The following is a 104,961-nucleotide window of genomic DNA, read 5'->3' as shown; positions in this document are numbered from 1 at the left end:
CAAGGCTGATGGGCGCCGTCGTTGCGTTGGATACGCTGTTCAATGGCGGCCAGGTGTGGAAGGGCCGGCCTGCGCCGCCAGCCGTCAGCCCACAACCCACCGGGCATGCCGCGCTGGATGCGGCGCTGCCCACCGGTGGCTGGCCTGAGGCGGCGCTGACCGAAATCCTGCTGGCCGGGCAGGGCGTCGGTGAGTTGCAACTGGTGTGGCCGGCGCTGGCGCGGTTGTCGGCGGCAGGCGAGCGCATCGTGCTGGTGGCGCCGCCATACGTGCCATATCCGCAGGCCTGGCAGAACGCCGGGGTCGATCTGCGCCAGTTGTCGATCATCCAGGCCAGTGAACGCGATGCGCTGTGGGCCGCGGAACAATGCCTGCGTTCGGGCAGTTGCGGTGCGGTGCTGTGCTGGCCGCACAAGGCGGATGATCGCGCCTTGCGTCGCTTGCAGGTGGCGGCGGAAACCGGCCAGACCCTGGCATTCGCCTACCGTTCGCTCAATGAAGCGGTCAACCCTTCGCCGGCGGCGCTGCGCATCGCCATCGATGCCAGACCGGCGCAATTGCGCGTGCTCAAGTGTCGGGGCGGGCTGGCCCGGTCGGCACCGATTGCCTTCGCCGTAGGGCATTGAGGTTGCCATGCGCTGGGTGTGTATCCTTTTCCCGCAATTGGCGCTGGACGCAGTACTGCGTCAGCGCACCGATCCCGATGAACCGCTGGCGCTGCTGACCGGTCCGGCTCAGCGCCGGATGCTGCAAGCGGTCAACGGCCCGGCACGCGCCCTGGGCCTGCGCCCCGGCCAGTCCATGAGCGCCGCCCAGGCCCTGAGCAAGGGCTTTGCCACGGCCGAATACGACGTCGCCGACATCGAGCACTGGCAGCAGTTTCTGGCGGCCTGGGCCTATCGGTTCAGCTCCCAGGTCAGCGTCCATTATCCGCGGGCCCTGGTGTTTGAAATCGAATCCAGCCTGGGCCTGTTCGGCGACTGGCCGCAATTCGAGGCGCGCCTGCGCAACGAGCTTGGCGAACTGGGCTTTCGTCACCGCATTGTCGCTGCGCCCAACCCGGTGGCGGCACGAATGCTGGCCAATGCCTATGACGGTCTGGTGGTGGCCAATGATCAAGCCTTGCAGTATCACCTCGGACAAATGCCCATCGACCGCATCGGCCTTGAGGCCAGCGTCGCCACGGCGTTGTCGCGCATGGGGCTGCGCACCCTGAGTCAGGTGCAGGCCTTGCCCCGGCACAGCCTGGCCCGGCGTTTCGAAGCCCAGGTGCTCAGGCATCTCGACACTTTGTTCGGGTTGCGGCGGCTGGCCCTGGCGTTCTACTTGCCACCGGATCGCTTCGACGTGCGCATCGAACTCAACTTCGATGTGCAATCCCATCAGGCCTTGCTGTTTCCGCTGCGTCGATTGACCGGTGACCTGTCGGCGTTTCTCTGTGGTCGCGACAGCGGCGTGCAGCGTTTCGACCTGCACCTGGAACACGCCGGATTGCCGGACACGGTGATCAAGGTCGGCCTGCTCAGCGCGGAGCGCGACCCGGCGATGCTTTTCGAATTGGCCCGGGGCCGGCTGGAGCAGGTTCAGGTCGAGGCCCCGGTGCGCGGTTTTCGCCTGTGCGCCGAAGACTTGCCGGCCTTCGTGCCCCAGTTTCAAGAACTGTTCGACGACCGTCCGCAGCAATCCTTGCCCTGGGAGCAACTGCGCGAACGCCTGCGTGCGCGGTTGGGGGATGAGGCGGTGCATGGTTTGCGCTTTCAGGCCGATCACCGCCCCGAGTGTGCGTGGCAGGCCCGTGCCGACAGCCAGCCCTGCGCAGGATTCCCGACCGTGCAGCGTCCGGGCTGGCTGCTGACCGAACCGCTGACGGTGCACGAAGGCTCGACCCGTATCCTCATGGGGCCGGAACGTATCGAGTCCGGCTGGTGGGACGGTGATGATGTGCGCCGCGATTACTACCTGATCGAAACCCGCGCCGGTCAGCAGGGCTGGGCCTACCGTGTGGTGGGCGAGAATGGCCCGTTGTGGCTGCAAGGCTGGTTCGCATGAGTGCCGGGTATGCCGAACTGCACTGCCTGTCGAACTTCAGTTTCCAGCGCGGTGCCTCGAGTGCCCTTGAACTGTTTCAACGGGCGAAAAAGCAGGGCTATCAAGCCTTGGCGATCACCGACGAATGCACGCTGGCCGGGATCGTCCGCGCCTGGCAAGCGGCGAAATCCGTTGAGTTGCCGTTGATTATCGGCAGCGAAATCCGCATCGAAAACGGCCCGAAACTGGTGTTGCTGGTGGAGAGCCTTGAGGGCTATCAGACGCTGTGCCGTTTGATCACCCGCGCCCGACGCCGTACGCAGAAAGGCCAGTACCGGATATTGCGCGAGGATTTCAGCGAACCATTGCCCGGGCTGTTGGTGCTGTGGGTGCCTGACACGGTGAATGACGTGGAGCAGGGCCGCTGGCTGCAACAGGTCTTTGCAGAACGGCTGTGGCTGGCGGTGCAGTTGCATCGGTGCCAGGACGATGTCCGCCGTCTCAACGACCTGCTGGCCCTGGCCCGGGAACTGCGGATTCCAGCGGTGGCCTGTGGCGATGTGCACATGCATGCACGCGGGCGCCGGGCCTTGCAGGACACCATGACCGCGATCCGCCATCACCTGCCGGTGGCCGATGCCGGGTTGCGCCTGCATCCCAATGGTGAACGGCATCTGCGCAGCCTCGAGGTTCTGTCCAGTCTGTATCCGCCAGCCTTGCTCGACGAAACGCTGGCCATAGCCCGGCGCTGCTCGTTCGACCTCGGCCAGTTGCGTTATCAATATCCTCGGGAGCTGGTGCCTGCAGGGCATTCGGCCGCGTCGTGGCTACGTGACCTCACAGAAAAGGGCGTCGCGTGGCGTTGGCCAAAAGGCCCGAAAATCGAAGTGCTGAAGCAGATCGACAAAGAACTGGAGCTGATTGCCGAGCTGGGCTACGAAAGTTATTTCCTGACCGTCCACGACATCGTGCGCTTCGCCCGTGAACAGCAGATTCTTTGCCAAGGGCGCGGTTCTGCCGCTAACTCGGCGGTGTGTTTTGCCTTGGGCATCACCGAAATAGATCCGGATCGCACCACGTTGTTGTTCGAACGCTTTATTTCCAAGGAGCGCAACGAGCCCCCGGACATTGATGTCGACTTCGAGCATGAGCGGCGCGAGGAAGTCTTGCAGTACGTGTTCCAGCGTTATGGCCGGGCCCGTGCTGCGCTGACGGCGGTGGTCAGCACCTACCACGCGGCGGGCGCGGTGCGCGACGTCGCCAAGGCGCTGGGTTTGCCAGCGGACCAGATCAACGCCCTGGCCGACTGCTGCGGTCACTGGAGCGATCAAACCCCACCCGTGGAACGCTTGCTCGAGAGCGGTTTCGATCCCGAGAGCCCGATACTGCGGCGGGTGCTGAGCTTGACGGGACAACTGATCGGCTTCCCCCGGCATCTGTCCCAGCATCCCGGCGGCTTCGTGATTTCCGAGCAGCCGCTGGACAGTCTGGTCCCGGTGGAAAATGCGGCCATGGCCGAGCGCACCATCATCCAGTGGGACAAGGACGACCTCGACGCGGTGGGGTTGCTCAAGGTCGACATTCTCGCGCTGGGCATGCTCAGCGCGATTCGTCGCTGTTTCGATCTGGTGCGTCGACACCGAAACCTCGACTTGAGCCTGGCGACGATTCCGCCCGAAGACGCGGCCACCTACGAAATGATCGGTCGCGCCGACACGGTCGGCGTGTTTCAGATCGAGTCCAGGGCGCAGATGTCGATGCTGCCGAGGCTGCGGCCAAAGACGTTTTACGATCTGGTGATCGAGGTGGCAATCGTGCGGCCCGGGCCGATCCAGGGCGGCATGGTGCACCCGTACCTGCGACGGCGAAACAAGGAAGAACCGGAGGTTTATCCGTCGCCGGAACTGGAAGTCGTGCTCAAGCGCACCCTTGGCGTACCGCTGTTCCAGGAACAAGTGATGCAGATCGCCATTGTCGCCGCCGACTACAGTCCCGGCGAGGCCGACCAGTTGCGCCGTTCCATGGCTGCCTGGAAACGTCATGGCGGGCTTGAACCGCACAAGGAACGACTGGCGGCCGGTATGAAAAAGAACGGCTACAGCGCTGAATTCGCCGCGCAGATTTTCGAGCAGATCAAAGGCTTCGGCAGTTACGGTTTTCCCGAGTCCCATGCCGCCAGTTTTGCGTTGTTGACCTATGCCAGTTGCTGGCTGAAATGCCACGAACCGGCGGCATTCGCCTGTGCGCTGATCAACAGTTGGCCCATGGGTTTCTACAGCCCGGACCAGATTCTGCAGGACGCGCGTCGCCATCACTTGCAGATTCGTCCGGTGGACGTGCGGGCCAGCGACTGGGATTGCAGCCTGGAACCGGTCACCGGCGCACAACCGGCGATTCGCATGGGCCTGCGGATGATCAAGGGCTTTCGCGAGGACGATGCCCGGCGTATTGAAGCGGCCCGTTGTACAGGCGCGTTTGCCGACATTGCCGACCTCGGCGAACGGGCACGACTCGATGCCCGCGCCCGCGAGCAACTGGCCGATGCCGGAGCATTGCGCGGGCTGGCCGGTGATCGCCATCGGGCGCGCTGGGAGGTCGCGGGTGTGCAAAGGCAGCTCGGTTTGTTTGCCGGGCTGCCGAGCCAGGAGGAGGGCGCCATCGTGCTGCCCAAACCCACGGTCGGCGAAGACCTGCGGGCCGATTACAACAGCCTCGGCACCACCCTCGGTCCGCATCCGCTGGCGTTGCTGCGCGCTGAGTTGAAAGCCCGGCGCTGCCGCAGTTCGAAGGAGCTGCTGGAGGTCGACCACGGTCGCCCGGTCAGCGTCGCCGGGCTGGTGACCGGCCGACAACGCCCGGGCACCGCCAGCGGTGTGACCTTCGTCACCCTGGAAGACGAGTTTGGCAACGTCAATGTGGTGGTCTGGCGCGACCTGGCCGACCGGCAACGAAAGGTGTTGGTCGGCTCGCAGTTGCTCAAGGTCGATGGCCGCTGGGAGCGCGAAGGCGAAGTACGACACCTGATTGCCGGGCGCTTGAGTGACCTGAGCTCCTTGCTGGACGGCATCAGCGTGCGCAGCCGGGATTTCCACTAACCCATGGTGAACTGACTTTTGTGGCGAGGGAGCTTGCTCCCGCTGTGCCGCGAAGCGGACCCAGAATCATCGCGCGCAATGATTCAACGACCGCTGCGCAGCCGGGCGGGAGCAAGCTCCCTCGCCACAGCGGGTTTTGATGATTTTTATTTAGCCAGCGGCCAAAACCGCTCACCGCCGCCCGGTGCATCGGTCCAGGCCTGCAACGACCGTGTCGGCAAGTCGAAGTAATCCCGCGTACGGGCATAACCATGGCCGCCCATGCGGCCAATCGCATCGAGCCCCAGTTGATCGATGTACAGGGTTTTCGGGTCGATCAGCTCGTCCCGCACATGGGCCATCAGCACTTCACCAAAGATGATTTCCCGGGATTGGCCGATGGACAGCGCCATCATCCGCCGACATTCCAGTGCTACCGGGGCTTCACCGATCCGCGGGCATTTGACCGTGGTGCCGGGGATGGCGGTGAGGCCGGCCGCGGTCAGTTCGTCGAAGCCGGGAGCGAAAGGCACGGCACAAACGTTCATGGCCTCCACCAGCGCATCGCTGACGATGTTCACGGTGAACTCCTGGTTGAGCTGGATGTTGCGCGTGGTGTCCTTGGGGCTTTGATCGCCATAGTTTTCCACGCCCAGGGCGAGGATCGGCGGGTCGGCGGAAAGCGCATTGAAAAAGCTGAACGGCGCGGCATTGACTCGGCCTTCGCCATCGACCGTGGTGACCAGCGCAATAGGGCGCGGCACCACACTGCCGATCAGAATCTTGTATTTGTCCCGTGGGCTCAGTTGGCTGAAGTCAAAGCTTTGCATAGTCAGAAATCTCTAGAGGAGAGGGTCAAGGGCGCACAGTGGCGCCTGTGCGCTGTAGTCGTCGGCGTACGGGATGGCCGGTTGGAACAGACCTTTCCAGTCCGGTTGACCGAAGGCGCGATCGCTGTGGCTGCGCATCAGTTTTTCGAATTGTCGTTGGGCCTGGCGTTGCAGGGCGGGGTAGTCGACGCCTTGGACCTGACCTTCGTGCATCACGCAGCGGCCATCGATGTAACTGGCGATGCAGTCGTCACCGCGCCCGGCCAGAACCAGGTTTTTCAGCGGATCGAATAACGGCCCCAGGTGCATTCCGCGCAGATTGAACACCGTGATGTCGGCCTTGCAGCCCGGCGCGAGGCGACCGATATCGTCGCGGCCCAGTGCCTTGGCGCCGCCAAGGGTCGCCGCGTTGTACAGGTCCAGCGCGCTGGTCAGTTGATTGCCGCCCTCCATCAGGCGCGCAATGTTCAAGCCTTGACGCATGTTGTCCAGCAAGTCCGCCGGCCAGGTATCGGTGCCCAACGCGAAGTTGATGCCTTTGGCCCGATAGCGGCCGAACGAATTCAGCGCCTCGCCATCCCGGGCAAACACCACCGGGCAATGCACCAGGCTGGCGCCGCCATCCACCACTTGCTGCAGGTCTGCATCGCCGCGGGTATAGATGCCGTGGGGCAACAGGCTGCGCGGGGTCAGCAAGTCCAGTTGCTGCAACCAGCCCAGTGGCGACGTGCCGCGCAGTTGCTCAACCATGGCCACTTCGCCGAGACCCTGACAGCAATGCAAGCGCATCGGCGCGTTCAGCTCGCGGCTCAATGCGGCGGTGCGTTGCAACAAGGCCGGCGTGCAGGTCTGGATGCGATCAGGCAGTAGCGCACCGCGAATCAGGCCGCCGTTCGCGCCGTCGAAATCCACGAAAAAGCGCTCGGCCGCATCGAGTCCGGCCATGCCCCGGGGTTCATCCCAGTGATGCGCCAGGGTGCCGTCGGCCTGCCAGTAGCTCATCCCGCTCATGTAGCAAGGACCGAGGTAAGTACGCAGGCCCAACTCGGCCGCCACACCGGCCACGGCCGCGAACTCGTCGTAGGTTTCCGCCCATTCGCGGTAGTACATCGAGGTGATCGGCATGGCGGTGGTGATGCCGTTGCGGATCAGTTGCGTAAAGGCGTAGCGATACTTGGACACTTCTTCTTCAAGGCTGTAACTCTCCCGCGGGCCGCGCGCCAGATATTCCGCGGACCACATGCGACCCATGTCGCGTTCTTCGCCGTTGTCCAGCGTCAACACCGTGGAATCGAGATCACCAAGGGCGTCCAGATCAATGAAGCCGGGGCCGATCAGTGCGTTGCCGTAGTCGATCCATTGATCCACCGGCCCAGCATAACCGCGCCCGACAAACTCAATGCGTGACCCGTTGAAGACCACTTCGCCGTCGCGCCACAGCACATGCTGCACACCGTCGAAGCCGACCACGCAACCGGCTCGCAAACCGATGCGTTTCACAGTCGGCTTTCCAGCAAGCGACCAGCCGATGCGATCAACCGACCTGCGCGATAGACCTGACGCAGCGGCCGGGAAACCACCGCCTCACCCAGTGTTTGTACCGGCATCAGCAGGAAGTCCGCCGGCTGGCCGATCCCCAGGCGATTCGCTTCGCGGCCCAAAGCCTGGGCGCCATTCACCGTCGCGGCCTCAAACGCCGCTGCCAACTCTTCGTCCTTGTTCAAATCGAAACGGAACGCCAGCAACATGGCGCGCTCGAGCATGTCGCCATTACCCATGGGCGACCAGGCATCACGGATGCCGTCAGACCCCAGGCACACATTCACCCCGGTTTCACGCAAGGCAAGGAACGGCGGCACGGCGCAGTCGGCAGGCGCCGAACTCATCAGCGAAATGTTCAAGGCAGCCAAGCGTTCGGCCAATGGTTTGACCTGACTCCACGGCAGCATGCCGAGGCAATAGGCGTGGCTGATCATCACTCGACCCTGGCGGTTGAAACGCTCGGTGTAGTCAGCGATCAGTGCAATCTGCCACAGGCCCAATTCGCCCTTGTCGTGCAGGTGAATGTCCACGCCGCGGTCAAAATCGCTGGCCAGCTTGAACACGAAATCCAGTTGCGCGACGGGATCATTGTCAATGCCACACGGATCGAGCCCGCCGACGTTTTCCACGCCGAGGGCCATGGCTTCGCGCATCAGTTCGGCCGTACCGGGGCGGCTGATCAGGCCGGTTTGCGGGAATACCACCAGTTGCAGGTCGATCAGGTCACGGTATTTTTCGCGCAATTGCTGCATGGCCTCGACGTGACGCAAACCGAACTCCGGGTCGATGTCGACGTGGCAGCGCATCGTCAGCGAGCCACGGGCGATGCAGTTTTCCAGCAGCGCGCCGGCCCGTTGCGCGATGGGTGTCGTGACCTCGCGCAGGATGCGCCGTTCGTTGGCGATGTAGTCCTTGAGCGTCGGACCGGCGCTGTTTGGACGCCAGGGTTGGCCCCAAAGGGTTTTGTCCAGGTGCACATGGCTTTCCACCAGTGCCGGGGTCAGGAGTTGGTTCTGGCCATCGATGTCGGTCGCCAGCAGTTCGCTGGAGGAGGCCGGGCGGCGTTGGCTGAACCGACCGTTTTCGATCAACAGGTCCAAGGCGGTCGAACCGTAGGGCCGCACGTTGCGCAGCCAGCGGGGTTGGGTCATTGCGTACCTCAAAATTTTTGGTGTTTGCGCGGGCCTCATCGCTGGCAAGCCAGCTCCCACAGTGATTTGCATTGATCACAAAACGTGTGAACACCTTCAAACCCTGTGGGAGCTGGCTTGCCAGCGATGGCCGCGACTCGGTTTCAAACCGGGCGATCAGCCCTTGAGCTTGGCCCAGATCCGGTCCTGCAGTTCCCGCGCCTTGTTGCTGCATTCCTTCTCGGGACGCAGGCGCGAGGCGAATTCGTCGGGCATGTTGATGGCGTCCATGACCCGCCATTTGGCGTCGATCAACTTGTCGCTCTGAATGCCGTTGGCGTAGGCGATGGCGTTGGACACGGCGGCGGCGTTTTCCGGCTTCATCATCCAGTCGATGAAGATTTTCGCGTTGCCGGGATGCGGTGCGCTTTTCGGCACGGCGAAGTTGTCCTGGAACATCGCCAGGCCTTCCTTCGGATAGACGTACTTGATCGTGCTCTTCTGCAAGGTGGCCCGGGCGGTGGAGCCGTTCCAGTTCTGCATCATGATCACTTCACCGGAGGCCATGCGGTCGACGGTGTTGTCCGAGCTGTACATCTTCAGGAACGGTTTCTGCTTTTGCAGCAGTTCGAGGATGCGTTTGGCGTCCTGCGGGTTTTCGCTGCACTCGTCGACGTTCAGGTAGTGGCTGGCGGCGTTGATCACGCTGCTGGAGGTGTCGAGGGCGGCGAGTTGGCCTTGCAGTTCCTTGCGCGGTTCGAAGAACTCTTTCCACGAGTCGTCGAGTTTGCCGCCAGGCACCCGGGCGCTGTCATAGGAAAACCCGGTGGTGCCCCACAGGTAAGGCGCGGAGAATTTGCGGCCAGGGTCGAAGCTCGGGTCACGGAACGCCGGTTTGACGTACTGGAAATTGGGCAGGGTCGAAGCGTCGATTTCCAGCAGCAAGTCCTGGTTGATCAGGGTGCGCATGATCGATTGCGACGGTACGATCACGTCATAGGCCGCGCCACCGGCCTGCAGTTTGGCCAGCAGGGTTTCGTTGCTGTCGTAGCCGTCCATGGTGACTTTGATGCCGGTCTCCTTTTCAAACTTGGCCAGCAACTCGACCGGGTAGTAATCGGTCCAGTTGTAGAAGAACAGCTCTTTGGGCTCGGCGGCCTGGACGCTGAAAGCAGTGAAGCAACTCAAGGCCAGACCGGCAACGGCGAAACGCATGCTTTTGACTTTCTTGCTCATAACGGAAGGCTCCAGGCTCATTGTTGTTTGCCGCGCTGTCCCAGCCAGAAAGCCAGCACTACCAGCACGATGGAAATCACCAGCATCAGGGTCGAGATCGCATTGATCTCCGGCGTTACCCCGGACTTGATTGCCGAGAAGATGTACACCGGCAGCGTCGTCGAACCCGGTCCTGCGACGAAGAACGTCATGATGAAATCGTCGAGGCTGACTACGAACGCCAGCACCGCTCCGGACAACACCGCCGGCCATAACAGCGGCAGCGTCACTCGGCGAAACACCTGCCACGGGTTGGCGTAGAGGTCGTTGGCCGCTTCCAGCAGACTCTTGTCCAGGTCATTCAGGCGTGCGCGGATCGGCAAATAGGCAAAGGGAATGCAGAAGCCGATGTGCGCGACGATCACCGTCAGCAAACCGAGCTTGATTCCCAGGGCCATGAACAGCAGCAGCGTGGCGACCGCGGTGACGATCTCCGGCAGGATCAACGGCAGGTTGATCCCACCCTCGACCATTTTCTGTCCGTAGAACGGCCGGTAAGTCGCCAGTGCCGCGAGCAGCGCAATCGCGGTGGCGCAGACCGTGGCGATGCTGGCGACGATGATCGAGTTCAGCGCCGCCGTCTGGATCGACGGGTTGGCCAGGATGCGCCCGTACCAGGCGAAGGAAAATTCGGTCCAGACCGTGGCCGAGCGATTGGCGTTGAAGCTGTAGGCGATCAACACGAAAATCGGCAGGTACAGGTAGGCCAGGATCAACAGGCTGACTTCGCGGGTCAGCGGCAGTTTTTTCAGGTGCAAGGCAATCATGCGGTAGCTCCCCGACGAAGGGTTTTGGCGGCGCTGCGGCTATACAAGGCGTACAGCACCAGCGACAGCAGCAGAATTCCCAGCAACAGGAACGACAGCGAACTGCCCAGCGGCCAATTGCGCGCGGTGCCGAATTGCTGCTGGATCAGGTTGCCGATCATCAAGGTCTTGCCACCGCCGAGAATCGCTGGGGTGATAAATGCGCCCAGGCTCGGCACGAACACCAGCAGGGAGCCGGCTATCACGCCCGGCATCGACAGTGGCAGGATGATCCGCCGCAACGCGTGCCAGCGATTGGCGCCAAGGTCATAGGCGGCTTCCACCAGGCGCCAGTCGAGTTTTTCCAGAGTCGAGTAGATCGGCAGAATCATGAACGGCAGGAAGCTGTAGACCAGCCCGACGCTGACCGCGAAGTCGTTGTAGAGCAGGGTGATGCCACCGGCCTGGGGCAACAGCGCGTTGAGGCCTTGGGCGACCCAGCCGTGTTCGCGCAGGATGATCAGCCAGGCGTAGTTGCGGATCAGCAGGTTGGTCCAGAACGGGATGGTGATCAGCAACACCATCAGGTTGCGTCGACGCGGGGTCAGGCTCGACATCCACAACGCCACCGGAAAGCCGAACAGGAAACACAGGATGGTGGTGCCACCGGCCTGGAACACCGAACGGATCAGCGCCTGGGCATAGACCCAGTTCAGCTCCAGTTCGCCATCGAAACCCTCCTGGAAAAACAGCTGCACGTAACTTTGCAATTGCCAGTCGGCCTGCCAGTCAACGCCACCGTAGACGTTGCGCGGCAACAGGCTGATGTAACCCATGATGCCCAGCGGGATGGCGATCAGCGCCAGCAGGGTCAGGACCACCGGGCTGAGCAATAGCGCACGGTTGAGGGCGGGAGAAGTACTGCTGACGCTCATCTCAGGCCTCCATCAACAGGCAGGCGTGGGGCGGCAGGTTGACCGCGACGCGATCGCCGACCACTCGGCCATGGTTCAGGCCTTCGTTGTTCTCGCGCAGCATGACTTTGATGTCATTGTTCAGGCGGCACTGATAGAGGGTTGCCGTGCCGACATACAACACGGCCTCGATCACGCCGCGCAGGTGATGCGGTTGCGCCGGATCGACCAGTTGCGAGCGCTCGGGGCGAAACGCCAGTTGCACCCTGGAGCCGTCGAAGCCTTGGGCCGGGCAGGGGATCTCAACCGGCATGCCGTTGGGCACGAAGAGTTTTTCATTTTGCTGGCCACGCTTGAGGTGGCCGGGAAGGAAGTTGATGTCGCCGATGAATTGCGCGACGAACTGGTGCTGCGGACGCTCGTAGATGTCATTCGGTGTGCCGATCTGCAAGATCTTCCCGGCCGACATCACCGCAATGCGATCGGACAGGGTCAGTGCTTCTTCCTGATCGTGGGTGACGAAAATGAAGGTGATCCCGGCTTCTTTTTGCACGCGCTTGAGTTCGACCTGCATTTCCTTGCGCAGCTTTAGATCCAGCGCCGACAGCGGTTCATCCAGCAACAGCACTTTGGGTTTTGGCGCCAGAGCGCGGGCCAGAGCCACCCGTTGCTGCTGGCCGCCGGACAGTTCGGCCGGTTTGCGTTTGGCCAGGTGCTGCATTTGCACCAGCGCCAGCATCTCATCGACGCGTTGCGGGATCAGTTTGCGATCAAGGCCCTGCATCTCCAGGCCGAAGGCGATATTCTGCGCAACACTCATGTGTGGAAACAGCGCGTAGCTCTGGAATACCGTGTTGACCCGACGCTTGAACGGCGGCAGGTCATTCACCGGTTCGCCGGCCAGACGGATTTCACCGTCGCTGACGTGCTCGAAACCGGCAATTGTGCGCAGCAAGGTGGTTTTGCCGCAGCCAGAAGGGCCAAGCAGGGTAAAGAATTCGTTGTCGGCGATATCGACCGAGACGTTGTCCAGGGCTGGAGCCAGCCCGGGATCGTCGGAATAGCGCTTGGAGACGTTTCGCACTTCAATTGCAACTGGATGACCCATAATGGTGCATTCCTCTAATTATTGTATGCAAAATCTGGATGCAATTTAGAAATACCCGGATTAACCTGCCGGTGCAAGCCCCTTTTTCAATGGCTGGTTATTTCGCCAGGGCTGTTTGCACAGGGCGCCAGGAGTTGATGAATGACTGAAAAGAAACTGGAAACCACGGTCGACCGCGTCTACCAAGGGGTTTACGAAGCGATCAGCAAGCGTTCGTTGCGTCCGGGAATGAAACTCGGAGAGGCTTCCTTGGCCGAGCTTTTTAATGTCAGCCGTACGTCAGTCCGAGCCGCGCTCAAGCAATTGGAGGCTGACGGATTGGTCACCACCGAACCCAATAAAGGTGCATCGGTGTCGCTGCCCAGTGACGAAGAGATCCGTTCGCTGTTCGAGACCCGGCGCTTGATCGAAATCGGCATCGTCAGTGAACTGTGTCGGCGGCGCGATACAGCGGTGACACAGGACCTGCGCGATCACTTGTTGCTGGAAGATGAAGCGCACCAGAGCGGCGATCACGAACGGCTGATTCATCTGCTCGGCGAGTTCCACATCAAACTGGCTCGCAGCCTGAACAACCCGGTGCTGCTCGATTGGTTCCAGAAGCTGATATCCCGCGCTTCTCTGTACGCCGCAGCGCTGGACGACGACAGTCATGAAGCCTGCCGCGACGATGAACATTTGCGACTGATCGAGTACATCGAAGCCGGCAACCAGAGCGCCGCTATCGAACTGACCTGCATGCATTTGAATGGTATCGAGAAGGCGATCCTCGATGTGGCCGCGACCCTCAAAACCAGCTATAACCCGCTCAAGCATTTAATAGAGGTTTGAATTCAACGCAGATCGATGCAGGAGCGAGCCTGCTCGCGATGGACGTCAACGATAACGTTCCCTGACTGATTGATCGCAGTGTCTTGAGATTTTTCGCCAGCAGGCTGGCTCCTACAGGGACTGAGGCGTTTGCGGGCCGGAGGTTGGCCCGTGAGAATCAGCTATACCTCTATGAAACGAATGGCGCGCACGATGCTCGAAACAATCGGGTGCAGTAACCGGGGCGTAGAGTCAGCCTATGCAATTTCTAGAAGATAGCCATGGGTGTTCTGGCTGGAACGGCGAAATGGCCGAGCGCATTCGTACGTTCGACTGGAGCGGGACCGAGTTGGGCGCGATCGAAAACTGGTCCAAAAGCCTGAGCGGCACGGTGCAGTTGATGCTTGCTTCGCCGTTGCCGATGGTGATGCTCTGGGGACGGCCAGGCTACATGATCTACAACGACGCCTATTCGCAGTTTGCCGGCGGGCGTCATCCGTATCTGTTGGGGTCACCGGTTGAGCTGGGCTGGCCGGAAGTTGCCGAATTCAATCGGCACGTGGTCGATACCTGCCTGGCGGGCGGCACCTTGTCCTATCGCAACAAGGAACTGGTATTGCTGCGCGACGGTGTGCCGGAAGACGTCTGGCTGGATCTCTATTACAGCCCGGTCGCCAACGATGACGGTTACCCCGGCGGGGTCATGGCCATGGTGGTGGAAACCACCGAGTTGGTGATTTCCGAGCGTCTGCGCCAAGCCGCGGAAAATGCCTATCGCGCCGACAACGAACGGGTACGTCTGGCACTCAATGCCGGAGCCTTGCTCGGCTCATTTGTCTGGGACATCAAGTCCAACGTGTTGAGTGGCGATGATCGCTTTGCCCGCACCTTTTCCTATCCTGCCGGGCAGAGCCTGGACAACCTGCCGCAGGAAATTGCCGAAGCGCGCATCCATCCCGACGATCTCGCCTGGGTTCAGGAACAAGTCAAGCAATCGATGCAGACCGGCTCGCCATTCAACGCCGAATACCGGGTGTTGCGTCCTGACGGCAGTTTCCTGTGGGTGTTGGCCAGCGGTTGTTGCGAGTTCGATGAACAGGATCAGCCTTTGCGTTTTCCCGGTGTGCTGATCGACATTCACGAACGCAAGATCGCCGAAGAATCCTTGCTCAAGTTCACCCGGGATCTGGAGCAGCGCGTGGCCTATGAAGTCGAAGCGCGGCTGGTGGCGGAGGAGCAGTTGCGCCAGTCGCAGAAGCTCGAAGCCATTGGCGGTCTCACCGGTGGCGTGGCCCACGACTTCAATAACCTGTTGCAGGTGATCGCCGGCAACCTGCATTTACTGGCGCGCCACGAACCGGACAACGTCAACGTGCAACGTCGGGTCAATTCCTCGCTTGCCGCTGTCGAGCGCGGTGCAAAATTGTCTTCGCAGCTGTTGGCCTTCGCCCGTCGTCAACCGCTTTCCCCGGCGATATGTACGCCGCAGCAGATTTTTGACGGCCTCGGCGAATTGTTGCAACGTGCGTTGGGCGAAACCATCCTGGTGCATATGACCGCGCCCGCTGAGCCCTGGCGGGTTTTTGTCGACCGCAATCAGTTGGAAAACGCCATTCTCAACCTGGTGATCAATGCCCGCGACGCAATGAAAGGCGAGGGGACGATCGAGTTGAGCGCCGACAACATTCGCCTGGACCGTGAGTTCTGTACCGGCAAAGGCATCGTGCCCGGTGACTATGTACAAGTCAGCGTGGCCGACACCGGGGGCGGCATGGCGCCGCAGGTGCTCGCCCAGGCATTTGAACCGTTTTTCACCACCAAGCCCGACGGACAGGGAACGGGGTTGGGGCTGAGCATGGTGTTCGGTTTCGTCAAGCAGAGTGGCGGCCATATCGAGATGTCCAGCGTCGTCGGCCAGGGCACGCGGGTGGCCCTTTATTTTCCGCGCAGCCTGCGTCCGATGGACAGCGAAAGCAGCACGCCGGACGTGCAGCAGCGTGGCGGACACGAGCGGGTGCTGGTGGTGGAAGACAACGACGCGGTGCGTGCTTCGTCGGTGGAATTGCTGCGAGAGGAGGGCTATGAGGTGCTGACCGCCGCGAACGCCGATGTCGCCATGCAAATGCTGTTGGAGGGCGTATCGGTGGATCTGATTTTTACCGATGTGGTCATGCCTGGCCTGATCAAGAGTTCGGACCTGGCCGCCTGGGCCAAGGTGCAAAATCCTCCGGTGGCGGTGCTGTTCACCTCAGGGCATACCCGTGACATCATCTCGCGTAATCACCAGCTCAGCCCCGATACCCATCTGCTGAGCAAACCCTACAGCCCGGATGCGCTGACCCGGATGATTCGCACGGTCCTCAACGGCTGACACCGGATTTTTTCGCGACCTTACTTTTCAAGGCTACCCGATGACTTCAACGCGCACCTCCAACCCAAAATCCGGCATGGTCAGGGTGCGCGGCGCCCGGGAACACAATCTCAAGAACGTCGACGTCGATATCCCGCGCGATGCCTTGGTCGTGTTCACCGGCGTGTCCGGATCGGGCAAGTCGTCACTGGCGTTTTCGACGTTGTATGCCGAAGCGCAACGGCGTTATTTCGAATCGGTGGCGCCGTATGCGCGGCGGTTGATCGATCAGGTCGGCGTGCCGGACGTGGACTCCATCGAAGGCTTGCCGCCTGCCGTCGCCTTGCAGCAGCAACGGGGCACGCCGAGTACACGTTCTTCGGTGGGCAGCGTAACGACGCTGTCGAGCCTGATCCGCATGTTGTATTCCCGTGCCGGCAGCTACCCGGCGGGGCAACCGATGCTGTATGCCGAAGACTTTTCCCCGAATACACCGCAAGGCGCCTGCCCTGAGTGCCATGGGCTGGGCCGGGTCTATGAAGTCACCGAAGCGCTGATGGTGCCGGACCCGAACCTGACCATCCGCCAGCGTGCCGTGGCGTCCTGGCCGTTGGCATGGCAGGGCCAGAACCTGCGGGACATTCTGGTGACCATGGGCTATGACGTCGATATTCCTTGGCGCAAACTGCCGAAAAAACAGCGCGACTGGATTCTCTTCACTGAAGAAACGCCTACGGTGCCGGTGTATGCCGGGCTTACGCCGGAAGAAACCCGGGTCGCCCTCAAGCGCAAAATGGAGCCGAGTTACCAGGGCACCTTCACCGGCGCGCGGCGCTACATCCTGCACACGTTTACCCACTCGCAAAGTGCGCTGATGAAGAAGCGTGTTTCGCAATTCATGCTCGGCAGCCCTTGCCCTTTGTGTGAAGGCAAACGCCTCAAGCGCGAGGCGTTGTCGGTGACCTTCGCCGGCTACGACATCGGCGAACTGTCGCAGATGCCCTTGTTGCAAGTCGCTGAAGTGCTCAAGCCGGTGGCAGCCCAACACTACCTGGAAGAAGGCGAGGAGGCAGGGGAAGTGCTGACTCACGACCAGACCCGCCAGGCCCGGGAACAACGCGTGGCCCACGGGGCCAGCGGCCATGCCAACGCCCCGGATGTGCGCCACACGCCAAACCTGTCGGTGGAGAAACGCCTGGCTGCACAAAGGATCGCCCAGGATCTGCTGGAACGGGTCAGCACCCTGACCGATCTGGGGCTTGGTTATCTGGCGCTGGAGCGCAGTACGCCGACGCTGTCTTCGGGTGAATTGCAGCGTTTGCGCCTGGCGACGCAACTGGGCTCACAACTGTTCGGTGTGATCTACGTGCTGGATGAGCCCTCTGCGGGCCTGCATCCAGCGGATGGCGAGGCGCTGTTCGAGGCGCTGCAACGCTTGAAAGCGGCGGGCAATACGTTATTTGTGGTCGAGCACGATCTGGAAACCATGCGTCGCGCCGACTGGTTGATCGACGTCGGCCCGGCCGCGGGTGAGCTTGGCGGTCGCGTGCTGTACAGCGGCGCGCCGGCCGGCTTGGCCGATGTTGCTGACTCGCAAACCCGTGCGTATCTGTTCGCCGACAAAACCCGCCAATCGCAAGCCAGCCGCAAGCCCAGCGACTGGCTGCGCCTGGAGGGCATCACGCGCAATAACCTCAACGACCTCAGTGTTGAGTTTCCATTGGGTTGCTTCACCGCGGTCACCGGTGTCTCAGGGTCTGGCAAATCCAGTCTGGTCAGCCAGGCGCTGCTGGAACTGGTCGGCGCGCACCTGGGACGCCCAGCGGTCGACCATGATCCGCAAGAACTGAGCCTGGAAGACGACGCGCCGCAAGTCAGTGGCGGGCAGGTCAGCGCAGGCCTGGATTCGATCAAGCGACTGGTGCAAGTCGATCAGAAACCCATTGGGCGCACACCACGCTCCAACCTTGCGACCTACACCGGGCTGTTCGACAACGTGCGCAAGCTCTTCGCCGCCACACCTGAGGCTCAGGCGGCGGGTTACGACGCCGGGCAGTTTTCGTTCAACGTCGCCAAGGGCCGTTGCCCAACCTGTGAAGGCGAAGGTTTTGTCAGCGTTGAGTTGCTGTTCATGCCCAGCGTCTATGCGCCTTGCCCGACGTGCCATGGTGCGCGCTACAACCCGCAAACGCTGGCGATCGGTTGGCAGGGCCGCAATATTGCCCAGGTGCTGCAATTGACCGTGGACGAGGCGGTGGAAGTATTCGCCGAGCAAGCTGCAATTCGACGCTCACTGGAAGTGCTGCGCGACATCGGCCTCGGTTATCTGCGTCTCGGCCAACCGGCCACCGAACTGTCAGGCGGCGAAGCGCAGCGGATCAAACTGGCCACCGAGTTGCAGCGCAATCAACGCGGGGCGACGCTGTACGTGCTCGATGAACCGACCACCGGCCTGCACCCGCGGGACGTCGATCGCCTGCTGGAACAGTTGAACAACCTGGTGACGGCCGGGCATACGGTGATCGTTGTCGAACATGAAATGCGTGTGGTCGCGCAGAGTGACTGGGTGATCGATATCGGACCGGGAGCCGGAGATCAGGGCGGCAAGATTGTCGTGGCAGGGACGCCGCAGAAAGTCGCGAAGAACAAAAAGAGCCGGACAGCGCCGTTTTTGGGTCGTGCCTTGTGATCAATCCCTGTGGCAGCCCGCCTGCCGGCGAAAAATCTCCCGACACCACGATCATTCAGACAGGGCACGTTACCGTTGACGCCCATCGCCTACAGGGTTTGAAGGTCATCAGGTGCCGTCGATCGTACGCCGCACCTTGTCCAGCAGTTCCTTGATCTGGAACGGCTTGATCAGCATGTCCATGCCGTCACCGAGGAACACCTGGCGGTTGATTGCGGTTTCGGCGTAGCCGGTCATGAACAGGATCGGCAAGGTACTGCGCCATCCACGGGCAACATCGGCCAACTCCCGACCGGTCATGCGTGGCAGGCCGACGTCGGTGAGCAACAAGTCAATGGATTGATCATTCTGCAAGCGCTCCAGGGCTTCCTCGATCTCGGCGACCTGCGTGCAGCGATAACCGGCGTCCACCAAAACCTCGGCGACGAACATGCGCACCGACGGAGTGTCTTCGACGATCAATATGTGTTCGCCCGCCCCTTGCGGGTCGACGGTAGTGGGCAGGATTTCATTGGAGGTAGGGTCGGAGCTGGCCGGCAGCATGATGGTCACTTCGGTGCCGCGCCGGGCCACGCTGCGAATGTGTGCATCGCCACCGGATTGCCTGGCGAAACCGTAGATGGTCGACAATCCGAGCCCGGTCCCCTGGCCCAGCGGTTTGGTGGTGAAGAACGGATCGAACACCTTGTCGATCACGCTGTGGTCAATACCGGTGCCGTCGTCACGCACGGACAAGGCGACATAAGCGCCATCGGCGAGGTTGGGATCTCCGTGGGAATACGCGGCATACGTATTGACCCAAATGTTGCCACCCTGTGGCAGAGCGTCGCGCGCGTTGATCACCAGATTGAGGACGGCACTTTCCAGCTGGATCGGGTCGACCAGGGCAATCGCCGCTTTGCTCGTCAGCTCAAGCTTCAGGGCAATGCGTTCGCCGATGGTGCGCACCAGCAGTTCCTCAAGGGAGCGGATGTGCTCGTTGATGTCCACTGGCCTTGTATCGAGCGGTTGCTGCCGGGCAAATGCCAGCAGGCGATGGGTCAGGGAAGCTGCACTCATCGCCGAGTTCAACGCCGCTTCGGTGTAGAACTGGACCTTGTCGGTGCGTGAATCGGCCACACGCTTCTGGATCAGTTCCAGACTGGTGATGATGCCGGTGAGCAAGTTGTTGAAGTCGTGGGCAATACCGCCGGTCAATTTGCCCAGCGCATCCATTTTTTGCACCTGCAACAACTGCGCCTCGGTGCGCACGCGTTCCGCCACTTCCTTGGCCAACTGGGTGGTGGCGTCGTCCAGTCGTGCCAGATGTGAGCGCTCGCGATGGCGGTGCTCGGTGACATCCTCGACAAACACCAGGCTCAGTTGCGGCGTGCGATACGGCGAAATCTGCCACTCGGTTTCACGGATCTGGCCCTGCACGCGCATGTTCAGGGTGCCTTTCCAGCGTTCGCCGTATGACAGCCGCAAACGCAGTTCGTTGATGATCGAGGCCTGATCGTCGGCGAAACACTCGTGAAGTGTATCGGACGCGAGGTTGTCCACGGTCAGTTGGGCGAAGGCATGGTTGCACTCATGGATCTTCAGCCCGGCATCCAGCACCGCGATAGGCGCCGACACGTTGACGAAGATCTCGCGAAAACGCGCCTCGCTTTCGCGTAGCGCATTCTCGGTTTCGCGCACCCGCAACAAGGTGCGCAGCGTCGCCAGCAGCACGTCCGGGTCTACTGGATGGATCAGGTAGGCATCGGCGCCCGCGTCGAGGCCGGTGATGATGTCCCCGGTCTGGATCGAGGCGGCTGATACGTGGATCACCGGAAGCAAGGCGGTCGCGGGATCGGAGCGCAGTTTGCGCACGATGTCGAACCCGCTCATGTCCGGCAGGTTGACGTCGAGAATCAATGCATCGAAGTTGACGCTGTCGATCAACTCCAGGCCCTCGTTGCCGGTGCCGGCTTCGAGCACTTCATAGCCATGGCGCTCAAGGCGTCGACGCAGGGCGTAGCGGGTGGCGACATTGTCGTCGACAATCAATAAGCGAAGGTCACGTTTCATCGGTGTACTCCGTGGCGATCGCCAGCGGGATGATCACGTAAAAGGTCGAGCCCGTGCCTGGCGTACTCTGGACGCCGACTTCGCCGCCCAGCAAACCGGCGAAGCGTTTGCACAGGGACAGCCCGAGCCCGGTTCCGCGCAGGCGCTTTTGCAGCGGTGAATCGACCTGGGAAAAGTCTTCGAACAATGCGCCATGTAGCTCCGGAGCGATACCTATTCCGGTGTCGCTGACGGCAAAACGCACGTGGGAGCTGTTTTCAAGGCGTGCCGAGACCCGGACTTCGCCATGGGTGGTGAATTTCAGCGAATTGGCGATGAAATTGCGCAGGATCTGCGCGAGTTTCTTGTCATCGGTGTACAGGCGCGGCAGTCCCACCGGCTCTTCGAATATCAGGTCCACGGCGGTCGCGTCGACAATCGGTCGAAACATGCCGCGCAGGGCGGCGAACAGGTCGAACATATCGAACCAGGCCGGCGATATGGTGATGCGCCCGGCTTCTATCTTCGCCAGATCCAGCAGGTCGTCGACCATATCGCTCAGCTCGCGCGCAGAATTGCTGACGAATGCCACTTGCTTGTGTTGCTCGGCGCTCAAAGGGCCATCGAGTTCATCGGTCAACAGACTGGCGATGCTCAGGATCGAGCCCAATGGGGTGCGAAACTCATGGCTCATGTACGACAGAAAGCGACTTTTTAAATCCGAGGCCTGACGCAATTGTTCGGCCTGGGTGTCGAGTTCCGCGTACAGCGCCAGCACACCCTGGTTGGTTTCATCGAGTTCGGCGCGCAGGGCATCGGCTTCCCCCTGCAACTGGGCGATCAGTGCTGCTTGTTCGTCAATCTGAGTCGCAGGTGCGTCAGGCATGAGCGGCCTCCAGAGCAATGACCAATACCGTGACGTCGTCCCGTCCACGGCAGAAGTCGCGGTGCAAAATCGCGGCAATCACGGCGGGATGGCGATGCACCAGGCCGGGGTAATCCTGCAGGTTCCAGCGCGACTGCAGGCCGTCGCTGTACATGATCAGCAACTGTCCGTTGACCTGAGCATAGTCAAAGGCTTGTGCCTTTCGATACTGGCCGCCGACGATGCCGGGATGAGAGGCCAGTCCGCGAGACTTGTCCGCTGCAATCAGGCAGGCGCCGATATTGCCGATGCCGACGAATTTCAACGCATCGTTGCCAGCATCGAACTGCGCAATGGCCATTGCACCGCCGCGAGTACCGACCATGGCCAGATGCATTTCTTGCAGCGCCAGTACCGGCGAAGCAAATGGCGCCAGTGCGAAGGTTTTTTCGCCGGCGCGGGCGGCTCGTTCGGCTTCTTCGCCATGGCCCAGGCCATCGATCACCAGCGCGCTGATGCGTGGCCCGTCGAAGGCCAGGTGCCAGACATCGCCGCAGGCCGGATCGTTGTGCAACGAGTGCTGGCTGATGCCGACGCGGCGATCAGCCGTCTTGTCCTGGCGTGGATACAAGCGCGTCAGCAGCACGGTGCCGCGTGAGTCTGCATACACGTCGAAGACTTCTGTCTGACGCGAAACGGCGCCCAGCCCGATGCCCTGAGTGCCGCCGGTGGAGAAACCATCGGCCAGGCACGCTTGCAGGTCAAAGCCTCTGGCGCGGTCTATTGCGATCATTTCAATGCCGGTACTCTTCCCGCGGGGTAATACCCGCAGGTGCAGTTCGCCATGGGTGGCATGTTTGAGAATGTTGCTGGCAAGCTCGGTCGCCACCAGTGCTACACGACCTGCATCGGTACTGTCGAAGTCATGTTTTTCGGCGAGTTGTTGGGCGGTGCGCCGTGCGTGCCCGATCTGACTGCTGTCTTCGATCACCAGCACCTGGGTCATCGATCCGCCAATATTCAAGTCCATCGCGTGATCGTCACGCGAGTGCCCTGACCAGGCGCGGTGTCGAGTTCGAACTCGTTGACCAGCCGCTTGGCGCCGGTCAGGCCCAGTCCAAGACCACTGCCGGAGGTCCAGCCATCGGTCATTGCCAGCTTGATGTCGGGAATGCCGGGGCCTTCGTCGCGAAAAACCAGGCGCAGGCCGCAACGGGCCTGGTCGTCGAGGATCTGCCAGTCCATGTCGCCGCCTCCGCCGTACACCATGGTGTTACGCGCCAGTTCGCTGACAGCGGTCACCAGTTTGGTCAGGTCGATAAGGCGCATGCCGCATTCCTGGGCCAGCTTGCGTGTCAGTTGCCGAGCCAGGACCACGTCCTGCTCGATGTGAATCGGATGAGTGCCGCTGCTGCGTACGATCATTGTTCACGTACTCGTTCCTGAAGCAGTTTCATCCCGCGTTCGACATTCAGCGCGGTGCTGACGCCGGGCAAGGTCAGGCCCAGTTCCACCAGGGTGATCGCCACCGCCGGTTGCATGCCGACCAGCACGGTCTGGGCATCCATGATTTTCGAGAGACCGGAAATCGTCCCGATCATCCGGCCGATAAAGGAATCGACCATGTCCAGGGCGGAGATGTCGATCAGTACGCCCCGGGCGGAAGTGCGGCTGATCCGCTCGGACAAGTCGTCCTGAAGCGTCAGCGCCAACTGGTCGTGCATGTCGACCTGAATGGTCACCAGCAAGAAGTCGCCCATTTGTAATATCGGGATGCGCTCCATAAGCTCACACCGCCTTGCTGATGGTCATTCCCAACCGGGTCAGTGCCAGTTTCAGGGCATCGGCCAGATTGGCTTTGGTCACCACGCCTTGCAGGTCCAGGCCCAGGTGCACGATGGTCTGGGCAATCTGCGGACGCACACCACTGATGATGCAATCGGCGCCCATCAGGCGAATCGCCGTAACGGTTTTGAGCAGGTGTTGCGCCACCAGCGTATCGACGGTGGGCACACCCGTGATGTCGATAATGGCAATTTCCGAACCGGTGTCGACGATTCGCTGCAACAGCGATTCCATGACCACCTGAGTACGTTGCGAATCCAGGGTGCCGATCATCGGCAGCGCCAATACGCCATCCCAGAGTTTGACCACCGGCGTCGACAGTTCCAGCAGTTCTTCCTGCTGACGCTTGATCACCGCCTCGCGGGATTTCTGGAAGGTGCGGATAGTGTGCAGGCCCAGGGCGTCGAGCAGTTCGGAGACTTCCAGAAGCTGTTCGGCCAATAGCGCCGGACTGTCCTGATAGTGATTTTGCAGCAGGGCAAACAACGGCCCTTTCAAGGCGAAGATGAAACTGGCGGTCTGCTGAGAGTCGTGGCCCAGCAGGGCACGGCTATGGGAGAGTTTTTCGAGAAACTGGCGAATGTCGTCCCAGCCCGGGGCGGCGATATTCTGGGTGTTGCCACTCTGCAGGCCCGAGATGATCAGCTCGAGGAACTGCGACGTTTGCTGCTGAAGGTCCTGGACTTTGATATTGCGTGTGGCACCACTGGTTTCGAGGTCGTTTGTCCATTGGGCAAGCAATTGTGCCGAGTTCTTTTTCATTGCATCGAGCGTGGTGGATTGCAGTGCCGCCATGAGACTTTACTCCTTGAGTTTAAGCGCCGACTCCCCAAAAAATGACCGGCGCAGTTGAATGACCTTTGCCGGATGAAATAGTTGTTGGTTTTCCAAGGCTTTTTTTCATTTCGGCACATGGACTTTAGTCGGCGAAGGCCGTTTCGGTAGTTTTTCACGGAGAATCAGTGCTCCGAAGGAACCCTGACGCTCCACCGACTTCGAAACTTCAAGGCTCGGCTATTGAGTCTGGCCGCGCGGATGCAGTGACGAGGACGTAACCATGAAAGAGCAATCGATAACGCCGCAAAAGGATCGACCGCAAAGCGACAACCTTGGCGAACCCGTGGAAAACACCCCGCAGCCGCAAAGCGGCGATGACGCGGTTGACCAGAAAAACCGCCATACCGATAACGACAATGAGTTCAGCCCGGGCTTCAAACCCAACCCGGACCGCCCAAAACCCAGCGATGACACCGATGCCGATATCGACACCGATGGCGGCTGAAATCCGCAAATAAAGAAAGCCGCATCTAACGTGCGGCTTTCTTTTTTGCGCTGCGATCATTTACTTGGCATGCGCAGCTTGCAGTTTCTTCGCCATGTCCAGGTGTTTTTGCAGTCCCGGCAACATTTTCTGGGCGAAGCCTTTGAGTTCGACGGCGCCTTTGGTTTTGTCATCCGTTACCGTATTTGCTTCTTTCTTGAATAGTTCGATGGTTTCTTCGTGGGCCTTGACCTGATTGTTTGCGTAGGCCGCATCGAACGATTCATCGCGCATGTCGAGGATTTTTTCCTTGGCCTGCTTTACCAAGGTGGTTTCGTCTGGCACTTCAATGTCGTTTTTCTTCGCGATGGCCGCCAGTTCGTCATTGGCCTTGCCATGATCGGTGATCATCATGTTGGCGAATGCCTTGACGTCCGCCGATTGGCTTTTTTCCAGCGCCAGCCGGCTGGTTTCGATTTCGGCAATACCACCCGCTGCGGCTTTGTCGACGAAATCATTGGAAGTGGCAGCGAATGCCGCGCCCATGCTGGTGCTCAGGGCTACGACCAAGGCGAGGTGGCGCATTTTGAATCCGTCCATTGGTTTTCTCCGCTTGGTTTCAAGGTCAGGTTTTAAGGGCAGGTTTGATGGGCGATCCGCAGTGATCGTTAAGCTGTGGAGGCGGATTTACCGGCAAAGGTTTTATCGCATTTGCGACAGGACGACGAACGGACGCCGCTGGTCTGACAGGTGGTCGACAGAACCGTCCAACCGAGGCCATTCTGATAGTTGGCGAGCGCAATCAGTCGCGTTCGCTGCCGATTAACAAACGGAGGTGTTCCATGCCGGTGCCACACGACCTTTTTCAGGATCTGAGTTGCACAAAGGAAGAAATCCAGCAGAAACGCACCAAGGATCCGTTACTGGATTCACTGATCAACAAGTATTCCCTGGCAGACGCCGAGGTGGTGAAGGCCGAGCAAGCCAAATCCAGCGATGATGCGGTGACGAAGCTCAAGGCCAAGCGCCTGGAGGTCAAGGACAAAATCGTCAGACAGCTGCAGTCGCGGACCTGATCACGATTCGAGAGTTGCAGGAGCGAGGTTGCTCGCTCCCGCATTGTTCCGGCGTTATTGCAGTGCGCTGCTCAAGGGCAAGCGCGCCATGTTCCTTGCCTTCAGCGAACCGAAATACAACCAGTCTCCATACTCGCGCACTGTGGTAATCGGGGAGTAGTTGCCGCTGCTGCCGTCCTGCAGGTTGGCGATGACCTTGCCTTGCAGATCCAGACCCAGCACAAAACCACGTTTTTCCACGGGTTTGGGCAGTATGGTCATGGCTCGCACGATCATCTTGCGCAAATACGGGTGAGGTGCGGTGGCATCGAGCAGAGCGTTGCGCGGTGCATACAGCGCCACCCAGAAGCGGTCGCGGCCATTGAATGACAGGTTGTCCGGCAAGCCCGGCAGGTTGTCGATGAATATCTCGTGGGTACCGGCGTTCGGTCCGGTCAACCAATAGCGGCTGATGCGATAGGCGCCCGTTTCATTGACCAGAACGTAGGCATCTTCGGGACCCAGCGTCACGCCGTTGGCGAACTCCAGTTTGTCCAACAGGACCGAAGTTTTACCGGTCTGAAAGTCATAACGCAGCAATCGACCGTCGCCACCATGCTCGAAGATTGCCTCGCCATCCTTGCCATAGCCAAAGCGGCTGGAAGCATCGCTGAAATAAGCAAAGTGCCCCGGTTTGTCGATGACCACGTCGTCAGTGAAACCAAAGGGCACACCGTTGGCCTCGGTGGTCAACGCCACCAGTCGACCTTGTGCATCGAGCGACAGCAAGCCTTTGACCGCGTCAGCGATGACCAGCAAGCCATTTGGATGGCGGGCCAGCCCCAATGGTCGGCCACCGGTATCGGCGAGCATTTTGGTGATCTTGCCATCCAGGCTGGTGCGGATGACGCGGCCGTCATGCAAACCGCTGATCAGTGCATCATTTTCCAGCAGCAGTGCTTCCGGGCCGTCGATGTCCACTGCACCCACGCGCTCGAGGCCTTTGAGGCGCTGATTGTCGGCGTAGACACCTGTGGTGAGGGGCGGAGCAGGTGACGGCGTCCAGGCCACCGGTTGCACCTTGGTCGGCATCAGCAGCAGGAACCCGCCAATGGCAACAATCAGCAGCAACACCCAATGGTGGAACCTGATCGATCGACTCACGCGCCGACTCCTGATTGTGCCAGGTGCCTTTGTGCCATCTCGCGCAAAGCCAGCATCGACGCCGCCGACTCGTGATCTATTCGCCGCTTGAGCAGCAACCGATTGGCAATGCGCATCGCCAGACCACTGAATTGATACTCCAGCGTGCGGACAAACCGCGTGCTGTCGCCTTGGGCCTCGCATTCGTAAGTCACCACCAGCGACAGTCCATGGTCGCCATCAGCCCGGGCAATCCAACGCCGTCCGGGCAGATACTCGTCGACCACCCAACGCAAATGCCCGTCGCGGCCACCGGCACGGATGTCTTCTTCGAACCGGGCGCCGGCATGCAACGAACCTTTCTGGCCATTGATCTTCAACGATGATGGATGCCACTGCGGCCAGAGGCTCACGGTGCTGGCGTAGGCGAGAACCTCGATGGGGTTGCCGGCAATCTCAATCTGGTGCTGCATGCGGGTCATGGCTGTTCTCGTCAGGTACGGGGAGGCCTGCTCCGGTTCCCAGTAAAGGGTGCCGAACAGGTAATCCATCAACGGAAAAACAATGTTGAAATTGCGCTCCTGCATCATCTCGCGGCGATGGTGCAGTTCATGCAGGCGACGCATCTGACGAATCCACGGCAGGCGTGTCAGCGGATTGTGCGGCGGCAAATGTTCGCAGGCATGAAACACTTCATACGTGAGATAACCGAGGACCATGCACCCGCCCACCAGGCCGGCGACGTTGGCGTCAAACTGATTGAGCAGCCACCAGAGGGGCAGGGCGATCACCAGTGTGTGCAACACGATCAGCCATGCGGGAAACAGGATCACCCGCCAGTCGCGGGCGTTGTCGTAAGTCATGTGCCCGGGGGCGAAGAAGCTGTGATGGTCGCCGGCATGGCGGGCATAGAACATCCGTGCGAAGGCTTTTTTGTGATGCCCCAGATGCCGATGCACGATGTAAACGCCAAAGCTGAACGCCAGCAGGGTCAACGGCACCGCCAGCCATTGCAGCGGGCGCACCTGGTGCACGCTAGTCCAGAACATGGCGATGGCCAGCATGCCGAACAACAATACAAAAATGCCATGTAACCAGGGGTTGTAGCGGGGGTGGATGTCGGCGCGGTAGCGGCTGCGGAATGCTTCGGTGGTCTGCCTCACTGCAATCACCTGTCGTTTTTATTATCTCCAGCAGATTAGACGATTTCGACAGGTTGTCCCGCCGAACCTTGAGGACACAACGGCCATGATCCGGTGCAAACCGGACTCACGTCAGCGGGTTCCAGCGTTGCGACCAGTCGTCATCGGACTTGATCACTTCGCGCAGTAGATCGAAAGCCTGTTGCAGGGTTTCCGAGTCGCGATCGCGGGAGTAGACCAGGTAGGTGGGATAACTGAATTCCGGGGCTTTCGCGACGGACTCCAGCACGCCGCTTTCCAGATAGCTCTGCACGACGCGGGTGCGGAAATAGCCACTGCCGCCGTTTTCCAGAATGTATTGCAAGGCCAGCGGGCCAAGATTGAAGCTCAGCGCAGCCTTGGCTTTCTCCGGTAACGCCGCATCGTGCTGGCGCCGGAAGTCCGGGCCCCAATCGATATACACGTAAGGGTCAGGACGCGCAGGATGGCGGACGAGGATGAGTTTTTCTTCGAGAATCTGCTCGACTTGCAGACGCGGCCAGTACTCGGGTTGATAGACCAGCGCTGCATCCAGCACCCCGAGTTCCAGTTGACGAAGCAGGTTTTCACCGTCACGAATTTCCATGCGCAGGGCGTGGCCGGGAATTTTTTCCCGCAGTTCAGCGGCCCAACTGAGCATCAGCGGGTTGCACAGGCTGACCTCTCCGCCGATATGCAACACATCGTGGTAACCCTCGGGCAATGGTAGATCGCGCCGCGCCGCTGCCCAGGTTTCCACCAACTGGTTGGCGTACACCACGAAGGCTTCGCCATTGGGCGTCAACCGGGCGCCGGCGCGATTGCGCACGAACAGGGTGCTGCCCAATTGGCTTTCGAGTTTCTGCACTCGGGCGGTGATTGCGGTCTGGGTGACGTGAAGTTTTTCGGCGGCTGCGGCAAGGCTGCCGTGGCGGACGATTTCCAGGAAGGTGCGGGCTAGGTCGATGTCCATGGGGCGGCCGGTGCGAAGAGTGCAGGCATTGTAAGAGCGTAATTGTGCGCAGGCTACAGGCACCGAAAACGACAAATCCCGCCACCAGGGCGGGATTCGTTTGTAGCCAGGCGTGCTCCCGAAAAGCCGGGAGCGACATGCTTAGCTTGGGAACAGCTCGGACAGTTTCATCGCCAGCATCATGTCGCCTTCAGCGCGCAGTTTGCCGCCCATGAACGCTTGCATGCCGTCGGTTTCACCGCTGACGATGCCTTCCAGGGTTTCGCCGTCCATCACCAGAGTGACCTGGGCGTCCGGGTTCTCGCCTTCCTGCAGTTCGCAGGTCTGGTCCTTGACGATCAGCGAAAAGTTCTTGGTGTCGTCGATGCGGAAACCGAAGACCAGGTCCAGACCGGCAGCAGCGGCTGGGTTGAACTTGGCTTTCATTGCTTGTACTGCATCTGCTACGGAGGTCATGGTTTGATCCTTTTTTCTGATAGATAGAGCAGGGTAATTAGAGCTGGGTGATTACAGCCAGGGTCACAATAGTCCGGACTCAGCGAAACGTGATGAGTTCCGGGGCCTTCAGCAGTTGCAGGTGCGCATTACTGTTGAAGGAAGCCAGAGCCACCTCGCGACCACGAAACTTCAAATGGTTGAGCGAGGTGTTGACGATTTGCCAGTTCAATTCAAAAGCCTGTTTGGCAGGCATTTGCGTAATGAGATGGAGCAGGGCAGTGATGGTGCCGCCGGAGGTGAACACGGCGATTTTCTGCGTGTTGTCGGCCTGTTCGAGGATCCGGTGCAGGCCGGCCTGTACACGCTCGACAAAACCCAGCCAGCTTTCCAGGCCCGGCGTGTCGTAGGTGCCCGCCAGCCAGCGCTCGATGATCAGGGCGAAGATGCGCTGAAATTCGCCGCGGTTTTGCGCCGCGTTGCGCAAAATGTTCAGGGCTTCGGGTTCGTCCGGCAGCATGGCGGGCAACAGCGCGCGAATCACTGCGTCGGCATCGAACTCGTTGAAAGCGCAATCGGTCTCGAGGATGGGAACCGGCAGCCCTACGGCGGCAAATTGCGCCAGGGCGCTGTTGGCCGTGTGCTGCTGGCGACGCAGGTCGCCCGCAATGCAGCGATCGAAGCTGATACCGAGTTCGGCCAGGTGTTGGCCGAGGATTTCTGCCTGACGGATACCGGTCGGCGACAGGACGTCATAGTCGTCTGCACCAAAGGAGGCCTGGCCATGTCGAATCAAATAGATGCTGCCCACGTCCGCGTCATCCCGGTACGTTGAAGGTTTGGCGAGGTTATGAGGATGGCGGTGAGCTGTCAATGAAAAAACATACGCTTGTTTGAAATGCTCGTTCCAGCCGTGTTGCCAGAGGTTTCACGGCTGGTCGCAAGGCTGGCGCATGGGTATGCTGGAGGCATCCCGCGCGCGTAGATGTCGCGCATCGTTTGAGGAGTCCCTGTGGAGTTTTTTTCCGAGTACGCCATTTTTCTGGCCAAGACTGTGACCCTGGTGATCGCCATTCTGGTGGTCCTGGCCAGTTTTGCGGCCTTGCGCAGCAAAGGTCGACGTAAATCGGCCGGGCAGTTACAGGTCAGCAAGCTCAATGATTTCTACAAAGGGCTGCGTGAACGCCTGGAGCAAACCTTGCTCGACAAGGATCAGCTCAAGGCCTTGCGCAAGGTCGAAGCCAAGACCGAGAAAAAACAGAAGAAAAAGCCCGAGGCCAAACCACGGGTGTTCGTGCTGGATTTCGACGGTGACATCAAGGCGTCGGCCACGGAAAGCCTGCGCCATGAAATCACCGCACTGCTGACCCTCGCCACCCCGAAAGACGAAGTGGTGCTGCGTCTGGAAAGTGGTGGCGGTATGGTCCATAGCTACGGACTGGCATCTTCGCAGCTGGCGCGTATCCGTGAAGCCGGCGTGCCATTGACCGTGTGCATCGACAAAGTGGCAGCCAGCGGCGGCTACATGATGGCGTGCATAGGCGAGAAGATCATCAGTGCACCGTTCGCGATTCTCGGTTCGATCGGCGTGGTGGCACAATTGCCCAACGTCAATCGCCTGCTGAAAAAACACGACATCGACTTCGAAGTGCTGACGGCCGGTGAATACAAGCGCACCTTGACGGTGTTCGGCGAAAACACCGAGAAGGGCCGGGAGAAGTTCCAGGAAGACCTGGACATTACTCACCAACTGTTCAAGAACTTCGTATCACGCTACCGCCCGCAACTGGCCATCGACGAAGTCGCCACTGGCGAAATCTGGCTGGGTGTCGCGGCGCTCGACAAGCAACTGGTGGACGAACTCAAGACCAGCGACGAATACCTGGCCGAGCGTGCCAAGCAGTCCGAGCTCTATCACCTGCACTATGCCGAACGCAAAAGCCTGCAGGAACGCATTGGCATGGCGGCCAGTGGTTCGGTGGAGCGTGTGCTGATGAACGTGTGGGGACGCCTGACACAAAATCGATTCTGGTAATGCATGAGCTACACCGGCACTCAATAAAACCGCAGCGTTAGCTGCGGTTTTATTTTGGGCGGAAAGTTGAATGCGTTAGTTAAGTATTAGAATCTCTAGTCCAATAAATATTTTGTGCTTATTAATGGCGTTTACTTGTCAGGTGCATTGATTAGAATCGGCTTTCCCTAATCAGCAGCAAGGAAGTTGCACAATGGAAATAAGCACTCAATACAATGGTAATCCGGATGACTTAGCTCTTTTTGTAAAGCTATTGCCCGAAGAGTCCATGTTTCTTATCGATCTACGGCCCAAAAAGGATCACAAGGTTGTCCATCGATCCAATGGTGAAATCCTGTTCACCCTTATCAGGCGCCATCAGCCCAGTCCGTCGAAGCCGGACTTCAAGGTTTTCATCGTAGGTGCAAACTGGGGAAGTTTGAACGGTACGTTATTTGAAGATGTCGCTGCATTGGCATATGCCATTCAGAAAAGAGGACTGCAGCAAGTCGCGTTTTAACCCTTCTTTAGAAGCGAAGTTCAAGTAAGGTCTTGATGATCAACGTCATCAAGACTTTTTTATGGGTGACGGTGGTCAAGGCGAGCCCGCTCCTACAAGTGCTATCTGCTTCTTCCCACATTGCAAAACGTTCACATTGGTTAGAGTGAAATCCTTCCACTGCAACGGACTGCGCAATGAACGAGTATCCTCTCCAACCCCTGTACGAGGCGCTGAAGGTCGCTGTCGACACTACGCTGCCACAAACCCCGACCCAGTTTGCCGAGTATCTGATCAAGCAAAAATGGGCTATCGATCCGCAGGATGCCCTGCTTGTCACCCTCGATTACGATTACCGCGGCCATCCTGCACAGGACGGCATTTACCAGGGACAGGTCGCGAATTCGCAAAGCCTGGTTCAGGTGCTGCTCAGCAATTACCAGACCGTCGGCGACGGGCATTTCGGTGAAACGGCTTTCGGTCTGTACACGCAGCCGGATATCGGGCCGGCCGTTCGCGTCGTTGAGCATGTCGATGAATTCGCCGATGACGGTAGCGGTAATCACAAAACCTATGAAGGTATTTATCGGCAGACAGTGCCGCAAACCTTCGGGCCGCAGACCCAAATCAATGTGCGGCCCGCAGATTTCAAGAAATGGGTCTGGCAGCTGTCTTTCAAGGATTTGTACAGGGACTATGTCGACAAAGCGTGGCCCACCGACGAGGTGATTGCGGCTGCCGAACCTTTTGCCCTGAGAACATCCACCAAAGCCGCGTTTGTCATGTCCTCCTGGCTGCAACGGCAAGAAAACAGCCTGTCTCCAGAGGGCCTGGAGCTGGCGATGCAGGCGGCGGGTTTGCCTGTCGGCCAGACCTGGGGGACATTGACGATCGAGCAGCTGCAAGCCGTGACACGAATGCCTTCGAATGTGCAGGCAAACCGTCTCAGGCTTTACCGATACACCGCAACGGATATCTGGTGTTACCGCGAGCGGTCCAGCGGCAGAGTGTTGATGTTTGTCCCGGGCAACTCTTCACCCTTGCACGAGTTTACCGATACCTCCCAGCTGCGCCGGTGGGTCGTTGACCAGGCGCGGGACGCCGAAACGAGGCAGGCGCTGGCTGCGCACTTCGCCAAAGAGGATCGCAGCGACGGCACCTTTCACGCCGGTGTACTTACCGCGCTGGAGGGCATGGCGCAATACCCCAGGGAGCATCGGTTGACGAAGCAGGCCGGCTTCTTCAATGACGATGGCTATTGGAACCCCGATGATTACATTGCCTTCGACCTGGCTTCCCCGAGAACCGACCCTTTCGCGCAACTGGTATCGAGCATGAAGCAGGCCGCTCAGGCCAGCGTCGATACTATTCGTGATGACGCCCAGGTCAACCGCGATAATTTGAACGCGGTCATCGAACCCATTGTGCAATGGGTCAACCGATTCGGTCCCCTGGCATTGTTCGTCCCGGGCGGTGAGGGTTTTCTGGCCCTGGCCGGGCTGCTCGATGCGGCCTATGGCCTGGATCAGGCAGTAACTGCTGAAACGGCCGAACAGCGTTCCGAGGGTGTGACCCGCACGGTCTTCGGGTTGCTCAACGCGTTGCCTCTGGTTGCGGATGCCACGTCGGCCATTGGCGAAGAGGCTCAGGCTGGCAAGCTGATCCCGTCGCAAGACTTACCGCGCGAACCCGCAACCGGACCCCATCCCGAACCCACCGCATTGCCTGCACCGCCACCTGGGCCAATGCCCTCACGGGTGGATCTGCTGCGGGGCGTCGGCGCGCCTGCGGGCACATTCAGTGACGAGGTGCTGGCACAGATCGGCAAGGTCAGTGCGGTCGACAATGACATGCTGCGCCTGATGCAGTCTGGCCGGCCGCCGACTCCGTTGCTGGCGGACACCATTGAGCGCTTCAGCATCGATCAGGAGGTCATGGCACAAACCCATTCATCCACCGCACCAGCTGACCTTTTCAATCAGCGCTATCAGACGCTGCAGCAGTCCGAATTCGAATGGGTGAAGCTGTTCCAGCGCCAATATCCCGAATTGCCAAGAAGGGCTGTGGAACAGATGCTCGATCGCTATGGGGTTGATTTGACGGCGGCACCGGACGCTTCCCAGGCCCGGTGGCTGTTCAGACAACTCGATGGCAAGGCTCGTCAATACCAGCAGCATGTGCGCTTGAACCGGGCCTATGAAGGTCTTTATATGCAGTCAATCGCCAGTCCTGCGTCGGACACCCTGGCCCTGCATTCAATGAGCCGTCTGCCAGGCTGGCCCAAAGGCTTGCGCATCGAAGTGCGCGAAGCTTCCATCGGCGGACGCCTGCTGGATCGCAGCGGACCGCTCGAAGCGCCGGATTGCCGGATCCTGATCAGGGTGGAGGCGGGATATCTGCCGTCCACGCAAGCTGCTTCAACCACCGATGTCTACTCAGCGGTTGCAGAGCTGTTGTCAGAGGATGAGCGCTCGGCCTTAGGGCTGATATCCAGTGACCCGGGCAAACAACTTAAACTCAAGATCGGTGACCGACCGTTGCCCCGTTCAGAGCTCATGCTGGGGTTGGGCAGGATGGACTCCGGTTTGCCCTTCGAAGCACAGGGCTTGAAAGGCGGAGGTTTTCCGGATACGCCCCACGCCGCGCAATTGACCCACGAAATCATGAGGTTGCAGCTCAGGGAGATCTATCCTGAATTCACCGACGGTGAGGCCGATGACGTTCTGCTACCTCTGGGCAGTGGTGCGCAACGCCACATCGACACGTTGCGCCAGCAAATGCATCAACTCCATATGGACATCGATACCTGGATCGATCAGGTGGGAGTGGATATCGACGAAATGGATATCCCGTTCCTGAACATGGGCGATCCTGGAACAGAAGGATTGACCCACGCGCAACTTGCTTTGCGCAATGCACAGATGGTCCAGGACACCATGCGCCAGGAAACGGCGACTCGTGACGAGTTGGCCGAAGAGTTGATCGCCATCTGGAAAAAACGCGCACCGCAGGAACATAGCCACTATTCAGGCAATCATGTCGATGGTTTCGTGATGGACATGAGCCACGAAGACTACCATCGGCTGCCGGCGCTCAACGTGCGTTTCAATGATGTCATCGGGCTGAATCTGCAGCAGTTGCAGTTGACGGAAGGAGAGACGCTCAATGGCTTTCTGGAGTGTTTTGCGAACCTGCGGACACTCAATCTGCAAGACACTGACCTGCGGTTATTCAACCTCGATGGTGAACTGGAATCTGTGTTGCCACCGGCCGTTGCACAGTTGCAGCATCTGACAACCTTGAATCTGCGTGCCACCCAACTGACCTTTGAGGAAACCACGGCAGCGCAGTTGAGCTCGCTGACCAATCTGCAATCGCTGGACTTGAGCGAAAACCCGTTGCGCGTTCCACCGGTGATACTGGGAATGGACAAGCTACGTTCGCTCAATCTGAACAACACCCGCATTACCACGTGCCCCATCGGGGTCATGGATCAGCCTTACCTGACGACCCTGGATCTGCGCAACAACGGCATTCGCCGAGTGCCGCAGGCCGTGCTGAATCAAGCCATCGCCAGGGATCGGGTGCTGCTGTGGAATAACCCGCTGGATGATGAGGACACCTTGCGGCGGTTGGTCACGCATCGGGAGCAAACAGGCATCAACTTGTGGCTGGGTGCGCCTGGCCCCGCGTATTCGGATCCGCTGGCCTGGTTGAACGGGATTGAAGGAACGCAGCGAAACGCTCGGCTTGAGGTCTGGCAGCGCCTGGCGCTCAGGCCGGGAGGTGGGCGATTTTTAGGAACGATGAATACCCTGACCCTCACCGCGGATTTCCGGGTCAATTACCTGGATCTTCAAACACGGGTCTGGCGACTGCTGGTCGATGCGGATGCATCGGATGAACTGCTGGAGCGCTTGACCCGCAATACGCCGATTCCGGCGGGCGCTCTGGATAACCCTGTCGCGGTGTTCACGGCATTGGAAAGCCGTGCGCAGTTATACCGGGACTGGGCGGCGTTGGGGCAACCGATTCCCATCCAGCAATAAGGATTTCAAGGGCGGGTAGCCAATAGCCCTGCTGCCGATGGGGAGCAGGGCTACAGCGGTCAACGGCGACGGAACAGCGGCAGCGGTTCGTCGGTGGCGGCCTGATAGGTCACCGAGAAGTCCTTGAGACCTTCCAGGGCTTCGTACGGGTCTTTATCGGCACGGATCGCGAATGCATCGAAACCGCAGCGGTGCATGTAGAACAATTGATCGCGCAGCACGTCGCCAATCGCCCGCAATTCGCCTTTGAAACCGTAGCGGTCACGCAGCAGACGGGCGTTGGAGTAGTTGCGGCCATCGGTGAAGGCCGGGAAGTTCAAGGCGATGACCTGGAAACTCTCGACGTCCTCGCCGATTTCCTCGGCTTCTTCATCGGCATCCAGCCAGATACCCAGGCCGCCGTCGCGGGCCAGGAGCATACGGCTGTGTTCGCGCCACAATTGCAGCGGAACGATGTAGTCGTCGCAGTTGGTGATCTCGTCGATGTTGAAATCCTTGGGCAGCAGGTGCCAGGTTTCGTCGACGACGGCGTTGTTCTTAATGATTCGCTGCATAGACGCGTTCCTTGAAGAGGTCGATGCCAATACGCTGATAGGTGTCGATGAAGCGCTCGTCTTCGGTACGTTGTTCGATGTACACGTCGATCAGCTTCTCGATCACGTCAGGCATGTCTTCCTGAGCGAAGGACGGGCCAAGGATCTTGCCCAGGCTGGCGTCGCGACTGGCGCTGCCGCCGAGGGAAACCTGATAGAACTCTTCGCCTTTCTTGTCCACCCCGAGAATGCCGATGTGGCCGACGTGGTGGTGACCGCAGGCGTTCATGCAACCGGAGATGTTCAGGTCCAGTTCGCCGATATCGAACAGGTAGTCCAGGTCGTCGAAACGGCGCTGGATCGATTCGGCGATCGGGATCGACTTGGCGTTGGCCAGGGAGCAGAAATCGCCGCCCGGGCAGCAGATGATGTCAGTCAGCAGGCCGATGTTCGGCGTGGCGAAACCTTTCTCGCGCAATTCGCCCCACAGCGTGAACAATTTGTCCTGTTCAACGTCGGCCAGAATGATGTTCTGTTCGTGGGAGGTGCGCAGTTGACCGAAGCTATAGCGCTCGGCCAGGTCGGCCACGGCGTCCAGCTGCTTGTCAGTGATGTCGCCCGGTGCTACACCGGTCGGCTTCAACGACAGGGTCACGGCAACATAACCCGGCTTCTTGTGGGCCAGGGTGTTGCGCGCGCGCCAGCGGGCGAAGCCCGGGTGTTGCTGGTCGAGTTCTGCCAGGGCAGCGTTCTGGTTGCCGAGGGACTTGTAGTCTGGATCGACGAAATGTTTGGCGACGCGATGTACCTCGGCTTCGGTCAGCGTGGTCTGGCCACCGCGCAGGTGCTCCATTTCCGCATCGACTTTCTGCGCGAAAACTTCAGGCGTCAGCGCTTTCACCAGGATCTTGATCCGCGCCTTGTACTTGTTGTCGCGACGGCCATAGCGGTTGTAGACACGCAGGATGGCGTCGAGATAGCTCAACAGGTCTTGCCACGGCAGGAATTCATTGATGAATGCGCCCACCACAGGGGTACGCCCCAAACCACCGCCGACCAGCACACGGAAGCCCAGTTCGCCAGCGGCGTTGTGCACCGGCTCAAGGCCGATGTCGTGGACTTCGATGGCGGCACGGTCGGAGGTCGAACCGTTCACGGCGATCTTGAATTTGCGTGGCAGGTAGGCGAATTCCGGGTGGAACGTGGTCCACTGGCGGACGATCTCGCACCATGGGCGCGGGTCGATGAGTTCGTCGGCGGCGACACCGGCGAACTGGTCGGTGGTGACGTTGCGCAGGCAGTTGCCGCTGGTCTGGATCGCGTGCATCTGCACGGTGGCCAGTTCAGCGAGGATGTCCGGGATATCTTCCACGGCCGGCCAGTTGAACTGCACGTTCTGCCGGGTACTGATATGGGCGTAGCCCTTGTCGTAGTCACGGGCGATCTTGGCCATCATTCGCATTTGTCGCGAAGTCAGCTGGCCGTAAGGCACCGCGACTCGCAACATCGGTGCGAAACGCTGGATGTAAAGGCCATTTTGCAGGCGCAGGGGGCGGAATTCTTCTTCGCTCAGCTCACCTGCCAGATAGCGTCGGGTCTGATCACGGAACTGCTTGACGCGGTCCTCGATGATCCGCTGATCGTATTCGTCGTATACGTACATATAAGTCCTGTTCTCAGGCTTGGGTCGCTCGGATGCAGCTGCGTTTTTTGCTTGCCGCAGTCCAAGAGCCTCTGCAATTCTGCGCGCACGGCCGCGCACTCCTAATGGAGCCGGGGCAAGATACCAGTTTGCAGTTATGCGCAAAAGTGATGTTTGAGTATATATAAAGAACCAAATCGCCTAACGAGAAGGGTTGTTAGATAACCCACATTTGTCGTGCGGGCAATCATCGTCTTAACTGTGGTCGAGTCCTTATGCAATCACCGATAAAACCGACAAGAGGCGATGCAATGAGCAACCCAACCAAAGCAAGGAAAAGCGACAGCACAGTCGATGCCTGGGCGATTCTGTTCCTGATCATTCTTGTGGTCGGCACCGCCGTATTCTGGGTAAGTCATCAATAACCGACCCGACCGAGCCTCGTTCCGACGATTGTCGGACAAAAACCGCAATAAACGCCGTTTTGCGGACGTTCGCTGGCTATAATGCGTGGCGAATTTCCGGGGGCTCGGACGACACATGTTGAAGTTTCTAAGGGGTGCATTGCTGGCGCTGGGCATGGTCGCGGGACCGTGTGCTCAAGCGGCGTCAGTGCTGTTCCTCAACCCGGGGACCACCAGGGAAGCCTTTTGGGTCAGCTATTCGCAATTCATGCAGGCGGCCGCCGCTGATCTGGGCATGGACCTGCGCATCCAGTATTCCGACCGGGTTCCTGAAAACATTATCAAGCAGGCACGCGAAGCCCTGCAGGGCAGCGATCGCCCCGACTATCTGGTGTTCGTCAACGAGCAATCGGTCGCCCCCGAAGTACTGCGCCTGGCTCAAGGCAGCGGGGTGAAGTTATTCATGGTCAACAATGCCCTGACGGTGGATCAGATAAAACTGCTCGGCGCCCGACCGAACAAGTATCCCGACTGGATCGGCAGCCTGGTGCCCAATGACGAGGAGGGCGGTTACCTGATGCTCAAGGAACTGATTCGCTCGCATCCTCCGGTAGCACCGGGCGAAATGATTGATCTGCTGGCTTTTTCCGGGCTGAAAGTGACGCCCTCGGCGCAGTTGCGGGAAAAAGGCATGCGTCGGGCGCTGGCGGAACACCCGCAAGTGCGTTTGCGCCAGCTGGTGTATGGCGGCTGGACCCGTCAGCGCGCCTACGAGCAAGCCAAGCTGCTGTTCAAGCGCTATCCGCAGACTTCACTGGTGTGGGCGGCCAACGACGAAATGGCGTTTGGCGTCATGCAGGCGTATGTCGAATCAGGGGGAGTCCCGGGCAAGGACGCGTTGTTCGGCGCCATCAACAATTCACCCGAGGCATTGCAGGCTCTGCTCGACAATCGCTTGAGCGTATTGCTTGGCGGGCATTTCAGCCTGGGCGGCTGGGCGTTGGTTGAACTGCATGATTATGACGAAGGGATCGACATCAGCCAGTACGGCGGTCGCGACCGACAGATTCCACTGTTGCAACTGATCAACCGTTCGCAAGCCAAACGACTGTTGGCAATGAGTCGCACGCAGGACTACGGGGTGGATTTTCACAAGCTTTCGGCCAAGGGACGACCCGCGTCATACCGCTATCCGTTCAGCCTGCAAACCCTGATGCACTGACCCGTTTCAGATCCCTGCCAGCAGCAGCACCAGTTTGACGATGCCGAACAGCGTCAGGGCAAACACCGTGGTGAACAAAATCCCCAGGATCACGAAATGACTCGGCTTGCCATGGGTGAAGTCCCGCGCCCGGTTCTTGCCGCTCTGCACCCCGAACGCTGCCGCCATGACGCTGTGCAACATCTGCCAGAAAGTGGGCGGCTTGTTATCGGCTGGATCGTCCATAAACCCTTGTCTCCCGTTTGAGTAAAACAAGCATAGACAACCCGCGCCAAAGAAGATCGGTCGGGAGCTACCCCGGTATAAATATGTACCGCCCTGGACGACAGGCCCGCTGATTGACTGATGCTTCATACAACAGCATCAGGTAGTGCCACATGAGTGGAATTCCAAAAGCCCAGGAAAAGGGCCTTCATAACCATTTCATCAAAAAAAAGCTGCACGAACGCATACGACATTTGACCCCGGCAAACATCCGGGCTCTGGATCGGGCAAGAACACCCGGAGGGCTGGCCGAAGATGCCATGCCGCAATGGTTTCAGAAGGCCACCAGTGATCAACGACTCACTGTGCGAGACCAGCAGAAACGCAGTCGAACGTGCAACGAAACCCTGGCAAAAACCCTCACCGGGCTCAAGGGCGTCACCGAATTCGCACAACCGTTGCTTGAGGCGGCGTTGCAAAAAAAGTTCGGGCTCAAAGTCGATGTGACGCAGACATGGCTCTACGAGCCTTTCGCAGACTCTCTGATCACGCACCAGTCACTCCTGCAGCTGGCACTGCGCAATTTTGAAGAAGACCCGGTATTCAATGCCGGTGACGTCATTGCTGAGCGGGGACTGCGCGCAGCCCATCTGGAAACTCAAGGAGGACCTTACGGTTGGGACTATCCGGAAACGGGGCCTTCAACGCGCTACAGGATCAAGCCGCTAGCGCTAAAACCTGCCGATTTTGCATCGTTATGCCGGGAGCTGGATATCGGCAAACAGTATCAGGAACACCTGACGGCGATGTTTGACGCGGGGGACCGGGCGGCCACCGTGCGCACCCAGACCATCGATGCATGGAAGGCCAGTCTGCGAGTGCACGCCGATATCGCTCACCTCAAGTCGCTGATCACGCCTTCGGCCTACCGTACTTTGCTGGCCGTGCTCAATGGCGAGCCCTCGCCAACACTGGACGGCGAGCGCGTCACTTGCAGTCAGTTGCATGTGTTGGGGTCGCCTGTCAGTGAGTTGTTTGTCATCGGTGCACGTCGGCGCAAAGGTAAAAAGATCGATTTCGGTTGGAGCAATCCGGGAGTCAATCTGTTTGACGTGCTGGGTTATCAGGACTCGCGGATCATCGTCTGTATTCCCGGTGATCCATTGGCGCCGGTCATGGAATATGCCTCGCTCAAGTCCTTTGAAAATGACCTGTGCTACAGGCTGCGCGATGTCAATTATCAGCGCTCATTTCTCAGACTGATTCCCCATGGTGATGCGGGGAAGTTCCTCGGCAAGATCAAGACCGCCCTGCAAACGCTCAAATGGAACCCGGATTTTCCTTACCGCAAACAAACCGTGCTGGGGCACATCGACGGCATTTACGAACACGTGTATCGGGACGAGCCGGTTCTGGATATCAGTGAAGAATTTTTTGATGCCGAACTGTTCGGCGAGCTGTACAGGCGGCATCAGAAGCGCCTGAAAGAGACTGCCGAGCAATTGGCGGTGCCGACCGCCAAAGTTGATCATGAGGCCTGGTATGAACGACTCGCCCGGTATGCCGAATGGGGGCTGAGCGTACTCAACGCAGCAGCATTTTTCGTCCCTGGCCTGGGCGAGGTCATGATGGCCGTGATGGCCGTGCAACTGACCATGGATGTTTATCACGGCGTTGAAGCGTGGAGCATTGGCGACACGGATCAGGCCTGGAGTTACTTGAAGTCGGTGGCTGTGAACGTTGCCTTCATGGCGGCGGTAGGTACGGTAGCCGGTAAAGTGCCGAAAGTGCTGTCGACGCCCATCGCCGATGGCCTGGTCAAAGTCAAATTGCCGTTTGGCAGCGAACAGTTGTGGCGGCCTGGCTTGAGGCCTTACTTGAGCGACAGGGTCTTGCCGGCGGGCCTCAAGCCCAACGAGCGTGGGCAATATCAAGTGGATGGCAAAACCTATATCAGGCTTGACGGTAACGTCTACGAGAAGACCTTCGATCCCGCGCTGAACAAATGGCGATTAAAAAACCCGAGAGTCTCGGATGGTTACTCCCCGGTGCTTGAACACTACGCAGGGGGCGCGTGGCGCCATCGTTTCGAGCGCCCCCTGGAGTGGGATCGAGCGACATTACTGCGACGTCTGGGCCCGGTCACCGAAGGTATCGATGCAGTGACGCTGGAGAAAATTGCCGATATCAGCGGCGTTGACGACGACGCGTTGCGCAAGATCCATATGGATCACCTGAGCTTGCCCTCTGCGTTGTCCGATACGTTGCGGCAGTTTCAGACTGACCGGCAGCTCAATGAACTGATTGAACAGATACGTCTCGATCAGCCGGTGCCGGACAGCCGTTACAACGACGTTTTGCCGCAAGTGATCACAATGCCCCGTTGGCCCCATGGACGTGTGATCGACGTGTTCGACAATCCAGGCCTGACGGGAGCTTCGTCCCGCTATGGTAAGGCGTCATTACCGGCGAAGCCGGGCATCAGGATTTCCCGCGAGGATGTGTCTGCCGGGAAACTCCCTGAACGCGTGCTTGCAGCACTGGATGAGGGCGAAATCGTTCGCTTGCTGGGGAGTGAAGGTGCGCGAGTCGAGGCAGAGCGCGAAGCAGTATTTCGACACCAGCTGGGCGATCACCTTGCAGGCAACAAAACCGCGTTGTTCGACACACTCAGCCAGAGCGCCAAGTCGACGGACCGTGAAACTCAGGCACTGCGCAGCACTTTCCCGAGCCTGTCGACGGACGCGGCGCAAGAAGTCCTGGCCAATGCCACAGCCAAGGAGCGGCTGCACATCAATCAAACCGGCCGGCTCCCCACAAGCCTGTTACTCAAGGGGAGGGCGCGCGCCCGGGTGACTCGGCTGAACAAAGCCTTGGCCGGACTGCATCTGGAAAGCATGGCGTCATTGGACAGCCAGCGTTTGGCTCTGCACAGCCTGGAACGGCTCCCCGGCTGGCCGAACAACCTGCGTCTGGAAGTGCGTCTGGGTCATTGCGACGGAAAACTGCTCGACAGCATCGGTAGCGAAACCGCCGAACAGGTCAAATACCTGGTGAGGGACGGCTCTCAGCATCATCAAGCCAACCAGTACCAGGCCTTTGACCAGCACCAGAATTCGTTGAACAGCGTACCGAAAGCAGGCGACAACTTTTTTTCTTCGCTCATGCATGCGTTACCAGACGATGCCCGCGCCCGGTTGGGCATGCCCAATGTCGCGCAGGGTGCCAGGTTGCAGGAGGCAGTGACCACCTATGCCATGGGCCACCGTGAGCAGATGATGCAAACCCTCGCACCTGGCGCCAGCACTTCACGATTCCGTGCGCCGCGACGCCTGGCGGACGGCAGGGTCGGCTACCCGATGAGCGGGCGAGGTGCCGGCGCAATGGTCAATCCGTCGTTGGTCTCCAGGTTGCGGGATGTCTATCCGAACGTCTCCGATGAGATGGCGGAATCGATGGTCATTCAGCTTGCGCTTGATGGTATGACCGAAACGCACATTGCCCATTTACTGAACTTGCGCGCCCAGGAGTACGAGACGCTGTCGGCGCAACTGGACCAGTGGGTTGAAAGCGGCGGTCCGCATACTCTCCGTCATCAGGTCGCGCGCAACATCAAAGGCGTCTGGCAGCAGCGGGGAATTTATGATGGCGCTGCCAGTGTTTACCTGGATATCGGTGTTGCAGACAGCTTGCCGGAACTGGCTGGCAACTTTCCTCACGTCAGTCGACTGCATATGAGTGCGGGTGCAATGTTGAGTCAGACACCGCAAGCCTTTTTACGTCAGTTCCCCAACGCCCGGTCGTTGAAGTTGGGCGTCCGGGATGGCGTCGACAGAGTTCAGTTGGCCGCGAAGCTGAAGGCATTGCCAGGCATACATGACTTGCGAATCGCCGGGCCGCTGGGGCAGGAGTACAGCGCAACTGTCCAAGCGGCGATAGACGCCATGCCGCAACTGCAACAATTGGACGTGATCGGCATGGCGGGCGAACTGGATGTCAGTGGTCTGACTCGCCTGCATTCGTTGAGTGTGTACGGAACGACAGAGGTTTGGCCCAAGGGCGTCCAGCAATTGCCTCAGCTCAGAGCGCTGGACCTCACTCACTCAAGCGTCAAGACACTCCCCGCTCAATGGCTTTCCGGTCACGAAGCACTCTGGCCCGGCATGAAACTCAATTGGGCCAGGCTGAGTACCGAGGACTTCGTGAGGGCGTATGAGTATGTGCACGAGCATCCTGCGCATTTGCAGGATAGCGGGCACATGCTCGATCGATATTGCCGAGGCACGCTGAATGATGCCTTGGAAACCAGCGAAGAGCTTTCAAAGGCTGCCCTTGGGCGAATGAAGGCAGAAGGGTTGGCAGGGCGGGCATTGCTGGCACGGATCAATGGGCTGCGCGAGGATGGACAGGCGCTGCGCCTGCAACTGGAGCGGTGGCAGCAGCAAACGACAAAAGCCAATGGCCGGCAAGTCAACCTTCGGGAGCGGGAGGTCATTGCCCGGCGAATCCGCGAGTGCTGGCGTGATGGCCTGCGTAAACGTTATGGCGGCGCGCAGGAGGTACCGGTTTCGCAACCTGAGCTCGGCCCTTCGACGGTGCGTTCATGGCCCCTCATGCCCGGACAAATCATTTCATCGAATCTGGATTTGTCAGGCTGGGCGCTGGGCGACCTGCCTGAAATGCCGACGTTGTCGGCAACAGATTTTGCTCATGTGCAAACCTTGCAAATGTCGGGGGTCGTGGCCTCATCCGAAGATGTCAGTGGATTTTTGCGCGGCTTCACCGACATTCGCCGGTTGGACCTGAGTAGCAATCAGCTGCAGAGTCTGCCGACGACACTGGGCAACCTGACAAAACTCAGTGAGCTGAATCTGAGCCGCAATCACCTGACTATCACCCCGAGCATGCAGCAGCGCCTGAACCGGTTATCTGCCCTGGAAAGCCTGGACTTGCGCTATAACCGGGTCGATTCGCTGGACGTGAGTGCCATGTCCCGCTTACAGACTTTGCGTGTGGGGCATACCGCCATCAAAGACTGGCCATCGGGTTTGTGGGGCTTGTCCAGCCTCGACAGGATCGAGCTGAACAACAGCGCTATCACGACGATCCCCGAGACGGCTCTGACCGCTCAACACCTTTCAAAAATCGATTTGCAGGGTTGCCGATTGACGGCAAAGGCCCGCAGCGATTTGCTGGCAAGCAGTTCGTCGGAAAACCCCATGGGCATTTCCAGGGCCAGCTTGCAGACAGGCATTACAGAGGGCGAACCCGAGTATTTTCCGGTGCTGGTCGCGCAGAATCCGGAGTTGTTGTTGCCGCTGCCCGTTGTACCTGGCAATGACCTGACACGCTTGACCCCGCAAGCCCGCCTGCAAAGGCTTGATCCGGATTTGCCGGCGGCCGAGGCGATACGGATCATCGATGTGCTCGCCACGCGCCATGGCGGGGCTGGCCCTCTGTACGAGCAATTGGCCAAGTGGGACAGCCAACACCAGGCATTGACGAAGTCCCTGAACACATGGATCGATACCCCGCCACAGCACCGCGTTGAATCGTCACCTCCTGTGTGGATCGCCGCCACCGAACGCCGCCAGGCAGCTGACCGGATAATGGCGTGCTGGAGGCAGAACCTGCGTGGTACATCGGCAGGCATTACCCTTGATTTGTCCGATATCCCATTGGGCCATCTCCCGACGCTACCTGCCGACTTCGCTCATGTCGGTGAGTTGAACCTCAACAACGTGTATCTGACTGAAGGCGGGCTAAGCGAGTTTCTTGGCGCGTTTACTCACCTTCATACCCTGGCGCTGGATGCCAACGCAATGGATGCCATGCCAGCGTCAGTGACCTCTTTGCGCCGCCTCAAGCGACTTTCGGCGGCCAATAACCGTTTCTCCAATGCAGCTGAGCTTGAGCGTCAGCTTGCCGGGTTGAGCAACCTGGAGTCGTTGAGCCTCTCAGAAAACTGGCTCGAGTCACTGGATGTCAGCGGCCTTGGAAGTTTGCAAACCCTCGATCTGAGTGGCAATCGTCTGGTCATCTGGCCGCAGGGTGCACTTGAGCTTCCTTCACTCAGCACCCTGGATTTGCGCGACAACATGATCGAGTTCATTCCGCCAGCCCTGATGGCCGACGCGCACAGGGTATTGCGTGCGGGCACCAATCTGGCCGGCAACGAGACCCTCGATGGTACAAGCTTGCTGATGTTGCATAATCAAGTGCAGGAAGGCGAGCAGATAGTGGGATGGCGTTCAACAGAGATTGACGAGGCACTGGAGCGGTTTGACAGCAGTAGCGAAAGCAGCAGCGTTGACGACAGCGATAGCGATGACTCGATCGTGAGTGACGTTGAAGTGGATATGGATGAGGTGACGGGTGCCGAGGCTCGTGAACGTTGGATCGATTCGTCAGCTGCAGATGCCGAGGAGTTGATACGGATCTGGAATGATTTTGAGCAAGCGCAAAACAATCAGTTCTTTTTCAATCTGCTGACGCGGCTGGAAGGTACGACAGACTTCATGACAGGACGTGCTGATCTTGTGCGGCGGGTCCACACCGTATTGAGGGTGGCCGATAGCGACGCAGGTCTGAGGGATACGATTTTCGAATTGGCGAGAGCCGGCGCAACCTGCGTCGATGGCCAAATCCTGTTGTTCAGCAATATAGAGGTCAAGGTTTTCGAGTTCGAAACCTCGAAGTCAATTGCACCGGGGCAGCATGGCCAAGTCTTGTTCCGGCTCGGCAGGAATCTGTTTCGACTTGGCAAGGTCGAGGAGATCGCCAACCGCGATATTGCCCAGCGCCGGGCACAGCGCCGCTCGACTGATCCGGCTGAAGTGCGTCTGGCTTATCGTATCGGCCTTGCCGAGCGACTTGAACTGCCGGGACAACCCAGAGGCATGCGCTACAGCGGCAACGTTTCGTCTGCCATGCTGGAGGCGGCCCATGCTGAAGTGATCGCGGCAGAACAATCACCGGCATTGATTGATGAGTTGGTCGGCCGCCAATATTGGAGCGATTATTTGAAAGAAAAATACCCTGAACGGTTTGCCCAGTTGCGTGAGGGTTTCGCAGGCAGAGAGCACGATGTGGATGAGCAGTTTCCGAATTACGGCGAAGGCGCGCAGGAGCAGTACAAGATCGCCATGCAGGCGATCGAGGCAGACCTTGTCTTCGAGCAAGGAAAGCTGTTGCGCGAACTGTCTGAAATAGAGCGGACGCTGGTGGGGTTGTAACGTAAACCCGCAGCGTTGAAACAACCCCGGGAGTCGCACGAGTCGACTCCCGGGATCAGCCTCAGTTGTCGTAACCCAGGTTAGGCGCCAACCACCGCTCGGTCACGCTCAGCTCCTGGCCTTTACGCGACGTATAGCTCTGGACCTGATCCTTGTCGATCTTGCCCACGGCAAAGTACTGCGCCTGCGGGTGAGCGAAATACCATCCGCTGACCGCGGCGGCCGGGAACATCGCATAGTGCTCGGTGAGGAACACTCCGCTGCGCCCAGCGCGCATTTCGGCAGCCTCGGGGTCGAGCAGGGCGAACAGCGTGGCTTTCTCGGTGTGATCCGGGCACGCCGGGTAACCCGGGGCAGGGCGGATGCCGGTGTATTGCTCTTTGATCAGCGCCTCGTTGTCGAGGGTTTCGTCCTTGGCATAACCCCAGTGTTCTTTACGCACCTGCTGGTGCAGCCATTCGGCGCAGGCCTCGGCCAGACGGTCGGCCAGGGCCTTGACCATGATCGAGTTGTAGTCGTCGCCAGCGTCCTGATAAGCCTTGGCCACTTCTTCGGCGCCGATACCGGCGGTGGTGATGAAGCCACCCACATAGTCGGTTAATTCACTGTCCTTGGGTGCAACGAAATCAGCCAGGGAGAAGTTTGGCTTGCCGTCAGTCTTGATGATCTGCTGGCGCAGGTGATGCAGTTTGGCCAACGGCTTGCCGTCATCGCCGTAGAGTTCGATGTCATCGTCACGCACCTGGTTGGCCGGCCAGAAGCCGAACACCGCACGGGCGCTAATCAGCTTTTCGTCGATCAGTTTGGCGAGCATTTCCTGGGCATCGGCGTACAGCGCGGTGGCGGCTTCACCAACCACTTCGTCCTGCAGGATGCGCGGGAACTTGCCGGCCAGGTCCCAGGAAATGAAGAACGGCGTCCAGTCGATGTACTCGGCCAGCACTTTCAAATCGATGTTATCCAGCACCTTGGTGCCGGTGAACGTCGGTTTGACCGGCGTGTAGGTGCTCCAGTCGAACTGTGGCTTTTTCGCGATCGCCGCGGCATAACTCAGGCGTTCGGTGCGGGCGCTGCGGTTGGCCGTGCGTTCGCGGACTTCGATGTAATCCTGGCGGGTTTTCTCGACGAAACCGGCCTTGAGTTCCTTGGACAGCAACTGGGTCGCCACGCCCACCGCACGGGAGGCGTCGGTGACGTAGATCACCGCATCGTTGCTGTACTTGGGCTCGATCTTCACCGCGGTGTGCGCTTTGGAGGTGGTAGCGCCACCGATCATCAACGGCAGATGGAAGTCCTGGCGCTGCATCTCGCGAGCGACGTGGACCATTTCATCCAGTGACGGCGTGATCAGCCCGGACAGACCGATGATGTCGCACTTTTCTTCCTTGGCCACCTGGAGGATTTTCTCCGCCGGCACCATCACGCCGAGGTCGACGATGTCGTAGCCGTTGCAACCCAGCACCACGCCGACGATGTTCTTGCCGATGTCGTGCACGTCGCCCTTGACCGTGGCCATGAGGATCTTGCCCTTGGCTTCCGGCTTGTCGCCTTTCTCCAGTTCGATGAACGGGATCAAGTGGGCCACGGCCTGCTTCATCACCCGAGCGGATTTCACCACCTGCGGCAGGAACATTTTGCCGGCCCCGAACAAGTCGCCGACGATATTCATGCCCGACATCAGCGGACCTTCGATCACTTCGATCGGGCGGGCGAACGACTGGCGCGACTCTTCGGTATCTTCAACGATGTGCGTGGTGATGCCTTTGACCAGTGCATGTTCCAGGCGCTTGTTGACGTCCCAGTTGCGCCACTCTTCGGTCTCGGCTTCCTTGACGCTGCCATCGCCCTTGTACTTGTCGGCAATGGCGAGGAGGGCGTCGGTGCCATCCGGGGTGCGGTTGAGGATCACGTCTTCGACGGCGTCGCGCAGTTCCACCGGGATCTGGTCGTAGATCTCCAGTTGACCGGCGTTGACGATGCCCATGGTCAGGCCGGCGCGGATTGCGTACAGCAGGAACACCGAGTGGATCGCCTCGCGCACCGGGTTGTTGCCCCGGAACGAGAACGACACGTTGGACACGCCGCCCGAGGTCAGCGCATACGGCAGTTCGTCGCGGATGTAGGCGCAGGCATTGATGAAGTCCACAGCGTAGTTGTTGTGTTCTTCGATGCCGGTGGCCACGGCGAAGATGTTCGGGTCGAAGATGATGTCTTCCGGCGGGAAGCCGACTTCGTTGACCAGGATGTCGTAGGAGCGTTTGCAGATTTCTTTCTTGCGGGCTTCGGTGTCGGCCTGGCCGGCTTCATCAAAGGCCATCACGACGACTGCGGCGCCGTAGCGCTTGCACAGTTTGGCGTGATGAATGAATTGCTCGACGCCTTCTTTCATGCTGATCGAGTTGACGATGCCCTTGCCCTGAATGCACTTGAGGCCGGCTTCGATCACTTCCCACTTCGAGGAGTCGATCATGATCGGTACGCGGGAGATGTCCGGCTCGCCGGCAATCAGATTGAGGAAGGTCACCATGGCCTTCTTCGAATCGAGCATCCCTTCGTCCATGTTGATGTCGATCACCTGTGCGCCGGCCTCGACCTGCTGCAGGGCGACTTCCAGGGCTTCGGTGTAGTTGTCTTCACGGATCAGGCGGGCGAACTTGGCGGAACCGGTGATGTTGGTGCGCTCGCCGACGTTGACGAACAGCGAGTTGCGATCGATGGTGAACGGTTCCAGGCCCGAGAGGCGGCAGGCCTTGGGAATGTCCGGAATTTCGCGCGGGACATAACCGGCCACGGCTTTGGCGATGGCTTCGATGTGGCCCGGCGTGGTGCCGCAGCAGCCGCCGACAATATTCAGGAAGCCGCTTTGGGCGAATTCTTCGATGACCTTGGCGGTTTGCGCCGGCAGTTCATCGTACTCGCCGAATTCGTTTGGCAAACCGGCGTTCGGGTGCGCGGAAACGTGGGTGTTGGCTTTGTTCGACAGTTCTTCCAGGTACGGGCGCAGTTCGCTGGCGCCCAAGGCGCAGTTAAGGCCGACCGAAATCGGTTTGGCGTGGGCCACGGAGTTCCAGAACGCCTCGGTGGTCTGGCCGGACAGGGTACGGCCGGAGGCGTCGGTGATGGTGCCGGAAATCATGATCGGCAACTCGATGCCCAGCTCTTCGAACACACCTTGCACGGCGAAAATCGCCGCTTTGGCGTTGAGGGTGTCGAAGATGGTTTCGATCAGGATCAGGTCGGCGCCGCCTTCGATCAGGCCTTTGGTGGCTTCGGTGTAGTTCTCCACCAGCTCATCGAACGTCACGTTGCGGTAGCCGGGATTGTTGACGTCCGGTGACAGCGAGCAGGTGCGGCTGGTCGGGCCGAGCACGCCAGCGACGAAGCGCGGCTTGTCCGGGTTCTCGAGGGTTTTCGCATCGGCGACCTTGCGGGCCAGGCGTGCGCCTTCTACGTTCAATTCGTAGGCCAGTTCTTCCATGCCGTAATCGGCCATGGAAATCCGGGTGGCGTTGAAGGTGTTGGTTTCCAGAATGTCGGCGCCGGCGTCCAGATAAGCCTTCTCGATGCCGCCAATCACGTCGGGACGAGTCAGCACCAACAAGTCGTTGTTGCCTTTGACATCGCTCGGCCAGTCGGCGAAGCGTTTGCCACGGTAATCCTGCTCCTCGAGCTTGTAGCTCTGGATCATCGTGCCCATACCGCCATCGAGAATCAGGATGCGCTCTTTGAGGGCGTGCTTGAGAGCTTGAAGGCGAACACTGCGATCGGACATTGGGACTACTCGGAAAGACCATGACGAAGGGCCGGGATAATAGCAAACCTGTGCGCTTTTAGAGCATGTTCGGGTTTTGCATGAATATCGTTCATGTTGGAGAGGGCGCCGGACCGGTAGAATCGCGGCGTTTTTTAAAGGATCGGGACCAGGGACATGTCGTATCGCGTCGTCATCAGCAGTGTTTTGCTGTTTTTAAGCTGGGGCGCAACGGCGCAAGACCCGGCGGTTACTGCTGGCAGTTCCTCTTCCATTTCCTACACCCGTGACATTCAACCGATCTTCACTGAAAAGTGTGTGGCCTGCCACGCCTGTAATGACGCGGCCTGCCAGCTCAACCTCGGCAGCGGCGAAGGTGCGGCACGCGGCGCGACCAAAGTCCCGGTGTATGACGGTGATCGTGGCCAGGCGGTAACTCCAACCCGTTTGTTTTATGACGCGAGCGGTAAACAGGCCTGGCAGCAACTGGGTTTTTACTCGGTGCTCGATGCCCAGAGCAATCAGGCTGCCTTGATGGCGCGGATGCTGGAGTTGGGTCATCGAACGCCACTGCAGCCCAACGCCAAATTGCCTGCAGAGATCGTCCTGGGCTTGAACCGGGACAACATGTGCGCGATGCCCGGCGAATTTGATGGGTACGCCAGCGCCCATCCAAAGGAAGGCATGCCGTTGGCAGTCACCGGCCTGACCGATCAGCAGTACCAGACGCTGCAACGTTGGCTGGCTTCCGGTGCGCCGATCGATGAACAGGGCCTGGTGCCGAGCGCCAAAGAAGCGTTGCAGGTGGTGCAGTGGGAGAACCTGCTCAACTCGGCGGGCGCCCGGCAAAGCCTGGTGGGGCGCTGGTTGTATGAGCACTGGTTTCTCGCGCACCTCTATTTCAAGGACGGTGAACCGGGTCATTTCTTTCAGTGGGTGCGCTCGCGCACACCGACTGGCCAGCCCATCGATCTGATCAATACCCGTCGCCCGAACGATGACCCAGGTAACCAGTTTTACTACCGGCTGTGGCCGGTACAGGGTGTTATCGTCCACAAGACCCACATCACTTACCCCTTGAGTGCCGCGAAAATGGCGCGGGTCAAAAGCCTGTTCTACAGCGGCAACTGGCAGGCCAATGCGCTGCCCGGCTATGGACCGCAGAGCCGGGCCAACCCGTTTGCCACCTTCGAGGCAATCCCGGCCCAGGCGCGTTACCAGTTCATGCTCGATAACGCCGAGTATTTCGTGCGCACCTTCATTCGCGGCCCGGTTTGTCGGGGGCAGATCGCTACCGACGTGATCCGGGACAACTTCTGGGCGCTGTTCCAGGCACCGGAACATGACCTTTACATTACAGACCCGAACTATCGCGGCCAGGCCACGCCGCTGCTGGCGATGCCGGGGCAGAACGACGATGTCGGCAGTGTCTTGAGTCTGTGGCGTGACTACCGCGACAAACGCAACGAATACGAGGCCTTGCGCCGGGACAACTACGCCGAAATGCCGGCACCGAGCTGGTCGACCCTGTGGGCGGGTAACGACAATGCGCTGCTGAGCATTTTCCGTCATTTCGACAGTGCTGCCGTGACCAAAGGCCTGATTGGCGATGTGCCGCAAACCATGTGGTTGTTCGATTTCCCGCTGCTGGAACGTACTTACTATCAGCTGGCGGTGAATTTTGACGTGTTCGGCAACGTTTCCCATCAGGCTCAGACACGCCTGTATTTCGATCTGATTCGCAATGGTGCCGAGCAGAACTTCCTGCGCCTGATGCCTGCGGATTCGCGGGACGATTACCTCAGCGACTGGTATCAGAGCGGCGGCAAATTCAAGATGTGGTTGAACTATGAAGCCATCGACGACGATACGCCCACCGCGCTGAAACTCGACGAAAAAGACCCCAAGCGCGACTTTGCCCTGCAGTTGCTGGCACGCTATGGCGACCTAAATGCCAACCCTGATCCGATCAACCGCTGTAACGGAGCCTATTGTTCCCGGCCGAACATCGACCCTGACTTGCAAAACGCCGAACAAGCCCTGAGCACGCTCACGGCACGACCCGCCGCGGGGCTCAAGGTTATCGATCAACTGCCGGAAGCGACCATGCTGCGTATCGAAACGGCCAGCGGCCAACGCGTGGTCTACAGCATGTTGCGCAATCGAGCCCATAGTAATGTGGCGTTCATGCTCGGCGAGTCGTTGCGCTATCAGCCAGGCCTGGACACGTTGACTATTTTTCCTGGAGTACTCAGCAGCTATCCGAACTTCATGTTCAACATTCCCGCCGGGCAGGTGCCTGCGTTCGTCGAAGCCATGGAAAACGCCAAGGACGCCGATCATTTCGAGAAAATCGTCGAGCGTTGGGGAATCCGCCGCAGTCACCCGCAATTCTGGCAGTACTTCCATGATTTGAGCCGCTACATCCACGAGACCGAACCGTTGGAAGAGGGCGTACTCGACATGAACCGCTACGAAAACCTCTGAAACACCCATTCTGTAGGAGCAAAGCTTGCTCGCGATGACGTCGGCACATTCAGACTCAACGCTGGCTGGCCTGACGCTATCGCGAGCAAGCTTTGCTCCTACAGAGGAGTAGCGTCGGAATCTTTCCCGACAAAAATACTAGGACTTTGTCCGCGGCGATGATTGGCGTAAACTGCGCCCAAGCCTGCGAGGAGTTTCCATGACCGCTATTACCATTACCGACGCCGCCCACGATTACCTGGCTGATCTGCTGTCCAAGCAGAACACCCCGGGTATCGGCATCCGCGTCTTCATCACCCAGCCTGGCACCCAGTATGCAGAAACCTGCATTGCCTACTGCAAACCTGGCGAAGAAAAACCCGAAGACACGGCGTTGGGGCTCAAGAGCTTCACCGCTTATATCGATTCGTTCAGCGAAGCGTTCCTGGACGACGCGGTTGTCGACTACGCCACCGACCGCATGGGTGGCCAGCTGACCATCAAGGCGCCAAACGCCAAAGTACCGATGGTCAATGCCGACAGCCCGATCAACGAGCGTATCAATTACTACCTGCAAACCGAGATCAACCCGGGGCTGGCCAGCCACGGCGGTCAGGTCAGCCTGATCGATGTGGTCGAGGACGGCATCGCCGTTCTGCAGTTTGGCGGCGGTTGCCAAGGCTGCGGCCAGGCAGACGTGACCCTGAAGGAAGGTATCGAGCGCACCTTGCTCGAGCGCATCCCGGAGCTCAAGGGCGTCCGTGACGTGACCGACCACACGCAGAAAGAAAACGCCTACTACTAAGGTGTTCGCTGCGACATGAAAAACACTGTGGCGAGGGAGCTTGCTCCCGCTCGACTGCGAAGCAGTCGCCTGTCAGCCGATGCATTTCCCGTGATGAGTGCAATGGCTTACGGAGGGACCGCTTAGCGGTCCAGCGGGAGCAAGCTCCCTCGCCACAAGTGTTTCAGGGCCTGTACAAATGCGCATGCCCGGCGCGATACAGCGACGACTCGCTGAACTGGTCACTGCCCAGCACGCGCCCCACCAGAATCAACGCCGTACGACGAAACCCTTTGTCGGCAACCTTTTCGGCAATGTCCTCAAGCGTTCCGAGCACCCAATCCTGATCCGGCCAGGTCGCTCGATGAACCACCGCAATCGGGCAATCTGCGCCGTAATGCGGCACAAGCTCTTCGACAATCTTCGTCAGGTGATTAACCCCCAAATGAATTGCCATGGTCGCCCCGTGCTGCGCCAGGCTGGAGAACTCTTCGCCCGCCGGCATCGCGGTTTTGTCGGCATAGCGGGTCAGGATCACGCTCTGTGACACGTCCGGCAACGTCAGTTCCGCCCCAAGCAGCGCGGCACAGGCGGCGGTCGCGGTGACGCCGGGGATGATCTCGAAAGGAATGCCGAGTTCGCGCAAGTGGCGAATCTGCTCGCCGATGGCACCATACAGACTCGGATCGCCCGAGTGCACCCGCGCCACATCCTGGTTGTTGGCGTGGGCGCGCTTGATCAGCTCGATGATCTGTTCCAGATGCAGTTCGGCGCTGTTGACCAGCGTCTCGGCGTGATGGCCTTCAAGAACAGCGGCGGGTACCAATGAGCCGGCATAAATGATCACCGGACAGCTGCGAATCAGGCGCTGGCCTTTGACGGTAATCAGTTCCGGGTCGCCGGGACCTGCGCCAATGAAATAGACGGTCATCGTCGGTTCCTGTGGGAAAAAGGGGCTGGGCAAGGCTTCAAATGAAGATTGCTCATGATCGATTGCGCGGATTATCGGGGATTTTACGCAGCGCAGGCCAATGCCAGAGTGGCCTGGGCATATTTTTGTCGCCGGATCAGCAGTTTTGCCGGTGCATGGCCCAGCTGTTCGGCCAAGGCCAGGGCGGCACTTTCCGCCACGCCGTAGCAACCGGTGCGCTCGAAGGCGATCTGTGAATGGTGACTGAGGTATGGCTGATAACCAGCCAGTTGTTCGCTACTGAAAAACATCAACGGCAACGCCAGTTGCGTGGCCAATTCGATCAGAGCCGGTTCGTCGCGCTTCAAGTCGATGCTGGCCAGGGCCTTGATGTCATGAAGCTCGATCCGGTGTGCTTGCAGCGCCTGATCGAGCAGTGCGCGCAACGTGCTCACCGGGCAGCCCCGTTGGCAGCCCAGACCGACCACCAGGGTCGGCACTGTGCTGACTTCAGTCATGCGCGGTATTGGCCATCGTTTTTGCGGCGGAACAACCAGGCGCTGATCAGGCCCAGGGCCAGCCAGAACGCCACGTTGGTCAGCTGCGAAGCGATTTTGAAACGGGTCTCCAGTGCTTCGGGTGCCAGCATCGAATGCACTTCCGGTTGCGGCGCGCCGATCACGTGGGGAACCGCAAGGATCGCCGCGCCGAGGACTTTCATCAGCCAGTGACGGCTGAACACGATCAGGGCGATACCCACCGCGGTGGAGGCCGCGGTGCCAATCCACCAGAACTGCCGTTGCGCCAGATCGGCGGCAGCGGTGCCCGGCAATTCAGGCGGCAGGCCCAGGGTTGGCGCCAGCACGAAGGTTGCGTAGCCCGCCAGGCCCCAGAGCAGGCCCTGGGAGGTTTTGGTCGGTGCGCGCAAGGTGTAGAGCCCGGCGAGCATCAGGGCGAAGCCGACGGCTACCACCAGATTGCCGCCAGTGGTCGAAAGCACACGCTGCCAACCGTCTTGCGGTTCCCAGGCTTCGCCATCGTGGGTGTGCGCGGCAACGGCGCCTTCGGAGTGGGTGTGTTCGTGGGCTTCAACAGCGGCGGGTTCGGATTTCTCGTAGGTCTCGGCCTGCAGGATCAGCGGTGAGACCCAGAAGCTTTGCAGCAGAGTGAGCAGCAGGGCGGCGAGCAGCCCGCTGAAACCTGCGGTTTGCGCAATACGCTTGATCATGTCTGAAGGTCTCAATGGCACGGGAACGCGGCGCTGTGACGGGTATCGTGCGCGGCGTTGTGCACGGCTTCGATGTGCGAGAAACCGGCGAAGTACACCAGGCATGCGCCGAGAATCGACGCGCAGACAGCGGCGGTCAGACGTTGAGTCAGGGTAGTGGTGGCGCTGGCAGTGTTGCTATGAGCGGTGCTGCTGGTGATCGACATGGCGTTTCCCTCTGGTCTGTCAGCGGGGAATCAGAAGCGCATGCAGAAAGCCCGCACGAACGGGCGCGCAGAGCTTCGAACAGCGCCCGCCCACCGCGGGTTTGTCATTCAGTGATGGTGTATTCACCTTGTGTTGCGGGCCGGTCTCCGGGCTCACGAGGGGCGCAGGCCTGAGCCTGTTCCTGCAAGCATCACCTTCCCATGCCTCATCGGCACAGTGGATCTGACGCTTCGCTCGCTTACCGTTGCGGGGGCAGCACCGGACTGACATGGCTTGGAGTAAAGCACATGATTCACCGGTTTCCCGTTTCACCCTGTGAAGGGCACCCGTAACAAGATGCATAGGAGAGCATGGGCGGAGGTTGGGCGTCAATTGGCAAGGGTTCTCGTTTGAGTTGATCGTTCCCACGCTCTGCGTTGATCATTCGTTTGATCGTTCCCACGCTCTGCGTTGGAATGCAGCCCGGGACGCTCTGCGTCCCTTTCACAGCCGAACGCGGAGCGTCCGTTGAGGCATGCCCACGCAGAGCGTGGGAACGATCGACGCAAAGCGCGGGAACGATCGATTCGGCTTGATCATTGACCCGCCCCAATACCATGCGTAGCCTTGCGCTTTCGAGGTTCTTCGGCGTTTGTCGAAGCTAAGAAGGGAACGCGGTCAATGCCGCGGCTGCCCCCGCAACTGTGAACGGTGATGTTCGCTGCCACGCCACTGCACGCTCAAGTCCTGAGCCCGCGGGAAGGCGCAGCCAACGCCAGTCAAGCGACTGGGACACCGTCAGCCAGGAGACCTGCCTCGATACAGATTCTCACTACAACCGGGCGGGGTGATCCGGTGGCGAACGCTTCCGGCGCGCACAGGCGTTGCCGGTTCTCGTCCCGTATGCCCGCCACCTTGCCAAAGGGCATCCGATGAAAACACTGGCCAAACTCCCCGTCACCATCGTTACCGGCTTCCTCGGCTCGGGTAAAACCACCTTGCTGCGACACATGCTCGACAACGCTCAGGGTCGCCGCATCGCAGTGATCGTCAACGAATTCGGTGAGCTGGGCATCGATGGCGAGATCCTCAAGCAGTGTTCAATCGGTTGCACCGAAGAAGAAGCCAGTGGCCGTGTCTATGAGCTGGCCAACGGCTGCCTGTGCTGCACCGTTCAGGAAGAGTTCTTCCCGGTGATGCGCGAACTGGTCGCCCGGCGCGGTGATCTCGATCACATTCTTATCGAAACCTCGGGCCTGGCCCTGCCAAAACCTTTGGTACAAGCCTTCCAGTGGCCGGAAATCCGCAGTGCCTGCACCGTTGATGCGGTGATCACCGTGGTCGACAGCCCGGCCGTGGCGGCCGGCACCTTCGCCGCATTCCCGGATCAGGTCGACGCCCAGCGTAAACTCGACCCAAACCTGGACCATGAATCGCCACTGCACGAACTGTTCGCCGATCAACTGTCCAGCGCTGACCTGGTGATCCTCAACAAGGCCGACCTGATCAGCCCTGAAGACCTGGCCCGCGTGCGCCTGGAAGTCGCCGAAGAACTGCCGCCTGCGGTAAAAGTCATCGAAGCCAGCAGCGGGCGCTTGCCGCTGGACGTGTTGATCGGCCTGGGTGCCGGCTCTGAAGAGCACATCGACAGCCGTCATAGCCATCATGATCACCACCATGAAGGCGAAGACGATCACGATCACGATCACGATGCTTTCGATTCCATCTCCATCGAGCTGCCGCAAGCCGACGAAAGCCTGCTGATGGACGCGCTGACCCAACTGGTGGTCCAGCACGGCATCCTGCGTGTCAAAGGCTTCGCTGCAATCCCGAACAAACCGATGCGTCTGCTGATTCAGGGCGTGGGCACACGTTTTGACAAGCACTTCGATCGTCAATGGAGCCTTGAGGAACCACGCGTCACTCGTCTGGTGCTGATCGGCCAGGCACTGGACGCCAGCCTGCTCGAAGCGCAATTGCGCGCCGCGCTCAGCGTGTAAGCCATGCACCTGCTCAGGACCCAGCCCGGCGGTTTCGTGTCGGATGACAACATTGCCGACCTTGGACAAACCCCGGCCGAGCTGGTGATCCTGTGCAGCGGCGATTCCAGCCTGGCGCTGCTTGCCGAAGCGGCGCAGCAATTGCCCGACGATTATCCGAGCGTGCGCCTGGCGAACCCGATGCAGGTGCAGAATCATGCCTCGGTTGATCTGTATGTCGATGAAGTCTTGCGCCACGCCAAGGTCATTCTGATCTCGCTGCACGGCGGCATTGCCTATTGGCGTTACGGCGTCGAGCGACTGGTGCAATTGTCGCAGCGTGGAGTGCGGTTGATACTGGTGCCGGGCGACGATCGTCCAGACCCGGAACTCAGTGACCTGAGCACCGTCGGTGCCGAGGATCGTGATCGGCTCTGGCAGTTTCTTCGTCAGGGCGGCATGGGCAACGCCCTGGATTTTTTCCGTTGCCTGGCCAATCGTTGGTTGGCGCGGGATTACGCCTGGGCCGAGCCGCAAGCGTTGCCGCGCACGGCGATTTACCATCCGCAAAAAAACACCGTTGAATTGAATGACTGGCAGGCTGAATGGCAGGCGGGTCAACCGGTGGCGGCCGTGCTGTTTTACCGCTCGCATTTGCAAGCGGCGAACACCGGTTTCATCGATGTTTTTTGCCAGCGTTTGCAGGCTGCCGGGTTGAATCCGTTGCCCATCGCGCTGGCTAGTTTGAAAGAGCCCGGTTGCCTGACGGTGGTCGAGGACCTGCTGGACGAGGCTGAAGCGGCGGTGATTCTCAACACCACCGGTTTCGCCCAGTCCAGCCCTGAAGCGCCGCACTTGCGACCATTTCGCCGCAATATCCCGGTGATCCAGGCGATTTGTGCCCAGGACAACGAGCCGGGCTGGCGCGCCAGCGAACAAGGCCTCGGCCCGCGTGATCTGGCGATGCACATTGCCCTGCCAGAGCTGGATGGGCGGATTATCAGCCGACCGATCAGCTTCAAGGATCTGGCGTGGCGCAGTGAGCGCAGCCAATCGGATGTGGTCTGCTACCGCCCGCAACCTGAACGCATGGACTTCGTCGCCGAGCTCGCACGGCGCTGGACCGACCTGGCACACCTGCCCAATGCTGAAAAGCGCGTGGCGCTGATCCTCGCCAATTACCCGACCCGCGACGGCCGCATCGGCAACGGTGTGGGCCTCGACACGCCGGCCGCTGCCCTGAACATTCTGCGTGCGCTGCATAAGGAAGGCTATCCGCTACACGCCGAATTGCCGGCCAGCGGCACCGCGCTGATCGAGCAATTGCTTGGCGGTGTCAGTAATGACCTGGACACTCTCGATCAGCGTCCCTGCCAGCAAAGTCTGGCAATGGATGATTACCTGAAAATGTTCAACGCACTGCCCGCAGCGAATCGCGCCGCGGTGCTGGCTCGCTGGGGGGCGCCGGAAAACGATCCGATGTGCCGCAACGGCCGAATGATGATCGCCGGGCTGCGTTTCGGCCTGACCTTCGTTGGCATTCAACCGGCGCGCGGTTATCAGGTTGACCCGAGCGCGGTGTATCACGACCCGGACCTGGTGCCGCCCCACGGCTACCTGGCGTTTTACTTCTGGCTGCGCAACACCTATGGCGCCCACGCGCTGATCCACGTCGGCAAGCACGGCAACCTCGAATGGCTGCCGGGCAAAGGGGTAGGCCTGTCGGAACACTGCTGGCCGGATGCATTGCTCGGGCCGCTGCCCAACATCTATCCATTCATCGTCAACGATCCGGGCGAGGGCGCCCAGGCCAAGCGACGGACCCAGGCAGTGATCATCGATCACTTGATGCCACCGCTGACCCGTGCCGAAACCTACGGCCCGCTGCGCAATCTCGAGTTGCTCGCCGACGAATACTACGAAGCGCAATTGCTCGATCCGCGTCGCGCCCGCGAGTTGCAGCGCGACATCCTGCAACTGGTGCGCGACACCCACATCGACCGCGAACTGCAACTGGACGAACAACTCGACAGCGATGTCGATGCGGCGATCTGGTTGCCGCGCCTGGACACTTACCTGTGTGACTTGAAGGAATCGCAGATCCGCGACGGCTTGCATGTTTTCGGCGAGTCGCCGGTCGGACGCTTGCGTATCGATACATTGCTGGCATTGCTGCGAATCCCCCGGGGTGACGGGCGTGGTGCGCAATCGAGCTTGCTGCGCGCTTTGGCCAAGGCATTCTCGCTGGGTTTCGATCCGCTGGATTGTGTGTTGGCCGAACCATGGACCGGGCCGCGACCAATTGAACTGCACAACCTCACCCAAGAAGCTTGGCGCACCGCTGGCGATACCCGCGAACGCCTTGAGTTGTTCGCCGCACAACTGATCTCGCAGGCGTTGACCGATCCTTGTAGGCGCGAGCCTGCTGGTGATGGCGTGTCAGTCGACGCCAACGCAGCTGACACACCCTCGCCAGCAGGTTCGCTCCTGCAGGGGCCGGGTTGGTCCGAGGTCCAGGCCATCCTCGACAATCTGCGCGAAGTGGTCGCACCACGCCTGGACGCCTGCGGCCCGGCAGAAATGCGCGGCCTGCTCGATGCCTTGGGCGGCCGCTTCGTGCCAGCCGGCCCCAGCGGCGCGCCGAGTCGCGGAAGGCTTGACGTGCTGCCCACCGGGCGCAATTTTTATTCGGTGGACGTGCGCAACCTGCCGACCACAACCGCCTGGCGCATCGGTTTTCAATCGGCCAACCTGATTCTTGAACGCCACCTGCAAGATCATGGCGATCATCTGCGTCAGCTCGGCCTGTCAGTGTGGGGCACCGCGACCATGCGCACCGGTGGCGACGATATCGCACAGGCCATGGCGTTGATGGGCGTGCGCCCGGTATGGGCTACCGGCAGTCAGCGCGTCGACGATTTTGAAATACTGCCACTGAGCTTGCTCGATCGGCCGCGAGTGGACGTGACCTTGCGCGTTTCCGGTTTCTTTCGCGACGCCTTTGCCAATCTGATCCGCTTGTTCGACGCCGCGGTACAAGCGGTGGCTGCGCTGGATGAACCTGACGATCTCAATCCGTTGGCGGCCAAGGTCCGTGCCGAGCGGGCAGCGTTACTGCAATCGGGGGTTGATGAGGAATCGGCCCGACGCCAGGCCGGTTGGCGAATTTTCGGTGCCAAACCCGGCGCGTATGGCGCAGGAGTGCAGGGCGCTATCGATGGCCGGCTGTGGCAAAGCCGTGAGGATCTGGCCGAGGTCTATCTGAATTGGGGCGGTTACGCCTATGGCGGTTCTGACGAGGGCACCCTGGCCCGAGAACCCTTCAGTCGACGCCTGAGCCAAGTGCAGGCCGTTGTGCAAAATCAGGATAACCGTGAGCACGATCTGCTCGATTCCAATGACTACTATCAGTTCCAGGGCGGTATGCTCGCGGCGGTGGAAAGCCTCAGCGGAGCCGCGGCGGCGAGTTACCACGGCGATCACAGCCAGCCGGACTTGCCGAAAATCCGCACGCTCAAGGAAGAGCTGAACCGGGTCATCCGCTCGCGGGCAGCCAATCCCAAGTGGCTCGACGGGGTAAAGCGACATGGCTATAAAGGCGCCTTCGAAATGGCTGCGACTGTCGACAACCTGTTCGCCTTCGACGCCACCACACAGCTGATCGACGATCATCAGTACGCCTTGCTGGCAGATGCCTATTTGCTCGACCCGGACACCCGGGATTTTGTCCGCGAGCACAATCCCCACGCGTTGCGCGACATGACCGAACGCATGCTCGAAGCGCAACAGCGAGGCATGTGGAAAGCGCCGGGCGAGTATCGCGAGGCGCTGGAAAATCTGCTGCTGGACATAGAAGAAGACAGTTGACTAGAGAACAGTGGACACCTGTGGCGAGGGAGCTTGCTCCCGCTCGGCTGCGAAGCAGTCGTAAAACCCGAAACCGTGGCGTATAGCTGATCGTTCCCACGCTCCGCGTGGGAATGCAGCCCGGGACGCTCCGCGTCCCACCCAGAGCCGAACGCGGAGCGTCCGTTGAGGCATTCCCACGCAGAGCGTGGGAACGATCACAAAAAACCCGAAACCGTGGTGTATCTGATTTTTGGGGCCGCTGCGCAGCCCAGCGGGAGCAAGCTCCCTCGCCACAGAGTAATGACCGACCATGATGAGAAACCCGACATGACCGACACTCCGCATTTCCCCCTGTCCGCCGTGGTCGGCGCCGACGATTTGAAGCTCGCGCTGTACCTGACTGCCATCGACCCGAAAATTGGCGGTGTGCTGATCGAAGGTCCGCGTGGCATGGCCAAGTCGACATTGGCCCGAGGCCTGGCGGACCTGCTCGCCAGCGGTCAGTTCGTTACCTTGCCGTTGGGCGCGACTGAGGAGCGGTTGGTCGGTACCCTCGATCTGGATGCCGCGCTGAGTGAAGGCCGGGCGCAATTTTCACCGGGTGTGCTGGCCAAGGCTGATGGCGGCGTGCTCTACGTCGATGAGGTCAACCTGCTGCCGGATCATCTGGTCGATCTGCTACTCGACGTCGCCGCCAGCGGTACCAATCTGATCGAGCGGGATGGCATCTCCCATCGGCATTCGGCGAAATTCGTGTTGATCGGCACCATGAACCCGGAAGAGGGCGAATTGCGGCCGCAGCTGCTGGACCGCTTTGGCTTGAATGTCGCCCTCAGCGGCCACACCGCACCGGCAGAGCGCGGCCAGATCATCCGTCGGCGCCTGGATTTCGACAGCGATCCCCAGCGCTTTTGCGCCACGTGGGAGAGCCAACAAGCGAGCCTGCGCGAGCGTTGCCAGCAGGCACGCGTTGCGTTGACGAGCATCCCGCTGGACGACGACGCGCTGGCGCAGATCACTGAACGCTGCTTCGCCGCCGGAGTCGACGGCATGCGCGCCGATCTGGTCTGGCTGCGCGCGGCTCGTGCCCACGCAGCCTGGCGTGGCGCTCGTGCCATCAGCGTCGAAGATATCGACGCGGTCGCCGAGTTCGCCTTGCGCCATCGTCGCCGTGAGCTTGCCGCATCGGCGCCACAACCGGCGCAAGCGCCACAGTCGTCTTCGCCGCAAACGACCAATCCGGGTGAAGGCCAGGGGCAGTGGGGTGAAATGGCTCCTCAGGCATCGCCTGTCGGCGCCCGCCGGGAAGTGCCGAGCTGGCCAAAAAAGCCCTAGGCATTCGCCCCCGATCCGACGCGGGGGCGAATGCCAGGCCCCGCGCCGGACGACTGGACCATGGCCGACAGGGCAAGCGTCACGCTGCCTGCAGCGGTTCGATCAACTGGCCGGGGACCTTGCTCATTGGTCGGCCACGTGTGCGTGCGGATCTGTTGTTCCACGTGCGCACACGTTCGGCTCATCAATTGTGGCTGGTGATTGTCGATGCGTCGGCTTCGACCCGTCGGCACCATGCCTTGAGCGATGCCAAGGGTTTGCTCGCGCAGTTGTTCGATGACGCCTATCGCCAACGCGCCCGGCTGGCCTTGCTGTCTGCCAGTGGCGCTGCGCCGAAGTGGCAGGTTCAAGGGTTGAAAGCGTCCAGTGGTTTGCGTCACTGGCTTGATGGACTGGGCGCCGGTGGCGGCACGCCGTTGCTGGCGGCGTTGAGCGAAGCGGGGCAGTGGCTTGCGGCCCGGCGAAAGCGCTTTCCGGCCGAGCAGCAACGCTTGCTGGTGATCACGGATGGGCGGATCAAGGACGGGGCGACATTGCAGCCATTCAATTGTCCCGGGCTGCTGATCGATATCGAGCGTGGGCCGATCAGGCTGGGTCGCTGCAAGGTGATGGCGGAGCAGTTGCAGTCGGAGTATCGGCATATCGATGAGTTGTTGCCGGGTTGATTTTTCCTGTGCTGCGCGCCGATCACGGCGAGCCTGCTCGCGATAGCGGTGTACCCGCCAGCCTCAATCGAATTATTTCCCCATCGCCCGCCGATACTGCCGGGTACGCTTGCCCAGGTACAACTGGTCGACAATCAACGCCCACAGCGCCGACACTCCAGGTCGGGTCTTACGCCCACGACTCAATCGATGCAGCTGGAATTTCACGACCGCCATGTTTGCCAATGCTGCCAGCGGTTTGCGTTTCCAGCGAATTGGCGGCAGTTGCGGGTGACTGTTCAGACCTTCTCGCCAGTGCTTGACCAAGCCGGGCTCAACGGCGAGGGCCGTGCCCATTCCAGCCATGGCGATGCCGCTGGCGAGCACTTGTTCGACAACTGTCAGGCGTCGAATCCCGCCGGTGACCATTACCGGCATGCATGCCACTGCGGCCAACTCACCGGCCATTTCCAGAAAATAAGCCTCGCGCGCCAACGTCCGCCCGTCACGGGCCTCGCCTTGCATGGCCGGTGCTTCGTAGCTGCCGCCCGAGAGTTCGAGCAAATCGATCTGCAGCTCGTTCAGCCACTGGATAACCTGCCGGGCGTCGTCGGCGTCGAAGCCGCCGCGCTGGAAATCTGCCGAGTTGAGCTTCACCGCTACGCAAAACTGCGGTGATACCGCTTGGCGCACGGCATCGACCACTGCAAGCAGCAAGCGGGCACGGTTTTCCAATGAGCCGCCCCAGCGATCGGTTCGGCGATTGGTCAGTGGTGAAAGGAACTGGCTGATCAGGTAGCCATGAGCGGCATGTATCTGCACGCCGGTAAAACCGGCCTTTTCGGCCAGCGCGGCACTGGCGGCGAAGCGCTGGATCACCTCGTCGATGTCGGCTTTGCTCATGGGTTTCGGTTCGGCGAACATCTTCGAAAACTGTCCCAGATCCAGTGCTACCGCCGAAGGCGCCAACGCTTGCTGGCCAAGGTTGGCCATGGTTTGGCGGCCGGGGTGATTCAATTGCACCCAGAACTGCGCACCACCGCTGCGCCCAATGTCGGCCCACTGACGGAAGCGTTGCAGATGCCGCTCATCTTCGAGTACTACACCGCCTGGGCCGGTCATGGCGCGCCGGTCAATCATCACGTTGCCGGTCAATAGCAGCCCGGCACCGCCATCTGCCCAGGCCTGGTACAAGCGAAACAGCGCACCATCGGGTGCCTGATCGATGTCGGCGAGGTTTTCTTCCATCGCGGCTTTGGCGATGCGGTTGCCGATGGTCTGGCCGTTGGGCAGATTCAACGCTTGAAAGGGCGACATGCTTGACTCCTCATCAGTGAAGAGTAGAGGCTAAGCTTAAAGTTAACTTTAATGTCAAGCAGGCAAATGAGGTCGCAATGAAAATCGGTGAATTGGCACTGCTGAGCGGATTGAGCGCCTCGCGCATTCGCTTTTATGAGGCTCAAGGTTTGATTCAACAGGTTCAGCGCTCGGCGAACGGCTATCGACAATACCCGCAACAGGTCCTGCAAACCCTGCAAATCATCCAGTGCGCCCAGCAGGCCGGGTTCAGCCTCGAAGAACTCAAGCAACTGTTACCGGACACTGTGACGGGGGCGTTCAAGCATGATGAGTTGATGGTCGGCCTGCATCGCAAGATCGAACAGATCGAAGCCATGCAACGGCATCTGGCGCAAAGCAAGGCGCAGTTGCAGGGTTTGATCGAAAACATCCAGGCCCGGCCGGAAGGCATGGCTTGTGACGCGAATGCCGAGCGGGTGCTGGAGTCATTCAGGCACTAAAGCAGTCTGAGGGGTGGGAATCGGCTTGCGCATCAACGTCCCCACCACCAGCGCACCGAGCAAAGCTGCGAGTCCCGCCACCCACAACAACAGACTGAACCCCGCGACGAACGCCTGCCGGGCCAAGGCTTCAACCAGCGGCCGCGCGATTTCGGGCAACAGACTCATCGCCGCGTTCATATCACCGGCGACCACCCGCGAGGCGACATCCTTTGACTGTTCGAGCAACTCCGGCGCCAGACTCGACAAACCGAAGTGCAGCTGTTGTTCAGTGTGGCCAGCGAGCAGCGCGCCATACACGCCGATGGCCAGCATCACCGCACTGAAGCGCATGGTCGTGCTCATGCCCGAGGCCATGCCGGTGCGTTGCCGCGGGACGCAGGCCATGATGTTTTTCTGCGTATCGCCGTTGAGCAGACCTGCGCCGGCACCGGTGACGGCAATCGCCAGGGCGAACGGCAGATAACCGCCACTGTTGACCGCCCAGGCACTGAGCAAGTTGCCGCAGCCTACCAGGGTGAGCCCGATGGCCATCATGTTTGCCGGCGTGATCCGCCCCGTCAGCCGAGCACCGATGCGCGGGAAAATCAGCAGGGTGACGGCGAACGGCAACATGCCCAAGCCCGCCGAAATCGCGGTGAACCCCAGCCCGTTCTGCAAGTAGAACGGCAGCATGGTCATCATGACCTGAGCACACGCGGCGTACGCGAACATGCCGAGCAGCGCACCGATGAAGCGTGGATGACGGAACAGTTGCAGGTCGATCATCGGGCGCTGTTGCAGACGTTCGATCACCACGAACAGTCCCAACAACGCTGCTCCACCGATCAGGCGCGCATAAGTGACCGGGTTGCTCCAACCGATCCGATTGGCTTCGATCAGGCCCCAGATCAGGCACAGCAGGCTGGCGCTGAAGGCGAGGCTGCCCCAGGGATCAAGGCGCGCTGCTTGCGCATCGCGTGATTCCGGTACCGCGCGCCAGACCTTGTACATCAGGAACAAGCCCACTGGCAGGTTAAGGTAGAAAATCCAGCGCCAGCCCACGAATTCGGTGATCAGTCCGCCCAGGGTCGGCGCGGCGGTCATGGCAACGCCCATGCAGCCACCCCAGAATGCCCAGGCCTTGGCTCGTTCGGCTTCATCATGAAAGGTGTGGCCGATGGCTGCCAGCGCCGAGGTCAACAGCAGTGCGGCGCCGACGCCTTTGATCGCGCGTGCAATGTCGAGGAACAGGGCGTTCGGTGCCGCGCCGCAGCCCAGTGAAGCGATGATAAAAATCCCCAGGCCCCACATCAGGGTCTTCTGGCGACCAAAACGGTCGGCCAGGCTACCGGCCGGCAACAGCAACGCGGCGAACGCCAACATGTAGGCGCTGACCACCCACTCGATGTCGGCGAAATTGGCCCCCAGGTCACGCGCAATGCTGGGCAAGGTAACGGCGACAATGTTGGTGTCGAGCACGATCAGCGAGCACACGGCGGATGCGGTCAGTAAGGTCTGACGTGCAATTGGCGTGGGTTTGACGGGCATGGCAAGGGTTCTCTACTGTGACGGTTCGAGCAGCTTATCCCTGGCTGACAGTGTCGTTGTTAGGCGCGCCTCATCACTTCATTACCTTTGAGCTAATGCCCCCATGGACATCCGCCACTTCCGCTATTTCCTCGCCGTCGCTCGCCATCGCAATTTCACCCGCGCCGCCGAGCAATTAGGCATCGCGCCGCCGACCCTGACCCGGCAGATTCAAGACATGGAAGCGGAGTTGGGCGCGCGCTTGTTTTTTCGTCAGTCGCGGGACGTCAGCCTGACCGAAGCCGGCGCGGCGCTGGTAATCGAGGCTGAAGCCACGGTCCGGCAATTCGAGTCTGCCCAACGTAATGCACAACGTGCCGGTCGCGGTGAAGTCGGACACATCGAACTCGGTTATGTGGCGTCGGCGGTGTACTCAGGAGTGCTGCAAAAACAAGTGCAGGGGTTTGCTTGCCAATTCCCGGACGTCAGCCTCAATGTGCGGGAGAGCCCCATGGCCAGCCTGCCGAACATGATCCTCGAGGGACGTTTCGACCTCGGCTACATCCGCTGCCCGTTGGCGTTGCCCGACGGTATCGAAAGTGTGCGGCTCGACGAGGAAGGCTTTGTGTTGGCGCTACCGGTCGATTCATGGCTCAACCGTTTGCCGATGATCAATTCAGTGCATCTGCAGAACGAAAACTTCATTCTTCCCGAGCAAGTGGTCGGCACCTTGCAAGTCGCCGCGCAGGGTGGGTTTGTACCCAGGCTGGGGGCGCAGCCGGGTGGGTTGGTCGCGGTGATTGCCCTGGTTTCGCTGGGGCAGGGCGTGGCGGTGGTGCCGGAGTCCGTGGTCGGCCATGTCAGTTTGCCGAACGTGGTGTATCGGCAGATTGCGGATTGCCAGGTGATTTCCTGGTTGGCCTTGGTTCATCGGCGGTTCGAGAGGTCGCCGGCGGTGATCAAGTACATCGATCGCGTAAAAAATGCTTGAGTGCGCAAGCATCGCGTTGTTCGAAATACCGAAGATTCATAGCCGCTACAGATCTTGAAATGATTTCCGGCTGTAGGAACAGTCGCTATTGCTTGTACGATCCAAGTCCTTTTTCCTTTCAGGACTTGCATGAACACCCTCACGGAGCCCCCCAGTTATCCTTTCCCCACGCGCCATCGCGCGGTCTTGATGCACGCGAAGCACCCGGTCTTTTGGCTTGCGTTTTCCCATGACATTGCAGTTCCTCGGCGTCTGCGCCGTGCCTTGCCGTGCCCGGCATTCTGAATCCACTGAAGAGATCGAGACGTTTTTATGGAATGGTTAGCTGACCCCACCGCATGGCTGGGCCTGTTGACGCTGATTGTGCTGGAACTGGTACTGGGCATCGACAACCTGGTGTTTATCGCGATCCTCGCGGACAAACTGCCGCCACATCAGCGCGATCGTGCGCGGATCATCGGTTTGTCCCTGGCTTTGCTGATGCGTCTTGGCTTGCTGGCGAGTATTTCCTGGCTGGTGACCCTGACCCAACCGCTGTTCGAGGTATTCGACAAGAGCTTCTCCGGGCGCGACCTGATCATGCTGTTCGGTGGTGTGTTCCTGTTGTTCAAGGCCACCATGGAATTGCACGAACGGCTCGAAGGACACGTCGGTGAGCGTTCCTCCAACGCCGCCTATGCGCTGTTTTGGCCAATCGTCGCGCAAATCGTGGTGCTGGATGCGGTGTTCTCCCTCGATGCGGTGATTACCGCAGTGGGCATGGTTGATGAGTTGGCGGTGATGATGATCGCCGTGATCATTTCCATCGGTTTGATGATCGTCGCCAGCAAACCGCTGACCCGGTTCGTCAACGCGCATCCGACGGTGATCATGCTGTGCCTGGGCTTTTTGATGATGATCGGCTTTGCGCTGACTGCCGAAGGCCTGGGCTTCCATATTCCGAAGGGCTATCTGTATGCAGCCATCGGTTTCTCGATCCTGATCGAAGTGTTCAACCAGATCGCCCGGGCTCGCCGCAAACGATCGATGATGGGCCTGCGACCGATGCGTGAGCGCACCGCCCACGCGGTGATGCGCCTGCTGGGCGGGCGCAAACTGGCGGTGGAAGAAGTCGGCGAGGAAATTGCCGACATGCTCGACAACGGCGAGGCGCCCAACGAAGCGCTGTTCGATCGCCGCGAGCGGGTGATGATCAGCGGCGTGCTGCAACTGGCCGAGCGGCCGATCCGCACGTTGATGACCGTGCGCGCCGACGTCGATCATATCGACCTGGCCGACAACGCCGAGGCGATTCGCACGCGACTGATGCATTCGTCTTACTCGCGCCTGCCGCTGATCCGCGACGGTGCGGTGGATGAACCGCTGGGTTTCGTACACAAGAAGGAGTTGTTGAAAGAGTTCCTGGCAGGTAACCAACCGGATCTTGCGCATCTTGCGCGCCAGACCATCAACCTGCTGGAGAGTTACTCGATCCTCAACGCCTTGGAGCAGATGCGCAAGGCGTCGACGCACATCGCATTCGTGGTCAACGAGTTCGGCGACTTCGTCGGTGTGCTGACCATGACCGACATCCTCGAATCGATCGCCGGTGAATTACCCGATGCCAGCGAAATCGAAGGGCCGGACGTGGTCGAGGAAAAGGGCGGGTTTGTGGTCAGCGGCGCTTTGAACCTGGCGCGAGTTCGACAGCACACCGGGTTTGCTGCCGAGCCTACCGACGACTACCAGACCCTCGCCGGTCTGGTGGTCAGCTTGCTGGATCGCCTGCCGATGATCGGCGACAGCCACGAATGGGAAGGCTGGTGCTTGACCGTGTTGTCGGTGGAAGAGCGGCGGGTGACGCGGGTTCGGCTGGCGCGCATTGGCGCGTAGATGTTGTATTGATGCCAATGCCCTCATCGCGGGCAAGCCACGCTCCTACAAGTTATACGCTGAGCTTGTGGAAGCGGGCTTGCCCGCGATTGCAGACCGCCAGACGACTCACTCTTATCAATCACCACGATACAAAAATGCACCTGATTGATTCTCTTGGGCCCTGTTGTGAATCAGATTCCCGACTGCTGTAGCCGATGGTAGCGGTTTCTATTTGATTCGTTTTGGTAACCCTTTCTTTCGCATGTACGCATCCCCCTGATTCAAAACACTTTTCAATCTCCCTACATTCCCTGCACATCCTGTGGCACACTTTCTGCTGTCTATTCCGTTGTTACATACCATGTTCCGGTATAGCGGAATAAACATCATTCTGGAGTGCTTGCCATGCATCGCCGACCTTCGTTGTTCAAAGCGTGTGTTTTTCTGTTCGCGGCTTCTGCTGCTGCCATGGGCGTGGCCCAGGCGGCAGACGGCAAGCTCGATAGTGTCCTGGCCCGCGGCAAGTTGATCGTGGGCACCGGCAGCACTAATGCGCCGTGGCACTTCCAGGGTGCAGATGGCAAATTGCAGGGTTTTGATATCGACATCGCGCGCATGGTGGCCAAAGGGCTGTTCAACGACCCGAGCAAGGTCGAGTTTGTTGTGCAGTCATCCGATGCGCGGATTCCCAACCTGCTGACCGACAAGGTCGACATGAGCTGCCAGTTCATCACCGTGACCGCCAGTCGTGCGCAGCAAGTGGCGTTTACTCTGCCTTACTACCGTGAAGGCGTTGGCCTGCTGTTGCCGGCCAACAGCAAGTACAAGGAAATCGAAGACATGAGGGCCGCTGGCGACGGCTTGACCGTGGCGGTGCTGCAGAATGTCTACGCCGAAGAGCTGGTGCATCAGGCATTGCCCAATGCCAAGGTCGACCAATACGACAGCGTTGACCTGATGTACCAGGCCGTGAACTCCGGTCGCGCCGACGCGGCGGCCACCGACCAGTCTTCGGTGAAATACCTGATGGTGCAGAACGCCGGTCGCTACCGCAGCCCGGCTTACGCCTGGAGCCCGCAGACCTATGCCTGTGCGGTCAAGCGCGGCGATCAGGACTGGCTGAACTTCGTCAACACCACCTTGCATGAGGCCATGACCGGCGTCGAGTTCCCGACTTACGCCGCGTCATTCAAGCAATGGTTCGGTGTGGATCTGCCTTCGCCAAAGATTGGTTTCCCCGTCGAATTTCAATGATCCCGTGAGAGCGGGGCGGTTCTGAATCGCCCCGTTCAGGTACTGCTGACCATGAACTATCAGTTGAACTTTGCCGCCGTGTGGCGCGATTTCGACACCTTGCTGGCGGGGCTCGGCCTGGGCCTGGAGCTGGCGCTGGTGTCGATCGCCATCGGCTGCGTGATCGGCCTGCTGATGGCGTTTGCTTTGTTGTCGAAGCACCGCCCGTTGCGGGTGCTGGCTTCGGTGTATGTGACGGTGATCCGTAACACGCCGATTCTGGTGTTGATTCTGTTGATCTACTTTGCATTGCCGAGCCTGGGGATTCGTCTGGACAAGATTCCCTCGTTCATCATTACCTTGTCGTTGTATGCCGGGGCGTACCTGACCGAAGTGTTCCGCGGTGGTTTGTTGAGCATTCCCAAGGGCCAACGCGAAGCGGGTCTGGCGATCGGCCTGGGGGAATGGCAGGTCAAGGCCTATGTCACCGTGCCGGTGATGCTGCGCAACGTACTGCCAGCGTTATCGAACAACTTCATTTCGCTGTTCAAGGACACCTCGCTGGCGGCGGCGATTGCCGTGCCGGAGCTGACCTATTACGCGCGCAAGATCAATGTCGAAAGCTACCGGGTGATCGAAACCTGGCTGGTGACTACGGCGCTGTATGTCGCGGCCTGTTACCTCATTGCCATGCTGCTGCGTTATCTCGAGCAGCGTCTGGCAATCCGCCGATAGGAGGCTCCATGTACGAATCCCCCAGTTGGTTGCAGGAGTTGTGGATCGCGCGCGAGCCGCTCTGGCAAGGCTTCTTGACCAGTGTGCAGGTGTCGGCACTGGCGATTTTGCTGGGCACGGTGGTCGGTATGTTTGCCGGACTGGTGCTGACCTACGGCAAGTTCTGGATGCGCGCGCCGTTTCGTTTTTATGTGGACGTGATTCGCGGCACGCCCGTGTTCGTGTTGGTGCTCGCCTGCTTTTACATGGCCCCGGCATTGGGCTGGCAGATCAGTGCGTTTCAGGCCGGTGCATTGGGCTTGACGCTGTTTTGCGGCTCCCACGTCGCCGAGATCGTGCGCGGTGCCTTGCAGGCACTGCCCCGTGGGCAGATGGAAGCGAGCAAGGCCATAGGCCTGACATTCAACCAGACCCTGGGCTACGTACTGTTACCTCAGGCGTTGCGGCAAATCCTGCCGACCTGGGTCAACTCGTCCACCGAGATCGTCAAGGCCTCGACGCTATTGTCGGTGATCGGCGTGGCCGAGTTGCTGCTCAGCACCCAGCAGGTCATTGCCCGAACCTTCATGACCCTGGAGTTCTATCTGTTCGCCGGTTTTCTGTTCTTCGTCATCAACTACGGCATCGAATTACTCGGCCGGCACATTGAAAAGCGGGTGGCCTTGCCATGACTCAAACTCAATCCAATAGTCAAAACGGCCAGCCGCTGCTGGACATTCGCGGCTTGCACAAGCGTTATGACCAGCTCGAAGTGCTCAAGGGCGTTGACCTGAGCATGCAGCGCGGCAACGTGGTGACGCTGATCGGTTCCAGCGGTTCGGGCAAGACCACCTTGCTGCGCTGCGTGAACATGCTTGAAGAATTCCAGGGCGGGCAGATCCTGCTCGACGGCGAGTCCATTGGTTATGACGAAGTCAATGGCAAGCGCATTCGTCACCCGGAAAAAGTCATCGCCCGCCATCGCGCGATGACCGGCATGGCGTTTCAACAATTCAATCTGTTCCCGCATCTGACTGCGTTGCAGAACGTTACCCTCGGGTTGCTCAAGGTCAAAAAGCTGCACAAGGACCAGGCCGTGGCCCTGGCGGAGAAATGGCTGGAGCGGGTCGGCCTGCTGGAACGCCGCGACCACTTTCCCGGGCAGTTGTCCGGCGGCCAGCAACAACGCGTGGCGATTGCCCGGGCGATTGCGATGAACCCGAGCCTGATGCTGTTCGACGAGGTCACTTCGGCCCTCGACCCTGAGTTGGTGGGCGAAGTGCTCAACGTGATCAAGGGCCTGGCGGAAGACGGCATGACCATGCTGCTGGTGACCCACGAAATGCGCTTTGCCTTCGAGGTCTCGGACAAAATCGTATTCATGAATCAGGGGCGGATCGAAGAGCAGGGGCCACCCAAGGAACTGTTCGAACGCCCGCAATCGCCGCGTCTGGCGGAATTTCTCAAAAATACGCGTTTTTGATCTTTCAACTATCAATCAGGAGAAACACTCATGAGCATTACTCGTTACGGCACCGGCAGCACCGCCGCTGGCGGCGCGCCCCGTCCTTTCGCCCGCGCCGTTGAAGCCGATGGCTGGCTGCACGTTTCCGGGCAGGTGCCGGCGGTGGATGGCGAGATCATTGTGGGCGGCATTGTCGAACAGACCCACCAGACCATGAAGAACCTGATCGCGATTCTGCAAGAGGCCGGTTATGGCCTGGAAGATGTGGTGCGTGCCGGCGTGTGGCTGGAGGATCCGCGGGATTTCAGCAGTTTCAACAAGGTCTTTTCCGAGTACTTCAAACCGGAACACGCCCCGGCCCGTGCCTGCGTGCAGGCGAACATGATGGTCGACTGCAAGGTCGAGATCGACTGCATTGCCTACAAGAAAAAGGCCTGAACCGGCGGTGACTGCATCGCTGGCAAGCCAGCTCCCACAGGTGTTGTGTATTGCCACAGATTGTCGGCACACCCTAAATCCCTGTGGGAGCTGGCTTGCCAGCGATGGCGGCCTCACAGTCAACACTGCACACTCGGTAAACTCCCGGCATTTTGAAGGGGAACCACTGACATGACTGAAGACACCATCAAGCGCCGGGCACGCGGTCTGGACCGGGCGTTCGATATCCTCGATTTCCTCAAGGAAGTCGGCCAGCCCCTGCGCCCGAACGATATCGCCAATGGCATCGGCAGCCCAAAATCCACGGTCTACGAACTGGTGGCTTCATTGCTCGAACGCAGGATTCTGGAGCCGGTGGGCAAGGACGGCCACGTCTACCTCGGTCGTCAGCTGTACTTCCTCGGGCAGGCGCATTTGCGTCATTTCGATCTGACCCGCGAGGCCGATCTCGCCTTGCAGGAGATCGTCAGCCAGACCCATGAAACCGCGCAGATGTGCCTGCTCAACGGACGCAAATACACCGTGGCGTTGATGAAAGAGGGCGAGCGGCATTTTCGTATTTCCTCGGACATCGGCGAGAACGCGCCGATTCCCTGGACCGCGTCCGGGCGCCTGTTGCTGGCACACCTCAGTGACCAGCAAATCGTCGAGCTGATCGACCACGACGACTTCATCCTGCCCGACGGCGACCGCTTGCCGCTGGAGCAATTCCTGGCGGAAATTCGTCAGGCCGGGCGCGAGGGTTTTTTCTCTTTCGATAGCGTCGCCGACACGTTTACCCATTGCTTCGCCGCCCCGGTCAAAGACCAGAACGGCGTAGCCATCGCGACCCTGTGCATCGTCGCCCCGCGAGCCGATGCCAAGAACAATTACAACGACTACCGCCGGGTGCTGATCGACAGCGCCAACAGCCTGGCCCGTCGCATCAACGAATAAAGCGGCTGCCTGCGGCCGCGAATGTGAGGAGTTCGACCATGTCTTCTGCCAAGAATACTGCCGCCGTGGAAAAGGGCTTTGCCCACATTGGCGCCAACCTGGTGCGCGACGTCAGCCTGCCGGCGCTGGTGCTGCACCGTGAAGCGCTGGAACACAACATCCGCTGGATGCAGGACTTTGTCAGCAACAGCGGCGCTGAACTGGCGCCCCACGGCAAAACCAGCATGACCCCGGCGCTGTTTCGTCGGCAACTGGACGCCGGCGCCTGGGGCATCACCCTGGCCAGCGCCACGCAAACCCGCGCGGCCTACGCCCATGGCGTGCATCGGGTGCTGATGGCCAACCAACTGGTCGGTACGCCGAACATGGCGCTGATCGCCGATCTGCTGGCTGACCCTGCGTTCGACTTCTATTGCATGGTCGACCACCCGGACAACGTCGCTGACCTCGGCGCCTATTTCGCCTCGCGCGGCGTTCGCTTGAACGTGATGATCGAGTACGGTGTGGTCGGTGGACGTTGTGGTTGCCGCAGCGAGCAGCAAGTGCTGGATCTGGCCAAGGCCATCGCTGCGCAACCGGCACTGGCCTTGACCGGGATCGAAGGTTACGAAGGCGTGATCCACGGTGATCACGCGGTCAGCGGGATTCGAGCGTTTGCCGGCTCGCTGGTTCGCCTGGCAGTGCAGTTGCAGGACAGCGGCGCGTTTGCCATTGCGAAACCGATCATCACCGCTTCCGGCTCGGCCTGGTATGACTTGATTGCCGAAGAGTTCGAGGCGCAGAACGCTGCTGGACGATTCCTCAGCGTCTTGCGCCCGGGCAGTTATGTCGCCCACGACCATGGCATCTACAAAGAAGCGCAATGCTGCGTCCTCGACCGTCGCAGTGATTTGCACGAAGGCCTGCGCCCGGCGCTGGAAGTCTGGGCGCACGTGCAGTCCTTGCCGGAGCCGGGCTTCGCGGTGATTGCCCTGGGTAAGCGCGATGTGGCCTACGACGCCGGTTTGCCGGTGCCGCTGCTGCGTTACAAGGCTGGCGTGGTGCCGGCCAAGGGCGACGATGTCGGTGCCTGCAAGGTGACGGCGGTGATGGACCAGCACGCGTTCATGACCGTGGCGCCGGGGGTAGAACTACGCGTGGGTGACATTATTTCGTTCGGCACTTCGCACCCGTGCCTGACGTTCGACAAGTGGCGCATGGGGTGTCTGGTGGATGAGCAGTTGAGCGTTATCGAGACCATGGAAACCTGTTTCTAACCACACCTGCTCGTTCCCACGCTCTGCGTGGGAATGCCGCCAGGGACGCTCCGCGTCCTGCTTGCGAATGTGACGCAGAGCGTCACGGGATGCATTCCCACGCAGAGCGTGGGTACGATCGTTTGAGAGAGCCTCCACCCTAATGAACACCATCAACACCCTCGGCCCCAACACCCCGCGCATCGCCCTGATCGGCGAATGCATGATCGAGCTGCAACAGCGCGCCGACGGCAGCCTGCAACAAAGCTTCGGCGGCGATACCTTGAACACCGCGGTCTACCTGTCCCGTGAGCTGGGTGCCGCCGGCAGCGTCGACTATGTCACCGCGCTGGGCGACGACAGTTTCAGCGATGCCATGTGCCAGAGCTGGGCCGAAGAAAACATCGGCCTGGACATGGTTCAGCGTTTACCCGGGCGTTTGCCGGGTTTGTACTGCATTCAGACCGATGCCGCCGGCGAGCGTCGTTTCCTTTATTGGCGCAATGAAGCCGCGGTGCGCGATTGCTTCACCACCCCGGCCGCCGCGCCGATCCTGGCGGCGTTGCCGGATTACGATGTGCTTTATTTTAGCGGCATCACGCTCGCGGTCCTTGGCGTACAAGGTCGGGGAAAACTGTTGGAAACCTTGATCGAAGCCCGTCAGCGTGATGCGCGAATCGTCTTCGACAACAACTATCGGCCACGGCTGTGGGCTTCGCTGGAGGATGCGCGGGCGGCCTACCGCAGCGTTTTGCCGTATGTCGATCTGGCGTTGCTGACCGTCGATGACGAACAGGCGCTGTTCCATTTTGCCGATTGCGAGGCGGTGTTCGCCGCGTACGAGCAGATCGGCACGCCGGAAGTGGTGCTCAAGCGAGGTGCCGAAGCGTGCCTGATTCGCTGTGTTGGTGAGTCATTTGAAGTGCCGGCGCAGAAGGTCGAGCGGGTGGTGGATACCACGGCGGCAGGGGATTCGTTCAGTGCGGCGTATCTGGCCTCGCGGCTCAGGGGCGGGAGCCCGGTGGAGGCTGCCGAGGCGGGGCATCGGTTGGCGAGCCAGGTGATTCAGGTGCCTGGGGCGCTGATTCCAGGATAACAGTGGCATGGCCGATGGCTGCGCCATCGGATCGCTGGCAAGCCAGCTCCCACAGGTTTTTTGGTGTGGCTGACATCTCTGGCCACCCACAAATCACTGGGAGCTGGCTTGCCAGCGATGCGGCCAGAAAGCCAGCCTCTCAATCCCGGTAAAACACCTGCACCAGGTGATACCCGAACTTGCTCTTGATCGGCCCATGCACCACCCGCAACGGTTTCTTGAAGATCACCGCATCAATCGCCCCAACCATCTGCCCCGGCCGCACTTCACCCAGGTCGCCGCCACGTTTGCCGGACGGGCAGGTGGAATATTTCTTGGCCAACACATCAAAGGCCTCGCCCTTGGCGATGCGTTGCTTGAGCTGCTCGGCTTCTTCCGAGGTTTTCACCAGAATGTGGCGGGCTTGAGCTTTCATGGGGTAGATACCTTGTAACGGTGTTGACGGCGGGGCGCGCGATTATGCCTTAAGTCAGCGGGGTTGGCCGATCATCGTGCGAATCTTGTTGGCCAACAGATCAATGGAGAACGGTTTGGCCACCATGTCCATGCCTTCTTCGAGAAAGCCCTGACGTTCGGCCGCCATCTGCGCATACCCGGTCATGAACAGCACTTTCAGCGCCGGACGATACTGGCGGGCGATTTCCGCCAATTGCCGACCGTTCATGCCCGGCAGGCCGACATCCGTCACCAGCAGGTCGACCCGCATGTCGGACTCCAGCAAGGGCAGGGCGGATTTCGCATCTTCGGCTTCGTGTGCGTGATACCCCAGTTCCTTGAGCAGGTCTCGCACCAACATGCGCACCGCCGGGTCATCCTCGACCAACACCACGGTTTCCCCGGCAATGGCCGGTGGCGCTTCGCTGATCACCGGCGACAGCACATCTTCGGGTTCCATGACTCGCAGACGCGGCAGATACAAACGCACACTGGTGCCCTGGCCCGGCAGGCTGAACAGGCTGACGTGGCCGCCCGACTGTTGCGCAAAGCCATAAATCATCGATAACCCAAGCCCGGTGCCCTGACCGATGGGTTTGGTGGTGAAGAACGGATCGAACGCCTTGGCCAGGACTTTGGGGGTCATGCCGGTACCGTTGTCAGTGACGGCGATCATCAGGTAATCGCCGGCCTTGACCGGTTCCAGCGTATTGATGTCGCTGCTGTCGAGGTAGACGTTGGCGGTTTCGATACGCAGCTCACCGCCATCGGGCATGGCGTCCCGAGCGTTTATGACCAGGTTGAGCAGGGCGTTTTCCAGTTGGCTGACGTCAGTGCTGACCGGCCAGGCATCTTCGGCCAGTTGCAACTTGAGTTCGATGTGATCGCCCTTGGTTCGCCGCAGCAGGTCTTCCAGTGAATGGATCAGATCGTTGGCGTTCAGCGGTTTGCGATCCAGCGACTGGCGCCTGGAAAACGCCAGCAGGCGATGGGTAAGAGCGGCGGCGCGGTTGGCCGAGGACACCGCCGCCTCGGTGAAACGGCCGATTTCTTCCGTGCGCCCTTCGGCGATGTAGCGCTGCATCAGGTCAAGGCTGCCGATGATCCCGGTGAGCATGTTGTTGAAGTCATGGGCGATACCCCCCGTCAGCTGGCCCACCGCTTCCATCTTCTGCGCATGGCGCAAGGCGTCTTCCGCACGTTCGCGCTCGACCATCTCGTTTTGCAGACGCTGATTGCTTTCGGCCAGTTGCCGGGTGCGGGCGGCAACCCGCTCTTCGAGGGTTTCGTTGAGGTTACGCAGGGCTTCTTCGGTCTGCTTGCGCTCGGTTTCGTCGATCACGAAGATGTAGAAACCGTTTACCGAGCCATCGGCACCGTGACGTGGCAAATAGTTCATCAGGGCATGGCGGATGCTGCCGTCACGGTGCGGCGTATTGAGGCTGAAGCAGCATGGTTTGCCGCTCAATGCCTGGGCGATGTGCTCGGCGCGCAGGGCGTAGGCCTCATCGCCCAGGACTTCCCTGACCGTGCGGCCATAGAGCTCCTGTGGTGTCAGGCCGTACCAGTCCAGATACGCGGCGTTGTTCAGGCGAAAGCGTTCCTCACGGTCGACATAGCTGATCAGAATCGGCATGGCGTTGATGATCAACTGCAACTCGGTCTGGCTCTGACGCAGAGCCTGCTCGGTATTCTTGCGTTCGGTCAGGTCCAGGGCCGCGCCGAGGAAACGGATCGGCCGGCCGTGATGGTCCTTGTAGCAACGCCCGCGGGCAAACACCCAGCGCACTTGGCCATCTGGCTGCAGCAGGCGATATTCCTCGGCGTATTCGGTGCCGTGGGTGATGCAGTGCTTGATGCTGCGGGCGATCATGGCGCGGTCTTCGGGGTGGACGCCGTGCAGGTAATCGCTGATCGGCAGCTGGCCGGCCATGGCCGGATCGATACCGTGCAGTTGGGCGAAATGCGCATCGGCGATGAAGCGGTCCTCGCCGATATCCCAATCCCAGGTGCCCACCGCGTCGGTGGCAGAGAGCGCCAGTTGCAGGCGCTCCTCGGTGTCTTGCTGTGCCTTGAGGCTGGCGGCCGAGCGCTGTTCAAGTTCCAGGGCGATGCGCCGTCGCTCATTGGTTTCGATGGCGGTGACCAGAATTCCGGCGACCTGGGCATTCTCGTCGCGGATCGGGCTATAAGTCAGATCAAGCCAGAAGTCGGAATCCTTGCCGTTGCGCTGCAAGGTGAAACGCTGCTCGCTGTAGGTTCGCACCTGGCCTTGTAGGACGGCGCTGTAAATCGGGTCGGTGAAGTCCTGGAGTTCTGGCCAGATCTGGTGTGTAGGCTGTCCGAAAGCGTGCGGATGCTTGCTGCCCGCGAGCAGGGCGAAGCCGTCGTTGTAGATCTGCGTCAGCTGCGGGCCCCAGAGCAGCAACATCGGCATCGGCGAGTGAATCACGATATCCACGGCGGTTCGCAGGCTTTGCGGCCAGGTACTGGCGGCGCCCAGCGGACTGTTCGCCCAGTCCAGTCGGGCAATCAAGGCCTGGGCATCGCTGCCGGTCGGTGATGCGTTCATCAAGTTGTCCTGCACATAAGTCGGTATGGCGGCGTCTACTATTGTTACCAGACGCTGAATGACCGCAATCGGGTCATTTTCCAATTGAATGCTTCGCGGGTGCTTTTTGCCATGGAAATCGATGCGCTGTTGAAACGCCTGGCCAGCCAGGATGGCTCCGACCTTTACCTGTCCACGGGCGCGCCACCCAGCGCGCGCTTCGACGGAATTCTTACAGCGCTTGACGACCATCCCTTCAAGCCGGGAGACATTGCGGCAATTGCCGCGTCCATCATGGACGCCGAACAGCGGCTGGAGTTCGATCGTCAACTGGAGATGAACCTGGCGATCTCCCTGGCGGGGATTGGTCGCTTCCGGGTCAATATCTTCAAACAGCGTAACGACGTGTCGATGGTGGTGCGCAACGTCAAACTCGACATACCACGTTACGAAGACCTCAAGTTGCCGCCGGTACTGCTCGAGACGGTGATGCTCAAGCAAGGTTTGATGTTGTTCGTCGGCGCCACCGGTTCCGGCAAGTCTACCTCGCTGGCGGCCCTGATCGATTATCGCAACCGTCATGCCAGTGGGCATATCGTCACTATCGAAGACCCGATCGAATACATCCACCGGCACAAGAAATCAATCATCAACCAGCGCGAGGTCGGCGTCGATACCCGCAGTTTTCACGCCGCGTTAAAAAATACCCTGCGTCAGGCGCCAGACGTGGTGCTGATCGGCGAGATTCGCGACCGCGAAACCATGGAGCACGCACTGGCATTTGCTGATACCGGGCATCTTGTGATCTCCACGCTGCATGCTCACAACGCCCATCAGGCGCTGGACCGCATCATCAACTTTTTCCCCGAGGAACGGCGTACGCAGCTGCTCCACGACCTGGGCAACAACCTCAAGGCATTCGTGTCGCAACGGTTGGTGCGCACTCGGGATGGTCAGCGACGGGCGGCGGTGGAAGTGATGCTCGGGACGCCGACCATTGGCGATTTGATCCGGCGCAATGAACTGGATGAACTTAAAAACATTATGGAAAAATCCAAAGAGTTGGGCATGCAGACCTTCGATGACGCACTGTATGAACTGGTGGTCGAAGGTGTTATCAGCGAGAGCGAAGCATTAAAGAATGCGGACTCGTTTAATAATTTAAAGTTGCGCCTAAAACGTTATAGGGAGGGTGTTTCAATAGTAAGTGGGCCGAGTAGTGAGTGGAATTTGGAGGATTGATTTTATTGGCAGGCAGGTTCGTTATTTGAAGTTCTGAAATATTGTTTCGTAGATTTTTACTGTTTAATTAATTCCGGGTGGGTAAGGATTGATGCTCGTTTAACTAATCAGTGATTAAATCTATGAGGTTGTTTTATGTGTGACAGCTTGAAATATAAAGCCTATCAGTTGTCGGGGTCGGTTTCAGATGTGCAGTGCGAATGGTTAAAGGCCGATGCGGCAGAGCGTCAATTGGTATTGCAGCAGTTAAAAACTGTCTTCGATGAACAAGAGGACGAAGGGCCGTATGACTGGCAAGGGTATGAGTTTCCGTTGGTGACGGGGTCTTCTCTCTATGAGGTCCATATGCCAGGGCGAGTGGCATGGAATAATCTGGCTAATCATACGTCCGTGATGGATGAACTCCGCCGCCTCCGTCTCGAGAGTATGGCCTTAACACGTATTAACGCCACCGGCGTGTTGGAAATATACAGAAAAAGCACTACAACGTGGGAAGCCGTTGACCTGGAACTCATCCAGACATCCCACAACTATCAGAAACTTCTTGTCATAGGGGATATTGCAAGCCAAGCGGGCGGGTACGTATATACAGAGGATTACACTTTTGTTGATCAATGGCTGGAGTTTCATGGGTTGGCGGTTCCCAGGAATGCGAGCGAAACCAGGAATCTGATCGCGTTGTTCGAATTTGATCCTGAAGTTGATGAACTTGGTAACTATTGGGGGCAACTTGCTGCCGATGATCCGTCATTAGTCGTATTGTCGGCTGAGCAACATGCAGCTATTCGTCAAGCCACTGCAAAGCTTATAGCTCCCGACAAAAAGCTGCTGGACAAACTGTATCGCGAAACGAGTGGCACTCTTGCAACGCACGATAACGCCGCTGAATGTATCGTTCAGTTGGTCAGGCATCCGGCGGCCCAAACCTGCGCCAGAAACCTCCTGAAGGAACTGGACTGGTTCGGTGCAACATCTGGGCAAGACGTCTCTGCACAGGATCTTGGGCAACTATTGATAACGGCTATTTTGCTGGAGCTGTATCCAGACTTCGGCAAAGCTCAAGGCAGAAAGAGTATCGGCGGGTTCGATTTGTATTCACCAACCAACGTCGAACGATCTTCGTTGAACGTGCGCAAGGAACTGGAAACCTTCCTGCACACCAAAGGCTGGGTGAATCCTGTCCTGGCGCCAATGGCATCGCACCTGCTACTGGCGGAAATTGCGCCGGAATTTCTGGTCAAGGGTGTTCCATCGTCGTTGACGATGGGCTCGGTTGCCTGGGTGGTCTTTTGCCGTGGCGTTGCGCTGGTGGAGGCGGTCACGAAAGGGGCGGCGCTTGTGCTGAGCTACGGGCAAATCATGGCCTACGTCGAACTCGAGCCTGTCAGTTCGCCCCTCTCCCGTCTGCGGGATCTGGCAATGATCGATCCGATTGTTGACTGGGCGTTGTTGAATGGTGTTATCGAGCCAACTGAGCTCACTCAAGCGGCGAAGGAAACGACGGAGCGGGCGATTGCCGCTTTCGAGGCTTACACAGAGCACTTCACCCATCTGGCCCGGGTGCTGTCCAATCCGTTGCCCAGTAGAGAAGACATTGCTCGCAAAGCCTTGGAAGACGTGGCACCCGGTTGTGATTTCCTCGACAGGAAAGTTATCTATCAACGCCCTGGCCTATATGCCTCGCCCACCGCCATGTCGATGGTCGATTTGCATATGTCAGGAGACCTGGCGAGCGGTGAGTGGGATCTTCGCGCGGTTTTTCCCGATGACACCACGACAACTGACTTGCTGGCCGGTATGACCCATTACACAAGGCCAACCTTCCACGATCCCTCCGTACTCAGCATTTACAAACGTTTCCCTCTGTTGTCGTACCTGGCACCCAACAATGTCGAATTTCATCGGCAATTGCGCGGCTATCTCGGCAATTTGAATAGTGCGGTGGTCACAAACGTGAAATTGGCCCTTTCACACATGCTCCCCTTTGACCTGGAAATCTTTCTGAAAGGCAAGATTACGTTCTTTACCCTTCGCGGTGCAGCGGTAGAGATATCCTCCCGCTATATCGGCGGACCGCTTACGTATGAGACAGATTACGAAACCCAACAAGGCAAAGATGCTGTCACGGGCCGCTTTGGTGTTGTGATGTACGCCATCCACGAAAACTCGGTTGCGTGCTATGAGTTGTTTACATTCAGAGGAGAGCTACGGAAAAACGATGTCCTTGGAAACCTGATCACCTCGAAGGGAAAATGTTCGGGTCGCTCCAGGATCGATTTCATCGGCGATTTGAATGCGCAGGTGGCACCCACGCCTTTGGAAGCGTTGCCTGTCACTCTGAAGGAATACACGGAGGGGGTTGCAGTTGAGCAGCATGCGCGCAGCGACTTGGCGATTATCGAAAAGTTGGGTGAGCTCCCGGCACCAAGGTCTGTGGTAGCGCGCACGCAGAGTACTTATATGAATTTTGGCAACCCGCAGTTTGCAAGGATTGCCGAGTTCGTCGTGAGTCATCATCCGTTCCGCAAGTTTTCCGAAGTTGAAGCAATGGCCACCGTGCCGACTGCGCTTGAAAGCCAGCGCAAAATGGGCAATGAGACTGCCGATTACATCGTGAATCTGGTGGTTCCCTTTAAAAAGTGCATCGAGGATTTATCTTCTGGGGATCACAATAGGGTGGTCGACGGGATCTATGGTTGTGCCATGGACGCCATTGCCTTGGGAGGCGCCTTCGCGGGGGCGGCTGCCAAAGCGCTGAGCATTTCGTCGAAGGCCGTCTCCTTGTCGTCCAAAGCCGCCCAGTTGACCAAGCTAGCCTTCGTGACCTCCGTTTCCCTCATCAACCCGCTGGATGGCGTGCCTACGGCATTGTTCGGTGCCGGGAAACTCGTCCACAAGGGAGCGCTACGCTTTAACAGGCAGGCTCAAGAGATGCTCGGGCTGGCGCAATCACAGTTACAAAAACTCAATGGCCGACACAAAACCTATGACTTGATTCGCGCAGCCAATCGCGCCGATACCACCGGGCAGGGTACCTGGCGACCTCTTGGCGCAACCGGTGACACATTAACGGTGGTGGCAGCGCGTAACGCTCATCAATGGTATGCCCTTGATCGATTGGGCAAACCCTGGGGACCCAGACTGAACAACTTCATCTTTGAGTCACCTATCCAGTTGCCTCGATTCAACAAGACATTGCCCGTCAGCTATACCCGACAGTTCATTGAGCAAAGCTTGCCGCTGGCGCGTACAAAAATCGAAAACGCGATCAACGTCTTGAACAGTCTCGACCTGACGAGGGAGCGCGACGCAATCATCAAGGTGCTGATGGGAAGCAACTCGAGCGATGCATTCGAACGGTTGTTGAGCTATCTGAGATTGGTCAGGGCTGACTTTGCAGGTCTTTCCATCAGTAACATGTTTCTCGATCCGCTCAAGACCACTCACAACATCGCTGCATTGAACAAGGAGGCGTACGAACAATGGAAAGGCGCACAAGACCCATCCAACACGCAATTCATCGAAATCTATACACCCCAACTGAACAAACACTTCATCAGTTTGGGCTTCAACCATGATGTCGTGGCAGACGACTTGATTCATGAGTTGTTCCACGGTGCTTCACAGACTGACGATGTCAGCTATGCCCGCGATGCCGGACGCAACGGCGAAAGAGGGCAGTTGCTGGATGTAGCCGCGCTGCTGAACCTGGCGTCGGGACGTCTGCCGGTTACGGATGAGGGCGATGCCTGTCACGCCAGTGCCAAAACCTTTGAAAATGCTGACTCGCTGGCGGTGACTACCTCGCTGCTGAGCCAGTTGTACACGGACAGAAATGCTTATGAACGCAATATGTCCATCCTGCGCGGCGCAGTCGAAGCAAACGCCGGGCGCGTGATTGACCAGCCGGTTCTGATCACTCTGAACAGCTCACTTGCATCTAAACCTGCCGGTGGAACGCGCCCACCGGGTTCGCACATGGATTAACACGCACCCGCACGATCGTTCACGTGTCGAGTTCCGGCCGATCCCGAAACTGTTCCAGCGCTTCGGGATTGGCCAGCGCATCCGTGTTTTTCACCGCCTGCCCGTGCACTACATTCCTTACCGCCAGTTCAACCACCTTGCCGCTGATGGTGCGTGGTATATCGCTCACTGCAACAATTTTCGCCGGAACATGCCGCGGCGTGGTGTTGGCACGGATGACCTGGCGGATCTGTTGCTGCAATGCTTCGTCCAGCTCAACGCCATCAGCCAATCGCACGAACAGCACCACCCGCACGTCGTCTTGCCATTGCTGGCCGATAGCGACGCTGTCGATGACCTGCGGGACTTTCTCGACCTGACGATAGATTTCCGCTGTGCCAATGCGCACGCCACCGGGATTGAGCACCGCGTCTGAGCGACCGTGGATCATCATGCCGCCATGGGGCAGTTGTTCTGCGTAATCACCTTGCGCCCAGACTCCGGGAAACTGACTGAAATACGACGCCCTGAGCTTTGCGCCGTCGGGGTCGTGCCAGAGGCCGATGGGCATTGCCGGGAAGTGTCGGGTGCAGACCAGTTCGCCTTTTTCGCCGATCACCGGTTGGCCGTTGTCGTTCCACACTTCAACGGCCATGCCCAGGCTCTTGCCCATGTTTTCGCCGCGTCTGACCGGGCTCAACGGGTTGCCGTTGACGAAGCACGAGACGATGTCCGTACCGCCGGACATCGAGGCCAGGCACACGTCAGGCTTGAAATCGCGATAGACGAAATCGTAACTCTGCGGCGAGAGTGCCGAGCCGGTGCAGAGCAAGGTTTTCAGGCTGCCAAGTTCATGGCTGTGCCTGGGTTTGACGCCGCTGCTTTCCAGGGTCGCGAGGTACTTGGGGCTGGTCCCGAAGACGCTGATGCGCTCGTCGTCGATCAGGTCGATCAAACGCTCGGCATCTGGCTGGAAGGGCGAGCCGTCGTACAGCACCACGGCGCTGCCGACTGCGAGGGCCGAGACCAGCCAGTTCCACATCATCCAGCCGCACGTGGTGTAGTAGAACAGGCGTTCGCCGGGGCCGAGATCGCAATGCAGGCCGTGTTCCTTGACGTGTTGCAGCAGCACGCCGCCGGTGCTGTGAATGATGCATTTGGGAACGCCGGTGGTGCCGCTGGAATAAAGGATGTACAGCGGATGGGCGAAGGGCACCGGCGTGAAATCCGGTTCGCCACCGGGGAAGTAGAAGTCGTCCCACAGCGTGACGTTGGCCGATGTGTGAAAGTCTTCGATGCGCACTTCGGGCCGCGCATAAGGCACGATGATCAGTTGCTGCAAGGATGGCAGTCGTTCGAGGATCTCGTTGACCTTGGCGCTCTGGTCGATTTCTTTCCCGGCATAGCGATAACCGGCACAGGTGACCAGCACTTTGGGTTCGATCTGGCCGAAACGATCGATCACGCCTTGCGTGCCGAAGTCCGGCGAAGAACAGGACCAGATCGCCCCGAGGCTGGTGGTGGCGAGCATCGCCACCAATGTCTGCCAGGTATTGGGCATGCACGCCGTCACCCGGTCGCCCAGGCCGACACCGGCGGCGATCAAACCACTTTGAAAACCGGCGACATGTTCCGCCAGCTCGGCCCAGGTCAGTTGTTCGCGCTGGCCGTTCTCCGCCACGGCCACCACGGCCACGGCATCGTCGCGACGGCGCAGCAAATGTTCGGCAAAGTTCAGGGTAGCGCCGGGAAACCACTCGGCGCTGGGCAGTTGCGTGCCCTCGACCAATACTGCATCCGGCTGATCGTGAAAACGGATGTCGAAGAAATCGACGATGGCTTGCCAGAACGCTTCACGCTGATCGATGGACCACTGATGCAGGGCAGGGTAGTCGTCGATGTGCAGATGATGCCGCTGATTGACGAAGCGCCGAAAGGCGTCCATGCGGGTCTTGCCGATGCGTTCGGCGCTGGGTTGCCAGAGGATGTCGGACATGCTTTGCCTCTTCTTGTTGTCAGATCGTTCCCACGCTCTGCGTGGGAATGCGTCAACGGACGCTCCGCGTTCGGCTTCTGGGACGCGGAGCGTCCCGGGCTGCATTCCCACGCAGAGCGTGGGAACGATCATCTATAAGGGTTTAGCGGCCAATCACTGCGCCAACCACCCACCATCAATATTCCACGCCGCACCCCGCACCTGAGCCCCGGCTTCACTGCACAAGAACAGCACCAACTCGCCCAACTGCGGCGGGGTCACGAATTCCAGCGAGGGTTGCTTCTCGGCCAGCAGATCATGCTGCGCCTGCTGCGGATCGATTCCGGTGGCGGCGCGATCGTCGATCTGTTTTTGCACCAGCGGGGTCAGTACCCAACCTGGGCAAATGGCATTGCAGGTAACGTTGCTGGTGGCGGTTTCCAGGGCGACCACTTTGGTCAAGCCGATCACCCCATGCTTGGCGGCAACGTAAGCGGCTTTGCCGGTTGAACCCACCAGTCCATGCACCGAAGCAATATTGATCACCCGGCCCCAACCTTTGGCGCGCATGCCCGGCAGGCTCAGGCGGGTGCTGTGAAACACCGACGACAGGTTGATCGCGATGATCGAATCCCAGCGCTCCACCGGGAACTCGTCCACCGGCGCCACGTGCTGGATGCCGGCATTGTTGACCAGAATGTCGACGCCGCCGAACTCACGCTCGGCGTAGGCAATCATGTCGGCGATCTGTTGCGGGTCGCTGACGTCGGCCGGGTGATGGCCGACCTTGCCGCCGAACTGTTCGACTTCAGCAATGACCCTGGACGCATCGCCGAAGCCATTGAGGATCAGGTTGGCGCCGGCCTTGGCCAGGCTCAGGGCAATCCCCAGGCCGATGCCGCTGGTGGAGCCGGTAACCAGTGCGGTCTTGCCGGAAAGAGTCGTCATGAATACCTCACACAATGCCAGTGGCGTAGAAAGTACCGATCACCACGAAAACCGCCAGGGTCTTGATCAGCGTAATACAGAAAATATCTTTGTAAGCTTCACGGTGGGTCAGGCCGGTGACCGCGAGCAAGGTAATCACCGCGCCGTTGTGCGGCAGGGTGTCCATGCCGCCACTGGCCATCGAAGCTACACGGTGCATCACTTCCAGCGGAATATTGGCGGCGTGGGCCGCCGCGATAAACTGCTCGGACATTGCCGCGAGCGCGATGCTCATGCCGCCCGAGGCGGAGCCAGTGATACCCGCCAGCAAGGTGACGGTGATCGCTTCGTTGACCAGCGGATTGGGGATGCTCTTGAGCCAGTCGGCCAGCACCAGGAAACCCGGCAGGGAGGCGATCACCGCACCAAAGCCGTATTCCGAAGCCGTGTTCATCGCCGCCAGCAATGCACCGCCGACCGCACTTTTGCTGCCTTCGGCAAGTTTGCTGCTGATGGCTTTGTAGCCGAACGCCAACACCATGAGGATGCCGACCAGCAGCGCGGCCTGCACCGCCCAGATTGCGGTGAGTTTGGCGATTTCAGTGGTGACCGGGGCCGCCATACCCGGCAGCGCCAGGCTGTGGGTCTTGCCGTACCACTGTGGAATCCACTGGGTGAACAGCAGGTTCATGATGCCCACGGCTAGCAGCGGCGACAGGGCGATCCACGGGTTGGGCAGCTTGATGTCGGCAGCGGTTTCCGGCTCGTTGCGCAGGTCGGTGCCATAACCTTCACCGGCACGCTGGGCCTTGTTGCGCTGGCGCTGAAGAAACAGCATGCCGGCGCAGAACACGAAAATCGTACCGATCACACCCAGCCAGGGTGCAGCCCAGGCGGTGGTGTTGAAGAACGTGCTGGGGATGATGTTCTGGATCTGCGGGGTGCCGGGCAGGGCGTCCATGGTGAACGAAAACGCGCCGAGGGCGATGGTCGCCGGGATCAGGCGTTTGGGGATGTTGCTCTGACGGAACATTTCAGCGGCAAACGGATACACCGCGAATACCACCACAAACAGCGAAACACCACCGTAAGTGAGCACGGCACAAACCAGCACGATCACCAGCATCGCCTGGCGGGTGCCCAGCACGCGAATGGCCGCGGCGACAATGGAACGCGAGAAACCGGACAGCTCGATGAGCTTGCCGAACACCGCACCGAGCAGGAACACCGGGAAGTAGAGTTTGATGAAACCGACCATTTTCTCCATGAACACGCCGGTGAAGGCAGGTGCGACGGCGGAAGGGTCAGTCAGCAGGACGGCGCCGAGGGCGGCAATCGGGGCAAAAAGGATAACGCTGTAGCCACGGTAAGCAGCCACCATCAGCAGCGCGAGGGCTGCCAAGGCAATGATCACACTCATGGTGTGTCTCCTGGGATTGTTATTTTTGTGTGGTGAAATCTTGTAGGAAGGAGCTATAGCGAGTTTCGTGCCAGGTGGTTAACTAGCTGAAATATAAGGAAATATTTATCGTTGGTGCGATGGATTTACAGGGGGTGTCTCTATTTGGAGATTTTTTCGAACAGGAGGCCGTTTTCACGGGCAAGCCTCGCTCCTACAGAGATTTGGGAAATATCGGGGTTTCACCATCCGTAGGAGCGAGGCTTGCCCGCGAAGAGGCCGGATCTAACAATAGAGATGCCTGTCTCTCTATTGAGACTCCGCAATCCCCAACGCCACCATTTTCTTGTACAACGTCGACCGCCCAAGCCCCAAATGCGCCGCGGCTTCAATCACCTTGCCGCCGCATCGCGCCAGTGTGGTTTCGATCAGTTGGCGGTCGAAGCGCTCCCGCGCCGCACTGAACGTCTCGTGCTCCAGCGGTTCCAGAGTCGTTGGCGCGGGACGCTCAACGGGGGTAAACGTTCCGATGGCCGCGCGGATGTCCGTGGCCGAAAGCCGCAGGTCATCACTGAGCAAGGCGGCCCGCTCCAGGACATTGCGCAACTCGCGAATGTTCCCCGGCCAGGCGTGTTGACCCAGCAGCTGCAGCGCTTCACTGTTGAGTTCGTGCTGGCTGCGCAGCTCTTCAAGGATGGCCTCGCTGAGCGCGGGCAGGTCGTCGAGGCGGTCGCGAAGCGGTGGCACCTGGATTGGCAGGACATTGAGGCGGTAATACAAATCCGCGCGGAAATCACCGCGCTTGATCGCGGCTTCCAGGTCGGTCGAGGTCGCAGCGATCACCCGAACATCGCTCTGGATCACTTCATTGGAACCCACCGGTTCGAATTCCTTTTCCTGCAACACCCGCAGCAGCTTGCTTTGCAACGGCAGCGGCATGTCTCCGATTTCATCGAGAAACAGCGTGCCGCCCTGGGCGATTTGCAGTTTGCCTGCGCGGCCCTTGCGATCAGCGCCGGTGAAGGCACCCGGTGCCGTGCCGAAGAATTCAGCTTCCAGCAACGATTCCGGGATCGCTGCGCTGTTGATACTGACAAACGCCTTGTGTGCCCGCGGCGAAGCGTTGTGGATAGCCTGCGCCAGCAACTCCTTGCCGGTGCCGGTTTCGCCAAGCAGTAACACCGGCGACTCGGTGCTTGCACTGCGCCGGGCGCGGCGTTTGACTTCAAGGCTGGCGGCGCTGGTGCCAATGAAGTGGGCGAAGTTGTATTTGGTCTGCCGCGCGCGCAACAGCGAGCGCGTGGAAGCAAGCTCTTCCTGCATGCTCATGTAGCGCTTGAGCATCGGCGACAGGCTGCGCAGTTCATCGAACAGGGCGAAACCGATTGCACCGATGACCTCGCCGGCATCGTCATGAATCGGCAGGCGCATGACCACCAAAGGTTCCTTGGGCGTGTCCTGCATGTCGAGCAGAATCGGTCGGCCGGTGCGCACCACTTCACGCAACAGGCTGCCGGGTATCACGCTTTCGCAGGCTTTGCCGATGGCGTTCTCGGCCGATTGCAGACCGAAACGCCGGGCATAACGCTCGTTCATCCAGACAATGTTGGCGTCGCGGTCGACGATCACCGTGCCTTCACTCGATTGCTCGATAATTTCGAACAGTGAACGGATCGCCAGCAGGCGCACGCGCTGGTAGTCCTTGAGGCTTTCGGTGGTGTTCATGGGTGCTGATCCTGATTTTTCATTGCCCGGTCCGGCCTAATCGCGAGCAAGCCTTGCTCCTACAGATGCCCCCCTGTAGGAGCAAGGCTTGCCCGCGATGGCCGTGACACGGTTTAACGATTGTGAATCGATTATGCCTGCCCAACGTGCGCCGCCGCCAACAGCTCCTTGGTGTACGGATGCTGTGGGGCATCGAATACGTCATGGCTGGCGCCACGTTCCACGACCTTGCCATCCTTGACCACGATCATGTCGTGCGCCAGGGCGCGGACCACTGCCAGGTCATGGCTGATAAACAGATAGGTCAAGCCATGTTTTTCCTGCAGTTGGCGGAGCAGGGCGACCACCTGTTTTTGCACGGTGCGATCCAGCGCCGAGGTCGGTTCGTCCAGCAGGATCAGCGCCGGTTTCAGCACCAGTGCCCGAGCGATTGCAATGCGCTGTCGTTGGCCGCCGGAAAATTCGTGGGGGTAGCGATGACGGCTTTGCGGGTCGAGGCCGACTTCCTGCAATGCCCGAATCACTTCGGCATTGCATTGCTCGGGACTCAGTTGGCTATGAACCTCCAGGCCCTCGCAAATGATCTGTTCAACAGACATCCGCGGGCTGAGGCTGCCGAACGGGTCCTGGAACACCACCTGCATTTTCTTGCGCCACGGCCGTAGCTGTTTCTGCGACAAACCATCCAGTGCCTCGCCCTGGAAACGGATGCTGCCTTCGGAGTCGAGCAGGCGCAGGATTGCCTGGCCCAGCGTTGACTTGCCGGATCCGGATTCGCCGACGATGCCCAGGGTTTTGCCACGCTGGATGCTCAGGCTGATGCCGTCTACCGCCTTGAAGTAAGTCTTGCGCCGCAGCAGTCCGCCACCCACGGCAAACTGCACGCGCAGGTCGTCGACTTCCAACACATTCTCGCGCTCGTCCCTTGGCAGGGCTTCACCGTCGGGTTCGGCATTGAGCAGCATGCAACTGTAGGGATGTTTCGGCTCGGTAAAAATAGTCTCGCAGGACGCTTGCTCGACAATCTCGCCGGCCTTCATCACGCAGACGCGTTGGGCGATGCTGCGCACCAGATTGAGGTCATGGCTGATCAGCAGCAGCGACATGCCGAGCCGTCGCTGCAATGATTTGAGCAGCAGCAGAATCTTGCGCTGCACGGTGACGTCGAGGGCCGTGGTGGGTTCGTCGGCGATCAACAGTTCCGGCTCGCAGGCCAGGGCCATGGCGATCATCACCCGTTGCCGCTGGCCACCGGACAATTGGTGCGGGTAGGCCTTGAGGCGTTCCTTGGGTTTCTGAATGCCCACCAGATGCAGCAACTCAAGAATCCGCGCCTGCGCCGCTTTGCCGGCCATGCCTTTATGCACGAGCAGGGTTTCGCCGATCTGTTTTTCGATACTGTGCAGCGGATTGAGCGAAGTCATCGGCTCCTGGAAGATCATCGCAATGCGGTTGCCGCGCAATTCGCGCAGTTTCTTTGCGTCCGCGCCCACCAGCTCCTGGCCTCGATAACGGATGCTGCCGGTCGTCTCGGTTCCGCATTCGGGCAGCAATTGCAGAATCGAGTGGGCGGTCACTGACTTGCCCGATCCTGACTCACCCACCAGCGCCAGGCATTCGCCCGGGTGGATATCCAGGCACAGATTGCGCACGACAGTCTGGCCGCTGAAAGCCACGCTGAGGTCTCGGATTTCGATCAGGTTGGTCATATCAACAGTCCGCTCAAGAACGCGGATCAAAGGCGTCGCGCAACGCTTCGCCAATGAACACGAGTAAAGAAAGAATCAGCGCCAGGGTAAAAAACGCGGTCAGTCCGAGCCATGGCGCTTGCAGGTTCTGCTTGCCCTGACCGATCAATTCGCCCAGGGATGCGCTGCCCGCCGGCATGCCGAAGCCAAGGAAGTCCAGCGCCGTGAGGGTTGAAATTGCGCCGGTAAGAATGAACGGCAGATAGCTCAAGGTCGCGTTCATGGCGTTGGGCAGGATGTGCCGCACGATCACCTTGCGATCGCTCAGGCCCAGTGCCCGGGCAGCCTTGACGTATTCCAGATTGCGCCCGCGCAGGAACTCGGCGCGCACCACGTCCACCAGCGCCAGCCAGGAAAACAGCGCCATGATCCCCAGCAGCCACCAGAAATTCGGTTCGACGAACCCCGACAGAATAATCAGCAAGTACAGGACCGGCAGCCCGGACCAGACTTCCAGCAACCGCTGCCCGAGCAAATCCACCCAACCACCGTAATAGCCTTGCAAGGCGCCCGCGGCGATGCCGATCAGTGCACTGACAACGGTCAGCATCAAGGCAAACAGAATCGACACCCGAGCGCCAAAAATAACCCGGGCCAGGACGTCCCGGGCCTGATCGTCGGTGCCCAGCCAGTTGACCTGCGAAGGCGGGCTCGGTGCGGGTTTGTTCAGGTCATAGTTAGGCGTGTCATCACTGAAGGGAACCGGCGGGAACAGCAGCCATCCGCCGTCTTTCTTGATCAGTTGCTGCACGTAGTCGCTACGGTAATCGGCCTGGAACGGCAGTTGACCGCCGAACTCCTGCTCGGTGTAGCGCTTGAAGACAGGGAAATACAACGAGCCCTGGTAACTGACTACCAGCGGTTTGTCATTGGCGATCAGCTCGCCACCCAGGGTCAGCAAAAACAACCCGACAAACAACCACAGCGACCACCAGCCACGGCGGTTTTTCTTGAAACGCTCGAAACGACGTCGGCCTAAAGGTGAAAGCTTGAACATCAGGCGTTCCTCGCGGCGAAGTCGATGCGCGGATCGACCAGCGTGTAGCACAGGTCACCCACCAGTTTTATCAATAGACCGAACAGGGTGAAGATGAACAGCGAGCCGAACACCACCGGATAGTCTCGTGAAACGGCCGCTTCGTAGCTCATGCGGCCCAGGCCGTCGAGAGAGAAGATCACTTCGATCAGCAGTGAACCGGCAAAAAACACGCTGATGAACGCCTGGGGAATCCCTGACACCACCAGCAACATGGCATTGCGGAAGACGTGGCCGTACAGCACGCGGCGTTCGCTCAAGCCTTTGGCTCGGGCGGTGACCACGTACTGGCGGGTGATTTCATTGAGGAACGAGTTTTTGGTCAGGATGGTCAGGGTCGCGAAACCGCCGATCACCAGCGACGTCACCGGCAATACCAGGTGCCAGAAATAGTCGGCAATTTTGCCCAGGGTCGACAGCGACTCGAAGTTGTCCGACACCAGCCCGCGCACCGGGAACCAGTTCAGTGACGTGCCGCCGGCAAAAACCACGATCAGGAACATGGCGAAGAGAAACGCCGGCATCGCGTAGCCGATGATGATTGCGGTACTGCTCCAGATATCGAAATGACTGCCGTGGTGCACGGCCTTGCGGATGCCCAGCGGGATCGATACCAGATAAGTGATCAAGGTTGCCCAGAGGCCGAGGGAAATGGTCACCGGCATTTTCTGCAGGATCAGGTCGGTGACCGTGGCACCGCGGAAAAAGCTCTTGCCGAAATCCAGCCTCGCGTAACTGGTCAGCATCAGCCACAGGCGCTCGTGCGCAGGCTTGTCGAAACCGTACTGTTTTTCAATGTCCTTGATCAGTTGCGGATCGAGGCCACGGCTGGCTCGGGAGCTGCTCATGGCCTCGCTGGAACTGCCGCCGACACTGGCGCCGCCGATGCCCTGCAAGTGCGCGATAGCCTGTTCCACCGGCCCGCCCGGTGCGGCCTGGACGATAACGAAGTTGACCAGAAGAATGATCACCAGCGTCGGAATGATCAGCAGCAACCGCCGCAGAATGTAGCCCCACATCAATGCGGTCCTCCGGGTTTGCCGCGGCGGATGCGCTCGGCGGTCATTTCCTGGTTGGTCAGCGGCGTGGTGCTCATTTCCCACCAGCTTTCGATGGCTTCGTCATTGCTGGCCTGCACATTCGGTATGCCGAAGCGGTTCCACCAGACGGTGGATGTTCCTGGCGGGTAATAGTTGGGAATCCAGTAGTAGTTCCATTGCAGCACCCGGTCCAGCGCATGGGCATAACGCAACATGTCGGCCTGGGTGTTCGCCCGAACCAGCCCGGTAATGAGCGTATCCACTGCCGGGTTTTTCAGCACCATGTAGTTGTTGGAGCCGGAATCAGTGGCCGCGGCTGAACCGAAGTAGTTGAACAGCTCGCCGCCCGGGGAAGTTGTCACCGGGTAACCGGTGACAATCATGTCGTAGTCGCGACTCATCAGACGGTTGACGTACTGTGACGAATCGATGCGCCGGATATTCAGGTCGATACCGATTTGCTTGAGGGTACGCTTGTAGGGCAGCAGCAAGCGATCCATGCCGTTCTGGCTGACCAGGAACGTGAAGCTCAGCGGCTCGCCGTCGGCGTTGACCAGCTGATCGCCTTTGGGTGTCCATCCGGCCTGTTCGAGCAGGTCCAGGGCTTGCAACTGTTTGTCGCGAATGATGCCGCTGCCATCGGTTTTCGGTGCCTCGAATACCTTGGTGAACACTTCGTCCGGGATCTGCCCGCGCAACGGCTCGAGAATCGCCAGTTCGCCAGCGTCCGGCAGTTGCCGGGCCGCGAGATCGGTGTTGGAGAAGAAGCTCTGCTGGCGGATGTACATGTTGCGCATCATCTGCCGGTTGCTCCATTCGAAATCCCACAGCATGACCAGCGCCTGGCGTACGCGGCGGTCCTGGAACATCGGTTTTTGCAGATTGAACACAAAGCCCTGGGACGGTTGCGGCGCTTCGGTGGCCAGGTGAGCCTTTTGCAGTCGTCCATCGCTCAGGGCCGGGCTCTCGTAACCGATGGAATAGCCGGTGGCGGAAAACTCTCGGTTGTAGTCGTAGGCACCGCCGCGCAAGACCTGACGGGCAACGTCGGTGTCGCCGAAGTATTCGATGCTGAAACGATCGAAATTGTACAGGCCGCGGCTGACCGGCAGATCCTTGCCCCACCAGTCGGCGTTGCGCTCGAAAGTAATGCTGCGCCCGGAATCGACCTTGCCCACTTTATAGGGACCGCTGCCCAGTGGCGGCTCATAACCGCCGCCACCGGCGAAATCGCGGGTTTTCCACCAATGCTCGGGAAACACCGGCAGGGTGGCGATGTCCAGAGGAAGCGTGCGGTTTTCGTTGTTCTTGAAGTCGAAGCGCACGGTCAGTGGCGACTCCACCTCGACGCCTTTGACGTCGGCGAATTGCGTGCGATAACGCAGGCTGCCCTGGGTCATCAGCAAGTCGAAGGTGTAGCGCACATCTTGCGCGGTGATCGGCTTGCCGTCGGCGAAACGCGCCTTGGGGTTGAGGTAGAAGCGCAGGGACAATCCGTCATCGGAACGCTCCATCTTCTGCGCCACCAGGCCGTACACCGTATAAGGCTCGTCCAGCGAGCGCTGAGCTAACGGCGAGTAAAGCAGGCCGTCGATCTGCGAGACTCCAATGCCCTTGTCGATGTAGGGCAAGACATGGTCGAAATGTCCGATCTCGATGGCCGAACGGCGCATCGTCCCGCCTTTGGGGGCTTGCGGATTGGTGTAGGCAAAGTGGCTGAACCCGGCAGGGTATTTGGCCGGTTCGCCGTAGACGGTCAACGCATGTTGCGGTGCGGCGTTCACACCAGCCGCGCCGATCAGCAGGGCCATGGCAGTGAATAACAAAGTTGGGAAAGCCAGTCGCATTGTCAGCCTTAGAGCCGGGTGGTCGATAACCACAATTTGTACGCTAGCGGCGCGTCCCTCGCCAGCCGTATTACGCAGTTGAAGCACAACGGCCCACCAAAAAGGCGGGCCGTTGCGTAAGAGGCATCAGGCGTCGATCAGTCCTGACGGCTGGTCACTTCCAGCAGGTGATAACCGAACTGGGTCTTCACCGGGCCTTGCACGACATTGATCGGCGCGCTGAATACCACGGTGTCGAACTCCTTGACCATCTGGCCAGGACCGAACGAACCCAGGTCACCACCCTGGCGGCTGGAAGGGCAGGTGGAGTTGGCCTTGGCGACTTCGGCGAAATCTGCGCCAGCCTCGATTTGCGCTTTGAGTTCGTTGCACTTGGCTTCGCTGGCAACGAGGATGTGGCGGGCAGTGGCTTTAGCCATGGGGAAATACTCCTTTCAATATTCTGTAAAGTGGTGAGCCTACCGGATTCAGTGGACGATTTCTTCTCAAAGTTCCGTTCCATACGGCCTCGACGGCGGGTGCTTTTTATAGTCCGGCTTTTTTCAGGCGTGCAGCGTGTTGTACGTATAGATCGATCGGGTCGATGCTTTTCGTGAAGATACCGGCTGACGGGCGGATGACCGCCAGATGATCCAGCGGGTAATCGGATCGGATAATCGTCCCCAGATGCGAACTGTAGCGGCCAACGATGCCATCGTTTTGCTCGGCTTCAGTGATGAAGTATCGCGAAAACGCCCGCAGGAAACCGTGGAACGGATCAAGGGCGTTCATTCCTTCATCCAGGGCATTGTCCGGCAGGACGCCGCTCCAGGAGTAATAACGCACGCCATTGACCAATTCCCGACCCTTGCCACCCCAGGTTTTTGGCAACCCTTGAGGGTATTTGTCGTTGAATGCCCCTACGCCAGTTGTGGTCAGGGCATTGAGCGCGGCGATGGCGTTCTGCGGAAGGCGATGGTGGCCGCTCAGCAAGGACAGGAAGCCTGCGAACAAAGTGGCGACCGTTTCAGCGACCTGTTCCGGCAAACATCCCGGTTCAAGCGCCTTGCGCAGAAAGTCGGCCAGTTCCGACCCATGGTTCGGCCCACTGACGGATGTCACCGAAGCAACCGACTGTGGTGCAACCGCCGCAGCGTAGCGAGCAGCGAGTGCGCCCTGACTGTGACCGATCAGATTGACTTTGCCCGCGCCTGTGCCTTCCAGCACCCGTTGAATCTGTGCCAGCAGTTGCTCGCCCCGTGCCTCATTGCAGTGGGTGGCCGATAAATACGGCACGAAAACTCTGGCGCCTTCGCTTCTGAGTGTCTGTTTCACATCGTGAAAGAGCTCGAACGGACCGATCCGGTCAAAGCCGAAAAGTCCATGGACCAGCAGAATTGGATAATGGGTGTTCGCATTCCGTTGCATCGCATTTACCTTTTACAGGGAGTTAAGGAGGTGCCATGAGCCTCACTCTAAAACACTCGGATGGGCGCGCGATGTATGAAAAAACCGCTGTAAGTTGATGAAAACGGAATAGAAAGCGTACGAAAGCTCGGACGTGTGCGAAGCCTTGATCGGAATATCCAGACATCTTTTCAGCAAGTCCCGAGCTTCGATGATCAACGACCTACTTCACGCGTGTCCTTTTTCCTCTCCTGCAAAGACGATCTCCGGCATCGCAAATGGCTGGCATCGGGTTCAATAGGCTCCGTTGGTTGCCTTGACCCCAAGGTGACGCTGATTCCACGGATCGGAACCCTCAAATGACCTCTCACGAAGCAAGCATTTCCTTGCATTTATTACCGCCACCGTTGCTTGAGCCGGTGGAAAACGCGGTACTCGACCCCTTTCAAAAACGTGCCGTCGTCAGGATCAAGCCGTATCCGGGCATGGCCTGTGGCGACAAATTGCTTTTGAACTGGGAGGGCCTGGACGTCGAAGGGCTTGTATACAAGCATCAGATGACTCGGTTTGTCAGCGAAGAACAGGTTGGCTACGACGTGGTATTCGTCGTGCCGCCGGTGCACATCGCGGCACTCGACGGGGGAAGCCTGGAAGTTTTCCATACGTTGCAACGTGCCGGGCGCGCGGTGCCCGTGAACTCATCGCGTTTGCAGCTGGACGTGGGCGACGTCAATCCGGATCTGCTGCCACCGATTGCGGTCGATGCCGTTGGCGGGACGATCGACCCTGATCGCGTGCCCGAAGGCATTCTCGTCACGATCAGGCCCTATGCCCGGATGGCCGAAGGCGATCGAATCCTGTTGGCCTGGGCTGGTATTTCTGCGCAAGCGAGTTTCAACGATACGCTGAAGGTCGAGTCATTTGCCGTGGGCAGTGAGCTGTCCTTCTGGATCCATCCGGACTGTATCGCTCCCAATCTGGGAAGCAACGTGACGCTCAGCTATTGCATCCAGCAAACAGGTCACGCCCCTCGATACTCTGAATCGGTTCAATTGCTGATCGGGCCGCTGTCGCGCCAGCCTCTTTTGCCACCGTTGGTGCTTGAGGCTGATGAGGGCAGGCTGGACCTGCAGGCTGCGATCGATGGCATTACCGTCGTGATCAATGACGCTCGGGTTGAAGAAGGCGAGTTGGTGTACCTGAAGTGCGATGGCGACTATTTCAATCATCGCGATGACCGCGAGATAACCAGGGAAATGGTCGGCGAGCCACTGGTGTTCATCGTGCCGTACAGATTCTGGCGGGAGCATCGGGACACGACGATCCGGATTGCCTACTCAGTTGAGCGACTTGACGATGTCAGTCAGCAGTCAGCCGTGATGACGGTACAGGTGCGCGCCTAGAGGTGCTGGTCACCAACCAGTCGGACGTGAAGACTGGTTGGTGAACGACGGGCCGGTTACGGTTTGGTGCGCTGCGCGCGCAGGCGTCGTGCTGCCTGTCGCAGCAGTTCTTCCGTCCCGTTCCACCCCAAACAGCCGTCGGTGATCGACACGCCATATTTCAACGACGCACTCAGTGGCTGGCAACCCTCGAACAAATGGCTTTCGATCATCATGCCGATCAGCGAGCGGTCACCTTGCAGGCGTTGTTCCAGTACGTCGTTGAACACCGCGGGCTGGCGCAGCGGGTCTTTGCTGCTGTTGGCGTGGCTGCAATCGACCATGATCCGTGCGGGGATTTTCAACCTGGTCAAGTCGTTGTGCACCTTGGCCACACTGGTGCGGTCGTAGTTCGGTCCATGATGGCCTCCGCGCAAAACCAGATGCGTATCGGCGTTGCCCGGGGTCTGGATGATCGCGGGATGTCCCTGGCTGTCGACGCCGAAATGCCGGTGCGGATGGGCGGCCGAGCGCATGGCATCACTGGCCACGGCTACACCACCGTCAGTGCCGTTCTTGAAACCGACCGGCATGCTCAAACCGCTGGCCATCTCCCGATGGATTTGCGACTCAGTGGTGCGGGCGCCGATGGCGACCCAGCTGAGCAGGTCATCGAAGTAACCGGCTGCCATCGGTTGCAGCAGCTCAGTGGCCACCGGTAAACCCAGTTGGAGCATTTCGCGCATCAGTTCGCGGGACAAGGTCAGGCCGGCGGCCATGTCGTCGCTGCCATCGAGGTACGGATCGTACGCGAGGCCTTTCCAGCCGACTGTGGTGCGGGGTTTTTCAACGTAGGCGCGCATCACCAGCAGCATTTCATCGCTGACGTCGGCCGCCAGGCGGGCCAGGTTGCCAGCGTATTCGAGCGCCGATTGTGGGTCGTGAATCGAGCAGGGGCCAACAATGACCAGCAGGCGAGAGTCTTCGCCATTGAGAATCGCGCGAACCGCCTGGCGGTGGGCAGCGACTTGTTGGGTCAGGGCATTGGTAAGCGGCAACTGCTGTTTGAGCTGCAATGAGCTGGGCAGACGCAGGGTCAATGCCTCATTGGCCGGACTCAGGGTGGACAGTGGCAGAGCAGAGACGGACGAATTCATGTTCAGGCTTCCTGGGCGGGCGGCGGGTTCATTCCCGCGCACTCGGCCCTACTGGGGTGTTCGACAATTGGCCGGTTTGGCTACGTGTGTGTGCTTGCCACCTGTGGGTGACCGATCGGAGGCGGCAGGCTGTCCCGAGCGGAGGGTGGTAAATCGCCAGGCGGTAAAACTGTCGTAACGGTAATAAGTGGCGTAGTTCATGTTCTGGATCCTCTGAGTGTCTGGTATGTCGCAAAAATTAGTGGGGCTGAAAAAACAAAACCCCCGGTCGGGAGGCCGACCGGGGGTTGAGAATTCTCTGGTGGCGACCCGTTTGAAGTGGGCGCCGTGTGGGTATCAGGCGCGCCAGTGGCTAAACCAATACCCAAAATAAAAGTTGATCGGAGCGCAAACGTCGTTCACCCGGGCAGCCGCGACCGAGCGCAGGGCGCTGGCGGAGGAAAGCTGTGAAAGGGCGTTTGACATGGTCTGACTCCAATGGATGCACCGAGCTTACTAGAGGCCGGTGCGAGGATTCAATCAGAAAATGCTATTGCTCATCACTGGCGCTTTCTATCGGTTGAGCAGCCCTGAGGTTGTGACACACTTCGCGTTTGAGCCATAAAACCGCTTCGCCAGGATGAACCAGACGTCATGATCGAAACAACTCGCTGCCACATTGAAGAAGTGCACCGGCCGCCAAAGCAGTCACGGAGGTTCGATGAAGCTTGAATGGCAAACAGCCAACGAACGTGACCTCGAATATGCGCGCAACCTGACCTGCAGCAACCTGTTGCGCTATTACATTCAGCACAATCTGTTGTGGCAAGACGAAGCGTTCGATGTGGCTTGGGCGGGGCGTGACAACCGTTTGATCGTGAGTGACAACGTTCGGCTCGGGTATGTCAGCTTGAGTCGAGACGCCAGGGCTTTGTACATCCGCGAATTGCACATTGGCGAAGCATTTCGGGGGCAGGGGGCGGGATCCTGGGTGATCGACCAGGTTTTTGCTCTGGCGTGCGTGGAACGACGTCCGGCATTGCGCTTGACCGTGTTTGAAAACAATCCGGCACGGGCATTGTATGAAAGAAAAGGACTACAAGTGGTGGGTACGGATGACTGTTTCCTGAGGATGCAGCGAAACGTTCCGCGCCCGCATCGCTGAAACGCGTATGCCACAAGCCTTTCAAGATGTATTGAAACTTTTTATATGCTGCTTTCCGCTAGGTCTGCCACATGCTTTTTGCTAAGGTGTCGGCAACCCAATAAGACCATATCGCGAGGTGTCTGCTTGATTAGGGTGCTAGTAGTCGATGACCATGATCTCGTGCGTACAGGCATTACACGAATGCTGGCTGACATCGATGGCCTGCAAGTGGTCGGCCAGGCTGAATCAGGTGAAGAATCCCTGCTCAAGGCGCGCGAGCTCAAGCCCGATGTGGTGTTGATGGATGTCAAAATGCCTGGCATCGGCGGCCTCGAAGCCACTCGCAAACTGTTGCGCAGCCATCCGGACATCAAAGTCGTTGCAGTCACGGTGTGCGAGGAAGACCCGTTCCCGACACGGCTGTTACAAGCAGGTGCGGCAGGCTATCTGACCAAGGGCGCCGGTTTGCCGGAAATGGTTCAGGCCATCCGCCTGGTCTTCGCCGGTCAACGTTACATCAGCCCGCAAATCGCCCAGCAACTGGCGATCAAGTCGTTCCAGCCGACCAACGATTCACCGTTCGATGCCTTGTCCGAGCGGGAAATCCAGATCGCCTTGATGATCGTCGGGTGCCAGAAAGTACAAATCATTTCCGACAAGTTGTGCCTGTCGCCTAAAACCGTTAATACCTATCGTTACCGCATCTTCGAAAAGCTTTCGATCAGCAGTGATGTCGAGTTGACGCTGTTGGCGGTACGTCACGGCATGGTCGATGCCAGTCTCTGAGTAAAAATGACCGATTCCTTTGATCCAGGCGCCTTCCTGTCAACCGTGAGTGGGCGTCCGGGTGTGTATCGCATGTTCGACAGCGATGCACGCCTGCTCTACGTCGGCAAGGCCAAGAATCTTAAAAATCGCCTGTCGAGCTACTTTCGCAAAACCGGACTCGCGCCCAAGACCGCAGCCTTGGTAGCGCGAATCGCCCAGGTCGAAACGACCATCACCGCCAACGAAACCGAAGCCCTGTTGCTTGAGCAGACGCTGATCAAGGAATGGCGCCCGCCGTACAATATCCTGCTGCGCGACGACAAATCGTACCCTTACGTTTTTCTCTCGGACGGCCAGTTCCCGCGGTTGAGCATTCATCGGGGCGCGAAAAAAGCCAAGGGCAAGTATTTCGGCCCGTATCCCAGCGCAGGGGCCATTCGCGAAAGCCTCAGCCTGCTGCAAAAGGCGTTTTTCGTTCGCCAGTGCGAAGACAGCTACTACAAGAATCGCACCCGTCCTTGTTTGCAGTATCAGATCAAGCGCTGCAAGGCACCCTGTGTCGGGTTGGTGGAACCTGAGGTGTACGCCGAAGATGTGCGGCACTCGGTGATGTTTCTCGAAGGCCGCAGCAATGCGCTGGCCGATGAGTTGTCCGCCGGCATGGAAGAAGCGGCGATCAATCTCGAGTTCGAGCGCGCCGCCGAGTTGCGCGACCAGATCGCGCTGCTGCGACGGGTTCAGGATCAGCAGAGCATGGAAGGCGGAAGCGGTGACGTCGATGTGATCGCGGCGTTCGTCAATCCGGGGGGCGCCTGCGTCCACTTGATCAGTGTGCGTGGCGGGCGGGTACTGGGGAGCAAGAACTTCTTCCCGCAAGTCGGTATTGAAGAAGACGTGTCTGAGGTCATGGCGGCGTTTCTTGGCCAGTACTTCATCAGCAGTCCTGAGCGCGACTTGCCGAGCGAATTGATCGTCAACGTGGTTCATGAAGACTTCCCGACACTGATTGCAGCCATCGAAGAGCTTCGTGGTCGCGAGCTGACCATCAGTCACCGGGTGCGTGGCACGCGAGCGCGCTGGCAGCAATTGGCGGTGACGAATGCCGAACAGGCCCTGGGCGCACGTCTGGCCAATCGTCAGCACATTACGGCGCGCTTCGATGCGCTGGCCGACGTGCTGAAACTGGACGAGCCGCCGCAGCGCCTGGAGTGCTATGACATCAGCCATTCCAGCGGCGAAGCGACGGTGGCATCGTGTGTGGTATTCGGTCCTGAAGGGCCGATCAAGGCCGACTACCGTCGCTACAATATCGAAGGCGTCACCGCAGGCGATGACTACGCGGCGATGCATCAGGCACTCACGCGGCGCTTCAGCAAGCTGAAGGACGGGGAGGGCAAGCTGCCGGACATTCTGCTGGTCGATGGCGGCAAAGGGCAGTTGTCCATGGCGCGTGACGTGCTCAACGAACTGGCGGTGCCTGACCTGATCCTGCTGGGTGTCGCCAAAGGCGCAACGCGCAAGGCGGGTTTCGAAACGCTGTACCTCAACGATGCCGCCCACGAATTCACCTTGCGCGGTGACTCTCCTGCATTGCATTTGATCCAGCAGATACGTGACGAAGCCCACCGTTTCGCCATTACCGGGCACCGCGCCCGACGTGGCAAAACCCGCCGAACGTCTACGCTTGAAGGCGTCGCCGGAGTAGGGCCGACACGCCGTCGCGATTTATTGAAACATTTTGGTGGATTGCAGGAGCTGTCTCGTGCCAGCATCGAAGAGATCG

General features: G+C 59.6%; 78 protein-coding genes and 2 riboswitches. Of the genes, 36 read left to right on the top strand and 42 right to left on the bottom strand.

The genetic code is table 11. The annotated features are described in order from the left end of the window. Positions 1-8: 8 nt before the first annotated feature. Genes imuA through D8V06_RS17520 form a run of 3 tightly spaced genes read left to right on the top strand, consistent with a single transcriptional unit; the run spans position 9 to position 5,123 of the window. Positions 9-626, top strand: coding sequence for a translesion DNA synthesis-associated protein ImuA (gene imuA, locus D8V06_RS17530; protein WP_130931411.1), 618 nt, complete (start codon positions 9-11; stop codon positions 624-626). A 7-nt stretch (positions 627-633) separates the two neighbouring features. Further along, on the top strand, positions 634-2,049 hold the full coding sequence (locus D8V06_RS17525) for a DNA polymerase Y family protein (protein WP_130903457.1): 1,416 nt from the start codon (positions 634-636) through the stop codon (positions 2,047-2,049). Beyond that, positions 2,025-5,123 (top strand): error-prone DNA polymerase, encoded by a 3,099-nt coding sequence (locus D8V06_RS17520; protein WP_177434446.1) that lies wholly within the window; start codon positions 2,025-2,027, stop codon positions 5,121-5,123. Before D8V06_RS17525 ends, D8V06_RS17520 begins: the two co-directional genes overlap by 25 nt. Before the next feature lie 146 nt (positions 5,124-5,269). On the opposite strand, the gene D8V06_RS17515 is transcribed toward D8V06_RS17520, so the two are convergent. The 7 genes from D8V06_RS17515 to D8V06_RS17485 all read right to left on the bottom strand — a co-directional run bounded on the left by D8V06_RS17515 (position 5,270) and on the right by D8V06_RS17485 (position 12,647). Further along, positions 5,270-5,932: a flavin reductase family protein gene (locus D8V06_RS17515; RefSeq protein WP_056852849.1), complete on the bottom strand. Its 663-nt coding sequence runs from the start codon at positions 5,930-5,932 to the stop codon at positions 5,270-5,272. A 12-nt stretch (positions 5,933-5,944) separates the two neighbouring features. Next, positions 5,945-7,432: an amidohydrolase family protein gene (locus tag D8V06_RS17510; RefSeq protein WP_130931409.1), complete on the bottom strand. Its 1,488-nt coding sequence runs from the start codon at positions 7,430-7,432 to the stop codon at positions 5,945-5,947. After that, positions 7,429-8,625 carry an amidohydrolase family protein gene (locus tag D8V06_RS17505; RefSeq protein ID WP_130931408.1) on the bottom strand — a complete coding sequence of 399 codons (1,197 nt, stop codon included), beginning with the start codon at positions 8,623-8,625 and terminating at the stop codon, positions 7,429-7,431. Before D8V06_RS17505 ends, D8V06_RS17510 begins: the two co-directional genes overlap by 4 nt. A gap of 156 nt (positions 8,626-8,781) precedes the next feature. Next, positions 8,782-9,840: an extracellular solute-binding protein gene (locus D8V06_RS17500; protein ID WP_130903452.1), complete on the bottom strand. Its 1,059-nt coding sequence runs from the start codon at positions 9,838-9,840 to the stop codon at positions 8,782-8,784. A 17-nt stretch (positions 9,841-9,857) separates the two neighbouring features. Continuing rightward, on the bottom strand, positions 9,858-10,646 hold the full coding sequence (locus D8V06_RS17495; protein WP_056852845.1) for an ABC transporter permease: 789 nt from the start codon (positions 10,644-10,646) through the stop codon (positions 9,858-9,860). Then, entirely contained in the window at positions 10,643-11,560 is a 918-nt protein-coding gene (locus tag D8V06_RS17490) for an ABC transporter permease (protein WP_056852844.1), read from the bottom strand. The genes D8V06_RS17495 and D8V06_RS17490 overlap by 4 nt, the downstream gene beginning before the upstream one ends. Before the next feature lies 1 nt (position 11,561). After that, entirely contained in the window at positions 11,562-12,647 is a 1,086-nt protein-coding gene (locus D8V06_RS17485; protein ID WP_056852843.1) for an ABC transporter ATP-binding protein, read from the bottom strand. A 141-nt stretch (positions 12,648-12,788) separates the two neighbouring features. Between D8V06_RS17485 and D8V06_RS17480 the strand changes: the two genes are divergently transcribed. From D8V06_RS17480 to D8V06_RS17470, 3 genes are all read left to right on the top strand, one after another. Beyond that, the gene (locus D8V06_RS17480; RefSeq protein WP_130931407.1) at positions 12,789-13,478 is read left to right on the top strand and encodes a GntR family transcriptional regulator; all 690 of its coding nucleotides are present in this window, start codon (positions 12,789-12,791) and stop codon (positions 13,476-13,478) included. Positions 13,479-13,716: 238 nt separating this feature from the next. Continuing rightward, the gene (locus D8V06_RS17475) at positions 13,717-15,828 is read left to right on the top strand and encodes a PAS domain-containing hybrid sensor histidine kinase/response regulator (RefSeq protein ID WP_130931406.1); all 2,112 of its coding nucleotides are present in this window, start codon (positions 13,717-13,719) and stop codon (positions 15,826-15,828) included. A gap of 40 nt (positions 15,829-15,868) precedes the next feature. Next, positions 15,869-18,496 (top strand): excinuclease ABC subunit UvrA, encoded by a 2,628-nt coding sequence (locus tag D8V06_RS17470; RefSeq protein WP_130931405.1) that lies wholly within the window; start codon positions 15,869-15,871, stop codon positions 18,494-18,496. Between the two features lie 108 nt (positions 18,497-18,604). Here the strand turns inward: D8V06_RS17470 and D8V06_RS17465 are convergent, their stop codons facing one another. The 6 genes from D8V06_RS17465 to D8V06_RS17440 are packed head-to-tail and all read right to left on the bottom strand — an operon-like array spanning position 18,605 to position 24,032. Then, positions 18,605-20,548 (bottom strand): response regulator, encoded by a 1,944-nt coding sequence (locus tag D8V06_RS17465; RefSeq protein ID WP_056852840.1) that lies wholly within the window; start codon positions 20,546-20,548, stop codon positions 18,605-18,607. Continuing rightward, on the bottom strand, positions 20,538-21,413 hold the full coding sequence (locus D8V06_RS17460) for an ATP-binding protein (RefSeq protein WP_130903447.1): 876 nt from the start codon (positions 21,411-21,413) through the stop codon (positions 20,538-20,540). Before D8V06_RS17460 ends, D8V06_RS17465 begins: the two co-directional genes overlap by 11 nt. Continuing rightward, positions 21,406-22,422, bottom strand: a complete 1,017-nt coding sequence (locus D8V06_RS17455; RefSeq protein ID WP_177336553.1) for an ATP-binding protein — start codon at positions 22,420-22,422, stop codon at positions 21,406-21,408. Before D8V06_RS17455 ends, D8V06_RS17460 begins: the two co-directional genes overlap by 8 nt. Further along, entirely contained in the window at positions 22,413-22,817 is a 405-nt protein-coding gene (locus tag D8V06_RS17450) for an anti-sigma regulatory factor (RefSeq protein ID WP_056852838.1), read from the bottom strand. The genes D8V06_RS17455 and D8V06_RS17450 overlap by 10 nt, the downstream gene beginning before the upstream one ends. Further along, positions 22,814-23,176 carry an STAS domain-containing protein gene (locus D8V06_RS17445; protein ID WP_056852837.1) on the bottom strand — a complete coding sequence of 121 codons (363 nt, stop codon included), beginning with the start codon at positions 23,174-23,176 and terminating at the stop codon, positions 22,814-22,816. Before D8V06_RS17445 ends, D8V06_RS17450 begins: the two co-directional genes overlap by 4 nt. A gap of 4 nt (positions 23,177-23,180) precedes the next feature. Beyond that, complete coding sequence (locus D8V06_RS17440; RefSeq protein ID WP_130907495.1) at positions 23,181-24,032, bottom strand: STAS domain-containing protein; 852 nt, start codon at positions 24,030-24,032, stop codon at positions 23,181-23,183. Between the two features lie 262 nt (positions 24,033-24,294). On the opposite strand from D8V06_RS17440, the gene D8V06_RS17435 reads away from it, so the two are divergent. After that, on the top strand, positions 24,295-24,519 hold the full coding sequence (locus D8V06_RS17435; protein WP_056852835.1) for a hypothetical protein: 225 nt from the start codon (positions 24,295-24,297) through the stop codon (positions 24,517-24,519). 60 nt (positions 24,520-24,579) lie between these two features. On the opposite strand, the gene D8V06_RS17430 is transcribed toward D8V06_RS17435, so the two are convergent. Next, positions 24,580-25,098, bottom strand: coding sequence for a DUF4142 domain-containing protein (locus D8V06_RS17430; protein ID WP_056852834.1), 519 nt, complete (start codon positions 25,096-25,098; stop codon positions 24,580-24,582). Between the two features lie 242 nt (positions 25,099-25,340). Between D8V06_RS17430 and D8V06_RS17425 the strand changes: the two genes are divergently transcribed. Further along, positions 25,341-25,574: a DUF465 domain-containing protein gene (locus D8V06_RS17425; protein ID WP_056852833.1), complete on the top strand. Its 234-nt coding sequence runs from the start codon at positions 25,341-25,343 to the stop codon at positions 25,572-25,574. Positions 25,575-25,628: 54 nt separating this feature from the next. Here the strand turns inward: D8V06_RS17425 and D8V06_RS17420 are convergent, their stop codons facing one another. The 5 genes from D8V06_RS17420 to D8V06_RS17400 form a co-directional block, all read right to left on the bottom strand. Further along, entirely contained in the window at positions 25,629-26,717 is a 1,089-nt protein-coding gene (locus tag D8V06_RS17420) for an SMP-30/gluconolactonase/LRE family protein (protein WP_130931404.1), read from the bottom strand. Next, on the bottom strand, positions 26,714-27,859 hold the full coding sequence (locus D8V06_RS17415) for an SRPBCC family protein (protein WP_130931403.1): 1,146 nt from the start codon (positions 27,857-27,859) through the stop codon (positions 26,714-26,716). The genes D8V06_RS17420 and D8V06_RS17415 overlap by 4 nt, the downstream gene beginning before the upstream one ends. Before the next feature lie 106 nt (positions 27,860-27,965). Then, complete coding sequence (locus D8V06_RS17410) at positions 27,966-28,829, bottom strand: LysR family transcriptional regulator (protein WP_056852830.1); 864 nt, start codon at positions 28,827-28,829, stop codon at positions 27,966-27,968. Positions 28,830-28,970: 141 nt separating this feature from the next. Next, on the bottom strand, positions 28,971-29,285 hold the full coding sequence (locus tag D8V06_RS17405; RefSeq protein WP_007987439.1) for an SCP2 sterol-binding domain-containing protein: 315 nt from the start codon (positions 29,283-29,285) through the stop codon (positions 28,971-28,973). Between the two features lie 79 nt (positions 29,286-29,364). Continuing rightward, entirely contained in the window at positions 29,365-30,075 is a 711-nt protein-coding gene (locus D8V06_RS17400; protein WP_130931402.1) for a histidine phosphatase family protein, read from the bottom strand. Positions 30,076-30,276: 201 nt separating this feature from the next. On the opposite strand from D8V06_RS17400, the gene sohB reads away from it, so the two are divergent. The 3 genes from sohB (at position 30,277) to D8V06_RS17385 (ending at position 35,826) form a co-directional block, all read left to right on the top strand. Beyond that, positions 30,277-31,299: a protease SohB gene (gene sohB, locus D8V06_RS17395; protein ID WP_130903439.1), complete on the top strand. Its 1,023-nt coding sequence runs from the start codon at positions 30,277-30,279 to the stop codon at positions 31,297-31,299. 193 nt (positions 31,300-31,492) lie between these two features. After that, entirely contained in the window at positions 31,493-31,798 is a 306-nt protein-coding gene (locus D8V06_RS17390) for a hypothetical protein (RefSeq protein WP_056852827.1), read from the top strand. Between the two features lie 176 nt (positions 31,799-31,974). Then, a complete protein-coding gene (locus D8V06_RS17385) occupies positions 31,975-35,826 on the top strand; it encodes a DUF6543 domain-containing protein (protein WP_130931401.1) in 3,852 nt (1,283 codons plus the stop codon). Positions 35,827-35,885: 59 nt separating this feature from the next. Here D8V06_RS17385 and D8V06_RS17380 read toward each other — a convergent pair whose 3' ends face one another. Both D8V06_RS17380 and D8V06_RS17375 read right to left on the bottom strand, forming a co-directional pair. Continuing rightward, the gene (locus tag D8V06_RS17380) at positions 35,886-36,380 is read right to left on the bottom strand and encodes a DUF934 domain-containing protein (protein WP_056852825.1); all 495 of its coding nucleotides are present in this window, start codon (positions 36,378-36,380) and stop codon (positions 35,886-35,888) included. Next, positions 36,364-38,022, bottom strand: coding sequence for a nitrite/sulfite reductase (locus tag D8V06_RS17375; protein ID WP_130931400.1), 1,659 nt, complete (start codon positions 38,020-38,022; stop codon positions 36,364-36,366). The genes D8V06_RS17380 and D8V06_RS17375 overlap by 17 nt, the downstream gene beginning before the upstream one ends. 519 nt (positions 38,023-38,541) lie before the next feature. Here D8V06_RS17375 and D8V06_RS17370 point away from each other — a divergent pair. After that, positions 38,542-39,627: an ABC transporter substrate-binding protein gene (locus D8V06_RS17370; RefSeq protein WP_056852823.1), complete on the top strand. Its 1,086-nt coding sequence runs from the start codon at positions 38,542-38,544 to the stop codon at positions 39,625-39,627. A gap of 6 nt (positions 39,628-39,633) precedes the next feature. On the opposite strand, the gene D8V06_RS17365 is transcribed toward D8V06_RS17370, so the two are convergent. Then, the gene (locus D8V06_RS17365; protein ID WP_056852822.1) at positions 39,634-39,852 is read right to left on the bottom strand and encodes a DUF2970 domain-containing protein; all 219 of its coding nucleotides are present in this window, start codon (positions 39,850-39,852) and stop codon (positions 39,634-39,636) included. Positions 39,853-40,004: 152 nt separating this feature from the next. Here D8V06_RS17365 and D8V06_RS17360 point away from each other — a divergent pair, with 152 nt between their 5' ends. Then, positions 40,005-47,066, top strand: a complete 7,062-nt coding sequence (locus tag D8V06_RS17360; protein WP_130931399.1) for an NEL-type E3 ubiquitin ligase domain-containing protein — start codon at positions 40,005-40,007, stop codon at positions 47,064-47,066. Between the two features lie 61 nt (positions 47,067-47,127). Here D8V06_RS17360 and metH read toward each other — a convergent pair whose 3' ends face one another. Then, positions 47,128-50,838 (bottom strand): methionine synthase, encoded by a 3,711-nt coding sequence (gene metH / locus D8V06_RS17355; RefSeq protein WP_130931398.1) that lies wholly within the window; start codon positions 50,836-50,838, stop codon positions 47,128-47,130. Between the two features lie 156 nt (positions 50,839-50,994). On the opposite strand from metH, the gene D8V06_RS17350 reads away from it, so the two are divergent. Further along, entirely contained in the window at positions 50,995-53,304 is a 2,310-nt protein-coding gene (locus D8V06_RS17350) for a fatty acid cis/trans isomerase (protein ID WP_130931397.1), read from the top strand. 199 nt (positions 53,305-53,503) lie between these two features. Beyond that, entirely contained in the window at positions 53,504-54,088 is a 585-nt protein-coding gene (gene nfuA / locus D8V06_RS17345; RefSeq protein WP_007959519.1) for a Fe-S biogenesis protein NfuA, read from the top strand. A gap of 163 nt (positions 54,089-54,251) precedes the next feature. Here the strand turns inward: nfuA and cobM are convergent, their stop codons facing one another. The 4 genes from cobM to D8V06_RS17325 all read right to left on the bottom strand — a co-directional run bounded on the left by cobM (position 54,252) and on the right by D8V06_RS17325 (position 56,411). Continuing rightward, positions 54,252-54,998 (bottom strand): precorrin-4 C(11)-methyltransferase, encoded by a 747-nt coding sequence (cobM, locus tag D8V06_RS17340; RefSeq protein WP_130931396.1) that lies wholly within the window; start codon positions 54,996-54,998, stop codon positions 54,252-54,254. A gap of 83 nt (positions 54,999-55,081) precedes the next feature. Continuing rightward, positions 55,082-55,495 (bottom strand): cobalamin biosynthesis protein, encoded by a 414-nt coding sequence (locus tag D8V06_RS17335; protein WP_130931395.1) that lies wholly within the window; start codon positions 55,493-55,495, stop codon positions 55,082-55,084. Next, positions 55,492-56,205, bottom strand: a complete 714-nt coding sequence (locus tag D8V06_RS17330; protein WP_130903433.1) for a CbtA family protein — start codon at positions 56,203-56,205, stop codon at positions 55,492-55,494. The genes D8V06_RS17335 and D8V06_RS17330 overlap by 4 nt, the downstream gene beginning before the upstream one ends. Positions 56,206-56,216: 11 nt before the next feature. Continuing rightward, positions 56,217-56,411 carry a CbtB-domain containing protein gene (locus tag D8V06_RS17325; protein WP_130903432.1) on the bottom strand — a complete coding sequence of 65 codons (195 nt, stop codon included), beginning with the start codon at positions 56,409-56,411 and terminating at the stop codon, positions 56,217-56,219. A 120-nt stretch (positions 56,412-56,531) separates the two neighbouring features. Further along, a riboswitch (cobalamin riboswitch) is annotated at positions 56,532-56,757 on the bottom strand. Between the two features lie 255 nt (positions 56,758-57,012). Continuing rightward, positions 57,013-57,225: riboswitch (cobalamin riboswitch) on the top strand. A 98-nt stretch (positions 57,226-57,323) separates the two neighbouring features. Here D8V06_RS17325 and cobW point away from each other — a divergent pair. The 4 genes from cobW (at position 57,324) to D8V06_RS17305 (ending at position 64,219) form a co-directional block, all read left to right on the top strand. Next, positions 57,324-58,391 (top strand): cobalamin biosynthesis protein CobW, encoded by a 1,068-nt coding sequence (cobW, locus tag D8V06_RS17320; protein ID WP_130903431.1) that lies wholly within the window; start codon positions 57,324-57,326, stop codon positions 58,389-58,391. A 3-nt stretch (positions 58,392-58,394) separates the two neighbouring features. Beyond that, positions 58,395-62,237: a cobaltochelatase subunit CobN gene (cobN, locus tag D8V06_RS17315; RefSeq protein ID WP_130931394.1), complete on the top strand. Its 3,843-nt coding sequence runs from the start codon at positions 58,395-58,397 to the stop codon at positions 62,235-62,237. Between the two features lie 309 nt (positions 62,238-62,546). Next, complete coding sequence (locus D8V06_RS17310; protein ID WP_130903429.1) at positions 62,547-63,554, top strand: ATP-binding protein; 1,008 nt, start codon at positions 62,547-62,549, stop codon at positions 63,552-63,554. Between the two features lie 2 nt (positions 63,555-63,556). Further along, positions 63,557-64,219, top strand: coding sequence for a VWA domain-containing protein (locus D8V06_RS17305; RefSeq protein ID WP_130903428.1), 663 nt, complete (start codon positions 63,557-63,559; stop codon positions 64,217-64,219). A gap of 72 nt (positions 64,220-64,291) precedes the next feature. On the opposite strand, the gene D8V06_RS17300 is transcribed toward D8V06_RS17305, so the two are convergent. Further along, on the bottom strand, positions 64,292-65,515 hold the full coding sequence (locus tag D8V06_RS17300) for an NADH:flavin oxidoreductase/NADH oxidase family protein (RefSeq protein WP_130931393.1): 1,224 nt from the start codon (positions 65,513-65,515) through the stop codon (positions 64,292-64,294). A 77-nt stretch (positions 65,516-65,592) separates the two neighbouring features. Between D8V06_RS17300 and D8V06_RS17295 the strand changes: the two genes are divergently transcribed. After that, the gene (locus tag D8V06_RS17295) at positions 65,593-65,997 is read left to right on the top strand and encodes a MerR family transcriptional regulator (RefSeq protein WP_130903426.1); all 405 of its coding nucleotides are present in this window, start codon (positions 65,593-65,595) and stop codon (positions 65,995-65,997) included. On the opposite strand, the gene D8V06_RS17290 is transcribed toward D8V06_RS17295, so the two are convergent. Further along, positions 65,983-67,527, bottom strand: coding sequence for an MFS transporter (locus tag D8V06_RS17290; protein WP_130931392.1), 1,545 nt, complete (start codon positions 67,525-67,527; stop codon positions 65,983-65,985). The two genes, D8V06_RS17295 and D8V06_RS17290, sit on opposite strands and share 15 nt — an antisense overlap. A gap of 103 nt (positions 67,528-67,630) precedes the next feature. On the opposite strand from D8V06_RS17290, the gene D8V06_RS17285 reads away from it, so the two are divergent. The 10 genes from D8V06_RS17285 (at position 67,631) to D8V06_RS17240 (ending at position 77,468) form a co-directional block, all read left to right on the top strand. Next, on the top strand, positions 67,631-68,497 hold the full coding sequence (locus tag D8V06_RS17285) for a LysR family transcriptional regulator (protein ID WP_130903424.1): 867 nt from the start codon (positions 67,631-67,633) through the stop codon (positions 68,495-68,497). A gap of 312 nt (positions 68,498-68,809) precedes the next feature. Next, positions 68,810-70,369 carry a TerC family protein gene (locus D8V06_RS17280; RefSeq protein ID WP_130931391.1) on the top strand — a complete coding sequence of 520 codons (1,560 nt, stop codon included), beginning with the start codon at positions 68,810-68,812 and terminating at the stop codon, positions 70,367-70,369. Between the two features lie 387 nt (positions 70,370-70,756). Beyond that, a complete protein-coding gene (locus tag D8V06_RS17275; RefSeq protein ID WP_130931390.1) occupies positions 70,757-71,605 on the top strand; it encodes a transporter substrate-binding domain-containing protein in 849 nt (282 codons plus the stop codon). A gap of 51 nt (positions 71,606-71,656) precedes the next feature. After that, positions 71,657-72,319 (top strand): amino acid ABC transporter permease, encoded by a 663-nt coding sequence (locus D8V06_RS17270; protein WP_130903423.1) that lies wholly within the window; start codon positions 71,657-71,659, stop codon positions 72,317-72,319. Positions 72,320-72,327: 8 nt separating this feature from the next. Beyond that, positions 72,328-72,990 carry an amino acid ABC transporter permease gene (locus D8V06_RS17265; protein WP_130931389.1) on the top strand — a complete coding sequence of 221 codons (663 nt, stop codon included), beginning with the start codon at positions 72,328-72,330 and terminating at the stop codon, positions 72,988-72,990. Further along, positions 72,987-73,781 carry an amino acid ABC transporter ATP-binding protein gene (locus D8V06_RS17260; protein ID WP_056852803.1) on the top strand — a complete coding sequence of 265 codons (795 nt, stop codon included), beginning with the start codon at positions 72,987-72,989 and terminating at the stop codon, positions 73,779-73,781. Before D8V06_RS17265 ends, D8V06_RS17260 begins: the two co-directional genes overlap by 4 nt. 30 nt (positions 73,782-73,811) lie before the next feature. Further along, positions 73,812-74,201, top strand: a complete 390-nt coding sequence (locus D8V06_RS17255) for a RidA family protein (protein WP_056852802.1) — start codon at positions 73,812-73,814, stop codon at positions 74,199-74,201. Positions 74,202-74,372: 171 nt separating this feature from the next. After that, the gene (locus D8V06_RS17250) at positions 74,373-75,137 is read left to right on the top strand and encodes an IclR family transcriptional regulator (RefSeq protein ID WP_130931388.1); all 765 of its coding nucleotides are present in this window, start codon (positions 74,373-74,375) and stop codon (positions 75,135-75,137) included. Positions 75,138-75,175: 38 nt separating this feature from the next. After that, entirely contained in the window at positions 75,176-76,393 is a 1,218-nt protein-coding gene (locus D8V06_RS17245) for an amino acid deaminase (protein WP_056852800.1), read from the top strand. 142 nt (positions 76,394-76,535) lie between these two features. After that, positions 76,536-77,468 carry a sugar kinase gene (locus D8V06_RS17240; protein WP_130931387.1) on the top strand — a complete coding sequence of 311 codons (933 nt, stop codon included), beginning with the start codon at positions 76,536-76,538 and terminating at the stop codon, positions 77,466-77,468. A 139-nt stretch (positions 77,469-77,607) separates the two neighbouring features. On the opposite strand, the gene D8V06_RS17235 is transcribed toward D8V06_RS17240, so the two are convergent. Next, positions 77,608-77,883: a peptidylprolyl isomerase gene (locus tag D8V06_RS17235; protein ID WP_007933743.1), complete on the bottom strand. Its 276-nt coding sequence runs from the start codon at positions 77,881-77,883 to the stop codon at positions 77,608-77,610. Between the two features lie 54 nt (positions 77,884-77,937). After that, positions 77,938-80,475, bottom strand: coding sequence for a PAS domain-containing protein (locus tag D8V06_RS17230; RefSeq protein WP_056852798.1), 2,538 nt, complete (start codon positions 80,473-80,475; stop codon positions 77,938-77,940). A 111-nt stretch (positions 80,476-80,586) separates the two neighbouring features. Between D8V06_RS17230 and D8V06_RS17225 the strand changes: the two genes are divergently transcribed. Together D8V06_RS17225 and D8V06_RS17220 are read left to right on the top strand one after the other, a co-directional pair. After that, positions 80,587-81,696, top strand: a complete 1,110-nt coding sequence (locus D8V06_RS17225; protein ID WP_130931386.1) for a PilT/PilU family type 4a pilus ATPase — start codon at positions 80,587-80,589, stop codon at positions 81,694-81,696. Between the two features lie 135 nt (positions 81,697-81,831). Next, the gene (locus D8V06_RS17220) at positions 81,832-85,683 is read left to right on the top strand and encodes a hypothetical protein (protein ID WP_130931385.1); all 3,852 of its coding nucleotides are present in this window, start codon (positions 81,832-81,834) and stop codon (positions 85,681-85,683) included. Between the two features lie 19 nt (positions 85,684-85,702). Here D8V06_RS17220 and D8V06_RS17215 read toward each other — a convergent pair whose 3' ends face one another. From D8V06_RS17215 to D8V06_RS17170, 10 genes are all read right to left on the bottom strand, one after another. After that, positions 85,703-87,658 carry an acetoacetate--CoA ligase gene (locus tag D8V06_RS17215; RefSeq protein ID WP_130931384.1) on the bottom strand — a complete coding sequence of 652 codons (1,956 nt, stop codon included), beginning with the start codon at positions 87,656-87,658 and terminating at the stop codon, positions 85,703-85,705. Between the two features lie 153 nt (positions 87,659-87,811). Further along, positions 87,812-88,585 carry a 3-hydroxybutyrate dehydrogenase gene (gene hbdH, locus D8V06_RS17210; protein ID WP_056852794.1) on the bottom strand — a complete coding sequence of 258 codons (774 nt, stop codon included), beginning with the start codon at positions 88,583-88,585 and terminating at the stop codon, positions 87,812-87,814. 7 nt (positions 88,586-88,592) lie between these two features. After that, complete coding sequence (locus D8V06_RS17205; RefSeq protein WP_130931383.1) at positions 88,593-89,984, bottom strand: GntP family permease; 1,392 nt, start codon at positions 89,982-89,984, stop codon at positions 88,593-88,595. Between the two features lie 288 nt (positions 89,985-90,272). Then, entirely contained in the window at positions 90,273-91,688 is a 1,416-nt protein-coding gene (locus tag D8V06_RS17200) for a sigma 54-interacting transcriptional regulator (RefSeq protein WP_130931382.1), read from the bottom strand. A gap of 131 nt (positions 91,689-91,819) precedes the next feature. After that, positions 91,820-93,397, bottom strand: coding sequence for an ABC transporter ATP-binding protein (locus tag D8V06_RS17195; protein ID WP_130931381.1), 1,578 nt, complete (start codon positions 93,395-93,397; stop codon positions 91,820-91,822). A 13-nt stretch (positions 93,398-93,410) separates the two neighbouring features. Beyond that, on the bottom strand, positions 93,411-94,433 hold the full coding sequence (locus tag D8V06_RS17190; RefSeq protein WP_130903414.1) for an ABC transporter permease: 1,023 nt from the start codon (positions 94,431-94,433) through the stop codon (positions 93,411-93,413). Beyond that, entirely contained in the window at positions 94,433-95,491 is a 1,059-nt protein-coding gene (gene yejB / locus D8V06_RS17185) for a microcin C ABC transporter permease YejB (RefSeq protein WP_130903413.1), read from the bottom strand. The genes D8V06_RS17190 and yejB overlap by 1 nt, the downstream gene beginning before the upstream one ends. After that, entirely contained in the window at positions 95,491-97,359 is a 1,869-nt protein-coding gene (locus tag D8V06_RS17180; protein ID WP_130931380.1) for an extracellular solute-binding protein, read from the bottom strand. Before D8V06_RS17180 ends, yejB begins: the two co-directional genes overlap by 1 nt. Positions 97,360-97,496: 137 nt before the next feature. After that, the gene (locus D8V06_RS17175; protein ID WP_007984657.1) at positions 97,497-97,778 is read right to left on the bottom strand and encodes a peptidylprolyl isomerase; all 282 of its coding nucleotides are present in this window, start codon (positions 97,776-97,778) and stop codon (positions 97,497-97,499) included. A 106-nt stretch (positions 97,779-97,884) separates the two neighbouring features. Continuing rightward, positions 97,885-98,766 (bottom strand): triacylglycerol lipase, encoded by an 882-nt coding sequence (locus tag D8V06_RS17170; RefSeq protein ID WP_130931379.1) that lies wholly within the window; start codon positions 98,764-98,766, stop codon positions 97,885-97,887. 338 nt (positions 98,767-99,104) lie between these two features. Here D8V06_RS17170 and D8V06_RS17165 point away from each other — a divergent pair, with 338 nt between their 5' ends. Continuing rightward, the gene (locus D8V06_RS17165; protein ID WP_056852786.1) at positions 99,105-100,148 is read left to right on the top strand and encodes a hypothetical protein; all 1,044 of its coding nucleotides are present in this window, start codon (positions 99,105-99,107) and stop codon (positions 100,146-100,148) included. Between the two features lie 56 nt (positions 100,149-100,204). Here D8V06_RS17165 and D8V06_RS17160 read toward each other — a convergent pair whose 3' ends face one another. After that, positions 100,205-101,284 carry a 3-deoxy-7-phosphoheptulonate synthase gene (locus tag D8V06_RS17160; RefSeq protein ID WP_130931378.1) on the bottom strand — a complete coding sequence of 360 codons (1,080 nt, stop codon included), beginning with the start codon at positions 101,282-101,284 and terminating at the stop codon, positions 100,205-100,207. Between the two features lie 700 nt (positions 101,285-101,984). Here D8V06_RS17160 and D8V06_RS17155 point away from each other — a divergent pair. From D8V06_RS17155 to uvrC, 3 genes are all read left to right on the top strand, one after another. Then, on the top strand, positions 101,985-102,428 hold the full coding sequence (locus D8V06_RS17155) for a GNAT family N-acetyltransferase (RefSeq protein ID WP_130903408.1): 444 nt from the start codon (positions 101,985-101,987) through the stop codon (positions 102,426-102,428). 126 nt (positions 102,429-102,554) lie between these two features. Then, entirely contained in the window at positions 102,555-103,196 is a 642-nt protein-coding gene (gene uvrY, locus D8V06_RS17150; RefSeq protein ID WP_008015884.1) for a UvrY/SirA/GacA family response regulator transcription factor, read from the top strand. A gap of 6 nt (positions 103,197-103,202) precedes the next feature. Further along, the coding region (gene uvrC / locus D8V06_RS17145) for an excinuclease ABC subunit UvrC (protein ID WP_130931377.1) at positions 103,203-104,961 on the top strand (1,759 nt) is incomplete at its 3' end.

It is taken from the genome of Pseudomonas sp. Sample_24, from assembly GCF_004307605.1.
Lineage (GTDB): Bacteria > Pseudomonadota > Gammaproteobacteria > Pseudomonadales > Pseudomonadaceae > Aquipseudomonas.
Note: the sequence above shows the minus strand (reverse complement) of the source record. Positions and strands in the feature narration are given on the sequence as shown.

Excerpts from the sequence above, each read along its gene's own strand:
- imuA (WP_130931411.1), top strand. The coding sequence starts at position 9 with ATGGGCGCCGTCGTTGCGTTGGATACGCTGTTCAATGGCGGCCAGGTG.
- D8V06_RS17525 (WP_130903457.1), top strand. The coding sequence starts at position 634 with ATGCGCTGGGTGTGTATCCTTTTCCCGCAATTGGCGCTGGACGCAGTA.
- D8V06_RS17515 (WP_056852849.1), bottom strand. The coding sequence starts at position 5,932 with ATGCAAAGCTTTGACTTCAGCCAACTGAGCCCACGGGACAAATACAAG.
- D8V06_RS17505 (WP_130931408.1), bottom strand. The coding sequence starts at position 8,625 with ATGACCCAACCCCGCTGGCTGCGCAACGTGCGGCCCTACGGTTCGACC.
- D8V06_RS17500 (WP_130903452.1), bottom strand. The coding sequence starts at position 9,840 with ATGAGCAAGAAAGTCAAAAGCATGCGTTTCGCCGTTGCCGGTCTGGCC.
- D8V06_RS17495 (WP_056852845.1), bottom strand. The coding sequence starts at position 10,646 with ATGATTGCCTTGCACCTGAAAAAACTGCCGCTGACCCGCGAAGTCAGC.
- D8V06_RS17490 (WP_056852844.1), bottom strand. The coding sequence starts at position 11,560 with ATGAGCGTCAGCAGTACTTCTCCCGCCCTCAACCGTGCGCTATTGCTC.
- D8V06_RS17485 (WP_056852843.1), bottom strand. The coding sequence starts at position 12,647 with ATGGGTCATCCAGTTGCAATTGAAGTGCGAAACGTCTCCAAGCGCTAT.
- D8V06_RS17480 (WP_130931407.1), top strand. The coding sequence starts at position 12,789 with ATGACTGAAAAGAAACTGGAAACCACGGTCGACCGCGTCTACCAAGGG.
- D8V06_RS17475 (WP_130931406.1), top strand. The coding sequence starts at position 13,717 with ATGCAATTTCTAGAAGATAGCCATGGGTGTTCTGGCTGGAACGGCGAA.
- D8V06_RS17470 (WP_130931405.1), top strand. The coding sequence starts at position 15,869 with ATGACTTCAACGCGCACCTCCAACCCAAAATCCGGCATGGTCAGGGTG.
- D8V06_RS17465 (WP_056852840.1), bottom strand. The coding sequence starts at position 20,548 with ATGAAACGTGACCTTCGCTTATTGATTGTCGACGACAATGTCGCCACC.
- D8V06_RS17460 (WP_130903447.1), bottom strand. The coding sequence starts at position 21,413 with ATGCCTGACGCACCTGCGACTCAGATTGACGAACAAGCAGCACTGATC.
- D8V06_RS17455 (WP_177336553.1), bottom strand. The coding sequence starts at position 22,422 with ATGGACTTGAATATTGGCGGATCGATGACCCAGGTGCTGGTGATCGAA.
- D8V06_RS17450 (WP_056852838.1), bottom strand. The coding sequence starts at position 22,817 with ATGATCGTACGCAGCAGCGGCACTCATCCGATTCACATCGAGCAGGAC.
- D8V06_RS17445 (WP_056852837.1), bottom strand. The coding sequence starts at position 23,176 with ATGGAGCGCATCCCGATATTACAAATGGGCGACTTCTTGCTGGTGACC.
- D8V06_RS17440 (WP_130907495.1), bottom strand. The coding sequence starts at position 24,032 with ATGGCGGCACTGCAATCCACCACGCTCGATGCAATGAAAAAGAACTCG.
- D8V06_RS17435 (WP_056852835.1), top strand. The coding sequence starts at position 24,295 with ATGAAAGAGCAATCGATAACGCCGCAAAAGGATCGACCGCAAAGCGAC.
- D8V06_RS17430 (WP_056852834.1), bottom strand. The coding sequence starts at position 25,098 with ATGGACGGATTCAAAATGCGCCACCTCGCCTTGGTCGTAGCCCTGAGC.
- D8V06_RS17425 (WP_056852833.1), top strand. The coding sequence starts at position 25,341 with ATGCCGGTGCCACACGACCTTTTTCAGGATCTGAGTTGCACAAAGGAA.
- D8V06_RS17410 (WP_056852830.1), bottom strand. The coding sequence starts at position 28,829 with ATGGACATCGACCTAGCCCGCACCTTCCTGGAAATCGTCCGCCACGGC.
- D8V06_RS17405 (WP_007987439.1), bottom strand. The coding sequence starts at position 29,285 with ATGACCTCCGTAGCAGATGCAGTACAAGCAATGAAAGCCAAGTTCAAC.
- D8V06_RS17390 (WP_056852827.1), top strand. The coding sequence starts at position 31,493 with ATGGAAATAAGCACTCAATACAATGGTAATCCGGATGACTTAGCTCTT.
- D8V06_RS17385 (WP_130931401.1), top strand. The coding sequence starts at position 31,975 with ATGAACGAGTATCCTCTCCAACCCCTGTACGAGGCGCTGAAGGTCGCT.
- D8V06_RS17380 (WP_056852825.1), bottom strand. The coding sequence starts at position 36,380 with ATGCAGCGAATCATTAAGAACAACGCCGTCGTCGACGAAACCTGGCAC.
- D8V06_RS17375 (WP_130931400.1), bottom strand. The coding sequence starts at position 38,022 with ATGTACGTATACGACGAATACGATCAGCGGATCATCGAGGACCGCGTC.
- D8V06_RS17370 (WP_056852823.1), top strand. The coding sequence starts at position 38,542 with ATGTTGAAGTTTCTAAGGGGTGCATTGCTGGCGCTGGGCATGGTCGCG.
- D8V06_RS17365 (WP_056852822.1), bottom strand. The coding sequence starts at position 39,852 with ATGGACGATCCAGCCGATAACAAGCCGCCCACTTTCTGGCAGATGTTG.
- D8V06_RS17360 (WP_130931399.1), top strand. The coding sequence starts at position 40,005 with ATGAGTGGAATTCCAAAAGCCCAGGAAAAGGGCCTTCATAACCATTTC.
- metH (WP_130931398.1), bottom strand. The coding sequence starts at position 50,838 with ATGTCCGATCGCAGTGTTCGCCTTCAAGCTCTCAAGCACGCCCTCAAA.
- D8V06_RS17350 (WP_130931397.1), top strand. The coding sequence starts at position 50,995 with ATGTCGTATCGCGTCGTCATCAGCAGTGTTTTGCTGTTTTTAAGCTGG.
- nfuA (WP_007959519.1), top strand. The coding sequence starts at position 53,504 with ATGACCGCTATTACCATTACCGACGCCGCCCACGATTACCTGGCTGAT.
- cobM (WP_130931396.1), bottom strand. The coding sequence starts at position 54,998 with ATGACCGTCTATTTCATTGGCGCAGGTCCCGGCGACCCGGAACTGATT.
- D8V06_RS17335 (WP_130931395.1), bottom strand. The coding sequence starts at position 55,495 with ATGACTGAAGTCAGCACAGTGCCGACCCTGGTGGTCGGTCTGGGCTGC.
- D8V06_RS17330 (WP_130903433.1), bottom strand. The coding sequence starts at position 56,205 with ATGATCAAGCGTATTGCGCAAACCGCAGGTTTCAGCGGGCTGCTCGCC.
- D8V06_RS17325 (WP_130903432.1), bottom strand. The coding sequence starts at position 56,411 with ATGTCGATCACCAGCAGCACCGCTCATAGCAACACTGCCAGCGCCACC.
- cobW (WP_130903431.1), top strand. The coding sequence starts at position 57,324 with ATGAAAACACTGGCCAAACTCCCCGTCACCATCGTTACCGGCTTCCTC.
- cobN (WP_130931394.1), top strand. The coding sequence starts at position 58,395 with ATGCACCTGCTCAGGACCCAGCCCGGCGGTTTCGTGTCGGATGACAAC.
- D8V06_RS17310 (WP_130903429.1), top strand. The coding sequence starts at position 62,547 with ATGACCGACACTCCGCATTTCCCCCTGTCCGCCGTGGTCGGCGCCGAC.
- D8V06_RS17300 (WP_130931393.1), bottom strand. The coding sequence starts at position 65,515 with ATGTCGCCCTTTCAAGCGTTGAATCTGCCCAACGGCCAGACCATCGGC.
- D8V06_RS17295 (WP_130903426.1), top strand. The coding sequence starts at position 65,593 with ATGAAAATCGGTGAATTGGCACTGCTGAGCGGATTGAGCGCCTCGCGC.
- D8V06_RS17290 (WP_130931392.1), bottom strand. The coding sequence starts at position 67,527 with ATGCCCGTCAAACCCACGCCAATTGCACGTCAGACCTTACTGACCGCA.
- D8V06_RS17285 (WP_130903424.1), top strand. The coding sequence starts at position 67,631 with ATGGACATCCGCCACTTCCGCTATTTCCTCGCCGTCGCTCGCCATCGC.
- D8V06_RS17280 (WP_130931391.1), top strand. The coding sequence starts at position 68,810 with ATGGAATGGTTAGCTGACCCCACCGCATGGCTGGGCCTGTTGACGCTG.
- D8V06_RS17275 (WP_130931390.1), top strand. The coding sequence starts at position 70,757 with ATGCATCGCCGACCTTCGTTGTTCAAAGCGTGTGTTTTTCTGTTCGCG.
- D8V06_RS17270 (WP_130903423.1), top strand. The coding sequence starts at position 71,657 with ATGAACTATCAGTTGAACTTTGCCGCCGTGTGGCGCGATTTCGACACC.
- D8V06_RS17265 (WP_130931389.1), top strand. The coding sequence starts at position 72,328 with ATGTACGAATCCCCCAGTTGGTTGCAGGAGTTGTGGATCGCGCGCGAG.
- D8V06_RS17260 (WP_056852803.1), top strand. The coding sequence starts at position 72,987 with ATGACTCAAACTCAATCCAATAGTCAAAACGGCCAGCCGCTGCTGGAC.
- D8V06_RS17255 (WP_056852802.1), top strand. The coding sequence starts at position 73,812 with ATGAGCATTACTCGTTACGGCACCGGCAGCACCGCCGCTGGCGGCGCG.
- D8V06_RS17250 (WP_130931388.1), top strand. The coding sequence starts at position 74,373 with ATGACTGAAGACACCATCAAGCGCCGGGCACGCGGTCTGGACCGGGCG.
- D8V06_RS17245 (WP_056852800.1), top strand. The coding sequence starts at position 75,176 with ATGTCTTCTGCCAAGAATACTGCCGCCGTGGAAAAGGGCTTTGCCCAC.
- D8V06_RS17240 (WP_130931387.1), top strand. The coding sequence starts at position 76,536 with ATGAACACCATCAACACCCTCGGCCCCAACACCCCGCGCATCGCCCTG.
- D8V06_RS17235 (WP_007933743.1), bottom strand. The coding sequence starts at position 77,883 with ATGAAAGCTCAAGCCCGCCACATTCTGGTGAAAACCTCGGAAGAAGCC.
- D8V06_RS17230 (WP_056852798.1), bottom strand. The coding sequence starts at position 80,475 with ATGAACGCATCACCGACCGGCAGCGATGCCCAGGCCTTGATTGCCCGA.
- D8V06_RS17225 (WP_130931386.1), top strand. The coding sequence starts at position 80,587 with ATGGAAATCGATGCGCTGTTGAAACGCCTGGCCAGCCAGGATGGCTCC.
- D8V06_RS17220 (WP_130931385.1), top strand. The coding sequence starts at position 81,832 with ATGTGTGACAGCTTGAAATATAAAGCCTATCAGTTGTCGGGGTCGGTT.
- D8V06_RS17215 (WP_130931384.1), bottom strand. The coding sequence starts at position 87,658 with ATGTCCGACATCCTCTGGCAACCCAGCGCCGAACGCATCGGCAAGACC.
- hbdH (WP_056852794.1), bottom strand. The coding sequence starts at position 88,585 with ATGACGACTCTTTCCGGCAAGACCGCACTGGTTACCGGCTCCACCAGC.
- D8V06_RS17205 (WP_130931383.1), bottom strand. The coding sequence starts at position 89,984 with ATGAGTGTGATCATTGCCTTGGCAGCCCTCGCGCTGCTGATGGTGGCT.
- D8V06_RS17200 (WP_130931382.1), bottom strand. The coding sequence starts at position 91,688 with ATGAACACCACCGAAAGCCTCAAGGACTACCAGCGCGTGCGCCTGCTG.
- D8V06_RS17195 (WP_130931381.1), bottom strand. The coding sequence starts at position 93,397 with ATGACCAACCTGATCGAAATCCGAGACCTCAGCGTGGCTTTCAGCGGC.
- D8V06_RS17190 (WP_130903414.1), bottom strand. The coding sequence starts at position 94,433 with ATGTTCAAGCTTTCACCTTTAGGCCGACGTCGTTTCGAGCGTTTCAAG.
- yejB (WP_130903413.1), bottom strand. The coding sequence starts at position 95,491 with ATGTGGGGCTACATTCTGCGGCGGTTGCTGCTGATCATTCCGACGCTG.
- D8V06_RS17180 (WP_130931380.1), bottom strand. The coding sequence starts at position 97,359 with ATGCGACTGGCTTTCCCAACTTTGTTATTCACTGCCATGGCCCTGCTG.
- D8V06_RS17175 (WP_007984657.1), bottom strand. The coding sequence starts at position 97,778 with ATGGCTAAAGCCACTGCCCGCCACATCCTCGTTGCCAGCGAAGCCAAG.
- D8V06_RS17170 (WP_130931379.1), bottom strand. The coding sequence starts at position 98,766 with ATGCAACGGAATGCGAACACCCATTATCCAATTCTGCTGGTCCATGGA.
- D8V06_RS17165 (WP_056852786.1), top strand. The coding sequence starts at position 99,105 with ATGACCTCTCACGAAGCAAGCATTTCCTTGCATTTATTACCGCCACCG.
- D8V06_RS17160 (WP_130931378.1), bottom strand. The coding sequence starts at position 101,284 with ATGAATTCGTCCGTCTCTGCTCTGCCACTGTCCACCCTGAGTCCGGCC.
- D8V06_RS17155 (WP_130903408.1), top strand. The coding sequence starts at position 101,985 with ATGAAGCTTGAATGGCAAACAGCCAACGAACGTGACCTCGAATATGCG.